The sequence below is a fragment of the Winogradskyella aquimaris genome (genome assembly GCF_042676105.1).
GTDB lineage: Bacteria > Bacteroidota > Bacteroidia > Flavobacteriales > Flavobacteriaceae > Winogradskyella > Winogradskyella aquimaris.
On record NZ_JBHTJQ010000016.1, the window covers coordinates 807401 to 922743 of the forward strand.

The 115343-nt window shown below is 35.8% G+C and carries 99 protein-coding genes and 1 riboswitch (2 of these 100 running past the window's edge); of the genes, 72 read left to right on the forward strand and 27 right to left on the reverse strand.

Going from position 1 to position 115343, the window contains the following annotated elements:
• The 15 genes from ACFQ1K_RS13695 to ACFQ1K_RS13765 all read left to right on the forward strand — a co-directional run.
• Positions 1-145, forward strand: the 3' portion of a protein-coding gene (locus ACFQ1K_RS13695; protein ID WP_320554189.1) for a helix-turn-helix and ligand-binding sensor domain-containing protein. It extends 2660 nt beyond the left edge of the window; only the last 145 of its 2805 coding nucleotides appear in the window; its start codon lies beyond the left edge, outside the window; its stop codon occupies positions 143-145.
• 237 nt (positions 146-382) lie between these two features.
• A complete protein-coding gene (locus tag ACFQ1K_RS13700; protein ID WP_320554188.1) occupies positions 383-3484 on the forward strand; it encodes a SusC/RagA family TonB-linked outer membrane protein in 3102 nt (1033 codons plus the stop codon).
• A gap of 5 nt (positions 3485-3489) precedes the next feature.
• Positions 3490-5001: a RagB/SusD family nutrient uptake outer membrane protein gene (locus ACFQ1K_RS13705; protein ID WP_320554187.1), complete on the forward strand. Its 1512-nt coding sequence runs from the start codon at positions 3490-3492 to the stop codon at positions 4999-5001.
• Between the two features lie 27 nt (positions 5002-5028).
• On the forward strand, positions 5029-6915 hold the full coding sequence (locus tag ACFQ1K_RS13710) for a hypothetical protein (protein ID WP_320554186.1): 1887 nt from the start codon (positions 5029-5031) through the stop codon (positions 6913-6915).
• 144 nt (positions 6916-7059) lie between these two features.
• On the forward strand, positions 7060-10248 hold the full coding sequence (locus tag ACFQ1K_RS13715; protein ID WP_320554185.1) for a glycoside hydrolase family 2 TIM barrel-domain containing protein: 3189 nt from the start codon (positions 7060-7062) through the stop codon (positions 10246-10248).
• 12 nt (positions 10249-10260) lie between these two features.
• On the forward strand, positions 10261-11673 hold the full coding sequence (locus ACFQ1K_RS13720) for a carbohydrate-binding protein (protein ID WP_320554184.1): 1413 nt from the start codon (positions 10261-10263) through the stop codon (positions 11671-11673).
• A 15-nt stretch (positions 11674-11688) separates the two neighbouring features.
• Entirely contained in the window at positions 11689-12531 is an 843-nt protein-coding gene (locus ACFQ1K_RS13725) for a glycoside hydrolase family 16 protein (protein WP_320554183.1), read from the forward strand.
• Between the two features lie 88 nt (positions 12532-12619).
• Positions 12620-16069, forward strand: a complete 3450-nt coding sequence (locus ACFQ1K_RS13730; RefSeq protein WP_320554596.1) for a hypothetical protein — start codon at positions 12620-12622, stop codon at positions 16067-16069.
• 13 nt (positions 16070-16082) lie between these two features.
• Positions 16083-17378: a glycosyl hydrolase family 17 protein gene (locus ACFQ1K_RS13735; RefSeq protein ID WP_320554182.1), complete on the forward strand. Its 1296-nt coding sequence runs from the start codon at positions 16083-16085 to the stop codon at positions 17376-17378.
• A 4-nt stretch (positions 17379-17382) separates the two neighbouring features.
• Positions 17383-18879: a glycoside hydrolase family 30 protein gene (locus tag ACFQ1K_RS13740; protein WP_386134334.1), complete on the forward strand. Its 1497-nt coding sequence runs from the start codon at positions 17383-17385 to the stop codon at positions 18877-18879.
• A gap of 7 nt (positions 18880-18886) precedes the next feature.
• A complete protein-coding gene (locus ACFQ1K_RS13745; protein ID WP_320554180.1) occupies positions 18887-20434 on the forward strand; it encodes an MFS transporter in 1548 nt (515 codons plus the stop codon).
• Between the two features lie 26 nt (positions 20435-20460).
• Positions 20461-21375 carry a glycoside hydrolase family 17 protein gene (locus ACFQ1K_RS13750; RefSeq protein ID WP_320554179.1) on the forward strand — a complete coding sequence of 305 codons (915 nt, stop codon included), beginning with the start codon at positions 20461-20463 and terminating at the stop codon, positions 21373-21375.
• A 277-nt stretch (positions 21376-21652) separates the two neighbouring features.
• Positions 21653-23296 carry a T9SS type A sorting domain-containing protein gene (locus ACFQ1K_RS13755; protein ID WP_320554178.1) on the forward strand — a complete coding sequence of 548 codons (1644 nt, stop codon included), beginning with the start codon at positions 21653-21655 and terminating at the stop codon, positions 23294-23296.
• Between the two features lie 162 nt (positions 23297-23458).
• Complete coding sequence (locus tag ACFQ1K_RS13760; RefSeq protein WP_320554177.1) at positions 23459-24760, forward strand: T9SS type A sorting domain-containing protein; 1302 nt, start codon at positions 23459-23461, stop codon at positions 24758-24760.
• Between the two features lie 79 nt (positions 24761-24839).
• Complete coding sequence (locus ACFQ1K_RS13765; protein WP_320554176.1) at positions 24840-25838, forward strand: LacI family DNA-binding transcriptional regulator; 999 nt, start codon at positions 24840-24842, stop codon at positions 25836-25838.
• Positions 25839-25906: 68 nt separating this feature from the next.
• Here the strand turns inward: ACFQ1K_RS13765 and ACFQ1K_RS13770 are convergent, their stop codons facing one another.
• Entirely contained in the window at positions 25907-26290 is a 384-nt protein-coding gene (locus ACFQ1K_RS13770) for a hypothetical protein (protein WP_320554175.1), read from the reverse strand.
• An 87-nt stretch (positions 26291-26377) separates the two neighbouring features.
• A complete protein-coding gene (locus tag ACFQ1K_RS13775) occupies positions 26378-27616 on the reverse strand; it encodes a 3-deoxy-D-manno-octulosonic acid transferase (protein ID WP_320554174.1) in 1239 nt (412 codons plus the stop codon).
• Between the two features lie 126 nt (positions 27617-27742).
• Between ACFQ1K_RS13775 and ACFQ1K_RS13780 the strand changes: the two genes are divergently transcribed.
• The 4 genes from ACFQ1K_RS13780 to ACFQ1K_RS13795 all read left to right on the forward strand — a co-directional run bounded on the left by ACFQ1K_RS13780 (position 27743) and on the right by ACFQ1K_RS13795 (position 31593).
• Positions 27743-28900, forward strand: a complete 1158-nt coding sequence (locus ACFQ1K_RS13780; protein ID WP_320554173.1) for a DegT/DnrJ/EryC1/StrS family aminotransferase — start codon at positions 27743-27745, stop codon at positions 28898-28900.
• A gap of 3 nt (positions 28901-28903) precedes the next feature.
• Positions 28904-29923, forward strand: coding sequence for a UDP-glucose 4-epimerase GalE (gene galE / locus ACFQ1K_RS13785; RefSeq protein ID WP_320554172.1), 1020 nt, complete (start codon positions 28904-28906; stop codon positions 29921-29923).
• 11 nt (positions 29924-29934) lie between these two features.
• Complete coding sequence (locus ACFQ1K_RS13790) at positions 29935-31212, forward strand: metal-dependent hydrolase family protein (RefSeq protein ID WP_320554171.1); 1278 nt, start codon at positions 29935-29937, stop codon at positions 31210-31212.
• 189 nt (positions 31213-31401) lie between these two features.
• Positions 31402-31593, forward strand: coding sequence for a hypothetical protein (locus ACFQ1K_RS13795; RefSeq protein ID WP_320554170.1), 192 nt, complete (start codon positions 31402-31404; stop codon positions 31591-31593).
• On the opposite strand, the gene lspA is transcribed toward ACFQ1K_RS13795, so the two are convergent.
• The 3 genes from lspA to ACFQ1K_RS13810 are packed head-to-tail and all read right to left on the reverse strand — an operon-like array spanning position 31590 to position 33963.
• A complete protein-coding gene (lspA, locus tag ACFQ1K_RS13800) occupies positions 31590-32090 on the reverse strand; it encodes a signal peptidase II (RefSeq protein ID WP_320554169.1) in 501 nt (166 codons plus the stop codon). The genes ACFQ1K_RS13795 and lspA overlap by 4 nt on opposite strands.
• A 14-nt stretch (positions 32091-32104) precedes the next feature.
• Positions 32105-32998 (reverse strand): ACP S-malonyltransferase, encoded by an 894-nt coding sequence (gene fabD, locus ACFQ1K_RS13805; protein ID WP_320554168.1) that lies wholly within the window; start codon positions 32996-32998, stop codon positions 32105-32107.
• 35 nt (positions 32999-33033) lie between these two features.
• The gene (locus tag ACFQ1K_RS13810) at positions 33034-33963 is read right to left on the reverse strand and encodes a dihydrofolate reductase (protein ID WP_320554167.1); all 930 of its coding nucleotides are present in this window, start codon (positions 33961-33963) and stop codon (positions 33034-33036) included.
• Positions 33964-34249: 286 nt separating this feature from the next.
• Between ACFQ1K_RS13810 and ACFQ1K_RS13815 the strand changes: the two genes are divergently transcribed.
• Complete coding sequence (locus ACFQ1K_RS13815; RefSeq protein WP_320554166.1) at positions 34250-34546, forward strand: isoamylase early set domain-containing protein; 297 nt, start codon at positions 34250-34252, stop codon at positions 34544-34546.
• Between the two features lie 71 nt (positions 34547-34617).
• Here ACFQ1K_RS13815 and ACFQ1K_RS13820 read toward each other — a convergent pair whose 3' ends face one another.
• The 5 genes from ACFQ1K_RS13820 to ACFQ1K_RS13840 all read right to left on the reverse strand — a co-directional run bounded on the left by ACFQ1K_RS13820 (position 34618) and on the right by ACFQ1K_RS13840 (position 39896).
• A complete protein-coding gene (locus ACFQ1K_RS13820; RefSeq protein ID WP_320554165.1) occupies positions 34618-35442 on the reverse strand; it encodes a thymidylate synthase in 825 nt (274 codons plus the stop codon).
• A 156-nt stretch (positions 35443-35598) separates the two neighbouring features.
• On the reverse strand, positions 35599-37314 hold the full coding sequence (locus ACFQ1K_RS13825; protein WP_320554164.1) for a nucleoside transporter C-terminal domain-containing protein: 1716 nt from the start codon (positions 37312-37314) through the stop codon (positions 35599-35601).
• A 15-nt stretch (positions 37315-37329) separates the two neighbouring features.
• Positions 37330-37944 carry a bifunctional nuclease family protein gene (locus ACFQ1K_RS13830; RefSeq protein ID WP_320554163.1) on the reverse strand — a complete coding sequence of 205 codons (615 nt, stop codon included), beginning with the start codon at positions 37942-37944 and terminating at the stop codon, positions 37330-37332.
• Positions 37945-38093: 149 nt separating this feature from the next.
• Positions 38094-39056 (reverse strand): electron transfer flavoprotein subunit alpha/FixB family protein, encoded by a 963-nt coding sequence (locus ACFQ1K_RS13835; protein ID WP_320554162.1) that lies wholly within the window; start codon positions 39054-39056, stop codon positions 38094-38096.
• A 93-nt stretch (positions 39057-39149) separates the two neighbouring features.
• Positions 39150-39896 carry an electron transfer flavoprotein subunit beta/FixA family protein gene (locus tag ACFQ1K_RS13840; protein ID WP_320554161.1) on the reverse strand — a complete coding sequence of 249 codons (747 nt, stop codon included), beginning with the start codon at positions 39894-39896 and terminating at the stop codon, positions 39150-39152.
• Between the two features lie 244 nt (positions 39897-40140).
• Between ACFQ1K_RS13840 and ACFQ1K_RS13845 the strand changes: the two genes are divergently transcribed.
• The 6 genes from ACFQ1K_RS13845 to ACFQ1K_RS13870 all read left to right on the forward strand — a co-directional run bounded on the left by ACFQ1K_RS13845 (position 40141) and on the right by ACFQ1K_RS13870 (position 49076).
• Positions 40141-41118 carry a pyruvate dehydrogenase complex E1 component subunit beta gene (locus tag ACFQ1K_RS13845; RefSeq protein ID WP_320554160.1) on the forward strand — a complete coding sequence of 326 codons (978 nt, stop codon included), beginning with the start codon at positions 40141-40143 and terminating at the stop codon, positions 41116-41118.
• Positions 41119-41294: 176 nt separating this feature from the next.
• The gene (locus tag ACFQ1K_RS13850) at positions 41295-43805 is read left to right on the forward strand and encodes a DUF5686 and carboxypeptidase-like regulatory domain-containing protein (protein ID WP_320554159.1); all 2511 of its coding nucleotides are present in this window, start codon (positions 41295-41297) and stop codon (positions 43803-43805) included.
• A gap of 116 nt (positions 43806-43921) precedes the next feature.
• Entirely contained in the window at positions 43922-44782 is an 861-nt protein-coding gene (locus tag ACFQ1K_RS13855; protein WP_320554158.1) for a hypothetical protein, read from the forward strand.
• Between the two features lie 126 nt (positions 44783-44908).
• Entirely contained in the window at positions 44909-45436 is a 528-nt protein-coding gene (locus tag ACFQ1K_RS13860; RefSeq protein WP_320554157.1) for an inorganic diphosphatase, read from the forward strand.
• Positions 45437-45558: 122 nt separating this feature from the next.
• Positions 45559-48000, forward strand: a complete 2442-nt coding sequence (locus ACFQ1K_RS13865; protein ID WP_320554156.1) for a sodium-translocating pyrophosphatase — start codon at positions 45559-45561, stop codon at positions 47998-48000.
• 77 nt (positions 48001-48077) lie between these two features.
• Positions 48078-49076, forward strand: a complete 999-nt coding sequence (locus ACFQ1K_RS13870; RefSeq protein WP_320554155.1) for an App1 family protein — start codon at positions 48078-48080, stop codon at positions 49074-49076.
• Here ACFQ1K_RS13870 and ACFQ1K_RS13875 read toward each other — a convergent pair.
• The 4 genes from ACFQ1K_RS13875 to ACFQ1K_RS13890 all read right to left on the reverse strand — a co-directional run bounded on the left by ACFQ1K_RS13875 (position 49073) and on the right by ACFQ1K_RS13890 (position 52817).
• Positions 49073-49687 carry a deoxynucleoside kinase gene (locus ACFQ1K_RS13875; protein WP_320554154.1) on the reverse strand — a complete coding sequence of 205 codons (615 nt, stop codon included), beginning with the start codon at positions 49685-49687 and terminating at the stop codon, positions 49073-49075. The genes ACFQ1K_RS13870 and ACFQ1K_RS13875 overlap by 4 nt on opposite strands.
• Before the next feature lie 3 nt (positions 49688-49690).
• A complete protein-coding gene (locus ACFQ1K_RS13880) occupies positions 49691-50473 on the reverse strand; it encodes a hypothetical protein (RefSeq protein WP_320554153.1) in 783 nt (260 codons plus the stop codon).
• Positions 50474-50605: 132 nt separating this feature from the next.
• The gene (locus ACFQ1K_RS13885; protein WP_320554152.1) at positions 50606-51289 is read right to left on the reverse strand and encodes a response regulator transcription factor; all 684 of its coding nucleotides are present in this window, start codon (positions 51287-51289) and stop codon (positions 50606-50608) included.
• Positions 51282-52817, reverse strand: a complete 1536-nt coding sequence (locus ACFQ1K_RS13890; protein ID WP_320554151.1) for a sensor histidine kinase — start codon at positions 52815-52817, stop codon at positions 51282-51284. Before ACFQ1K_RS13890 ends, ACFQ1K_RS13885 begins: the two co-directional genes overlap by 8 nt.
• 125 nt (positions 52818-52942) lie before the next feature.
• Here ACFQ1K_RS13890 and ACFQ1K_RS13895 point away from each other — a divergent pair, with 125 nt between their 5' ends.
• From ACFQ1K_RS13895 to ACFQ1K_RS13915, 5 genes are all read left to right on the forward strand, one after another.
• On the forward strand, positions 52943-53311 hold the full coding sequence (locus ACFQ1K_RS13895; RefSeq protein ID WP_320554150.1) for a hypothetical protein: 369 nt from the start codon (positions 52943-52945) through the stop codon (positions 53309-53311).
• A gap of 13 nt (positions 53312-53324) precedes the next feature.
• The gene (locus tag ACFQ1K_RS13900) at positions 53325-54176 is read left to right on the forward strand and encodes a GLPGLI family protein (protein WP_320554149.1); all 852 of its coding nucleotides are present in this window, start codon (positions 53325-53327) and stop codon (positions 54174-54176) included.
• Positions 54177-54279: 103 nt separating this feature from the next.
• Positions 54280-55158, forward strand: a complete 879-nt coding sequence (locus ACFQ1K_RS13905; RefSeq protein ID WP_320554148.1) for a GLPGLI family protein — start codon at positions 54280-54282, stop codon at positions 55156-55158.
• A gap of 111 nt (positions 55159-55269) precedes the next feature.
• Entirely contained in the window at positions 55270-56151 is an 882-nt protein-coding gene (locus ACFQ1K_RS13910; protein WP_320554147.1) for a GLPGLI family protein, read from the forward strand.
• A gap of 20 nt (positions 56152-56171) precedes the next feature.
• A complete protein-coding gene (locus ACFQ1K_RS13915; protein ID WP_320554146.1) occupies positions 56172-58955 on the forward strand; it encodes a TonB-dependent receptor in 2784 nt (927 codons plus the stop codon).
• 57 nt (positions 58956-59012) lie between these two features.
• Here the strand turns inward: ACFQ1K_RS13915 and ACFQ1K_RS13920 are convergent, their stop codons facing one another.
• The 4 genes from ACFQ1K_RS13920 to metK form a co-directional block, all read right to left on the reverse strand.
• Entirely contained in the window at positions 59013-60779 is a 1767-nt protein-coding gene (locus ACFQ1K_RS13920) for a hypothetical protein (protein WP_320554145.1), read from the reverse strand.
• A gap of 72 nt (positions 60780-60851) precedes the next feature.
• Entirely contained in the window at positions 60852-61289 is a 438-nt protein-coding gene (locus ACFQ1K_RS13925) for a carboxypeptidase-like regulatory domain-containing protein (RefSeq protein WP_320554144.1), read from the reverse strand.
• A 141-nt stretch (positions 61290-61430) separates the two neighbouring features.
• Positions 61431-63254 carry a hypothetical protein gene (locus ACFQ1K_RS13930; protein WP_320554143.1) on the reverse strand — a complete coding sequence of 608 codons (1824 nt, stop codon included), beginning with the start codon at positions 63252-63254 and terminating at the stop codon, positions 61431-61433.
• A gap of 145 nt (positions 63255-63399) precedes the next feature.
• Positions 63400-64653, reverse strand: a complete 1254-nt coding sequence (gene metK / locus ACFQ1K_RS13935; RefSeq protein WP_320554142.1) for a methionine adenosyltransferase — start codon at positions 64651-64653, stop codon at positions 63400-63402.
• A 341-nt stretch (positions 64654-64994) separates the two neighbouring features.
• Positions 64995-65118, forward strand: a riboswitch (SAM riboswitch).
• 121 nt (positions 65119-65239) lie between these two features.
• Here metK and ACFQ1K_RS13940 point away from each other — a divergent pair.
• The 5 genes from ACFQ1K_RS13940 (at position 65240) to ACFQ1K_RS13960 (ending at position 70727) form a co-directional block, all read left to right on the forward strand.
• Positions 65240-66529 (forward strand): O-acetylhomoserine aminocarboxypropyltransferase/cysteine synthase family protein, encoded by a 1290-nt coding sequence (locus tag ACFQ1K_RS13940; RefSeq protein ID WP_320554141.1) that lies wholly within the window; start codon positions 65240-65242, stop codon positions 66527-66529.
• An 86-nt stretch (positions 66530-66615) separates the two neighbouring features.
• Positions 66616-67632, forward strand: coding sequence for an alpha/beta fold hydrolase (locus tag ACFQ1K_RS13945; RefSeq protein ID WP_320554140.1), 1017 nt, complete (start codon positions 66616-66618; stop codon positions 67630-67632).
• Positions 67595-68689 (forward strand): aspartate kinase, encoded by a 1095-nt coding sequence (locus tag ACFQ1K_RS13950; RefSeq protein ID WP_320554139.1) that lies wholly within the window; start codon positions 67595-67597, stop codon positions 68687-68689. The genes ACFQ1K_RS13945 and ACFQ1K_RS13950 overlap by 38 nt, the downstream gene beginning before the upstream one ends.
• A 203-nt stretch (positions 68690-68892) precedes the next feature.
• Positions 68893-69987, forward strand: coding sequence for an acyloxyacyl hydrolase (locus tag ACFQ1K_RS13955; RefSeq protein WP_320554138.1), 1095 nt, complete (start codon positions 68893-68895; stop codon positions 69985-69987).
• The gene (locus ACFQ1K_RS13960; RefSeq protein ID WP_320554137.1) at positions 69984-70727 is read left to right on the forward strand and encodes a head GIN domain-containing protein; all 744 of its coding nucleotides are present in this window, start codon (positions 69984-69986) and stop codon (positions 70725-70727) included. The genes ACFQ1K_RS13955 and ACFQ1K_RS13960 overlap by 4 nt, the downstream gene beginning before the upstream one ends.
• 46 nt (positions 70728-70773) lie before the next feature.
• Here ACFQ1K_RS13960 and gldA read toward each other — a convergent pair whose 3' ends face one another.
• A complete protein-coding gene (gene gldA, locus ACFQ1K_RS13965; protein WP_320554136.1) occupies positions 70774-71667 on the reverse strand; it encodes a gliding motility-associated ABC transporter ATP-binding subunit GldA in 894 nt (297 codons plus the stop codon).
• Positions 71668-71944: 277 nt separating this feature from the next.
• Here gldA and ACFQ1K_RS13970 point away from each other — a divergent pair, with 277 nt between their 5' ends.
• From ACFQ1K_RS13970 to ACFQ1K_RS13985, 4 genes are read left to right on the forward strand one after another with little or no spacing between them, the layout of a single operon-like run.
• Positions 71945-72772, forward strand: coding sequence for a prephenate dehydratase (locus ACFQ1K_RS13970; protein WP_320554135.1), 828 nt, complete (start codon positions 71945-71947; stop codon positions 72770-72772).
• Entirely contained in the window at positions 72769-73911 is a 1143-nt protein-coding gene (locus ACFQ1K_RS13975; protein WP_320554134.1) for a pyridoxal phosphate-dependent aminotransferase, read from the forward strand. Before ACFQ1K_RS13970 ends, ACFQ1K_RS13975 begins: the two co-directional genes overlap by 4 nt.
• Before the next feature lie 5 nt (positions 73912-73916).
• On the forward strand, positions 73917-74768 hold the full coding sequence (locus ACFQ1K_RS13980; RefSeq protein WP_320554133.1) for a prephenate dehydrogenase: 852 nt from the start codon (positions 73917-73919) through the stop codon (positions 74766-74768).
• A gap of 29 nt (positions 74769-74797) precedes the next feature.
• Entirely contained in the window at positions 74798-75880 is a 1083-nt protein-coding gene (locus tag ACFQ1K_RS13985; protein WP_320554132.1) for a bifunctional 3-deoxy-7-phosphoheptulonate synthase/chorismate mutase type II, read from the forward strand.
• A 52-nt stretch (positions 75881-75932) separates the two neighbouring features.
• On the opposite strand, the gene ACFQ1K_RS13990 is transcribed toward ACFQ1K_RS13985, so the two are convergent.
• Positions 75933-76421, reverse strand: coding sequence for a hypothetical protein (locus ACFQ1K_RS13990; RefSeq protein ID WP_243470930.1), 489 nt, complete (start codon positions 76419-76421; stop codon positions 75933-75935).
• Between the two features lie 79 nt (positions 76422-76500).
• On the opposite strand from ACFQ1K_RS13990, the gene rsgA reads away from it, so the two are divergent.
• From rsgA to rlmN, 8 genes are all read left to right on the forward strand, one after another.
• Positions 76501-77451 (forward strand): ribosome small subunit-dependent GTPase A, encoded by a 951-nt coding sequence (gene rsgA, locus ACFQ1K_RS13995; RefSeq protein WP_320554131.1) that lies wholly within the window; start codon positions 76501-76503, stop codon positions 77449-77451.
• Entirely contained in the window at positions 77448-77900 is a 453-nt protein-coding gene (dtd, locus tag ACFQ1K_RS14000) for a D-aminoacyl-tRNA deacylase (RefSeq protein ID WP_320554130.1), read from the forward strand. The genes rsgA and dtd overlap by 4 nt, the downstream gene beginning before the upstream one ends.
• A 119-nt stretch (positions 77901-78019) precedes the next feature.
• Positions 78020-79930, forward strand: a complete 1911-nt coding sequence (locus ACFQ1K_RS14005) for a DUF3857 domain-containing protein (RefSeq protein WP_320554129.1) — start codon at positions 78020-78022, stop codon at positions 79928-79930.
• A gap of 5 nt (positions 79931-79935) precedes the next feature.
• Positions 79936-81891, forward strand: coding sequence for a transglutaminase domain-containing protein (locus ACFQ1K_RS14010; protein WP_320554128.1), 1956 nt, complete (start codon positions 79936-79938; stop codon positions 81889-81891).
• Complete coding sequence (locus ACFQ1K_RS14015) at positions 81888-82214, forward strand: nucleotide pyrophosphohydrolase (RefSeq protein WP_320554127.1); 327 nt, start codon at positions 81888-81890, stop codon at positions 82212-82214. Before ACFQ1K_RS14010 ends, ACFQ1K_RS14015 begins: the two co-directional genes overlap by 4 nt.
• A 31-nt stretch (positions 82215-82245) precedes the next feature.
• Positions 82246-83475 (forward strand): 3-phosphoshikimate 1-carboxyvinyltransferase, encoded by a 1230-nt coding sequence (locus tag ACFQ1K_RS14020; RefSeq protein ID WP_320554126.1) that lies wholly within the window; start codon positions 82246-82248, stop codon positions 83473-83475.
• Positions 83476-83547: 72 nt separating this feature from the next.
• Positions 83548-84597: a tRNA preQ1(34) S-adenosylmethionine ribosyltransferase-isomerase QueA gene (gene queA, locus ACFQ1K_RS14025; protein WP_320554125.1), complete on the forward strand. Its 1050-nt coding sequence runs from the start codon at positions 83548-83550 to the stop codon at positions 84595-84597.
• Positions 84598-84707: 110 nt separating this feature from the next.
• Positions 84708-85748, forward strand: coding sequence for a 23S rRNA (adenine(2503)-C(2))-methyltransferase RlmN (gene rlmN, locus ACFQ1K_RS14030; protein ID WP_320554124.1), 1041 nt, complete (start codon positions 84708-84710; stop codon positions 85746-85748).
• A gap of 53 nt (positions 85749-85801) precedes the next feature.
• Here the strand turns inward: rlmN and ACFQ1K_RS14035 are convergent, their stop codons facing one another.
• On the reverse strand, positions 85802-87460 hold the full coding sequence (locus ACFQ1K_RS14035) for a T9SS type A sorting domain-containing protein (protein WP_320554123.1): 1659 nt from the start codon (positions 87458-87460) through the stop codon (positions 85802-85804).
• 131 nt (positions 87461-87591) lie between these two features.
• Between ACFQ1K_RS14035 and ACFQ1K_RS14040 the strand changes: the two genes are divergently transcribed.
• Positions 87592-88569 carry a polyprenyl synthetase family protein gene (locus ACFQ1K_RS14040; protein WP_320554122.1) on the forward strand — a complete coding sequence of 326 codons (978 nt, stop codon included), beginning with the start codon at positions 87592-87594 and terminating at the stop codon, positions 88567-88569.
• Position 88570: 1 nt separating this feature from the next.
• Here ACFQ1K_RS14040 and ACFQ1K_RS14045 read toward each other — a convergent pair whose 3' ends face one another.
• Positions 88571-89833: an aryl-sulfate sulfotransferase gene (locus ACFQ1K_RS14045; protein ID WP_320554121.1), complete on the reverse strand. Its 1263-nt coding sequence runs from the start codon at positions 89831-89833 to the stop codon at positions 88571-88573.
• A gap of 228 nt (positions 89834-90061) precedes the next feature.
• Here ACFQ1K_RS14045 and ACFQ1K_RS14050 point away from each other — a divergent pair, with 228 nt between their 5' ends.
• The 4 genes from ACFQ1K_RS14050 to dnaG all read left to right on the forward strand — a co-directional run bounded on the left by ACFQ1K_RS14050 (position 90062) and on the right by dnaG (position 94708).
• A complete protein-coding gene (locus ACFQ1K_RS14050) occupies positions 90062-90625 on the forward strand; it encodes an RNA polymerase sigma factor (protein WP_320554120.1) in 564 nt (187 codons plus the stop codon).
• Positions 90612-91388, forward strand: coding sequence for a hypothetical protein (locus ACFQ1K_RS14055; RefSeq protein ID WP_320554119.1), 777 nt, complete (start codon positions 90612-90614; stop codon positions 91386-91388). The genes ACFQ1K_RS14050 and ACFQ1K_RS14055 overlap by 14 nt, the downstream gene beginning before the upstream one ends.
• Before the next feature lie 62 nt (positions 91389-91450).
• Entirely contained in the window at positions 91451-92545 is a 1095-nt protein-coding gene (locus ACFQ1K_RS14060; protein WP_320554118.1) for a hypothetical protein, read from the forward strand.
• A 195-nt stretch (positions 92546-92740) separates the two neighbouring features.
• The gene (dnaG, locus tag ACFQ1K_RS14065) at positions 92741-94708 is read left to right on the forward strand and encodes a DNA primase (RefSeq protein WP_320554117.1); all 1968 of its coding nucleotides are present in this window, start codon (positions 92741-92743) and stop codon (positions 94706-94708) included.
• Here the strand turns inward: dnaG and ACFQ1K_RS14070 are convergent, their stop codons facing one another.
• Positions 94709-95338, reverse strand: a complete 630-nt coding sequence (locus ACFQ1K_RS14070) for a response regulator transcription factor (RefSeq protein ID WP_320554116.1) — start codon at positions 95336-95338, stop codon at positions 94709-94711.
• A gap of 138 nt (positions 95339-95476) precedes the next feature.
• Entirely contained in the window at positions 95477-96265 is a 789-nt protein-coding gene (nadE, locus tag ACFQ1K_RS14075) for an NAD(+) synthase (RefSeq protein WP_320554115.1), read from the reverse strand.
• Between the two features lie 84 nt (positions 96266-96349).
• Between nadE and gldB the strand changes: the two genes are divergently transcribed.
• Positions 96350-97312, forward strand: a complete 963-nt coding sequence (gene gldB / locus ACFQ1K_RS14080) for a gliding motility lipoprotein GldB (RefSeq protein WP_320554114.1) — start codon at positions 96350-96352, stop codon at positions 97310-97312.
• On the forward strand, positions 97312-97647 hold the full coding sequence (gene gldC / locus ACFQ1K_RS14085; RefSeq protein WP_320554113.1) for a gliding motility protein GldC: 336 nt from the start codon (positions 97312-97314) through the stop codon (positions 97645-97647). Before gldB ends, gldC begins: the two co-directional genes overlap by 1 nt.
• 7 nt (positions 97648-97654) lie before the next feature.
• Here gldC and ACFQ1K_RS14090 read toward each other — a convergent pair whose 3' ends face one another.
• Together ACFQ1K_RS14090 and ACFQ1K_RS14095 are read right to left on the reverse strand one after the other, a co-directional pair.
• Positions 97655-98401 carry a hypothetical protein gene (locus tag ACFQ1K_RS14090; protein ID WP_320554112.1) on the reverse strand — a complete coding sequence of 249 codons (747 nt, stop codon included), beginning with the start codon at positions 98399-98401 and terminating at the stop codon, positions 97655-97657.
• 299 nt (positions 98402-98700) lie between these two features.
• Entirely contained in the window at positions 98701-100434 is a 1734-nt protein-coding gene (locus tag ACFQ1K_RS14095; protein WP_320554111.1) for an amidohydrolase, read from the reverse strand.
• Between the two features lie 92 nt (positions 100435-100526).
• On the opposite strand from ACFQ1K_RS14095, the gene ACFQ1K_RS14100 reads away from it, so the two are divergent.
• The 16 genes from ACFQ1K_RS14100 (at position 100527) to ACFQ1K_RS14175 (ending at position 114631) form a co-directional block, all read left to right on the forward strand.
• Positions 100527-101147: a DUF4230 domain-containing protein gene (locus ACFQ1K_RS14100; protein WP_320554110.1), complete on the forward strand. Its 621-nt coding sequence runs from the start codon at positions 100527-100529 to the stop codon at positions 101145-101147.
• Positions 101144-101719, forward strand: a complete 576-nt coding sequence (locus ACFQ1K_RS14105; RefSeq protein ID WP_320554109.1) for a TetR/AcrR family transcriptional regulator — start codon at positions 101144-101146, stop codon at positions 101717-101719. The genes ACFQ1K_RS14100 and ACFQ1K_RS14105 overlap by 4 nt, the downstream gene beginning before the upstream one ends.
• Positions 101720-101818: 99 nt before the next feature.
• The gene (locus ACFQ1K_RS14110; RefSeq protein WP_320554108.1) at positions 101819-102892 is read left to right on the forward strand and encodes a 2Fe-2S iron-sulfur cluster-binding protein; all 1074 of its coding nucleotides are present in this window, start codon (positions 101819-101821) and stop codon (positions 102890-102892) included.
• A 69-nt stretch (positions 102893-102961) separates the two neighbouring features.
• The gene (paaA, locus tag ACFQ1K_RS14115; RefSeq protein ID WP_320554107.1) at positions 102962-103918 is read left to right on the forward strand and encodes a 1,2-phenylacetyl-CoA epoxidase subunit PaaA; all 957 of its coding nucleotides are present in this window, start codon (positions 102962-102964) and stop codon (positions 103916-103918) included.
• 21 nt (positions 103919-103939) lie between these two features.
• Positions 103940-104230 (forward strand): 1,2-phenylacetyl-CoA epoxidase subunit PaaB, encoded by a 291-nt coding sequence (gene paaB, locus ACFQ1K_RS14120; RefSeq protein WP_320554106.1) that lies wholly within the window; start codon positions 103940-103942, stop codon positions 104228-104230.
• Between the two features lie 36 nt (positions 104231-104266).
• The gene (gene paaC, locus ACFQ1K_RS14125) at positions 104267-105022 is read left to right on the forward strand and encodes a 1,2-phenylacetyl-CoA epoxidase subunit PaaC (protein WP_320554105.1); all 756 of its coding nucleotides are present in this window, start codon (positions 104267-104269) and stop codon (positions 105020-105022) included.
• A gap of 53 nt (positions 105023-105075) precedes the next feature.
• The gene (gene paaD, locus ACFQ1K_RS14130) at positions 105076-105576 is read left to right on the forward strand and encodes a 1,2-phenylacetyl-CoA epoxidase subunit PaaD (protein WP_320554104.1); all 501 of its coding nucleotides are present in this window, start codon (positions 105076-105078) and stop codon (positions 105574-105576) included.
• Between the two features lie 73 nt (positions 105577-105649).
• The gene (locus tag ACFQ1K_RS14135; RefSeq protein ID WP_320554103.1) at positions 105650-106435 is read left to right on the forward strand and encodes an enoyl-CoA hydratase-related protein; all 786 of its coding nucleotides are present in this window, start codon (positions 105650-105652) and stop codon (positions 106433-106435) included.
• Positions 106436-106476: 41 nt separating this feature from the next.
• The gene (locus ACFQ1K_RS14140) at positions 106477-107412 is read left to right on the forward strand and encodes a pyridoxal-phosphate dependent enzyme (protein ID WP_320554102.1); all 936 of its coding nucleotides are present in this window, start codon (positions 106477-106479) and stop codon (positions 107410-107412) included.
• Positions 107413-107421: 9 nt separating this feature from the next.
• Positions 107422-108594, forward strand: coding sequence for a 3-hydroxyacyl-CoA dehydrogenase NAD-binding domain-containing protein (locus ACFQ1K_RS14145; RefSeq protein WP_320554101.1), 1173 nt, complete (start codon positions 107422-107424; stop codon positions 108592-108594).
• A complete protein-coding gene (locus tag ACFQ1K_RS14150; RefSeq protein ID WP_320554100.1) occupies positions 108594-108998 on the forward strand; it encodes a PaaI family thioesterase in 405 nt (134 codons plus the stop codon). The genes ACFQ1K_RS14145 and ACFQ1K_RS14150 overlap by 1 nt, the downstream gene beginning before the upstream one ends.
• Complete coding sequence (locus ACFQ1K_RS14155; RefSeq protein WP_320554099.1) at positions 108998-109447, forward strand: hypothetical protein; 450 nt, start codon at positions 108998-109000, stop codon at positions 109445-109447. Before ACFQ1K_RS14150 ends, ACFQ1K_RS14155 begins: the two co-directional genes overlap by 1 nt.
• Positions 109447-110652, forward strand: coding sequence for a 3-oxoadipyl-CoA thiolase (gene pcaF, locus ACFQ1K_RS14160; protein WP_320554098.1), 1206 nt, complete (start codon positions 109447-109449; stop codon positions 110650-110652). The genes ACFQ1K_RS14155 and pcaF overlap by 1 nt, the downstream gene beginning before the upstream one ends.
• Before the next feature lie 82 nt (positions 110653-110734).
• Positions 110735-113272, forward strand: coding sequence for a phenylacetic acid degradation bifunctional protein PaaZ (gene paaZ, locus ACFQ1K_RS14165; RefSeq protein ID WP_320554595.1), 2538 nt, complete (start codon positions 110735-110737; stop codon positions 113270-113272).
• Between the two features lie 4 nt (positions 113273-113276).
• Entirely contained in the window at positions 113277-114035 is a 759-nt protein-coding gene (locus ACFQ1K_RS14170; protein ID WP_320554097.1) for an enoyl-CoA hydratase/isomerase family protein, read from the forward strand.
• A complete protein-coding gene (locus ACFQ1K_RS14175) occupies positions 114035-114631 on the forward strand; it encodes an acyltransferase (protein WP_320554096.1) in 597 nt (198 codons plus the stop codon). The genes ACFQ1K_RS14170 and ACFQ1K_RS14175 overlap by 1 nt, the downstream gene beginning before the upstream one ends.
• 6 nt (positions 114632-114637) lie before the next feature.
• On the opposite strand, the gene ACFQ1K_RS14180 is transcribed toward ACFQ1K_RS14175, so the two are convergent.
• Positions 114638-115114, reverse strand: coding sequence for an Lrp/AsnC family transcriptional regulator (locus ACFQ1K_RS14180; protein ID WP_320554095.1), 477 nt, complete (start codon positions 115112-115114; stop codon positions 114638-114640).
• Between the two features lie 166 nt (positions 115115-115280).
• On the opposite strand from ACFQ1K_RS14180, the gene ACFQ1K_RS14185 reads away from it, so the two are divergent.
• On the forward strand, positions 115281-115343 hold the 5' portion of the coding sequence (locus tag ACFQ1K_RS14185) for a dihydrolipoamide acetyltransferase family protein (RefSeq protein WP_386134353.1). Its footprint extends 1260 nt past the window's final position; 63 of the gene's 1323 nt are visible here — the first part of the coding sequence; it begins with the start codon at positions 115281-115283; its stop codon lies off the right edge, out of view.

Consider the following 115343-nt stretch of genomic DNA (forward strand, 5'->3'; position numbering starts at 1 on the left):
TTTGAGATTAAATCTATCTTCTAAAGAGATAGCTCCATTGCTTAACATTTCTCATAAGAGTGTCGAGGTTAAGCGATATCGATTGCGTAAAAAAATGGGATTAGACCACGAACAAAGTCTTACAGATTACATACTGGAGTTATAACTCCTATACTTTTAGGTTTTCTACCTATACATTACCTATACATTATTGCTATTTATAATGAAAATAGAATGATAACAGATGGCTCTTATCCCTTTTAAAATCAGTCATTAGCTGTAATGTAATATGACATTCGTAAATATTTAAGTCTTTTTTTACGATGTATATTTTTTGTATAGTGTTTTTTTAAGATTTCTTTAGTATTTTGTACTAAGTTGCTAAAACTAATCTCGACTAACTATGAAAATCAAAATTTTTGCATTTTTTGCTATGTTTTTGAGCATAGCAACGCAGGGTCAGAATGTGGATGTTTCGGGTACAGTTACAGAAGCATCTTCTGGTCAGCCATTACCAGGTGTTAATTTGGTAATCAAAAACACAACTAAAGGTGCTTCAACGGATTTTGATGGTAACTTTACCATCACTGATGTACCCTTAAATTCAATTTTGGTTGTGTCCTATTTGGGTTTTATAACTCAAGAAATTAAAATTGAAAATGCCAATCCGCTCAACATTGTTCTACAAGAAGATGCGCAATCATTAAGTGAAGTGGTTGTTATCGGATATGGAACCCAGAAAAAGAAAGAGGTGACAGGGGCTGTGAGTGTCTTAGACTCGGAGTCTATTGAAAAATTAAATCCTGTCAGGGTAGAACAGGCCATACAAGGTCAGGTAGCCGGTGTAAACATTACTTCAAACTCTGGTTCACCAGGAAGTGGTTTAAACATTAGAATTAGAGGTATAACCACTAATGGGGATAATGCTCCTTTAATATTAGTGGATGGAAACAGGATTTCAGATTTATCAGTTCTAAATCCTAATGACATTAAATCGATTAATGTATTAAAAGATGCTACTGCCGGTATTTATGGAGTTCAGGCTGCCAACGGTGTTATATTAATTACCACCAAATCTGGTAGGAAAAATACGGGACTAAAGTTTCAGTTGGATTCTTATTCTGGAGTTCAATTTACAAGCAGAAAAATGGATTTAATGAATGCAAGAGATTTTGCAATCTATGTGAATGACGCGTCAAGTTCTACAGAGTATTTTGTTTACCCCAGAACTGGAACAGATTGGCAAGATGAAGTTTTTGAACGTGCTGCAATATCTAATGTAAGTTTAAACGTAACTGGTGGTAGTGAGAAGTCCGCCTACTCTGCTGGGATATCGTATTTAAATCAAGACGGTATTGTTGGTGGTAGTAAAAACAATTTTGAACGTTTAACGGCAAGACTAAATTTTCAATATGATATTCTGGAGAATCTAAAATTAACCGCTAATGGATTGCATACACTATCGGAGAAACAAAATTTAGCTGAAGGTGGTATAGGTGCCGTTTTATATAATGCAGTTAACATCAACCCAACCATGCCTGTTAGAAATGACGATGGTAGTTTCGCTTTGGCAAATGATATATCTCAAATTGAAATTGTCAATCCTGTTGCACAAATTAATGATACCTATAATACATCTAGAGTGTCAAGATGGAGTGCTGTACTCGGTTTAGATTATACCTTCTTGAAAAATTTCACGGTAACCTCTAGATTCCAAGGTAATCACGCCAATGTAAGGGACGATATTTTTAGACCAGAAGTTTATTATGGTGGTGGTAAATCTTTAAACACAGTAAGTTCACTAGCGGCTCTAGAGGATGATATGATTATTAATGAAGTTGTTGATTTCGGTGCAGATTATACCGATTTTACATGGGATAACTTTATTACTTACACTAATACATTTAACGACAAACATGACCTAACAGTTCTATTGGGCGCATCTTTATATCGCACTAAAGGTAGATTTTATGGTGATGTTGGTAGAACGGAGATGGGAACTAACCAACCTGGACAATCTATTTACGATGAAGGTATGGTGAGACAGCCACGATTTACAGATGCCCAACTTGACAATGGTGCAGATTGGTATGATTCTCGATTGGCATCTTTATTTACAAGGGTTCAATACAGTTACATGGGAAAATATTTGTTTTCTGCTGTAATAAGACGTGATGTATCGTCTCAATTCTCTTCGCAAGATGGTAATAATGTCGGTTACTTTCCTTCTGGATCTGTCGGTTGGAACGTTTCTGAAGAGGATTTTATGAGCGAAGTCAATTGGATAAGTAATTTAAAACTAAGAGCGAGTTACGGAATAATTGGTAACGATAGGATCCCTGCTTTTGCGTTTATCACTAGATTAGATGGTCAAGCGACTATCGATGTTGGTTCTGATGACCTTTTATTTGGATTGGCACCGGGTAGACCTGGTAATCCAGACTTAAAATGGGAAGAACAAGAAACAGCAAATGTTGGGGTTGATTTTAGATTATTTAATAATAAAATAAGTATCTCTGCAGATGCCTACAGAAAGCAAACGAAAGATTTATTATTAACTCCTCAAGCCTCTGCTGTTACAGGTGTAGGAGCACCAGCAACAGGTCCTTCCGTTGTTAATGCAGGTACCGTTAGAAATACTGGTTTAGAGTTCGCGCTTGGTTATAGTGATAATTTTTCAGATGATTTTAGATTTAATTTCAATTTCAACTTTACTACTATAAAGAATGAGGTGATTTCACTCAATGGGAGAACTACACCAGTAGGTGGAGAATACGGTGTGGGTCTTGGTATTACAGATATTACACGTATGGAACCAGGGTTACCACTTGGACATTACTACGGTTACCAAACCAATGGAATTTACCAAACTCAAGCTCAGATTGATGCATTAAACGCAAGCGCACCTTCTGGTACGTATAGTACGATTGGTGATGTTGCACCAGGTGATTTAATATTTGTCGATACCAATGGTGACGGTGAAATTACTGCAGATGATAGAACCAACTTAGGTGATCCGATACCGGATGCCACTTTTGGTATAAACATTGGCTTTACTTATAAAAACATAGATTTTAGTGCAAATGCATTTGCATCTGTGGGTCAAGAAATGGTAAGAAATTACGAACGAAAAGATTTATTCGCAAATCGTGGTACTTACATGTTAGATAGATGGCAAGGCACAGGAACAAGCAATAGTACACCAAGAGCGGTGGCTGGTGCTAATGTTAATAGTGATTTCTTTAGTGATTTTCATGTAGAAGATGCTTCGTTTTTACGTTTACAAAATGTACAGATAGGTTATACTTTCGGAGAAAAATTCAACTCTAGTGTTGGAGTTGACAAATTTAGAATTTATCTTTCTGGTAATAATCTAGTTACACTTACGGATTACTTAGGCTTTGATCCTTCAGCCAATAATGGTAATCCACTAGGCGGTGGTATAGATAATGGATTTTATCCGGTGGCCGCATCTTATTTGTTAGGAATTAATTTAAACTTTTAATCGTTATGAAAAAGAGATTAATAATTTTTTTGAGTTTCATCACATTCTACACTATAGGATGTACAGATGATTTTGTTGAAGTAGAACCCGATGGGTTCAATGATTCTGATTTTTTTAATAATCAAGAAGAGTATGAAAGCGCCCTTGTAGGAGCGTATGATATGTTACAAGCTACGTTCTGGAATGTACTTACGGGTATTGTGGCTTCACCAGATTATGCTGCTGGTGGAGATGAGTTTAATTACGATCAACCCACACTTCAGAATATTAACCTTATGATTCATACACCATCAGATGAGAATCAACTGAGAAGTATATGGGGACTAATGTATGCTGGTTTAAATAGAGCCAATTTTATCTTAGAGTTTAAAAATAAGAGTGAATTTGCGGGTAAGGAAGAGATTATTGCACAAGCATACTTTCTAAGAGCATATTATACCTTTGAATTGGCAAAATTCTTTGGTAATGTGCCTTTAAAAACTGAAAATAGAAATGGCGTATTAAGAATTATGGATGAACGTATCTTTCCAGAAGATGAGTTCAGCATGGAAAGAGTATCCGATTTAGCAACAACATACAGTCTCATTGAAGAAGACTTAAAGGAGGCTATTGCTAATCTTCCTGTGACACAAGAGTTACCTTATGAGGCTACCAAAGGTGCAGCGCAAGCTTTATTAGGTAAAGTATATTTATATCATGCTAAATTCGATCAGTCTAAATATGCTGAGGCATCAACGGTATTGAATCAGGTGATATCAAGTAACCAGTATGCATTAACAACTGGGGAAACTTATCAAATGCTTTTTGAGGGCGAAGGAGAAAACAGTTCAGAAGCTGTTTTTGAAATCCAATACACTGGTATAGAAGCAGCTGGCTGGGGTTGTATAGAATGTAGTCAAGGAACGTATTTCCCGCAGTTTTGTGGACCAAGATCACCTTACAATGACCCAGTGTATTCTTCTGGTTGGGGATTTTGTTTGCCTTCAGTTGAATTGTATGATCTTTTTGAAGATGGAGATGCAAGACGAGATGTTACATTTTTTGATTTAAGAGACGCCCAGGATTCTTATACACAAAGTAGAGATGACACCGGACTTTTCAATAAAAAATACATGCCTAGAAAAGCAGACGATGGTGTGGGTGCAGATCCTTTAAATTACTCGCAGAATTATCGAGCTATAAGATATGCAGATGTTTTATTGATGGCAGCTGAAGCTGAAGCGCAAAGTGGTGGTGGAAATGCTGAAAACTATCTAAATCAAGTCAGAGCTCGAGCTTATGGAGATAATAGTCATGATTACACTTCGGCAGAAGGTAGTTTATTAGAGGCGATATACCTAGAAAGAAGAAAAGAGATGGCAGGCGAAGGGCATGGCTTCTTTGATTTGGTTAGAACAAATAGAGCGGCCTCTACTATAGAAGGCTTTACACCAAATAAGAACGAAGTTTTTCCAATTCCTTTGATAGAACTTCAATTAGCTCAGGCCGAAGAACGCTGGGGCAATCCAGGATATTAAAAAAGTTGAACAAAAAATAGAATAAAAATGAAAATATTTAAAAAGGGCGTTTATTACATTTTAGCATTATTAATGCTAAGTGTTTCATTTTCTTGCGAGGAAGATGATCAGTTAAACATAATAGCAGGATTGGATTTCAATATCGCAGAATTAAATCCAGAAGGTAATTTAGTGGGAGTTATCGCAACCACAATTCCACCAGACGGAAGAATTGTTTACACTGTAGACTTTGGAGATCCAAACGGTACAGATATCGTGCCTGATGATAATGACAATCCCAGTGATGTTGTAAAAACAACAAGCGGTCCAATGGTATCTTATGAATATCCAGAAGAAACAGCTACATACACTATTACGGTTACAGCATCCTTGCCTGGAAGAGATGATGTGTCCATTTCTAAGGATTACACGGTTATTTTTCAAGAACCAGAACCAGATCCAACAGATAATCCATTTTTTGGAACTTGGCGTTTGGCACCAGAGGCAGGTGCTTTAGGAGTAGGTCCTGGACAGGGAGATGTATCTTGGTGGTCAAATTCTCCTGAAGATGTAGTAACAAGAGATTGTTTGTTTGATGATGAGTATGTATTTAACGCTGATAATACGTTTCAGAATGTCCTAGGAGATCAAACTTGGTTAGAGCCATGGCAAGGAACAGATCCAGAAGCTTGTGGTACTCCAGTTTTTCCTCATGATGGAACTGCTAGTGCAACATATGAATTTACAAGTAGTGAACTTACAATCAACGGTGCAGGTGCATTTATGGGTCTAGCAAAAGTGGTCAATGGTGCAGAGCTTGGAGCAGCGGATACAGTACCAGAATCAAGAACATATCAATATATACTATCTGATGATGGCTTGTCATTAACTTTACAAATCCCTGTTGCAGGAGATGGCTGGTGGACATTTAGATTTGTTAAGGATGCACCTCCGGCGCCTTCAGCTTTAGAAGGGTCTTGGAGATTGGCACCAGAGGCTGGTGCGTTTGGTGTAGGTCCAGGTCAAGGTAACGTCTCCTGGTTTTCAAGTTCAGAAGAAGATATTACAACAAGAGCTTGTTTATTTGATGATGAGTATGTATTTAATGCTGACGGAACGTTTCAAAACGTATTAGGTTCAGAAACATGGTTAGAAGGTTGGCAAGGTCAAGATCCTGAAGGTTGTGGAACACCAGTTTTCCCTCATGATGGAACAGCCTCTGCAACATATGATTATGACGCAGGAAATAACACATTAACTATTAATGGTACAGGTGCCTTTTTGGGCTTGGCCAAAGTATTTAACGGTGGTGAGTTAACAAATCCATCGGAGGCGGTAGAAAGTATAGAGTACATTGTGGAACTACAAGATGAAAACACTATGATTGTAGATATCGCTGTTGCGGGTGATGGTTGGTGGAGATTTAAATTAGTGAGAGAGGCACCACCTGCTAATCCGTTGGTGGGTACTTGGAGGTTCGCCCCAGAAGCAGGTGCTTTTGGTGTAGGTCCTGGTCAAGGTAATGTGTCTTGGTTCTCTAGTTCATCAGAAGATGTCACAACAAGAGACTGTTTATTTGATGATGATTATGTATTTAATGCAGACGGAACATTTGAAAATGTTTTAGGTTCTGAAACTTGGCTAGAAGCTTGGCAAGGACAAGATCCTGATGGATGTGGTACACCAGTATTTCCACATGATGGAAGTGCGTCTGCAACTTATACTTATGATGAAGGAGCAGGAACGGTCACTATTAACGGTACAGGTGCTTTCTTAGGCTTAGCCAAAGTATTTAATGGTGGTGAGTTAGCCAACCCATCTGGAGCGGTAGATAGCATTGAATATATTGTAGAGTTTGAAAATGCCGATACAATAATCGTTGATATAGCTGTTGAAGGTGATGGCTGGTGGAGATATAAGTTTGTAAGACAATAATTATTTAGTCTAATTGTTTGAAATCAAAGGTCAGTATGATAGTACTGACCTTTTGACACATTTTTTAAGTGTCAAAAAAGTTCTGTAACTTACAAAAAAGACTGATTTCCTTAAGCAATCAAATAAAAACATAAAATTCAATCTATGAAAAATAATCTAATTGTACTGCTCTTTATGCTGGTTGTTTCATTTACGCTAGCACAATCAGATCAGGTATCCGTCGTAAAAAGTGATGATGGTTTCAGGCTTACTGTTAATGGTGAAAATATGATTATTAATGGTATGAACTGGGATTACGTTCCTATTGGTACAACCATAACTGATACAGGTATCTGGGGCAGATCTGATGATATTATAAAAGCTGCCTTGGATGAAGAGATGTTACTTCTCAAAAATATGGGAGTTAACGCTATTAGAACGTATGGTCTAGAGCCAAAATGGATTCAGTATATTTATGAAAACTATGGTATTTATACCATGCTCAATATAACCTTTGGTGCATATGGGCTTACCATAAATGGTGCTTGGACACCACAAACTGACTATGCTGATGAAGCGACGAGAGAAATTCTCATGCAGGAAGCTATTGACATGGCCAACACGTATAAGAATACTCCAGGTCTGTTATTATACATGATAGGAAACGAAAACAATTATCATTTATCATGGACAGGTGCAGAAACTGAAGCGATTCCAATCGATGGTGCTGAGGACACTAATAAAATAGCTGCGGCTCGTGCACTTTACAAAGCCTTTAATGACGCCGCTAAAGAAGTTAAATCTATAGATCAGTCGCATCCTATAGCAATTTGTAATGGGGATTTACTATACCTAGATTTAGTGAAACAAGAATGTACAGATATAGATATTTACGGAACCAACATGTACCGAGGGGTGTCGTTTGGTGATGCATTTCAACGGGTAAATGATGAATTAGATATGCCTATCCTATTTGCAGAGTTTGGTTCCGATGCTTTTAATGCAAAAGACAACAAGGAAGACCAATATATGCAAGCATACTTTGATGTTGAAAATTGGAAAGATATATATCAAAATGCCGCAGGACTTGGTAAAGCAGGAAATTCATTAGGTGGATTCACCTTCCAGTTTAGCGATGGCTGGTGGAAGTTCGGACAAACAAAAAACCTTGACGTTCACGATAATAATGCTTCTTGGCCTAATGGTGGTTACTATATGGATTTAGAACCAGGACAAAATAATATGAATGAAGAATGGTTTGGTATTTGTGCTAAAGGGCAAACAGATTCAAGAGGGTTATATACCTTGTATCCTAGAGCAGCATATTATGCTCTTAAAGAAGTACATCAATTTGATCCTTATGCGGAAGGTGTTAATCAGGATTTTCTCTATAACTATTTTAAGAACATCAATGTAATGGATGCCGTACTGAGAGCAAGAGGTGATAAAGCGGCTCTTGGTGGTGGTGATGCGGAAAAGCTAAGTATAAGTAGGCTATCAGCACAATTCACAACATTTAATACGGGTGGTAGTTTAATTACTACTCCAGATACGGAAGATCCTAATGCTAATGTATTTCCAAATCAATTAGGTTTTGATCATATGCAATCGTATTTCGTGGGTATTCAAGGAAAACCAGCGGCCAATATGAGAGCTAATGTTGAGTTTAATATATTAGGTAATGTAGCAGAAAACCCAATCAATGAAATTTTTTATGAGAATGTTGGTAGACCAATTACAGTTGTTGGTGTTGAAGGTGGAAATAATATCGATGCAGAAATAGCTGATTTTAACAGATTGCGCGTTTATCAAGCTGAGTTTGAATGGAAGGCAAAAGATTTTGATCTAAGAGGGTTCTACAGAACAGGTCATTACCATTGGGCTTATGAAGGTGATTTCTTTAACCTTTATCCAGAAGCTAACTATGGACCAAACCTAGATATCTACAATGGTGAGATCCTTGGTATTGAAGTTGATGCCAAGGGTGAATTAGAAGGTTTGAAAGCAGCATTCGGTCCACAACTTTGGTGGGGTGCTAACCCAACGATGTTATTAAAGTACTCGAGAAATATACTTAATTGGGATGTGACCGGAATTTATCATAGAGATCTCAATACGGATTTAGAATTTGATGAAAATGGTAGACGTGTATTAAATCCCAATCAAGTACGTTCTGGTATTATACCACCATGGCCAACAGAGCGTGCTACGCTTGCCATCGAAAGAGATTTTGGTAGTTTTGGTGTAACCTTAGGTGGTATTTGGGGCGGAAATCCATTAAATGGCAGTTCATTCCAAATGTATGACGAAAACAATGATGTTGTAGTCGTAGATCAAGTTAACAGCCAGGATAATTGGGGAGCAAAAGCTAAAGTAACTTATCAAAAAGGCCGATTCAATTGGTATGCACAAGGGTCTTACATGGGGCTAGTGGCAAATGGAGGTGCTGATCAAACAAGAACATTTACAGGTTGGAGACTTAAAGATTCAGGTAGCGGTAATATGACAAACTTCCTATCAGGTTTTACCTATTCTTTTGGTAACTTACAGGTAGCACCAAACTTTATGTGGCAGAAACCCTTGGTAGATCCTATGCCAAATGGTGTCCCTGCACCAGGTCGATTAAGAAATGTTATTGATGATCCTTTCGCTGTAAGAGGTGGTAACAGAGAAACTACGGCAGGTGAAATTTTATTCACTTTCGACCCTACACCTGGAACCTGGATGTACGAGTGGAATAATGATAGAGAAGAAGACGCTAAATTTGCAGTAAGTGCTGGATTTGTTTACAGATACTTACCAACTACACAAGATGCGCACATTGGATTCTTAGCAAATCGTACATTTTTTGCGTTTTCTGAATCTGCACCGGCAGAAGATTTATGGGAAGCACATACACGAATCGTTTCTAAGTTAAGTCCTGAGTTAGGAATTATTGGTAATTTCTATTACGGTAATGGTCAAGGTAATGGTGATTCTGATAGAACCATTACTCGTTTTGGTGGGGATTTAAGAATGCTTTATAAAAACTTTAAGGTAATGTCTCATGTTAAGGTAAATGATTGGGGGCCTTTTGATTATCACAGAGATTTCAACTTGACCTTTCCTTTACAGTTAATGCTAGACGTGTCAACAACTCTTGGAAAACCAGATTGGTTTATTTTACCGAGTACGCAAGTAGGAATTAGAGGAACTTGGAGGTCTTTAGACCAAAACTCACCAAGGTATTCACCTTTAGCGACTGATCCGAATTCAACCAATCCAAATTCACCACCGACTCTAAGCCCTGTTGGTTTTCCTGATGGAACAGAGTGGGAAATAAGAACTTACATCCATATTAATATTGGTAAATAAAATTCTATGATTATGAAAAACAAAAATTTAAAATATAGCATCATCTTACCTTTAGTTGGATTGATATCTATCGTAATGATAAGTTGCGAAAGAGGTTTTTCAGATGATGTAGACTTAGCAACATTCCCTACAAACGGAGATATCTATATAGATGATCCAGTAGGTTTGACAGATGAATTTTTTACATCCTTTGATCCAGCAACGGGCGCAAACACTAATGGATTTGGAACAGATAACAATGAGGTTTATGAAGGTTCTTCTTCAATCAGAATAGATGTGCCAGCACCAGACGATCCAAATGGAGGTTACATAGGTGGGATTTTCAAAGATCGCGGTGAAGGAAGAGACTTATCGGGATATGACGCCTTAACATTCTGGGCAAAGGCATCAACTTCTGCAACAATTGAGGTTGGTTTCGGTTCAGACTTTATAGAAGATAAATATGCGGTTGGTGTTAGTGATTTAGTACTTTCAACAGCTTGGAAAAAGTATATTATACCTATTCCAGACCCTTCTAAATTAGTTCAAGAACGAGGTTTGTTTTTGTTTGCAGCGGGAACACAGAGCACTAACGGAGCATCTTATTCATTTTGGATTGATGAGTTGCGTTTTGAAAGCTTGGGTACGCTAGGTCAACCAAGACCTAGAATACTTGGTGGTCAGGACCAAACGGCCCAAGCCAATATCGATACATCGGTACCATTAATTGGATTGACTTATACGGCAAACCTCCCTGATGGACAGGATATTACTGTGTCAGCAGCACCTTCTTATTTTGATTATGAAACATCCAACCCTTTTGTGGCATCGGTTAATGACTTAGGAATAGTTACTGTTGATGGCCCAGGACAAGGCGGTGATAATACGGCTGTAATTACAGCGAGTATAGGTGGTATTTCGGCAGAGGGTTCCTTAACAATAGAGGCTGTTGACATCGATGTGATTTCAATATTTAGTGATGTTTTCGCTAATGTACCGGTAGATAATTACAACGGGTTCTATGAGCCATTTCAAACGACTCTGGGTGGTGCAGTAAATGAAAATGGAAATAACATCATTGATTACACTATGCTAAATTTCGTAGCTATTGAATTTTATGGTAGAGACGGAAGTGATGTAGATCCTATAGATGCTACAGATATGACACATTTGCACATAGAGTTTAGAGTTAATGAAACTGTTGACGCATCAGACTATATAAATATGGAGCTGCATAATAATTTCACCTTGCCCAATGGTATTTCGGGATCATTTCAAATATTAGGTACGGAATTATTGAGTAACGAATGGGTAGAGTTTGATATTCCATTATCAAGTTTTAATGGGCTTACCTCTAGGGATGCCATTGGAATGATGTTATTTGTTACAGATAATAATATTGCCAATTTATCTATAGATAATATTTATTTCTACGCAGAAAACTAAAAAAAAAAGCTAAAAATGAAAAATAGGAATTTGAACATTAGACTAAAATCAATACTTATATGCAGTGGGCTTTGTGCCGGACTCATGGGATTAATTACAAATTGTAATCCCGATGAGACTCAAAACGTAACAAACTTTAACACCATATCAATGCAGGATGAATTTGATATTGATGGAGCTCCTAATCCGGCCATATGGACCTATGATATAGGCACTGGTAATAATGGATGGGGAAATGCTGAACTTCAATATTATACTGATAGACCAGAAAATGTGGTCGTAGAAAATGGTATGCTCAAAATTACTGCAATTCAAGAAGATTTTGAAGGTTCAGGTTATACGTCAGCCAGACTATTAACCCAAGGTTTATTTGAGCAAAAGTATGGGCGTTTTGAGGCCAGAATGAAATTGCCATATGGCAAAGGTATGTGGCCTGCATTTTGGCTACTTGGAGCTAATATAGATGAAATTAGTTGGCCATTCTGTGGTGAGATTGATGTCATGGAAAATGGTGGTTCAAAGCCAACTATTGTAAGTGGGGCAGTACACGGCCCAGGGTATTCAGCTGGAAATGCAATCGTAAAAGAATATGAATTTACTGATAGTCGTGTAGACTCCGAATTTCATGTCTATGGCATAGAATGGGGTCCAAGATATATTAACTACTACGTAGATGATGTTTTATATAACCAAATTACACCAGAGGATGTAACTGGTGATTGGGTTTTTGATAATGGACCATTCTTCATGATTATCAATTTAGCTGTCGGTGGTGTATTTGATGGAAACCCTAATGAAAACACAGTATTTCCACAAACCATGTATGTGGATTATGTAAGAGTGTATTCAGCCGACTAAAAAATAAAATACCATGTTCAAAGGTCAGGATTTATAATCTTGGCCTTTTTGACCCTCATCTATTAACAACCAACGTTGAATCATTAAGATTTTGGAAAAGAAAACTACACAAGATAAAGCCGTAAAATTAGAACCTGTAAGTATTAACGGAAAGGACTATTTTAAAATTTCTAACAGTGACCAGATGCGTCCTTTCTTTATGAGTATTGTTAGCGACTCTAATCACTGGATGTTTATATCTAGTAATGGAGGTTTAACTGCTGGAAGAAAAAATGCTGAGTATGCATTATTTCCGTATTATTCAGATGATAAAATAACTGAATCCTCAGAGATAACAGGTGCAAAATCTATATTTCAGGTCACCAAAAATGGCGAAAAGTACATTTGGGAACCATTTTCAATTAGGTTTCAGGATAACTACAATACCATCTGCAATCTTTATAAAAGTGTCTATGGTAATGCCCTGATTTTTGAAGAAATTAATCTGGATTTGGACCTAACTTTTAGATATGAATGGTGCTCTAGCAATAAGTATGGTTTTGTTAAAAAATCAACATTAATAAACAATTCAGAAACTTCTATAGAAGTAGAGTTGTTAGATGGTATTCAGAATGTGATGCCATTTGGTGTTAGTAGTGCCTTACAAAACGCCAGTAGTAACTTGGTAGATGCCTATAAAAGAACGGAATTGGTTAAAGATACTGGTATAGGGATCTTTGCATTAAGTGCCATAATAGTGGACAAAGCAGAACCAAGTGAAGCACTCAAGGCCAATATAGCTTGGTCAATAGGCATTGATAATCCAAACTATTTATTGTCTTCTTTACAATTAGACAAGTTCAGGAATTTTGGCAAGGTTAATCAAGAAACCGATATAAAGGCTGAAAAGGGAGCTTACTTTGTAAATGCTTCAGTAACTCTTGAATCGAAAGTTGCAAAAGAGTGGATGATAATAGCGAATGTTAATCAAGATTCCTCAGATATTGTTGCTATCTCTAAGCAAATAGGAACAGATAACCAACTTGCAGCAAAAGTCGAGGCCAACATTCAACTTGGTACAAAAAAGCTTATAAAACTTAATGCATCGTCAGATGGTTTACAATTAACCTCTGATAATTATAGAGACACAAGACATTTCTCTAATACGCTATTCAATATCATGCGTGGAGGAATTTTTGATGATGGGTATACCATTGAAAAATGGGATTTAAAGAAGTACTTGAGCAATGCCAATATCAATGTATCCAAACAAAATGCGGATGTATTGGATGGCTTGCCAGAAAAATTCAAGTTAAGTGAGCTAAAACACGTCGCAAACTCTAGTTCGGACAAAGATTTTAAAAGACTTTGTTTAGAGTACATGCCATTAAAGTTTAGTAGAAGGCATGGAGATCCAAGTAGGCCATGGAATAAATTCTCAATAAATACGCGAAGTGAAGTAGATGGTTCAAAAATTTTAGATTACGAAGGTAACTGGAGAGATATTTTCCAAAACTGGGAGGCACTTGCTGCTTCTTATCCTGAGTTTATCGAAAATATGATTCACAAGTTTCTAAATGCTACAACTTTTGATGGTTATAATCCTTACCGTATAACAAAAGATGGTTTTGATTGGGAAATTATAGAACCAGATGATCCTTGGTCATATATTGGATATTGGGGAGATCACCAGATTATTTACTTGCTTAAGTTTTTAGAGTTTATCGAGGAATATAAGCCTGGAAAATTAGAGAGTTTCTTTACGGAAGATATTTTTGTATATGCTAACGTACCTTACCGAATAAAAGGTTACCACGATACATTAAAAAATCCAAAGGATACTATTGAGTTTGATGAGGACTCAGATAAGAACATCAGAACAAATAGAAATAGAATTGGTGCAGACGGAGCGCTATTACAGTATAAAAACGGGTCTATTGTTAGAGCCAATTTTATGGAAAAGATTTTGGCAACAACCCTTGCCAAACTTTCAAACTTTATTCCTGAAGGAGGTATTTGGATGAATACTCAAAGACCTGAATGGAATGATGCCAATAATGCCCTTGTTGGTAATGGTGTTTCTATGGTAACACTTTACTACTTGAGAAGATTTTTAAAGTTTTTTGAAGGAGTGTTTGAAAGTGCGTCTACTAGCGAGATTGAAGTTTCATCAGAGCTTGCAGAATTTTTTAGTACTGTAAAATCAGCATTCATTCAAAACGAAGCAATTTTAAATGGCGCAATAGATGATAGTAAAAGGAAACAAATTCTGGACATTATTGGCCAGGCAGGTGGAAACTACAGAGATCGAATTTACAACAACTCATTCTCTGGAGATAAGGTACAGATTAATTTGAATGAAGTATTAGACTTTACGAAATCTGCAATAAAACATTTAGAACATTCAATTAGAGCGAACAAAAGAAATGATAATCTTTATCATGCTTATAATTTAATGACGGTTGAAGGAAACGAAGCTGTTTCCATATCATATTTGGATGAAATGTTAGAAGGACAAGTTGCGGTGTTAAGTTCTGGTTATTTATCTTCTGAGGAGAATCTAGCGGTTTTAGACGGATTAAAACAAAGTAAGCTTTTTAGGGAAGATCAATATAGCTACGTTTTATATCCATATAAAAATCTTAAGGGCTTCATGGAACGAAACATCATTTCATCCGAAGCTGTAAATGATTCAAAATTATTAAAGACCTTAATTTCAGATGGGAATACACGGATCATCAAAAAGGATATTAATGGCAGCTATCATTTTAATGGAAACTTCAAGAATGCAAATGATTTAGAGGAGGCACTAAACGACCTCAGAGAAACGAATTACAAGGAATTAGTAGAAACGGAGCAAGCAAAAGTGATTCAAATTTTTGAAAGCGTATTTAATCATAAAGCATTCACTGGCCGTTCAGGTACCTTTTATGGCTATGAAGGTTTAGGTTCTATATATTGGCATATGGTGTCTAAGTTGTTACTAGCTGTAATGGAGTGTTGCCAAAAAGCCATTGCTGAAAATGCCTCTCCAGAGGTTATTGGTAGACTTTTAGAACATTATTATGAGATTAATGAAGGTATAGGTGTTCACAAATCGCCAAAATTATATGGTGCTTTCCCAACCGATCCTTATTCGCATACACCAGCAGGAAAGGGTGCGCAACAGCCTGGAATGACAGGTCAGGTTAAAGAGGATATTTTAAGTCGTTTCGGCGAATTAGGTGTTTTTGTTAAAGATGGTCTGTTGGTTTTTGATCCTTGTATGCTTAGAAAAGACGAGTTCTTGGCTGAGGCACAAACATTTAAATATGTAAATATTAATGGTGATGAGGCTACGGTTAATGTTAACGAAGGTCAATTGGCATTTACGTTTTGTCAGGTACCTGTTGTGTATTCAATAGGTAGTGATTACAAAACAAATGTTTCATTTAAAAATGGCTCGGTAAAAACATTTAATCAAATGCGTTTGGATAACGATACCAGCGACAAAGTGTTTAGTCGTTTGGGTGAAGTAGAGCATATTACAGTTCATATTAAAGAAGACTATTTAAAATAAAAAAGTAAGCATCATGAAAATAAGAAGAATATCAGTATGTATTTTATCTATCGTGTTCATGATATCTTGCAAAAGTGAAAAGAACAGGGAACAACAGCCCTTAACCCAAATTAAAAAAGAAGTGACAGCAAAAGAGATATTAGGAAATCCAGATTATCTGGCTATTTCTTATGGTGGATATAGAGGAAAGACTAGGGATAGTCAACCCTCTATTGCAGAGTTAAAAGAGGACTTAAGGATTCTTTCAGCTATGGGAGTTAAGTTACTTAGAACCTATAATGTACAACCAAAATTACCACATGCCTCTAATGTATTAAAGGCAATATCAGAATTGAAAAAGGAAGATGAAAATTTTGAAATGTACGTAATGCTTGGTGCTTGGATAGACTGTCTTAATGCATGGACGGATAAAGCGCCTAATCATGATGTTGAAAGCCCCAATAATGCTGGTGAGATCAAAAGGGCCGTTGCTTTGGCAAATCAATATCCAGATATTGTTAAGATTATTGCCGTAGGTAATGAGGCCATGGTAAAATGGGCAACGTCTTACTATGTTCAACCAGAGGTTATTTTAAAATGGGTCAAACACCTTCAAAAGTTAAAAGGAGAGGGTAAATTACCTAAAGACTTATGGATTACCAGTTCTGATGATTTCGCGTCTTGGGGAGGCGGTGAGAGCAGGTACCATGTAGATGATTTAAATGAATTAATTAAATCAGTCGACTTTATTTCAATGCATACCTATCCTTATCACAACACGCATTATAATCCAGAATTTTGGGGAGTTCCCGAAGCTCATGCGAATATGCCGGATACGACTAAAATTGAAATGGCCATGGAACGCGCTATAAAATTTGCCCAAAAACAGTACGATAGTGTAACTAATTATATGAAAAGCGTTGGTGTCAATAAACCTGTACATATTGGAGAAACAGGATGGGCAACAACTTCCACTGGGTATTATGGGCCAAATGGTTCTAGAGCCACTGATGAATATAAACAAGGCTTATATTATAAATTAATGAGACGATGGACTAATAGAGCCAAGATTTCATGTTTTTATTTTGAAGCATTCAATGAACAGTGGAAGGACTCTCATAATCCTAATGGTTCTGAAAATCATTTCGGATTATTTACTATAGACGGCAAAGCAAAATATCCTATTTGGGATTTGGTAGATAAAGGAATTTTTGAAGGATTAACCAGAAATGGAAATGCTATCACTAAAACATACAATGGTGATAAAAATGCACTTTTAGAAGATGTGTTGGTACCACCGTCTGAGGAAGATATTATGGCAAAACATTAATAAAATGAAAATATTAAAAACCAGTATTTATTGTCTTTTAATATCAGCTATGAGTTGCAATACACAACCAGAACAACTAAATGTTGAAATTTTTGAAACTTCGGCTAGTGGAAATCAATTGACATCCATAAAGCCTATGGTAAACGATAAAGAAATAGATACATTACCAATTGTTCGCATTCTACCAGATCAAAAATACCAAACCATTACAGGCTTTGGTGGTGCATTTACAGAGTCTTCAGCTTATTTGCTTAATAAGTTGAGCAAAACAAATAGAGACCTTATAATGAAGGCTTATTTCAGTGAAGAAGGTGCTAATTATTCGTTGTGTAGAACACACATGAATTCTTGCGATTTTTCATTAGATCAGTATTCTTACACTCCTACCGAAGACAAGGAATTAAAAGATTTTTCTGTCAAAGAGGATATGGACGATTTAATTCCCATGATTAAGGAAGCTCAGACTATTTCTAAAGACGGCTTCAAACTGTTTGCGTCACCTTGGACAGCACCGCCATGGATGAAAGATAATAAAGAATGGGTTGGAGGTAAACTACTTCCAGAGTATTATCCAACATGGGCCTTGTTCTTTTCTAAATATATAGAAGCTTATAAAGATCAAGGTATAGAGCTTTGGGGCTTTACTGTAGAAAATGAACCTCATGGTAATGGGAATAATTGGGAGAGTATGCACTTTACACCAGAAGAAATGACCGATTTTGTTCAAAATCACTTAGGTCCTAAGCTAGAAGCTGATGGTTACGGTGACAAGATTATTTTAGGTTATGATCAAAACAGAGCAGGTTTAAAAGAGTGGGTAGACGTGATGTATGCTACAGAAGAATCTTCCAAATATTATGATGGTACGGCCATACATTGGTATGAGAGCACGTATAAAATATTTGCTGAAGACCTTCAGTATGCGCATCAAAAAGCACCAGATAAGTACCTTATAGAAACCGAAGGGTGTATTGATGCACAAGTTCCAGTATGGAAAGATGATGCTTGGTATTGGAAAAAAGAAGCTACAGATTGGGGCTGGGATTGGGCAAAGGAAGAAGAAAAGTACTTACATCCCAAATATGCACCGGCAAACCGTTATGCGAGAGATATTATTGGATGTCTTAATAATTGGGTAGACGGTTGGGTAGATTGGAATATGGTTTTGAATAAACAAGGTGGGCCAAATTGGTTTGAAAATTGGTGTATAGCGCCAGTAATTGTAGATGAAGATAATGATGAGGTCTACTTTACACCTTTATATTATATCATGGCTCATTTCAGCAAATATATAAGACCAGGTGCCAAAGTTTTGGGTATAGACCAATCGGATGCTGACTTAATGATTACGGCTGCAAAAAACCCAGATGGCTCAACAGCAGTGGTAGTTTTTAACGAAGGTAAAACAGCGAAACAATTCAATTTGTGGCTGAATGAGAAAAGAACTAGTGTGAATATTAGCGCGCAAGCGATTCAAACTATAATAATACCAACTAAATAAGAAAAATATGAGTTCAACTAAGGTACCTATTGGTCAAAAAGCAGCTTTTGGTGCTGGTCATTTTATTTTAAATATTCTGCCTGGAACATTAGGCGTATTTATTCAGTTTTTCTTACTAACAGCATGGGGTGTTGATCCACTCTGGGCCGGGCTTTTAGGAGGTCTACCAAGAATCTTTGATTCTATTACAGACCCTATAATGGGTTTCATTTCTGATAACACAAAATCACGATGGGGAAGACGAAGACCATACATATTCGTAGGTGCAATTATTAGTGGACTATTATTCTTTCTGATGTGGCAATTAGATGATAACGCTTCACAGAGCTATATCATTTGGCATGTCATGATTTTACAACTGTTATTCCTAATAGGTAACACCATGTTCGCCACTCCTTTAGTTGGTTTGGGTTATGAAATGACATCAGATTACAACGAGCGTACGAGGCTAATGGCATTTTCAAATACAATGGGGCAGATTGCATGGATGATAGTGCCTTGGCTTTATGTTATTATACCAGATACGGAAACATTTAATACCCAAACCGAAGGTGTACGAACAATGGCACTCATCGTTGGTGTGATGTGTGTTGTTTTTGGGATATTACCTGCACTCTTTTGTAAAGGAATCGATTCTTCACACATGGAAAATCGTAAAGAAATCAATTTTAAAACATTAGCAGCCAACATGAAGGATTTGCTTGCCGGAATCGTTCAGGTGTCAAAGAATCGTCCTTTTATGAAATTGTGTGGGGCAACGTTCTTAGTATTCAACGGATTTCAGCTGGTTGCTGCGTTCGGAGTATTCATCATAGTATTTTACATGTATAATGGTAGTTATGAATTAGCAGGTACATGGCCTGCTTGGTTCAATACGATCAATGCTATAATCACGGCATTTATAGTCATACCAATTATTTCTAGAATGGCTAATAAATGGGGTAAGAAAAATGCATTTATTATTTCAACTGTGCTATCCATTATTGGTTATATAGGTAAATGGTGGGGCTTTGATAAGGAATTAAACAGCCAATTTGCGCAAACTGGACTTGGAAAAAGTTTGAATTCTGGTGTAGGATCTTTATTTGAAACTTTAAATCCGGCTTTAGAAAATGTTGGTATGTCTTGGTTTAGTATTGAACCAGGAAGTGAAATACCATGGTTAATTTTTGTGCCTATACCATTATTTGCATTTGGTATGGGTGGTCTATTTACCTTAATGATGTCCATGACGGCAGACGTTTGTGACTTGGATGAATTAGAAAATGGGATGCCTAGAAAAGAAGGAACGTTTGGTGCTATATATTGGTTAATGGTAAAGATTGGGCAATCCATTGCATTAGTTTTAGGTGGTGTTATATTAAGTATTGTTGGTTTTGATCCAAATGCTACTGAGCAATCTATTGAAACCATGACCAATCTTCGAATAGCAGATATAATAGTACCATCAGCTACTGCCGCTCTTGCGGTATGGGTAATGTGGAAATACAGCCTTAATGAAGAACGGGCTAGAGAGATTAAACGAGAATTGGTTGAACGAAGAGGAGAATTATAATTATCAACAAAAACTAAAAAATAAAAATGTCATACAGAGAAGAATTCTATTTTAAGCCTACTAGGTACAAACAAACTTTAACCCAGGGTATTGATCTTTCAAAGTATTCATTGGAAGACTTAAAAGCGTTATGGAGAAAAACATTAAATGACGGCATGCATGGTATTTGTTTTAGTATGTATGAAGATGGCCAAAGACCAGGTGATACAATTACTGTAGAACAGGTTGAGCGTCGTGTTAAAATACTAAAGCCTTATACCAAATGGATTCGTTCATTTTCTTGTGTGGAAGGTAACGAGCATGTAGCACGTCTATCTAAGAAACATGGTCTAAAAACGTTGGTTGGTGCGTGGCTTGGAGATGACAAAGAGGACAACGAAGAGGAAATAGAAGGCCTTATACAATTAGCAAAAGAAGGTTGTGTTGATGTAGCAGCTGTTGGAAATGAAGTACTTTATAGAAATGACCTCTCCTTAGAAGAGTTAGTTGGGTACATTAACCGTGTTAAAGAAGCACTTACTGGCATGAATATTCCCGTGGGTTATGTGGATGCTTATTATGAATTTTCACGTCATCCAATTTTAGTAGAAAGTACAGATGTTGTTTTAGCAAATTTATATCCTTATTGGGAAGGTTGTCCTATTGAGTACGCACTCGGACACATGCAGGCTATGTTTGGTCAAGTGGTAGACGCGGCACAAGGCAAACCTATTATTATAACCGAAACAGGATGGCCAAGTCGTGGCGGTGGTCTAAGAGGAGCAATTGCAGGTGAAGAGGCTGCTATGAAATATTTTATTGATGCTATCAATTGGACAAAGGAAAACGAAATCCCAATATTTTATTTCTCCTCATTTGATGAGTCATGGAAAGTTGGGCCAGAAGGTGAAGTAGGAGCATATTGGGGGCTTTGGGATAAGCACGAAAAATTAAAGTATTAACTTTTAATGAGGTTTAGCAAAAAATAATTTATCACTACATTACCACTACATCAAGTCTGTATCTATTGTTTTTGAAAATGGTTATTTGCTTGTAAAACCTAATAGTGATAGTAGATTTAGGTAAGTATACAGCTTGAGATTAAAACCAATTTATTGTATGACTATTGTTAAGGTAAAATTAACGAATAACTAGGTTTAATTCAATATCTTTACAAATAACGCAATTACAGTGCAAAAATTGCATGGAATTATTAAATAACTAAAATAAATAATGATTATGAAGAAAATTACTTTTTTAATTTTTCTATTAGGTACGATTTTGACTTTTGGTCAATCCTTACCTATAGATTTCGAAGACGGCACAACTGCGCCGCAATTTCAATTTGGGAATTTGGGATTTGGAAATATTGTGAATCCTGACCAATCTGGAATTAACACTTCTACTAGGGTATTGGAAGTTAACAAACCAGATACTGCAGATTGGTTTGCAGGTTTTGGTTTTGAAACTCCGGGTTTACCCTTGATTGATTTAGCAAATGGAACTGAATTTACAATGAAAGTATGGGCCCCATTTGCAGGTCAAAGCATCAGATTTCAAATCCAAAATGGATTAAATATGGAACCGACTTACAACCGAGATGTTGTTATTAATACTGCTAATACTTGGGTTGAAGTTACTTTTGATTTTTCTACACAACCAGGTTTAACTGGTACGGAACAATATCCGGTATTAGTTATTCAACCAAATTATGATCCAGGTTGTGAAGGTGGTGGATGCTCTACAGTGGGTGCCGGTAATGGTGGTATCTGGTATATTGACGATATAGTACAGGTAGGAACTGTAGTTGATCCAAATGAAGATGCAACATTATCCGATTTAACACTGGATGGTGTTACCGTGACAGGATTTTCATCGAATACATTAACATACAATGTAGAATTACCAAATGGTACTTTAACTCCACCGACTGTTGCTGGTGTGGCGACACAAGCAGGGAATGGGTCATCAAATGTGAATGTAACTCAGGCGCCAGGAATACCTGGTTCGGCTACCTTAGATGTTACTGCACCTAATGGGGTAGATATGCAAACTTATACAGTTAATTTTACAGAAGCACCTGCTTTACCACCAGCTGCGCCAACTCCTCCTTCGGTTCCAGCAATATCAATTTTGAGTGATGTATTCACGGATGTAACAGTGCCTCAAGTAGATGTTTTTGGTGGTACTTTAACAAATTTTGATTTAAATACTGATGGAAACGAAGAAGCTAGAATGATAACTGGTGGATCAGGTTTCCAATTTAACTTTTTTCCAGGAAATTCCTTCATAGACATAACTCCTGCGGCATTTTTACATTTAGATGTTTATTGTGATAACCTAGCAGATAATGATATTTTAAGAATACGTTTGTTAGACACAGATCCAGGTGCTAATGGTGCTAATATTGCGCGATATGAGTTTTCTGCCGCTCAGTCTGGGACTTGGGTATCAATTGACTTACAGATTCCTAGTGGTATGAATTTAAACGATTTTGGGGATATTGATAGTGCTGGTTCTCCAGTAGATCTATCGAATCTATCTTTAATTCAATTTAATACCTTGGATTTAGGAAGTACCCTAGCTTCTAAGGAAGTTTACTTAAGTAATGTATATTTTTATGGTGGAACACTTTCAAATCCAGAGTTCGGGTTATCAGAGTTTAAAGTATTCCCTAACCCAACAAACAATGTTTGGAATATTTCAAGTGCAAACCTTATTAATGATGTGGCGGTTTTTGATATTTTAGGAAAGCAGGTGATTAGCTTATCTCCAAATTCTAATGAGGCTGTAATTGACGCTTCTTCATTAAAAACAGGTGTATACATGGCAAGAATTGAAGGTGTTAACGGATCAAAAACAATTAAGTTGGTCAAAAATTAAAACCTTTAGTTTTTAGAACAATATATTTACACGGCGAGTCTAAATATTTAGACTCGCCTTTTTTAATTTAATTTAAACCAAATAGTACTATTTAATGTCGCGAATATTAATTGCACTTAGGTTCTCTGCGAAATCAATTCAACTATAACAATCAATAAAACAATGAAACATATTAAACATAGTATTTTATCAATTGCACTTTTAATGTGCGGTAATGTATTCTCACAATCTTTACCCTTAGATTTTGAAGTTGCAGAAGATGATAACTGGGGTGCTTTTAATGGTGCTACAGCAGCTGTAGTCACAGACCCAACGAATACTTCGAACCAAGTATTAGAATTAACAAGTAATGGTGCAGACTTTGACGGAGCATCTTTAAACATGGGTACATACATTGACTTGTCTAATGATAGTAATAACACCATGACGTTAGAATTCTGGGCCCCAGATGCCTCTAATAGAACACATTTGTTAAAACTAGAGGGTGCTTCAAGCCAACCAGTAGCAACTGAACTTTACTTTAGTACTTCAGCTGCAGGATGGCAAACTATAACTCTGGATTTTGGTTCTGGTTTAGCAAACGATTATTCAATTTTAGTATTGTTTGCAGATTCAGGTCCAGGTAATACATCGTCCGGCACTTACTATATAGATAATATAGATGGTCCGAATGGAGCAGTAATACCACCAGATCCAATACCATCTGGTCCTGCAAATCTCCCGAATGCGCCAAATGCTGAAGTATATAGTATCTATAACGATAATTCAGGTTTTACCACTACTTTCCCAGTCGCTTATGACTTTGGTACGTTGTCCGGTGAACCCGACTTAGATCCTTCGGCTACTGAGAATAAAGCGCTTAAATTTAATTTTGGTGTTGCTGGTTGGGGACAGGGTGAAGGAGGTCCTGATGACGTGTCTTCGTATAACTATGTATCATTTGATTATTGGGCAGGTCCTACTGTAGTTGGTTTTGATTTTGTATTAATAAGTAACAGTGGTGCAATAACAGAGCATAAATATCAAATCAGTGTACAAGAACCTGTTGTCAATGAGGCCTGGACTAGAGTGCAAATTCCAATGTCATTTTTCACCAATATTGGTTTCGCGGATACGGCATTATGGCAATGGAAATTTAGTCCGCTAAATGATAGTGTAGATAATAGCGGAATTGTGTATGTAGATAACATCATTTTTACTCAAAACCTACTTTCAACGAATGAATTTAGTACTGAGTTGTTTAGTGTGTCTCCTAACCCAACAAACTCAATTTGGAATATCGATTCGAATCGCCAAATAATTAAAGCCGTTTGGGTTTATGATATTCAAGGAAAACAAGTTATTACAATGACACCAAATTCAAATGAGGCTATAATTGATGCATCAGGCTTAAACAATGGAATTTATATGGCAAAAATTGAAGGTGAAAACGGAACAAGAACGGTTAAGCTCATCAAAAATTAATAGCCTAAATTGATTAATAGCTAACAGAAAGAGCGTATTTTTACAATGCGCTCTTTTTTATGTAACTAAAAAATTAACTATGACTACTTTAAAAGAATTAGCAAAGCTCTTGAATATTTCTGTGTCTACAGTTTCTAAAGCCTTAAATGATAGCCATGAGATCAGTGAGAATACCAAAAGAAGGGTTAACGAATTAGCGGACAAACTCAATTACAAGCCTAATCGTATAGCACAGCAGCTTAAGACTAATAAGACAAAAACCATTGGTGTTATATTACCAACGGTCACTAATCCATTTTTTGCTGAAGTTCTTCATGGTATAGAAACAAGGGCGACCATTAATAACTACGACATCATTATATGTCTATCGGACGAGTCTTTGGAAAAAGAAAAACGCAGCCTAGAGCTATTGTCTAATGGTAGTGTTGATGGTTTTATTATAGCTGTAGCCAGAGAAAGTCAGGTCACTGAACAAACAGAGCATATTAATAAGGTTGTAAATAGTAAAATTCCCGTATTGATGTTTGATAGAGTGGTTAATGAAATTAATTGTGATAAAGTAGTAGTAGATGATTTTAAATCAGTTTACGAAGCCACAGAATATCTAATTAAAACCGAACAGCGTAAACACATCTTATTGGTAAGCAATATTGAAGAGCTAAGTGTTGGTAAGCTTAGAATCAAGGGATATGAAAAGGCTATGGAAGACGCAAATCTAAAACCAGACGTTTTGAAGCTCAGTAAAGTTAAGGATGTTGAGGCTCGCATTCATAGTTATCTAAAGAACCATCAAAACATAGATGCTATAGTATCTATTGATCATATTACTGGCATTATAGCAATAAACATGGCAAAAAAAATAGGAAAGGTCATACCAAAGGAAATGTCTGTAGTTGGTTTTGGTTACGAACATACACAGTTGCTATCTAGCCCAAAGATTTCGATAATTCATCAAAAGGCCTTTGAGATCGGTGAAATGTCTGTTCAATTATTGGTTGACAATTTAAAGGAAGAGGATCATAACTTACAAACCATTATCGTACCAAGTGAACTCAAACTTGCAGAGTCAACAAACTAAACTAATTAAATAAAAAAAGCCTGAAGAACACTTCAGGCTTTTTTTATCTGTTTAAAATCAAAAGGGGATTAATTATCACCTTTCATTTTATCTGCAGCTTTATCCATGGCATCATTGCCAGCTTTTTTTGCATCGTCAATAACATCTTTGGCAGCATCTTTAGCGTCATTTGCCATATCTTCTGCACTTTCCTTAACGCTGTCTACAGCATCATTTGCGGCATCCATGGCATCATTTGCGGCATCTTCAGCGCTATCCATGGCATCATTTGCAGCGTCTTTAGCACTATCCATAGCGTCGTTAGCAGCGTCTTTTGCATCATCTATTGCTCCCTCAGCTTTGTCTGCAGCATTTTCTACGGCGTCTTCAGTTTTTTCTTTAGTTTCTCTACAAGAGTTTAATGATAAGCCTAAAAATGCAACTAAGGCTAAACTTAATACAACTTTTTTCATTTTAATAGTTTTAGTGTTAATTGTTGTTAATGCTCTAATTTAATAATTTAAACGAAATTTTAAAATTTATTAAAAGCGAATTGAAGTTTATATACGTATATAATCAAGTATTTGGATGACAGCTCCCTTACTTTTTTTAACGTAATCTATATTAATTGCACCTTGTTTTTGACGCTTTAAATTATCGGAAGCTAAGACGTCAAATACAGATTCAAATTCTGATGGTGAAGAAACAGCATGGACTCCTCCCAATTCAATTAGTGCTTTTGCTTCGGGAAATTTGCTGTAATTTTTTCCAATAATAATGGGAATGCCAAAAACAGCAGGTTCCAGAATGTTATGTAGGCCGGTTGTACCTGCAGCTCCACCAACATAAACGATATCTGCATAACTGTAGACCTTGCTTAAATAGCCTATTGTATCTAAGATAAAGATGTCAAATTCAGAAAGTTTTTTTTCTTCTGACCATTCTGAAAAGCAAATCGTTTTTGCCTTTATTTGAGACCTAAGGGATTGGATGTAACTGGGCTTTACATTATGTGGAGCAATAACTATTTTTAAATTTTTAAATTTTAGGGAGTTGATATAATTCATATAGAGTTTATCATCATCAGGCCATGTACTGCCAAACACGACACATAGCTTATCACCTTTAAATTCTTGGATAAAATCTATTGAATTATCCATATTTAACTGATTAAAGACCCTATCAAAGCGTGTATCTCCTGTGACCGAGACCGAATGGTATCCAATTGTTTGAAGTAGTTTTTTAGACTTTTCATTCTGGGTAAATATGTGGTTGAATGCCAATAACGAAGATGTCATCAATCCACCATACCACTTGAAAAAACTTTGAGACTTTCTAAATATGGCAGATATAAGTATGGCCTTGTGGTTTCTTTTTTTTAATTCGTACAAAAAGTTTGGCCAGATTTCATACTTCACAAAAATGGTGTAGTCAGGGTTTACAATATTCAAAAAACGCTTGGCATTGGCTTTTGTGTCTAAAGGAAGATAAACGACGGTATCTGCTATTTTCGAGTTCTTTCTTACTTCATAACCAGAAGGAGAAAAGAATGAGAGTACCACTTTGTAGTCTGGAAATTTTTCCACCAATTTTTCAAAAACTGGTAAACCTTGTTCGTATTCGCCAAGTGAAGCACAATGAAACCAAAAGGTTTTATCCTCACTATCTATAGTCGACTCTAAAATTTTAAAGGTTTCTTTTCGGCCATTTACTCCTAGTCTTAACTTGGCGTTAAAAATTGAAAGAATTTTTAAAACAATTCCCGTTAAATAGATTCCTATAGTATAGACTAGTCTCAATAATTTAGATTTGTGCTAAAATACATTTCTTTCAATTAATTGCATTGGCTTAGCGGTTACAATTTCGTATTTTCGCTTAGAGCATTATAAAAGTGCTTTTCAAAATTTATTATAACGCTTCAAGGAATGAGAAAAATTCAAATGGTTGACCTTCAGAGTCAATATAAAAAAATAAAGGATATTGTAGATCCTTCAATTCAAGAGATTTTAGAAAGCGCAGCATTTATAAACGGACCAAAGGTTCATCAGTTTCAAAAAAACTTAGAGGATTATCTTGGTGTGAAACACGTGATACCATGTGCTAACGGAACAGATGCGCTTCAAATAGCAATGATGGGCTTAGGGCTTAAACCTGGTGATGAGGTAATTACTGCAGACTTTACCTTTGCAGCTACAGTAGAAGTTATTGCCTTATTACAACTGACACCTGTGTTAGTCGATGTAGATCCAATAACATTTAATATAGATGTGGCTGCAATTGAAAAAGCGATTACGCCAAAGACAAAAGCAATTGTTCCAGTTCACTTATTTGGTTTAGCCGCAGATATGGATGCTATTATGGATTTGGCTAAGAAGCATAACCTGTATGTCATAGAAGATAATGCCCAAGGTATCGGAGCTAACTACACGCATCAAGATGGAACAAAAACAAAAACAGGAGCTATTGGTCATGTGGCTTCAACATCATTTTTCCCTTCAAAAAACTTAGGTTGTTATGGAGATGGAGGTGCTATTTTCACTAATGATGACGATTTAGCACATATCATAAGAGGTATTGTTAATCATGGTATGTATAAGCGCTATCATCATGATGTGGTGGGTGTAAATTCAAGGTTAGATTCCATTCAGGCAGCTGTATTAGATGCTAAATTACCACATTTAGACAAATACAATGAGGCGAGGCGTAATGCTGCTAGAAAGTATACGCAAGCATTTAAAAACCATCCAAAAATTACAACACCTTCAGGCAGGTCATCTTGCGAAGGTATTTGTGATACTTGTGATTGCCATGTGTTTCATCAGTATACATTAAACTTAAAAAATGTGGATAGAGATGCTTTGGTAGCACATTTACAAGAACATAATATTCCTTGTGGCGTTTATTATCCAATACCTTTGCATAAGCAGAAAGCTTATAAAGATGAGCGTTATAACGAACAGGACTTTCAGGTTACAAACCAATTAGTTGAATCAGTTATATCCTTACCAATGCATACTGAGTTGGATGACGAGCAAATCAACTTTATCACAACAACAATACTTAATTTCATTAACCAAAGTTAACCTATGAAAATACTAGTAACGGGAGGTCTTGGGTTTATTGGTTCGCATACTGTTGTTGAATTACAAAATGAGGGATTTGAGGTCATTATTATAGACAATTTAAGTAATTCCTCCATAGAGGTATTAGACGGTATTAGCGCAATAACAGGTGTCAGACCACATTTCGAAAAAATAGACCTTAAAATTAAGGACGATGTCATTGATTTTTTTCAAAAGTATAATGATATCGCAGGTGTGATTCACTTTGCTGCTAGCAAAGCTGTAGGAGAAAGTGTGCAAGAACCTTTGATGTATTATGAAAATAATATAACAACCTTGGTATATCTTCTCCAGGAACTAACCAAGCTGGCTCAACCTAATTTTATTTTTAGTTCATCGTGTACAGTCTATGGGCAGGCAGATGAGTTGCCAATTACTGAGAATGCACCTGTGAAACCAGCAGAATCTCCTTATGGAAATACCAAGCAGATTGGTGAAGAAATTATAGGTGATACTTGTAAGGTAAATCAAAATTTAAAAAGTATAGCTCTAAGATATTTCAATCCTATTGGTGCACATCCTTCAGCAGAGATAGGCGAATTGCCGATAGGTGTTCCTCAGAATTTGGTCCCCTACATAACACAAACTGCTATTGGGATGCGTGAGCAATTGTCTGTTTTCGGTGGTGACTATCCAACACCTGATGGCACTTGTATCAGAGATTATATACATGTCGTAGATTTAGCTAAAGCTCATGTTGTGGCCTTACAACGTCTTATCGAAGGAAAAAATAGAGCAAACTATGAAGTTTTTAACCTAGGGACAGGTAAGGGAAGCTCTGTACTTGAGGCTATTCAATCGTTTGATAGGGTATCAGGTAAAACTTTAAAATATCAGATTGTTGGTAGACGAGAAGGAGATATAACGGCAGCATATGCAGATACAACAAAAGCGAATGATGTTTTAGGATGGAAAACAGAATTGACTTTAGATGATGCTATGGCTTCAGCATGGAAATGGGAACAAAAAATCAGAAATAAATAAATTAATTAGACATGAAAACATCACTCAGTATTTTAGCATTCGTCTTTTCAATAGTTCTAACCGCTCAAAACACCTATATACATTGTGGGAAATTAATAGATACTGAGTCTGGGAAAATACGTACCGAGCAAACCATTGTGGTTTCAGGGAGCAAAATAGTTTCTGTAACAAAGGGCTACCAGAATCCTAATAGCACTGAAGATACTGTAATTGACTTAAAGTCTAAAACTGTTATGCCAGGTCTTATAGATATGCATGTGCATATTGAGAGCGAAACCAATCCAAAGTCGTATTTAGAAGACTATACATTGAATGATGCTGATATAGCGTTTAATTCAGTCGTCAATGCAAAAGTAACTTTAATGAGTGGCTTTACTACAGTTAGAGATGTAGGTGGTACAGGTGTTAATGTGTCTCTTAGAAATGCTATAAACGTAGGTAAAATTGAAGGACCTCGAATATTTACAGCTGAAAACGCTTTAGCTACAACAGGAGGCCATGCAGATCCAACTAATGGTGCAAAACGCGATTTAATTGGAAACCCAGGGCCAAAAGAAGGTGTGGTTAATGGTGTTGATGATGCCAAAAAAGCAGTAAGGCAGCGTTATAAAAATGGTGCTGATTTAATAAAGATTACAGCAACAGGAGGCGTGCTAAGTGTAGCCAAAAGCGGTCAAAATCCGCAATTTACCATCGAAGAAATAAAAGCTATATGTGAAACTGCGAAAGATTACGGGTTTCACGTAGCAGCGCATGCTCATGGTGACGAAGGTATGCAACGTGCCATTTTAGGCGGTGTAAAAACTATAGAGCACGGCACGCTGATGAGTGCGGAGACTATGGAGCTTATGAAAAAGTATGATGTTTATCTGGTGCCTACGATTACTGCAGGTAAGTTTGTATCGGATAAAGCTAAAATACCAGGATACTATCCAGATGTTGTGGTGCCTAAAGCTCTAGATATTGGTCCAAAAATTCAAGATATGTTTGGGAGGGCCTACAAAGCAGGGGTTGGTATTGCCTTTGGTACAGATGCCGCAGTGTTTTATCATGGTGAGAATGGAAAAGAGTTTTCTTATATGGTTGAAGCAGGAATGCCAGCTATGGAAACGATTCAAAGTGCAACAGTCACTAACGCTATGATTTTAAATATGGCAAACCAACTGGGTCAGATTAAAGAGGGTTTTATAGCGGATATAATAGCTGTAAATGATGACCCAACCAAAAACATTTCGACCATGGAAAATGTGGTTTTTGTGATGAAAGATGGTGTGATTTACAAAAATTAGTCAAAATTAGCACAGTGACCAATTGTAAGACTTGTAATTAAATCAATATATTGTTATTAATCTTTCAACGATTTTAGCTTCTGATTTTCAATATGATAATCTAAAAAAGGCTTAACCTGGAATTAACATTTATTTCTTGTGATTGCTTTAAAGTCTTTGTTGTTTTGTAGTTAATGATAATTGATTACCATGAAACTGATAAGCATTAAAAGAGAAACAAAGCAAGAAGGAAGATTCTCAAAAAAGATGGGTGTACTAAACACTAAAGTCACATACATCAAAAAGCAATTCCTTAGTATTCCTTACAAAACACTTCATAAATATCGTGAAACCTATTACGGTGAAATCAAAGATTGTGAAGATTGCCAACTTGCGCGTTAAGCAGTTTCTTGTCTCTCTTCTTTCTTTTTATTAAATATACCACTGAGAAGCAACATAATCATGCCTGCTGTTACTGAAATATCAGCAACATTGAATATGCCGGTTTTAAAAATGCCACCTAAATCTATAAAAAAGAAATCGGTGACTTTGCCAAATACAATTCTGTCAAAAACATTGGCTACACCACCTCCTATGATACAACAAAATGCGATAAGACTCAAACGATCCAATTCTTTTGTTTTTATTATATAGTAAATCACGTAGGCTAAAACTATGGTAGGCAAAATCAATAAGAATATGGTTCTTAAAGTAGGATTCATATCACTGCCCATTCCAAGAAAGGCCCCTTTGTTGTAAACATTGGTGAGAATGAATTTATCACCAATTAATTCTATAACTTCCCTAATTTCAATATTTGCCCTAACAATAACTTTTGTAATTTGATCTACGGCAATATTAAATACTATTAGAAGTACAATAAAGATGTTTCTATTCAAAACTGAATTGGGTGTTAAATATTAGTTTCAAAAATCGCTGACGAAGTATCTGCTTCTCTATTTATTTTCTTTACCAGTCCTTGCAAAACTTTACCAGGACCAACTTCAGTAAAGTGTGTAGCACCATCTGCAATCATTTGCTGTACAGATTGTGTCCAACGAACAGGTGCAGTTAATTGAGAAATTAAATTAGCTTTTATGTCATTTTCATTTGTAACGGCATAGGCTGTTACATTTTGATAAATAGGACAATTAGGCTTACTAAACATTGTGTTTTCTATGGCTGCTGCTAATTCCTCGCGCGCAGGCTCCATCAAAGGTGAATGAAATGCACCGCCAACTGGCAATACCAAGGCACGTCTTGCTCCTTCTTCTTTTAAAGCTTCACAAGCTTTGTTCACCGCTTCAACCTCGCCAGAAATTACTAACTGACCAGGACAGTTGTAGTTCGCGGCAACCACAACACCTTCAGTCATAGCACATATTTTTTCAACCACATCATCATCTAACCCTAAAACTGCCGCCATTGTACTTGGTTGTAATTCACATGCTTTTTGCATAGCTTGCGCACGCTGTGATACGAGTTTTAACCCATCTTCAAAGGTTAAAGCACCAGAAGCGACCAACGCGGAAAATTCACCAAGAGAATGCCCAGCAACCATATCAGGCTTAAAACTGTCGCCTAAGGTTTTTGCTAAAATTACAGAGTGTAAAAATATAGCTGGTTGTGTGACTTTGGTTTGTTTTAAGTCTTCATCAGAACCTTCAAACATAATATCCGTAATGGAAAAACCAAGAATATCATTTGCTTTTTCAAAAAGCTCTTGTGCTAAAGGTGAGTTTTCATAAAGGTCTAATCCCATTCCTGAAAACTGAGCACCTTGACCTGGAAATACGTATGCATTCATGTGACTAATTTTTAGTGCTGCAAAAATAGGAATATTTATTTTTTCTCGTAGGTTATAAACGAAAATGCATATTTATGATCCTCATCTGCATCATGAGTAGTTCTGCTAATCTCCTTCCATTGATTTAAATCTATGTCTGGGAAAAAGGTGTCCGCACCGTCGAAAGTAGCATGCACTCGGGTCAGTTCTAATTTATCTGCTAGGTTGATAGATTGCTTGTAGATTTCACCACCACCAATAATAAAAGGTTGATTGTCGTTTCTGGCCGCATCAAGGGCATCTTCAAGATTACTAACTACAATGACTCCATCAGGTACTTTATAATTGTTTTGCCTGGTGATTACAATATGTGTACGATTAGGTAATGGCTTAGGGAAGCTTTCAAAAGTTTTACGTCCCATAATGATATGATGTCCAGAAGTGAGTTTTTTAAAGTGCTTTAAATCATCCTTGAGATGCCAGATAAGATCGTTGTCCTTACCAATAGCATTATCCTCGCCAGCGGCAACAATGATTGTTAACTCAATGGAGTTTTTTTTTTCTTCAGTTGTGTCCTTTTGAGCTTCATTGTAGGCCTGAGATTGCGCAATCTTCTTTTCCTCTTTCAAAAACCCTTCTTTTAATTTTTCAATACGTTTTTGCTGTTGACTTACGAGCTTGTCTAACTGTTGTTTTTCCCAGTCCTTGCCCATAAACTTGTTGGTGATAAACACATTTACAAAATGATAGACAAATAAAAATAACCAAATAAGTATGGCATATACAAACCAATCAATACCTGCAATAGTAAAATCTTTACCAATACCAAGAATAGTATTGGCAAGAATTAAGAAAACAGCACCAATAAGAAAAATTACAAAATGAATGTATAGTCGCTTTTTTTGTTTGATACGTTTTTGGGCGTATTCAATGAGTTCTAATTGGTCTTGATCTATTGTCGAAGTTGTTTTTTTCTTTCCGAACATAATCCTAAAATTATCAGATAAAGATACTTCTTTTTCACTAAAACGTTATCGCTAATTCATAGGAATCTAATCTTACGGTTTTCGAAAACGATATCGTTGATTATCAGGCTTTAAAGAGGGATTTAATAAGTTAAATATCTCGTAAATTTTACATTAAAAAATTATGTAGTTTGCCAAAATGTAAAGTCTATTTTATGAAAATGATAATTCTTTCATTTAAAGTCACTTATTCTATAATTTCTGTTTTTTTCTTTTATACTTTTGATCCATTATTAAATCTATTATTATGGCAATTAAAAAGCAGTATTTAAAAAGTAAGCCAGTTTGTAAGGTAACATTTTCTGTTCCTGCAGAGGAGGCAAAAAGTGTAGCGGTTGTTGGAAGCTTTAATGAGTGGAATACTGAAGCTACTGAATTAAAGAAATTAAAGAATGGTACCTTTAAAGGTACTGTAGACTTAGAGAGTGATAACTCTTATGAATTTAGATATGTTGTTGACGGTACTTATGTTAATGACGAGCAGGCAGATGCATACGCTTGGAATGATTTTGCAGGTGCCGAAAACGGTGTTTTAAATTTATAATTATTTTGTGCTATTAACCATAAAAAAAGCGCCTTCTCTTAGGCGCTTTTTTTATGACTTTTTTTTAATAGTTATACTGCAACTACACCTTTAATATGTGGATGTGGGTTGTAGTCGACAAGGGTGAAATCTTCAAACGTAAAGTCAAAAATATTTTTAACTTCAGGATTAAGAATCATTTTTGGTAACGGTCTAATATCTCGAGACAGCTGCAGCTCTAATTGTTCCAAATGATTATTGTAAATATGAGCATCACCAAACGTATGGATAAATTCCCCAGGTTGATACCCACAAACCTGTGCCATCATCAATGTTAATAGGGCGTATGAAGCAATATTAAAAGGAACACCCAGAAAAATATCAGCACTTCTCTGGTATAATTGGCAGGATAATTTTCCGTCTGCGACATAGAATTGAAAAAAAGCATGGCAAGGAGGCAGAGCTGCTTTACCGTTTGCCACATTTTCTGAAAAGGATTTAGACGTATCTGGTAATACCGATGGGTTCCATGCAGAAACCAACATTCTTCTACTGTTTGGGTTATTTTTCAAGGTTTCAATCACTTCCTTGATCTGATCGATCTCTTCATCTGCCCAATTGCGCCATTGATGTCCATAAACAGGGCCTAAATCACCATTCTCATCAGCCCACTCGTTCCATATTCTTACACCATTTTCATTTAAGTATTGAATATTGGTATCACCTTTTAGAAACCATAATAATTCATATATAATAGATTTGAGATGTAATTTTTTGGTGGTTACAATGGGAAACCCTTCATTTAAATCAAAACGCATTTGATAACCAAAAACACTTTTAGTGCCTGTGCCTGTTCTATCTCCCTTTTCATTACCGTTTTTTAAAACGTACTTTACTAAATCGTGGTATTGTTTCATAACATGACCTACTAATGTAGGAATCTCATTTAATTAAATATAGAATAGAAAATAACATGCTAAAATATAACCAGCATGTTAGAAAACGAAAATAAAAAAAAGCTTCAAAAGCAATGGCTTGAAGCTCTGTTATTATATAAAAAGTTATTAACTAAATTAACCAATAATCATGCCCGCAATAGTTGCAGAAATTAATGAGGCAATCGTACCGCCGAGTAAAGCTTTCATTCCAAATTTTGATAATTGTTTTCGTTGTCCAGGTGCTAAGGAACCAATTCCTCCGATTTGTATACCGATAGAGGCAAAGTTGGCAAACCCACAAAGCATGTAAGTTGCCATAATTACAGATTTATTATAGTTTAAATGTGTGGTATTAGCTATGTTCTTTAAATCGGCAAGTTGAATATAACCTACAAATTCACTAGCTGCCAATTTAATACCCAAAAGTTGCCCCATCATCATCATATCTTCTCTGGCTACACCAATGAGCCACATCAAAGGTGCAAATACAGTCCCTAAAATAGCTTCGAGTGAAAATGACTGATAGGGTGTGTTTTCTGCCATCCATGAATTTAATGAGGTGACATCACCAAACCAACCTAGAATACCATTAATCATAGCTATAAAGGCAACAAATACTAATAACATGGCACCAACATTAACAGCCAATTTTAAACCTTCTGTAGTTCCGTTGGCAATGGCGTCTAATAGGTTGGAACCAATTTTTTCTTGAGAGACTTTAACATCGGTATTAATATCCTCTGTTTGAGGAAATAAAATTTTTGAAATCACTATAGCGCCTGGTGCTGCCATAACGGATGCTGCAAGTAAATGTTTAGCATACATTAAGCGCATTGCAGGATCATCACCACCTAAAAAACCAATATAGGCCGCCAATACAGCTCCTGCCACGGTTGCCATACCACCTACCATGACTAAAAGGATTTCAGACTTATTCATTTTTTCTAGGTAGGCTTTAATTAATAATGGTGCCTCGGTTTGACCTAAGAAAATATTTCCGGCCACACTTAAGCTCTCGGCACCCGATATTTTAAGAAGTTTGGTAAGTAGCCACCCAAAGGCTTTAACTACTTTTTGAATAATGCCCAGATAAAATAAAACTGATGTTAATGCTGAAAAGAAAAGTATTGTTGGTAAAACCTGAAAGGCAAAAATGAAACCAAAAGTATCCATATCAACCACTAGTCCTTCAAACAAAAATTTACTTCCAGCTCTTGTAAAATCTAAGACGCTAACAAATAAACTACCTACCCATTCAAAAGCAGTTTTTACAAATCCAATTCTTAGTACACCAATAGCAATAAGTAATTGAAAGGTTAATCCTATCCCTACTGTCTTCCAATTGATGGCTTTTCGATTGCTGCTAAATAAAAAGGCAATAAAAATAAGTGTAAACATGCCTAAAACTCCTCGCCATAGACTATTCAAAGAGAAGCCTTGGCTAGGTATTATCGTATTTTGATTAGACAGAGGTGTTTGTGCAAGAACCACTTGGTTTTTGAGAGATTTGAAACTGTATTTAGTTGCCTTTTCGGTGAATACCAATGTGGAATCGGTAAACTCTCTAACCTTGTATTTTCTAATGGTATCTTTAGGTTTGTTGTAATAAAGTACCAGGAGATTATTTTGGAGCGTATAGTGCCCTGAAGCTTTAAGATTATCCTTGGCCAAGAGTTTGTAATCGAAGTCACCGTCCTTAAACTTCAATACATCAGATTTTGAAACGGTTATTTTATTACCTGTTTCGGAGTTTTCGATACTGGTAAACTGCCATGTTTTTTCAAGCTCTTGTGCTGAAATTGAAGAAAGTCCAATAAATATAGCAAGAAGGGCTTTGAAAATGGAGTTCATAAAATGTAGTCTTGATTAACGCTTAGAAATTTCGTCTCTTATTTTGGCCGCCTTTTCGTAGTCCTCGTTATTCACCGCTTCTTCTAAAAGACTGTTGAGTTCTTCAAGCGATTTATCTTTATAACTTTCTTGATCGGCGACTGCATTTTCAATTTCTTCAGCAATTAGATCGTCAACAAGTATACTGTCTTGTTCTTCATCCTCTTTTTTGGGATTGACTTTTAGATAGATACCTGCCTTGTCTAAAATATTTTTATAAGTAAATATTGGTGCCTGAAAACGCAATGCTAAAGCAATGGCATCACTGGTTCTGGCATCTATAATTTCTTCAATCTTATCGCGTTCGCAAATAAGGCTAGAGTAGAAAACACCATCTACCAATTTATGAATGATTACTTGCTTTACGACAATATCAAAACGGTCGGCAAAATTTTTGAAAAGATCATGAGTTAAAGGCCTAGGTGGACGAATTTCTTTTTCTAAAGCAATAGCTATGGATTGCGCTTCAAAGGCACCAATAACAATAGGAAGTTTTCGGTCTCCATCAACCTCATTAAGGATTAAGGCATACGCGCCATTTTGTGTTTGGCTATAGGAAATTCCCTTTATATTTAAACGAACTAAACTCATGAATTTTAAAACACAAAGAACTGTTTAAATTTGGACTTTACCAACTGCAAAGTGCAGAATTGGATATTTTTCTCAATACTTTCGATAAAACGTATTTCTATTAAGAAAATCTAAATTTAAACAGTCCTTATTATTACAAGGTAATAAAATTATGCGTTTTGAGCTTTAAAAGCTTTCAATTTTTCGATAAGTTCTGGCACGACTTTAAAGGCATCACCCACAACACCGTAGTCAGCAGCTTTAAAGAATGGTGCTTCTGGATCTGTATTCACCACAACCTTTACTTTAGAAGCATTAATTCCTGCTAAATGCTGTATGGCTCCTGAGATACCTATTGCAATATATAGATTTGATGCTACAGGTTTACCTGTTTGCCCTACGTGTTCACTATGAGGTCTCCATCCTAAATCAGATACCGGCTTAGAGCAAGCTGTTGCAGCTCCTAAGACGTCGGCTAATTCTTCTATCATACCCCAATTTTCCGGACCCTTAAGGCCTCTTCCTCCAGATACTACAATCTCGGCGTCAGCAATACTTACTTTATCTGCTGCCTTATCAACGGATTCTACATTAATACCAGAATCTGGTATTGCGGGTGAGAAATCTTCAACTGTTGCTGTGCCTTCGCCCTCAACTATACCAAAGGAGTTATTGGATAAGCCCACAATTTTTACATCTGTATGGATTTCTGTATTTGCAAAAGCTTTATTGGTGAAGGCTGTGCGCTTTACAGTAAAAGGAGCAGTGCTAGATGGTGCTTCAACTACATTTGAAACATAACCAGCATTTAGGCCAACTGCCAATAATGGCGCTAAATATTTGCTATCTGCACTTGAGCTTAATACAACAACACTTGCACCATCGTTTTTGGCTGCTTGCTCAATAACTGCTGCATATTTTTTTGCATTAAACTTTTGTAGTGCTTCATCTTTTACGGATAATACTTTAGTGGCGCCATAAACACCTAAGTTTTCGTTATCGTTGGCGTTAATAGAAACAGCAGTTACCGTGGTGCCTAACTGTTCTGCCACTGCTTTGGCATAAGATACGACTTCGAAAGCTGCTTTTTTAAATTTTCCTTTTTCTGATTCTGTATATACTAAAACTGACATTTTTTTATTTTTTGTTATCCTGAATGTGTTCCAGGATGTAATTAATACTTCTTAAATTAATTTTAGATTCCTGCTTTTAATGGAAAAAACAGTTTAGATCACTTTAGCTTCGTTATGCAGTAAATCTACCAATTCGTCAATGTTTTCTGCATCCACTAGCTTAACCGCCCCTTTTGGTGCAGGTTTTTCAAAATTGGCGGTTTTAGTTTCAGAGTTGGCATCAACAGGCTCAACCACGGTTAGCGGTTTTTTTCTAGCCATCATAATCCCTCTCATATTAGGAATGCGAAGATCACTTTCTTCTACAATTCCTTTTTGGCCTGCCACAACTAGAGGTAGTGATGTACTAACAGTTTCTTTACCTCCGTCAATTTCTCTAACCGCTTTTGCATTAGTGCCTTCAATATCTAAAGAGATACAATTGGTTACAAAATTAGCGCCTGTCATGGCTGCCAGCATACCTGGAACCATACCACCGTTATAGTCAATGGACTCTCTTCCGGCAATAACCAAATCGTAGCCTCCATCATTAACCACTGTCGCTAATTGCTTTGCAACTTTAAATCCGTCGGTAGGTTCTGCATTTACCCTTATAGCAGTATCTGCACCAATGGCTAAGGCTTTTCTTAAAGTTGGTTCGGTTTCTGCACCTCCTACATTTACAACATCTACACTAGCACCTTGTTTTTCCTTAAACCACATCGCTCTTGTTAAACCAAATTCGTCGTTTGGATTAATAACAAACTGAACACCATTGGTGTCAAATTTAGTGTCTCCATCTGTAAAATTAATTTTTGATGTCGTATCAGGTACATGGCTAATACATACTAAAATCTTCATACTTATTTTTACTTTTTAGTTTATTGATACAATGCGAAATTCTACTAAAACGATTTCGTTGAATCCTCGTAAAACTTCTGTTTTTTGCAATTTTTTCGTTGTTTTTGGCATTCAAAAAATGCGGATACGAAGTTAATTATTTTATTTCGAATTTTTACTATGCATGCATAATAAATTTTAAAGAAAATTGATTTACTTAATTTTTCTTTTATTCCTATTTTTGCTATTCGATAAAAACAGAATAATGAAGACAATTCAATTTAGAGAAGCTATAGCGGAAGCCATGAGTGAAGAAATGCGCAGAGATGAAAGCATTTATTTGATGGGTGAAGAAGTTGCAGAATATAATGGTGCATATAAAGCATCTAAAGGTATGCTTGACGAATTTGGGCCTAAGCGTGTTATTGATACTCCAATTGCAGAGCTTGGCTTTGCTGGTGTTGCCATAGGGTCTACAATGACTGGTAACCGTCCTATTGTAGAGTATATGACATTTAACTTCTCTTTAGTTGGTATTGATCAGATTATAAATAATGCTGCAAAAATTAGACAAATGTCTGGCGGTCAATTTAAATGTCCAATTGTATTTAGAGGGCCAACAGCATCTGCTGGTCAGTTAGCAGCAACGCATTCACAAGCTTTTGAGAGCTGGTTTGCTAATACACCGGGACTTAAGGTGGTTGTTCCTTCAAACCCGTATGATGCAAAAGGCCTTTTGAAATCTGCAATCAGGGATGACGATCCAGTTATTTTCATGGAAAGTGAACAGATGTATGGTGATAAAGGTGAAGTTCCTGAAGGAGAATATACCATTCCATTAGGAGTTGCGGATATTAAACGTGAAGGGACTGATGTGACTATTGTCTCATTCGGAAAAATCATCAAAGAAGCATACAAGGCGGCTGATGAACTTGAAAAAGAAGGTATTTCTTGCGAAATTATAGATTTACGCACTGTTCGTCCTATGGATAGAAAGGCTGTTGTGGAATCTGTTAAGAAAACAAACAGACTTGTTGTATTGGAAGAAGCGTGGCCTTTTGGTAATGTTGCCACTGAGATTACATATCTAGTGCAATCTGAAGCCTTCGACTATTTAGATGCTCCAATTGTTAAGATTAATACTGCAGATACTCCAGCACCTTATTCACCCGTACTTTTAGAGGAGTGGTTGCCAAATAGCGATGATGTTATCAAAGCAGTAAAAAAAGTAATGTATAAGTAAATAAATCGCAGTTTTCTGCGTTTAATAGACTTCATCAATAACCAAAAATCAGAATGTAGCATGGTTGTTGATGAAGTTTGTTTTTAAATACGAAGAAGAACAGGATTTATGAGATGGCCAATTAAAAAGTTGTTGGCAAACTACAGCTGATGTTAGTCTCAGATGAAAACTAATAAATGAAATTCAAACTACTAATAGCCCTTATATTTACCGGTTTAACCTCTGCTTTTGCGCAAACAAAGGTGAGTGGTTACGTTTTTGATGTAAATGACGAGCCCGTTCCTTTTGCAAATGTAGTTTTTAAGGGGTCTACAGAAGGTACGATAACAAATGAGGATGGTCGGTTTTACCTCGAATCTGAGGAAACCTGGGACGCTTTAATGATTTCCTTTGTTGGTTACGAAGTTTTAGAGTATCCACTGACAAAAAAAGTAAATTATAACTTGCGTTTTGTGCTTAAAGAAGAGGCAGAATCCCTAAAAGAAGTGGTTATTGTTAGTGGTAAGCAATCTAAAAAAGCATCTGAAAATCCTGCTATAGGTATTCTGAAAAAGATATGGGAACGAAAACGTCAAAATGGATTAAGTCAGTTTAGGCAATACGAGTACGACCAATATGAAAAAGTAGAATTTGATCTAAATACTATAGATAGTACACTTATAAAAAGTAAACTATTCAAGGGAATGGAATTTGTTTTCGAGGAGATTGATACCTCTTCAGTTACTGGTAAAACGTATTTGCCCATCTTTTTAAATGAGTCCGTGAAAAAGGTCTATGGAGATAATGTTAGAAATGAAAAGCGGGAAGATTTAGTAGGAAACAAAAACTCTGGTTTCAGTAATAATCAGGTGATCATAGATTTTATAGACGATTTGTATTCTGAATACAATATCTATGATAATTACTTAAAATTTTTCGATAAAAGTTTTGTAAGTCCTATCGGAAGAACAGGTATACAAAGCTATAACTATGTGCTGTCGGATAGTGCCTATATTGATAACAAATGGTGCTACAACATTATTTATTATCCAAGGCGTAAAAATGAATTGACTTTTAAAGGTGATTTTTGGGTTAATGACTCAACTTACGCTATAAAAGAGATAAATCTTCAAGCATCCAAGAGTGCTAATATCAACTGGGTAAAGGAAATCTATATTGAGCAAGAGTTTGAGGTTTTAAATGATTCTGTATTCTTGATAAAGCGTGATTATTTCTTATCCGATTTTGCCCTAAACAAGAAGGAAAAGTCCAGAGGGGTCTATGGTAAGCGAACGACCCTTTATGATAATTATAAATTTAATGAACCCAAAGATGAAAAATTCTATGATAAGGTGGTATATAATTATGATGAAGACGTTTACAATAGAGAGGATGATTTCTGGGAAAAGAATAGATTAGAAGCTCTAAATAAAGATGAAAAGGGTGTCTATAAGATGTTAGACACGTTGAAAACTGTAAAAAAGTTCAAAAGACTCTATAATTTGGGGAGTATTCTGGCTTCGGGCTACATAGAGTTCCCGAGCATTAATTTTGATTATGGACCTATTTTTTCAACTTTTGGGTTTAATGAGGTTGAAGGTGTAAGACTTAGAACTGGTGGTCGGACCTATTTTGGCCCAAATGATTTATGGAGGTTAGAAGGGTTTTTGGCTTATGGCTTTAGAGATGACAAATTTAAATACGGTATTTCGGGTAAGTGGTTGCTAGATAAGCGCAGTCGATTGATTATTTTCGGTGGTAATAGACGTGATGTTGAACAGATTGGTGCAAGCCTAACGAGTTCGACCGATGTTTTAGGACGAAGCTTGGCATCTAATGCCGTTTTTACGGCAGGAGCTAATGACAAATTGACCAATATTAATCTTACCAATCTAGGATTTTCTATTGAACCAACACGAAATTTTGAAGTCCGAATAGATGGAAGTTTCAGGTCTTTAAGGTCAGCATCCCCAACATTTAGTTTGGACTATAACGACCCTGAATCACCTACGGGTATTTCATCGGAGATTAAACAGTTTGAAAGCCGTTTGTCTTTGTCTTTTTTTCCAAAACGACAAATGACAGGTTTTGGAGTGGAACGCAAAAACAAAAATGACAATTTTGCGCGCTTATTTGCCCAAGTGACACGTGGTGATCGCAACTGGTTTGATAGTGATTTTGATTATACCAAAGTTCAATTTTCGTACATCCAACCTTGGCAAGTCGGTGGTTTTGGTCGACTCGTTACTTCAATAGAAGCTGGAAAAACATTTGGTGAAGTGCCACTAGGATTATTGAGCGTCGTACCAGGTAATCAAACCTATTTTTCAATTTACAATACTTTCTCTCAGCTCGATTTTTATGAGTTTGTTACAGATACCTATACCTCCGTACATTTTGAGCATAATTTTAATGGCCGTTTGTTTTCGAGAATTCCATTCCTAAAAAAATACAATCTTAGAGCTATTGTCGGTTTACGTGGTGTTTGGGGTGAACTATCAGATGAAAATATAGCGTTGAGTACAACCGGAAACCCACTCGAATTTCCCTTAATAGCTCCAGATACAAGAATGTATTACGAATATAGTATTGGAGTGGCTAATATTTTTAAAATTCTAAGAATCGACTTCAATTTCAGGGGTAATTACCTTGACAATCCAGATGCTAGACGTTTTGGAGTTACCGGTAGTTTTGGCTTCTATTTTTAAAAGACTGATCGGAATCATTTTATACGAAGAGTCTGACTATAATCATTTTCTAATCACAGTTGCCCTTATATATTTAGAGCGTTAAAAAAAAGTTATTAATCTTTAAATATTAGGGTATGAAAACACTAGTAAAAATTTTAGCAATGTTGTTATTCATTTCTACTTTTGTAGCTTGTAATAATGACGATGATGACAATCCGATTGTTATAAATGACATTATGGTCGTATATAATTCCGATACTGGTATGTTCTCTGCAATTAATACCAATAACGGTTCGCTTTCTTCATTAGGAACTATAACCTATAATGGTGAGATTTTAACCGGTTTAAGAGATATTGTTTACAACGATTCTAATGGTATGATTTATGCCAGTTCTCGATCAGATTACAATAATGGTGCTATTTTCACTGTTGATCCTGCAACTTTGGAAGCAACAATTCTTAACGCTAATCTTGATGATGATTGGTATGCGCTTCCAGGTCTTGAAATTTATAATGGAAAAATCTTAGCTACTGTTTATTGGGATGATTTTAATGATGATAATAATTTGGACTACTATGAAGGATTGGTTACTTTGAACCTAGATGGAACGATTTTTAGCTTTATGCCATTAGTGCATGATGGTGAAAATATATCTATAAACGAGGGTATGGGTATTGAGTATACCAATAATAATAGTGAATTATTAATCACTAGATGGGATGAGATTGTGGTATCAGATTTCAACGGAAATGTCATGGAGATTGTTGAGCTCAATCAGGTCAACTTTCCGAATGATGAATACTTGGATGGCATCAGAACTCTTGAAACCAGTAAAGATGGAGTGATTTACGGTATAGATAGAGATAATCATTTCGGACGTATTGATTTAACTGTGGGTTCACCAATAGGTACTTTTACATACATTACAACCTTGGAGCCTGAAAATGATAAACATGTCGCACTCTCACTAATACCAGAGAACATTTTTCAATAACACATTCTAATAGCCATCTCATAAAAAGGGAGTGCTCATGGCCCCCTTTTTTAATTTTTGATAAATGTTAGGTCAGTAGGTCTAATAAGGACTAAATTATATATTTGCAACCAGAAATATGAAGTAATGACAAAAGAACAACAATTAACCTTTGACGTTTTAATAGAAATTCCAAAAGGAAGCCGTAACAAGTATGAGTATGATTTTGAATTGAAGAAAATACGTTTTGATCGTATGCTTTTCTCCTCAATGATGTATCCTGGAGATTATGGTTTCGTTCCACAAACCTTGGCATTAGATGGAGACCCTTTAGATGTTTTGGTGTTAGGTCATGAGCCAACATTCCCTATGTGTGTCATGGAAGTAAAGCCTATTGGTGTGTTCCATATGGCTGATGAAAAAGGACCTGACGAAAAAGTCGTTTGTGTTCCGGTTTCAGATCCTATTTGGAGCTTGAAAGAAGATATAAGTGATCTTAACCCACATCGTTTAGACGAAATAACCCACTTTTTTCAGGTTTACAAGGACTTAGAAGAGAAAAAAGTTGATGTAGGGGGTTGGGGAGACGCCAAAGAAGCAACGGATATTGTTAAAAAGTGTATTGATAGGTATAATCATAGCTCTCACAAGAGTAACGGTGATTTTATGATATAGATTACTAATGGATAGAAATTGAGAAACCCTTTTATATTCACGATAAAAGGGTTTTTCTATTAACTTTAATTTACTACTTTTGCCCAGTTTTAAAAGCTAATAACTAATCATAATAGAATAATATGGAATCAAACATAATTTATGTACCAATGGCATTGGCAATTGTAGGATTGCTTTTTATGTTCATTAAAATGTCTTGGGTAAAAAAACAACCTGCCGGTGATGAAAAAATGCAGAGCATTTCTAAATCAATCAAAGAAGGTGCATTAGCATTTTTGGCTGCAGAATATCGATTGTTATTAATATTCGTAGTCATGGCTTCAGTAGCCTTAGGTGTTGTATCTTATATAGTGCCAACAACCCATTGGATAATTATTGTCGCGTTTATTTTTGGTGCGGTATTCTCTGGTTTAGCAGGAAATATTGGTATGCGTATAGCGACTGATGCCAATGCGAGAACAGCAGAAGCTGCAAAAACGAGCTTACCTCACGCCTTGAAGGTATCTTTTGGAGGCGGAACGGTAATGGGACTTGGTGTAGCTGGACTAGCTGTTTTGGGTCTTAGTATATTCTTTATGATTTTCCTTAAGATGTTTGTAACAGGAGAGGGTAGCTTTTATGAGGAAATGACAGTTGCATTGGAAGCATTAGCTGGATTCTCTTTAGGTGCTGAATGTATAGCGTTATTTGCTAGAGTTGGTGGAGGAATTTACACCAAAGCGGCTGACGTTGGAGCGGATTTAGTAGGTAAAGTAGAAGCAGGAATACCAGAAGATGATCCGCGAAACCCTGCTACTATTGCAGATAATGTTGGTGATAATGTTGGTGATGTTGCAGGTATGGGGGCAGATTTATTCGGGTCTTATGTTGCTACTGTTTTAGCTGCAATGGTACTTGGAAATTATGTTATAAGAGACATGTCTGCTACAACACAATTCATTGATGCCTTCAGTAATATGGGACCTATTTTGTTGCCTTTGGTTATTGCTGGCGTGGGTGTTTTAGCTTCTATTTTAGGAACCTTTTTAGTGCGTATTTCTAATAACGATGCTAAAGAGTCCGTAGTGCAAAAAGCCTTAGATACTGGTAACTGGGTTTCCATCGGGATTACTTGGGTGGCGTCGTGGTTTTTGATCCGTTGGATGTTACCAATGACCATGGAAATGAAATTCTTTGGTGAGGGTATAAAGGTTATACCATCTAGGCACGTATTTTATGCAGCTACTATTGGTTTGGCTGTGGGTGCTTTAATCTCTTTGGTTACAGCTTACTACACAAGCTTAGGTAAAACACCAGTTTTAAAAATCGTTAAAAACTCATCTACAGGTGCAGCTACCAATATCATTTCAGGATTAGCTGTAGGGATGAAGTCTACATTCTTATCTGTGATCCTTTTTGCCGTGGCAATTTGGAGTGCATATGTATTAGCAGGATTCTACGGTGTGGCTTTAGCGGCATCAGCTATGATGGCAACTACAGCAATGCAGTTGGCTATAGATGCATTTGGTCCTATCGCTGATAACGCCGGTGGAGTAGCAGAAATGAGTGAATTAGAACCTCACGTTCGTGAGCGTACAGATATTTTGGATTCTGTGGGTAATACAACAGCAGCAGTAGGTAAAGGATTTGCTATTGCTTCTGCAGCGCTGACGGCGCTAGCTTTATTTGCTGCTTACGTAACTTTTACAGGTATTGATGGTATCAATATTTTTAAAGCTCCGGTTTTAGCAGCATTATTTATTGGAGGTATGATTCCTGTAATATTCTCGGCCTTGGCTATGGAATCTGTTGGTAAGGCAGCAGGACAAATGGTTGAAGAAGTAAGAAGACAGTTTAGGGAAATACCTGGAATTATGGAAGGTACAGGTACACCAGAGTATGGGAAATGTGTGGACATTTCAACAAAAGCAGCTTTAAAGGAAATGGTAATTCCTGGTCTTATTACAATAGTCACGCCGGTGGTTATGGGAATTGGAACAGCATTGGTAAATGATGATTTCTTACTTGGTGCAGAAGTTTTGGGTGGTTATATGGCTGGAGTTTGTGTTTCTGGCGTTATGTGGGCTATTTTCCAAAATAATGCTGGTGGTGCTTGGGATAATGCTAAAAAATCATTTGAAGCTGGAGTAGAAATTAATGGAGAAACCTTTTACAAGCATAAAGAGGATAATCCTTCACCTCCTCACCAAGCGGCAGTAACGGGAGATACTGTTGGTGATCCTTTTAAAGATACCTCTGGACCTTCAATGAACATATTAATTAAATTAACGTGTTTAGTTGGTTTAGTGATTGCACCGATTTTAGGTGGTCATTCTTCTGAAGAAGGTTTGGCAAATATTGAAGATGAAGTGTCGATAGAAATGACTCTTGATGCAAAGGATATGGCTAAAGCTACAGTAAACTATTCTACGGTAAAAGAAGGTGAAAAAGTTTCTGAAACCATTGTTTTTGAAGGGACTGAAGCTGAAGTGAAAAAAGAACTTGAAGCTTTCGAAGCATCAATCAAAACTGATGCTAATAAAGTTGAGAAAGTTATTAAAGAAGTTAAGATTACAAAAGAATAAGATTTTTAGTAATATCGATCTACTAAAACCACGCTAAACAGCGTGGTTTTTTTATTTTTACGTATTAAGATTAAAAGATGTTTAAAAAGGATCCACTTCAAATAATTGCCTTTCAAGGTTATGGTACCGATACGCACTTCTATGCGCGAGGAAGAGCTTTAGAAGATGAATCCATTGATCTTGAGAATCAAAATACTTGGCATCTTATTGTTAATACATGGAAACGTTTTGAAACGGATGAAATAAAAAACGTAGGGATAAAGGTTAGTCTACCCAACGGTAAAGTCTTGAACGGAAAGACAGATAGAGATGGCTATTTTAAGATCGATGCTAACTTAAAAGACCTATCTAAACTTACCAATAACGAAGGTTGGCTATCTTTTGAATTGTCTTATAATGATGCTAATATTAAAAGAACCATTCAGAATGACAATAAATTCCCAGGTGAGATCTTGATACCATCTACCAAAGCCCAATTTGGTGTAGCCAGTGATATAGATGATACCATTTTGCATACAGGTGTGGTGAGTACCTTAAAGTGGAAGGTCATATACAACTCGGTATTTAAACATGCTAAAAACAGAATTCCGCTCGAAGGTGCAGCAGGATTTTACCATAAGTTACATCGAGGAGTCTCAGGTCAAAATGTTAATCCAATATTTTATGTCAGTCATAGTCCATGGAATTTATATCGGTATCTCGAGTTATTTCTGAGGCAACATGACTTTCCGAAGGGCCCCATTTTATTGAGGAACTTGAGTAATTTATTAAGAAGACAACCTCAAAATCAAAAACCTCAAAAGGAAAGAGAGATTATTAATTTACTAAAAACCTATCCAAATTTACCTTTTATACTAATTGGTGATAGCGGTGAGAATGATCCAGATATCTATATAAAAATAGCAGAAGAATTTCCTAAAAGAATTTTGGCTATATATCTACGTAGCGTAAAGCACAAAGCAAAAATGAAAAGAGTAAAATCACTTTTAGATAATTATAAAACTACAAAGGTCTTACTGGTCGAAAGTAGCGCTCAGGCTATTAAGCATGCTAAAGAACACAATTTTATTGCTTAGAATAAACCGTTTATTTCCGCATCTATTTTGTTAATGATGCCACCTAAATCTTCAGGATTAGCGACAAAGTCTAAATGGTCAACGTCTATAATTAACAAGTTTCCCTTATCATATTTTGTTATCCATGCTTCATAACGCTCGTTAAGACGACTTAAATAGTCAATGCTAATGGTGTTTTCATAATCGCGACCACGCTTATGAATTTGAGCTACCAAATTAGGAATAGAACTTCTTAAGTAAATCAACAAATCAGGGCCTTTTACAAAAGATTCCATCAATTCAAATAAAGACGAGTAATTCTCAAAATCACGATTGGTCATTAAGCCCATAGCGTGTAAGTTGGGTGCAAAAATATGAGCATCTTCGTATATGGTTCTATCTTGTATGATATCCTTACCACTATTTTGAATCTGGTTGATTTGACGAAATCTGCTATTTAAAAAGTAAACCTGTAAATTAAAACTCCAGCGCTCCATCTGATTGTAAAAATCATCTAAATAAGGGTTGTCTACTACATCCTCTAATTGGGCTTCCCATTTGTAATGTTTAGCCAATAGTTTAGTCAAAGTGGTCTTACCTGCTCCTATATTTCCTGCAATGGCAAAATGCATAATCTATTGTAGTTTTAGTTGGTATTGACGCAGAATTTCGTCGTGGTAAATATACAAGGTTTCATTGGTTACCAAAAACTGACTTATTAACAAAATAGGAGAATCAATAGGTTTTATTTCATGACTGTTTTTAGATAATAAAAAGAGGTTATCTTCCTTTTTTAACACTAAGTGCGCCTTACTAAAAGCCATACTGTCATATCCAATATTTTGATGTTTCGCAATTAAGCTTCCAAAATAATTATAGACATAAAGGTATTTTTCGGTAAGCATATAGCAATTGTTATAATCACTCTTAATATCCAAAACATCAGACTGCACAGGTACAGTTTTTAATCTAATTTTATTGCTTTTATAGTCATATAATTCTAGTTGCTGCAGGTCTTGATTAAAGATCCAAAGTGTATTATCAAAGCCGGTAGATACAAAACTTACATTTTTATAAGATTGAAGCGTGTTAAAGTCTACTTTAAATACTTCAGCTAAACGATTGTCTAAAATAATGACAGTATTGAAATCTTTATAAAAAAGGTTAATTTTTAAGGGGTTGAAGGTGTTTGCTGTCGTGATTTCACCTAATTGAAAATTTGTATAGGTGATTGTAGTATCCTTTGTTTTTTTATTAAAGGTATTATCATCTGTAGCGTAATATAGGGTACCAAAGGTATCTACACCAAAAATGGATTTGGCCTTTATTTTGGTGGAATCCTTAGTCTGCAACAGAATATTGTCTTGGGCCAATACCGAAAGACTAATGAGTAAGAGGAAATAAACGGAATACTTCATATATGACAGAAAAATACAAAAATTGCACCAATCCTAATGTCATTCGGAGCTTGTTTCAGGATCTTTTTTAAAAATTGAAAAATATCATGTGAGTGACTGATATAATTCAGTATACAGGAAAAATGTAAGATGTTAATCCGTGAGTTTATATCCAAAACCTCGAACATTTATAATTTGAATGTTCTCGTCTTTTTTTAGTTTTTTTCTGAGTTTGGTTATAAAAACATCCATGCTTCTTGCAGAGAAAAAATCGTCATTTCCCCAAAGTTTATTTAGAATTAAGGAACGGTCTAAAACCTGATTTTTGTTTTTTATGAGGTGAAATAATAAGTGAGCTTCTCTATGGGTGAGTTGTTCGGGTTCACCGTTTTCAAACGAGAGTTGTTGTTTAGGGAAATCAAAGGTATACCGCCCAATAATTAAATGCTCCGTTGTTTTTTGAACTCTAGTGCGGTGCAGTAAATTATGAATGCGTACAATGAGCTCTTCCATACTAAACGGTTTTTTGAGATAATCGTTCCCACCAATAGAAAATCCTTCAACGACATCAGCAGTTTGGGATTTAGCAGTTAAAAAAATGATTGGGATGGTATCGTCAATCGCTCTAATCTCTTTAGCCAGGGTAAAACCGTCTTTTTTGGGCATCATGACATCCAATACTAAAATTTCAGGGTGTTCTGAGTTGTATTTTTCAAATGCCTTTTCGCCATTACCACACAACACGACTTCAAAATCTCTGGTTTCTAAAGTTTCTTTTATAATTTGTCCCAAAGCCGCTTCATCTTCAGCAAGGAGGACTTTAATTTTTTCAGCCATTTGGAAGTGTAATTTTAAAAGTGGTTAAATTTTTACTTAGGTCTAGATTAATACTGCCACCATGTTTTTCAATAATTGATTTGGTATAGTATAATCCAATACCAAACCCTTTGACATCATGTGTGTTTCCTTTAGGAACGCGATAGAATTTTTCAAAAACACGTTCTTTATTTACTTTGGATAGGGAGTTTCCATTGTCTGAAATTAATATTTCAAAACGTTTTTCCTTCGGAATTAAATCTATAGAAATCATATCTCCTCCATACTTTACGGCATTATCCAAAATGTTGTTCAAGGCATTTTCAAAATGAAAAATATCAACTTCGGCTTCTAAATGCTCTACTTTGAGACTTGTGTTAAATTCCTTTTCGGGATATTGAACACTGAACCTGTGCGACAAATCACTAATTAAGTTCACTATATCAATAGGTTCTTTCTTGAGCTCTAATTTATCACTATCAAGAGTTGCGGTTTCCAATAGCTTTTCTACCATTAAGTTCAACTTTTCTAGCTGTTGCGAAGACATGTTAATGTAGTTTTTTGTTTTCGCCTTGTCCTCAATAGCGTTAAAATTATTTATACTTTCAAGTGCAACGCCAATTGTTGCAATAGGTGTTTTAAACTCGTGTGTAATATTACTGATAAGGTCGTTTTTGACCTCGGCGAGTTGCTTTTGATGTTTAATTATTTTTAGAAGATAAATTAGACAACTAATTACGGCCAGTATTAAAAAAGTTGAAATAACAATACCGACAAGACTACGCTTTAAAACCGTAAATGTTGTATTGCTATAATTTAGCTCTAGAATACTTCCTTTAGGAAGAAATGAAGAATTTGAAACCGCTTTAAGGTCAAATTTGTGACTTAGAGTTTTTTTATTTTGTAAAGAATCCTTTATGGCCGCTACTTGGCGTTTAACCTGCGATTCATAAAATGTCAATTCACTATTTATTCCAATGTGTTTACGATCAAATTCCTTTTTCAATAAACTATCTACTTCAGAAACATTAAGGCTATCACTACTTATGGATACAACAATTTTAGAAGTTAAAATTTCAAATTCTGAAATATCCTTGATATTCTTAGCTTGTTTAATACTATCCAGTCTCTTTTTAAAGTCCTCACTTTTGGCTGGTTTTATTTGTTCATCAATAATCTTAGACATGGAGTCTGCCTTTGAGCCCGTAAGTACGGTAACACCTTCTATGTTATTGATATCTATTTGGTCTAGATTCTTAAAACCAAAAGAGTCTTGATCGATTTTTTTTAAAAAGTTTTGAATATGGCCTCCATCTTTTAGTGCATCTTTTTGTTGGTCACCTTCTAAGAAAATTCCAACTGTTGTGCGCTCGGCCAAGGCGGCATAATAATCGTCCACAGCTTTATCTAAACTTATCTGCACGTCATTAATAAGTTGTTGTTTGTTGGACTGATAGTTCTTGTAATTCCAAAACACCTGTATGCCAATTGTAACAATAATGACCGTTACTATGGTATACAAAATCCATTTGTATCTTTTATCATTCATACATCAAAAGTAAAGGTAAAAAACTACTTAGTGTCAATCGGTTAACACACGTTAACATTAGTTAACTCAGATAACAGAGATTACTTTAGATATTTGCTGTGTATTAATCAATAAAAACAACAGTTATGTTTAAAAAAGTAGTAATTTGTTTAGCACTGATCCTAACAACGTTAGGATATTCTCAAAGTCAATTAAATAGTAAAACCAGTAATGTCTCCCACATAAAAATCACAAATCTTGATGTCGTGGTGACTGTAGATTCTGTAGAAGATATTGAAAAAACATTTAAGTTAGAAGATATAGAGAATCTCCTCAAAGAAACAGAACGAGATGAAGTTATTTCGTTTAGTCTCATCTGCAATGGGGATATGATGTCTAATGGTAAAAGATCTACTATGACCTATTCGTTTGAAGGTAACTCGAGTGAACCTCAAGAATTTTTAACTATAGTTTCAAAACTTAGGAAATCAGCCATAAATTATTATAAAAATTAGAAAAATCAATCAAATGACAACAATTATCAGAGTTTTAGTTTTGGCATTAACAGCTGTGTTCACTTCTGTTAATGCGCAAGAGTTTCAAGGTATTGCAACGTATAAGACACAACGACAGGTGGATATTAAGTTAGATAGTACCCAAATGAATGACGAGTTGCAAATGAAAATGTTAGAGGTAATGAAAAAGCAATTTCAAAAAACCTTTACACTTAGCTTTAACAAGGAAGAATCAACCTATAAGCAAGAAGAAGAATTAGACAAGCCAAACGTTGGCATGGGTGGTGATTTTCAAATTGTGTCTATTGGAGGAGGAGGTGGCTCTGATGTATTATATAAGAATACAAAAGAGCAGCGATATACTGAGCAGGTGGATACCTATGGTAAAATATTTTTGGTTAAGGACGATATAGAAAACATAGATTGGAATTTAGGTTCAGAAACTAAATATATAGGTGAGTATCCTTGTTATAAGGCAACCTATACCAAGATGGTCGAAAAGCCACGTGTGGTGATTAATGGTGAAGAGGAAGAGGAGAGCAAAGAGCCAGAAATGGAGGAACGAACCGTAACCGCATGGTACACCCCACAAATTCCCGTAAATCATGGGCCAGATAATTACCAAGGATTACCAGGTTTAATCTTGGAAGTACATGATGGAAAACTAACAATAGTTTGTAGCAAAATTGTACTTAACCCAAAGGAAAAAGTAAAAATCACTGAGCCAGACAAAGGTAAAGAAGTTGATCAGGAAAAATATGACGATATCATGGAAAAGAAAGCTAAGGAAATGATGGAACGTTATAGGCCAAAACGAGGAGATAGAAATGATGGTAACAGTTTTAGTATAACGATTGGCGGTTAATTTTGTAGCAATAATGCTTGTTAATTTTATGATAAACAGCGTATTATTTGTTTAATGTTTGGATATATTTGTTTAACAATAATATTAACCAAGCTGTTTAGTCATGAAATCATTACTCTTAAAATTTAGTTTTGTCATCTTTTTGATTTGTTTGGGTTTTCATCAGGAAACCAACACCACTGTAGATTCTTATAGTAATTCTAATGAATTTCAAGGTCAGGCCTTTTACGTCTCTAAGTCTAAGATGGAACTTGGAAGATGGGGAGCACGATTAAGTGAAGCTCAAAAGAAACAAATCGAAGCACGATTAAAAAATAGGTTAGAAAAGGAATATATTTTAACCTTCAATAAGGCGGAAGCTATTTTTTATGAGGATGAGAAACTAGATGCCATGTCTGGTGCAACGGATTCATGGGGTAAAAATTTCTCACCAGGCAAGCAGTACAAAAATGTTAAAACTAATACGCAGATTCAGAGCCAAGAGTTTTACGGAAAAAAGTTTTTAGTAAAGGACAAACTGCAGGATATAGATTGGAAATTAGGTAAAGAAACTAAGCAAATAGGAAATTATATGTGTTTTAAAGCTACAGCATCTATACCTACAAGTGAGTTAGCCTGGTATGATTTTTCATGGAGCAGATTACGTAATAGTGATAATGCAAACGAAACCGAATCGGACTCTACAAGCACATCAAATGAAACTCCAGAAATAGAGATGACGGAGGTAGAAGCATGGTATTCACCACAGATTCCAGTAGGTCATGGACCATTGGAATATTGGGGATTGCCAGGATTGATTCTAGAAGTAAGCGCAGGAAATACGATAATGTTATGTACCAAAATAGTATTAAACCCTAAAGAGAAATTAGAAATTACTGCACCTGATAAAGGAAAAGAAATTACCAAAGCAGAGTATCAAAACACTATTGTGGCCAAGATGAAAGAATTTCGAAATAATCGCATGGGAAGACGTCGAGGTTAATTTATTAACACAAGTTTAACGCAATTAGATTCAACAAATGACATTTAAAAAAGTCTAAGTATCAACTTAGAACTATAAATTTACATTTGTTAACAAGATTAAACTTATCACATGAAAAAACCATTTCAATCCCTATCCCTCATATTCTTATTATGTATTAGTACAATTTCATTTGCACAACAAAATTTTCAGGGCAAAGCGTATTATATGTCTAAAACCACGATGGATCTAGATCAGTGGGGAGGACGCGAAATGAGTCCTGAGCAAAAAAAACGTATTCAAGAGCGAATGAAAAGTTTCCTTGAAAAGGAATACATTTTGACTTTTAATAAGGAAGAATCTATTTATAAAGAGGACGAAAAATTAGAAACACCAGGCTCTGGAAGAAGTTGGGGAGGATTTGCGAGTAGTTTTACCGGTGGACCAAAGTATAAAAATGTAAAAACAAAAGAACTATTGCAAGACCAAGAATTCTTTGGGAAGCAGTTTTTAATTAAAGATGAGTTGCAAGGCTTAGAGTGGAAAATGGGAACAGAGACGAAGCAAATAGGTCAATACACGTGCTTTAAGGCAACTGCTACAAAAACTGTGGACGAGTTTGATTGGAGAAGTATGAGACGTCGTAACGATAGTGACAAAACTGAGAATGAAAAGAAAAATGACTCTATAAAAAAAGATGACGATCCTATGAATGAGATTGAAGTGCCAAAAACTATAGAAGTAGTGGCTTGGTACACACCGCAGGTACCTATCAATCAAGGACCAGACGATTATTGGGGATTGCCAGGTTTAATTTTAGAGGTTAATGCTGACAGAACCACTATTCTTTGCACTAAAATTGTTATGAATCCCGAAGAAAAGGAAGAGATTGTAAAACCAAAAAAAGGGGACGAGGTCACCAAAGCGGAATACAACGATATTATTACCAAAAAAATGCAGGAAATGCGAGACATGTACGGTGGGAGACGAGGAGGTCGCAGCAGAAGAAATTAAAAAACTAACACAATCAAAAAATGAAGAACATTTTAACGCTACTATTTTTGGTAGTGGCAAGTAGCACTTTTGCGCAAATTAAAATGCAAGGTGTTGTAAAAGATAGTATTGGCACACCTTTAGAATTGGCCAATGTCATTGCCATTAATCAAGAAACCAATGGTTTAGAGTCATATGCGGTAACCAATGACAAAGGAAAGTACACCCTATCGCTTGGTAAAAATGGTAAGTACAAGTTGCAGGTAAGTTATATAGGCTTATCTACTTATGAAGAAATCATTACTACAGCAGAAACGGATATCAATAAAGATTTTACGTTGATGCCAGATACAGCATTAGATGCTGTAGAGTTGACGTATGAAATGCCAGTATCCATAAAAGGAGATACGCTAGTGTATAATGCAGATTCATTTAAAAATGGCTCCGAGCGAAAGCTGGAAGATGTGTTAGCTAAATTGCCAGGGGTAGAAATCAATGATGACGGACAAATTGAAGTAGAAGGTAAGACGGTTTCTAAAATTATGGTGGAAGGAAAGGATTTCTTTGATGGTGATACCAAGCTGGCAACCAAAAATATTCCTTCAAATGCTGTAGATAAAGTACAGGTGCTTCGTAATTATGCCGAAGTTGGGCAGTTGCGTGGTGTTCAAAACAATCAGGATAATGTAGCCATCAACATTAAATTAAAGGAAGGCAAAAAGAACTTTTGGTTTGGTGACGTCACTGCTGGCGTTGGCGCGGCACCTTCACCAAATGACGAGTTATACCTTGTGCAGCCCAAACTGTTTTATTACAGTCCTAAATACACAATTAATTTTATTGGTGATATGAACAATATAGGTGAGGTCGCCTTAACCAATAGAGATATACGAGGTTTTGGTGGTGGCTTCAGGTTGCCAAGCAGAACCAGTGGTACTAACATTAATCTTGGAGATAACGGACTTGGAGGATTAACCAATATAGCCAATGCCCAAGAAGTGGTTACTAAATTAGCATCGGCTAACTTCAGTTATTCGCCTAATAAGGCACTTGATTTGAGTGGTTTTTTAATTTATAACAGTAGTCGTTTAAGAACGCGAGAAGAAACTTTCATAGATTATATTGAGGTAGAGGATGATCCAAGTACACCAATAGATGAATCTACAACAATTCCGCCAGATGAAGCAACTGTTTCTACAGGTAGAGAGGCGACTAATCAATTTGTTACCAAGTTGAGCGCATCATATAAGCCAAATGTAAACAACCAATTAGATTATGATATATTAGCACGTACTTCAGATGATGAAGAACGTCAGAATCTGTTTTCATCCATAGTTGGTAATACCAATCAATTAGATCAGGTGAATCCATTTAGTATTAATCAGAACTTGAATTATTATTACACGCTAAATGAAAACAATATTTTTGCCTTTGAAGCCCAACATTTGATTAGAGATGAAGATCCGTTTTACAACGCCTTATTAGGTAATGATCCAACCAATAATACGGATCCTGATAACGATGCTTTTGATAATACAGCTTCAGGATTAGGTTTGGACCTAGATCAGTTCAGTTATGATTTAAACCAAGAAAGACGTGTAAAAACCAATCAATTAGATGCTAAATTGGATTATTTCAATATCCTAAATTCTAAGAGTAACATTAATCTTACTTTAGGAACCATATTTAGTAATCAGAAATTCAACTCGAATATATTTCAATTTTTGGATGATGGTACACGTTTAGATCCTACTCCAAATGTCACAGACCTAGAAGGTAACGCCTTGTCGGCATTTAACGATGATGTAGAGTATCGTTTTAGTGATGTGTATTTAGGAGTGCATTATAGGTTTAAAACAGGTAAATTAACTATAACGCCTGGAGTATCTTTCCATGCGTATAGCAACCAAAACACACAAAATGGAGACACGTTTAAAGATAACTTCTTCAATGTATTGCCCGATTTTGAAGCGCGTATTCAATTTAAGAAAAGTGAAGCCTTACAGTTTAATTACAATATGACTAATACCTTTACCGATGTTACCAATATCGCAGAAGGTTTGGTGCTCAATAACTTTAATAGTATACAATTTGGTAATCCTGAACTGGTTAATGCGCTATCCCATAATTTCAGACTGTTCTACAGCAGTTTTAATTTGTTTAATTATACCAATGTTTTTGCGAGTTTAAACTACACCAGAAATGAAGATCAAATCCGTTCGTTAACCAATTTTGAAAGTGTGATAAGAACGAGTTCGTTTTTCAACTCCCAATTCGCAGATGAGAATGCGTCTTTATTTGGGCGTGTGGAACGTACCTTTGGGAAAATAAGAGCGCGTTTTGGAACTAATTTCAATTACAGTAAATTGAATCAGTTTATACAAGGTAGACAGACCTTGAATGAACGATTTACGCAAACCTATACACCAGAACTACGTACCAATTTTAGAGAAGCGCCCAATGTGAGATTACGTTATCGTTTTAGCGAAACTAATAACGATCAGGGTAATAATATTACAAAATTTATTACAAGAGCACCTTCAATTGAGTTTGACGCCTACATCTGGGATGCGCTTACGTTTGTTACAGAGTTTACCTATAATGAGCAAGAAAATAATGGTCAGACTCAAGTATTTAAAACTTGGGATGCGTCGCTACGTTATAGAAAAGACAGAGATGCCAAATGGGAATACTCGCTTAGAGCGTCTAATATTTTAGATATCGACTCTAATATTAGTAATGGTGCAGGAAATATCTCTGTGTTTAATTCCGAAACATTTATACAACCACGGTTTATTACGCTTAGGTTAACTTATACATTATAAACGAAAAGCCTTTACATCTGTAAAGGCTTTTTAATGTTTAAATATTTACCAATTATTTTATAAATCTATCCTAACATGCGCGGCGCCAGCTATAGTTCGAGTGGTACCTCCATTAAGAAATGTGCCAGAAAAATTCATGTCAATAAAATCACCAACACCATTACCTATATAGGTGACATTAATTGTGACATTTTCTTGTCCAGTGAAAATATAACCACTCCCAGGAACATTGAAATTAAAGATATTAAAATTGTCAGCGGTGACCGAGTAGCTACCAATTTGAGTTGGAAAATCTGCTAGGAAGGCACCATTGGTTGTTTTATAGATAACAAATCTATCATCGCCCAGAATGACATCAATAAAATCCGTGTAGGTGACAACAATTGAGTCGTCTATGACATATTGAATAAACTCATCTTGGGAAAAACAGGCATTTAGGATTCCAATATCGGTTATAGGTGACATAAATGTATATTCTAAACTTTCTGTGGTTTGATAATTGGAGAAATCACTACCAACTAATGAAAAGCTGTTATTATCGCTGTTTGTACATCTTGAAATTTGAAATTCAAAATTACCTTCAGTAACATAATCTAAAAAGGTTTGGCCTTCATAATTGATTTGTACGTAACCATTGGTCACTGCATCACCATTACAGTCATTAAGAACACCTGTTATTGTTTCCTGAACTAAACTGGGATTATCTGGTACAACAATAGTAATATTGGTATCATTAATGAGAGGTCCAATAGATTGTGTGAGCAACACATTTGTATCGCAGATTACGGATCCAAAAATATTGAGTTCAAGAATTTCATCATCCGGCACATAACCACAAACCTCACCATTTTCATTGGTATAGCCATAAGTTGTTCCAAAAATGCTGCTTGTAATAGAAGTTTGAAAATTTGCTAATGGTGCATTATTGTCATCGGTTAAAGTTAAACACAAAACACTAGATTTAGTGGGTATGTCGCAATTCCAGAACGAAAAGTGAGATACTGTACCCACATACATATTGCCTTGTAGAGTAGCTTCGCCTTCCTCTTTCCAATAGCCATTGATTTCATCAAAGTACCAAAGCGGTATGGTTGCAGGAGCTATGCTCATTAAACTTGCGTCTACTGGTATTTTAATTTCAGAAGTTGAGCCTTCAGCTAGGTTTAAATCCTCACCACCAGAACCTCTAAGTTCCACAGCAAGCATACCTAGAGTCTGAAGCATACGCTCTTCACCATCTTCATTTTCAGCATACAACATACCAGGCATTTGTAACGGCATATCCTCATCTGCAGGATCAAGGTGGTGCATAATCACATCGACTGAACCAGAATAAGCAGAACCATCTTCTTTAATAAAGTTACCGTCAAAACTTACAGAGCTGCCATTGCTAGCGGTTACGATTTCGGAGCTTCCACTGTTTACCGATCCTGTAACAGTTGCGTCGAGCATCATAATGGTTACTTTGTTGGTGCCGTTAGTTGGTACAACACTTCGAGAGGCATGGATGTATCCCGCTTTTTCAGCTTTAATGTATCCAAAGCGTTGATTAACAGTCGCACCATTAATAACAAAAATACCGTTGCTGTCTGTTGTTGCGGTTTTATTACCAATTGTAATTGTTACACCATGAATTGGGGTGTGATTTTTATCGATGACCGTTCCTAAAAAGTTTCTGGAAATTTCATTGCCAAAAAACTGAGAGAACGTATCTGAAGTAGTGTTTTGGGAATCATTATTTGTAAAACCATCATCTATTTGACATGAAAAATTACAGATAAGACATACAATTGTTAGTAAACGAAAAAGTTGGATTGATTTCATAGCGATTGATTTTAGCATTTATTAATAGACGCCAAAATCAATAAAGGGTTGCGTATGAAAATTCAATAAAATCTAATTCGCAGAAACAGGAAGATTGTGATTGTGCTTGCAAAACCAAAAGAGACAAGTATTCTCTTTTTTTGTTAGCCTAATGTCTATCTCACTATTTTCAACTTCTGAATTCAGACTAAGAAAAGTGTCCTTATACCCTTTTCGATGTGCTTCTACAGGTAAAAAATTCTCGTAACCCGTAGCATTTTTTATTTCAAATTGACCTCGAGCATCGGTTTGAATAGTGCGATTTCCAACGGTAATGGTAACACTATCTAAAGGTTCGTTGTTGTGGTTAACAACAGTTCCTTTAAGATTAATATCAATAGGTTTTCCTAAGTGTTCAACCAATGTATTGGTATCCTCTTTCTGATCTGTGTTTTCCTTAAGTGTGCTGCTAGATGACAGCAAAAAAGCACAAATAATAAATGCTAAAATGTATGTTGTCTTTGACTTCATGTGATGATTGATGATGAATATTTGAGTCGAAATTACGAGAAACGCTAAAGGCATGGCGTTAAAATTCTTATAAATAAAAACTCTCAAATCTTAAAGTTTAGATTTGAGAGTTTTATCAAAACCTTAATTTATACAGATTAATTAGTTATCTCTAAGTACATGCACTACTCCAATAATGGTGTGCGGATTGCCTTGATAGTCTTCATAAGTACCACTAAAATTAATATCTATATACTCACCAACGTCACTTAAAGCGGTAAGGTTGTAAGTGATGTTGTTGTTTTCAGGTGCTACATTTAAGCATTCTCCAATAAAGAAGCCTGTATCATTTGAAACCGTGCCGTCAAAAGCAAAACTATCATAAGTGCCTAAATAGTCAGGATCATTTAGGACTCCAAACATATAATAGCAGTTTTCCTGATTGTTACTTGATGCAAAAATATCGATGGTTGGTCCGGGATAATTCGGACTCTCTGCATAGAAGTTAGCAGAAATATTTTCAAAAATTAAGATACTCTCACCATCATCAATAGTGTATTCTATAAACTCAGTTACAGCATTACATGCAGAGATGGTTCCTATATTTGTTAAAGGTGTCGTAAAGGTATAGCTGATACTATCAGTGACTTGTAGGTTAGTATAATCACTAGCCTCAATAGCAAATGTATTATTATCAGAGCAACGTAAAAGATTGATTTCAAATTCACCGTTGGTTACAGCATCTGTAAAGGTTTGATTGGCATAGCTGAGTTGCACGTAACCATTTGTAACGGCGTTTTCATCACAAGTATTGAATGTGCCTACTACAGTTTCTTGAACGATATCAGGATTATCTGGTACAATAACCGTTATGCTAGAATCTAAAGTAAAAGGACCAACAGTCTCCGTATGTAAAGCAGTATCGCCACATAAGTCGTAACTGTAAACATTAAGCACCAAACTTTCATTGCTTGGCACATAACCACAAACTTCGCCATTCTCATTAGTATAGCCATAAGTTGTACCAAAAGTCGCACTTGTAATAGATACAGACATATTTGCTAAAGCTGTATTTTCATCATCTGTTGTTGTTACACAAAGGGTGATGGCTTCTGCGGGAATATCGCAATTCCAAAAACTAAAATGCGATACCGCACCCACATACATATTACCTTGTAGTGTAGCTTGTCCTTCTTCTTTCCAGTAACCAGTGGTTTCATCAAAATACCAAAGCGGAATGGTTGCAGGAGCAATACCTATTAAACTAGCATCCACAGGAATTTTAATCTCTGAAGTAGAGCCATCAGCTAAATTTAAATCTTCACCACCAGAACCTCTAAGTTCTACGGCAAGCATACCTAAAGTCTGAAGCATACGTTCTGCACCATTTTCATTTTCGGCATAAAGCATACCAGGCATTTGCAATGGCATATCCCCATCAGTAGGGTCAAGATGATGCATAATCACATCGACTGATCCAGAATAAGCAGAACCATCTTCTTTAATGAAGTTACCATTAAAACTTACAGAGCTTCCATCGGTTGTGGTTACGGTTCCTGAACTTCCACTTGTTACAGAACCTACAATTGTAGCTTCTAACATCATAATGGTCACTTTGTTGGTGCCGTTAGAAGGCACAACGCTTCGTGAGGCGTGAATGTATCCCGCTTTTTCAGCTTTAATGTAACCAAAGCGTTGATTAACCGTAGCTCCATTAATCATAAAAACACCATTACTGTCTGTAGTTGCAGTTGAACTGCCAATGGTAATCGTAGCTCCTTCAATTGGATTATGGTTTTTATCGATGACCGTTCCTAAAAAGTCGCGAGAAATTTGATTACCAAAATACTCAGAGAAGGTGTCCGGAATAGTTTCTTGTGGATCATTATTTCCAGATTGACGATCGTCTTTTTGGCACGAGGTTGCCATAAATAATGATAATAAAAGCATTAAAACAAGATTTGGGAAATTTTTAATTCTTTTCATAGTGAATTGATTTAGTTAAAAGTAAGTCTCAAAAAAGACATTGTGTAGATAGAACAGATGTAGGTTTAAAACTCCTACCTAAATACTACAAACAAAAAAACTCTGATCATTAATCAGAGTTTTTAAATATTGAGAACGAAACTTCTTATAAGCCAAAAGCTTCTTTAACCTTATCTACATAATCTAACTTTTCCCAAGTAAATAATTCAACCTCTAAAGTTTTAGATTCACCATTAGGTTGGTCAAAAGTTTTAGTAATAATTTCATTGTGTCTTCCCATATGGCCATAGGCTGCAGTTTCGCTATACATTGGTTGACGAAGTTTTAGGCGTTCCTCGATAGCAGCTGGGCGCATATCAAATATTTCTGATACTTTTTGTGCAATCTCACCATCCGTTAGGTTAAAAGGACAGGTGCCATAAGTATCTATAAAAATTCCCATAGGTTCTACAACACCTATCGCGTAAGAGACTTGCACCAAGACCTCGTCGCAAAGACCAGCAGCAACCAAATTTTTAGCAATGTGTCTGGTGGCATAAGCAGCGCTCCTATCAACTTTACTTGGATCTTTCCCTGAAAATGCACCTCCACCATGTGCTCCTTTTCCACCATAAGTATCCACAATAATTTTTCTTCCGGTTAAGCCTGTATCTCCATGTGGTCCACCAATTACAAACTTCCCTGTTGGATTAATATGATATTTAATATCGTCCGTAAATAGTGGCTTAATGTGTTCTGGCACTTTTGCCACTACGCGCGGAATTAAAATTTCGACAATGTCTTTTCTGATTTTTGCTAACATGGCATCATCGGTATCAAAAGCATCATGTTGTGTAGAAATCACAATCGCATCAATACGCTGTGGTGTGTTATCATCACTGTATTCAATAGTCACCTGACTTTTAGAATCTGGCCTTAGATAGGTGATATCTTTATTTTCGCGGCGTAAGGCAGCCAATTCTTTAAGAATGAGATGTGAAATATCCAATGCTAAAGGCATGTAGTTATTGGTTTCGTTTGTAGCATAGCCAAACATCATACCTTGGTCACCAGCTCCTTGCTCTTCTTTAGAAGCTCTATCTACACCACGATTAATATCTTCAGATTGTTCATGTATAGCGGAGATGACACCACAAGAGTTGCCATCAAACATATATTCACCTTTGGTGTAACCAATTTTATTAATCGTATCTCTGGCTATTTTTTGTACATCCAAGTAGGTATTAGACTTTACTTCTCCTGCTAAAACAACCTGCCCAGTAGTTACTAATGTTTCACATGCTACTTTAGACTCTGGGTCAAAGGCTAAGAAATGATCGATTAATGCATCACTAATTTGATCTGCAATTTTATCTGGGTGTCCTTCCGAAACACTTTCAGAAGTAAATAAATATGACATAAATCCTATTTTTGTTTATTAAAAATTGAGATTGCTTGGATGCTAGAGAAGTTGACAAACGAACTGCTTTAGCATTTTTATCAAAACTGAATCTCTTTCAGCTTTAGAGGTTGCAATCAGACAAATTTTTCCTCTTTTTAAATCTTGGCAAAAATAGAGATTAAATTTAAGATAGCGCATCTTCAAATGATAATGAAATCTTAAAGTGGCACATGAAGTTTAAATTGATAGTTTGCAATTAATACTCTATTGCAAGTAAATACAGTATGTTCAGAAATTTCTTTGAATTTAAATTTTTGTAACGCAATATTTGTACTCACAAAGTTCAAAGACTTACTGAAATGTTATCAAGAAAGGTGGAGGGAATAGACCCTTTGAAGCCTTAGCAACCCTTAGACTTACTGAGAAGGTGCTAAATTCTACTTGAATGTGCAAGTCATTTCTTGCAGTTCGGATAGATAACTCAAGACTAATTACTCATCTGTAATTGGCATTTTCTTCATAACATTTTTCTATTAAGTACGCTTCATAATGAAGTTTATTTGGCTTTTGGTTTAATTATTTATTAACTCAAAAACTTAGAAAAATGAGTACACAAAAATTTGCAACAAAAGCGTTGCACGCAGGTCATGATGTAAATAATAATGGTGGAACAAGAGCGGTGCCAATTTACCAATCAACAGCTTACGTTTTCAACGATTCAGATCATGCAGCTAATCTTTTTGCCCTAGCTGAAACCGGTAACATCTATACTAGAATCAACAATCCTACAAACGATATTTTAGAGCAGCGGTTAGCAGCTTTAGAAGGTGGCATAGCAGCTGTGGTAACAGCATCTGGTACATCTGCTATAGCTACATCTCTACTTACTTTATTAAAAGCAGGAGACCATATTGTAGCTTCAAATAGTTTGTACGGTGGCACCTATAATTTATTGAGCGTAACATTACCTAGACATGGTATTGCTACAACTTTTGTAGATCCTTCCAATCCAGAAAACTTCAAAGAAGCCGCTCAAGAGAATACTAGAGCATTCTTTATTGAGTCTTTAGGGAACCCAAAGTTGGATGTTTTAGACATCGAGGCCATTTCTAAAGCGGCAAAAGGATTTAAAGTGCCATTAATTGTTGATAACACAGTAGCGACACCATATTTGTTGAATCCGATTGAATATGGAGCTAATATTGTAATTCACTCGTTAACAAAGTATATTAATGGTAATGGGACTGCACTTGGAGGTGTAATTATAGATGCAGGTACTTTTGATTGGACAAATGGGAAATTCCCAGAATTTACAGAGCCTTCTCCAGGTTACCATGGTTTGGTATATAGTGAAGCTCTAGAAGCTGCATTTATTGCTAAAGTGAGAATTGAAGGGTTAAGGGATTATGGTGGAGCATTAAGCCCGTTTAATGCGTTTCAAATTATTCAAGGTTTAGAAACTTTAGAATTACGCATAAAAAAACATAGCGAAAATGCCTTAGAACTTGCCAAGTGGTTGCAAGAACAGCCAGAGGTGTCTTGGGTAAATTACCCTGGTTTGGAATCTAGTAAGTACTATGATTTAGCCAATAAATATTTACCAAATGGACAAAGTGGAATAGTAACCTTTGGTGTTAAAGGTGGGTATGAAGCTGCAAAAGTCATAGCTGATAAAACCCAACTGTTCTCATTGTTGGCCAATATTGGTGACACAAAGTCTTTAATCATTCATCCAGCTAGTACAACACATCAGCAATTGAGCGACGAGGCCCAGGAAAGTACAGGGGTGACTAAAGATTTGATACGACTTTCCGTAGGTATAGAAAACATTGAAGATTTAAAATCCGATCTAAAAGAGTCTTTTAATAGGGTTAAGAAATCCCAATTAGTTTAATCTGTTGGAGTTGCAAAAATTGGACTAAGCGAATTTTTTGCTCAGTCTAATTTGAAGTATTGTAACTAAGTTAAAATTCATATGTAATGAACGCTCTTAAATATATAGAACTCGATTATTTTGAATTGTGCAATGGGAAGAGGTTGAACCTAAGATTGTCCTATCAAAATTTTGGACAACCTATAGATGAAAGCCCTATTGTTTTGATTAATCACGCCTTAACTGGTAATTCTTGTGTTGCTGGAAAACAAGGTTGGTGGAATGATATTGTGGGTAAAGGCAAGGTTATAGATACAGATGTTTATGCTGTATTGGCCTTTAATTGCCCAGGGAATGGTTATGGTGGAATTGAAGAATTATTTGTAGATGATTATAAGGATTTTACTGCTAAAGATATTGCTCGCATTTTTTCAGAGGGTTTAAATAGGTTACGTATACATAGCTTGTATGCAATTATAGGTGCTTCGGTTGGTGGAGGTGTTACTTGGGAGTTGGCTGCAATTAGACCAAACCTAGCTGAATATGTCGTGCCAATTGCTGCAGATTGGAAATCTACAGATTGGGTAATTGGCAATTGTTACATTCAAGATGAAATACTAAGCCATTCGTCTCAGCCACTTTTTGATGCAAGATTGCATGCAATGACCTTTTACAGAACACCAGAGTCGTTTGCTGCCAAATTCAAACGAGAAAAGCAAAGAAAGGATGCTTTTAAAATAGAAACATGGTTGGCCTATCATGGAGAAAAACTTGAAAACAGATTTCAGTTATCTGCCTATAAATTGATGAACCAAATTTTAAAAACTATTGATATTACAAAAGGAGGAGGGACTTTTATAGAGGTGGCGAGACAAATCACATCTCATATCCATATCATCACCATTAACTCTGATTTGTTATTTAAATCCGATGAAAACTGGAACACTTTTGTAGAGTTAAAATCGGTAAAGGAAGACGTCACCATTGGTGAACTAAAATCTCAGGATGGACATGATGCTTTTTTAATAGAACATCAGCAACTTACCAAATTATTAAGGCCAGTTTTCAGATTAAAACAAGAACATTATGACGACCATACATCTAGCTGTATTCGGAATTGGTAATGTAGGCTCTACATTAATCCATCAAATACAAAAGATTAAATCCGAACTTTTAAAATCTCAACACATCGCGATTAAAATTCCTGTGATTGCGAATTCTACGTTGGCTTTTTTTGCGAATGATAACGAAATGAACTGGAAATTGGATTTCGAAAAATTTTCAGAGCCTTATACTATTGAAGATGTCATCTATCATTTTGCAACTTTAAACGTAGAACATGCCATTGCTGTTGATGTAACTGCAAGTAACCATTTTATAGCCCATTATGAAACGTTGATTAAAAACGGATTTCACATCGTTGCTGCCAACAAGGTGGCGAATACCTTAGACTATAACTTTTACAAACGATTGCGGAACGTTTTAAAGGCAAACAACAAAGAGTTTCTTTATGAAACCAATGTTGGGGCTGGATTACCAATTATAGAGACTATTAAGGGCTTACTTCAATCTGGTGAGCAAATAACAAAAATAAAAGGAGTGTTTTCGGGGTCATTAAGTTATATATTCAATCAGTTCTCAGAAGGAGAATTGCCATTTCATCAGGTGTTAAATAATGCAGTTAATCAAGGGCTAACAGAACCAGATCCAAGAGATGATTTATCTGGAAAAGATGTGGCCCGAAAACTATTAATATTAGCTAGAGAGCTCGGTATCAATGTAGAATTGAGCGATGTGAAAATTCAACCATTGGTGCCAAAACATCTCAATGGTAGTGCAACATTGCAACAATTCAATGTGCAAACCCATCAGTTAAATGACGTATTTAGTGCACAAAAACTAAAACTCAAAAACGAATCTGTATTACGTTATGTGGGTTGGTTGGATACGGCTGGTAATACGCTCGAAGTAAAGCTGATTTCAGAACCTAAGGCATCTCCTTTAGGACAATTGAAAGGAACGGATAATTTGTTTGAAATTTATACGGAAACTTATAAAGAGCAGCCTTTGGTAATACAGGGTGCTGGTGCTGGTAAAGTAGTAACTGCGAGAGGAGTACTCTCGGATATCATAAAATTATCAAGGCATTTACAGAAGATTAATGTAGGCAAATTTGTTTAATGGTTTCATAACGTTTTATTTCCCTAAAACTAAGCTTGGTCGTTTATTTATTGTTCAAATTTGCGAAAAACCCAAATTCATGAAAAAGTATAAATTAGAACTCGGTTTTGTTTTAAAGCTACTATTATTAATGGTATTATCTTTGTTAGTAACTGTATTTTTTAATTAATTATTCTATTACTTTTGCCGGTAACCAATTAATTATGAAGTACTGGCTTACAGGTATTATAGTTTGCTCTGGGCTTTTATTGTTATCCCAGAACGATAATGCATCACATTCTTATTTAGATGTCAATTATTTCTCAGGAACTATTGCACTTCACAATAATGATATATTGCATCTTATTACAGGACATCCCGAAGGGATGATCTTAAGTTGGAATAAGAAAACCTTTGGTGAGGAAGCCTGGCAGCAACGTTTTAACTATCCAGATTATGGAGCGTCCTTTATTTATCAGGATTTAAAAAACGATGTGCTAGGTGAAAATTACGGACTCTACGCACATTATAATTTTTACTTTTTTAAGCGCCACTTAATGTTTAGGATTGGGCAAGGGATTGCATATAATACCAATCCTTATGATAAAGTCGAGAATCATAAAAACATAGCTTTTGGTTCTCATTTGTTGAGCTCTACTTACGTGATGCTTAATTATAAAAAAGAGCGTCTTTTCCATCGATTCGGATTACAGGGAGGCCTGTCTTTGGTGCATTACTCAAATGCTAATGTAAAAGCGCCCAACACTAGTGTTAACTCAATGACATTAAATTTAGGGGTAACCTATAGCTTGGATGAGGAAGAAGCCGAATATATAGATAATCTTACTGACGAAAGGTTTACAGAACGTATAAAGTACAATATCGCCTTTAGAAGTGGCATTAATCAGAGTGATATTATTGGTAGCGGACAATTTCCGTTTTATATTCTCTCTGCTTATGCAGACAAACGGTTGAGCCATGTCAATGCCATCCAATTTGGTGCCGACGTCTTTTTTTCCAATTTTTTAGAAGAACTCATCTATTATCAATCGGTCTCTTTTCCAGAGTTGGATGTTAGCGGAGACGAAGATTACAAACGAGTTGGATTGTTTGTTGGGCACGAATTGTTTATCAATAGAATGTCTATTGAATCACAAATTGGCTATTATGTGTATTATCCTTTTGATTTTGAAGGAAGAACGTATTTAAGGATTGGTTTAAAACGTTATTTTGGAAAGAAATTTTTTGGCGCCATCACTTTAAAGTCACATGGTGCAAAAGCCGAAGCGGTTGAATTTGGGATAGGAGTTAGATTATGAAAAGATTAATTTACATAGGGATTTTACTTGTGTTTGCTTGCAATAGCGAAGACGCTAATGATTGTTTTCAAACTTCAGGTAATATCATTCAGCAGGAGGTAGATATTGCTGGTTTTGAAAGAATTTTGGTAAACAGGGATATAGAGTTAATCATCACTGAAGCACCAGAATACAAAGTCACTGTTGAAACTGGAGAAAATTTAGTCAACGATGTAAGGGTTGAGGTCATTGGTAATAGATTAGTACTTACCGATGATAACACATGTAACTATGTTAGGGACTATGGCATTACAAAAATTTATGTCGAAGCGCCAAATCTTATAGAAATAAGAACTTCTTCGCAGTATGAGGTGTCATCTAATGGTGTGTTAGCTTTTCAAGATTTGATCTTGATTTCTGAAGACTTTAACGAGAATGTAGATTTTACCGTTGGTGATTTTAGGCTGTCTCTAGATTCTGAAAATTTAGATATCATATCTAACAACATTTCATCGTATTACATTGATGGTGAAGTTGAAAATTTGTTTGTTGGGTTTTTCTCGGGTTCTGGACGTTTTGAAGGTGAAGATTTAATAACTCAACATGTAGAGGTTAATCACAGAGGTAGTAATGACATGATTGTAAATCCGCAATTGTCACTTACAGGCATCTTAAGAGGAACAGGAAATCTTATTTCCGTTAATGAGCCACCGCTTGTAGATATTGAGCGTGTTTATACTGGTCAGTTGTTTTTTGATTAGCACTTAATTTCTTCCCTTTGGGAAGGCTAAAATGGGCTTCTATTTATTAACTCGTTAATTCCCTAAACAAACTTTCTAAACTGGCATTCTTTTGATTCAATTGAAGAATTTTCAATTCGTTATCATGAGCAAAATCAAACACGTGAGAGCGCATATCCTCTTTGGTAGAAAAGGTAATTTCATAGATAAAGCCATCAGGATTTTTTACCGCGCTTACTTTTGGCAATCTTAGTAAAAAGGTGTCTTCTACACGATAATCAAACTCCACAATAATCACTTGCTCTTGTCCTTCTCTCAGATCTTTCAAATATTTATCGGCAACAACTTCACCTTTATTAATGATAATAACACGATCACACATCGCCTCGACCTCTTGCATAATATGTGTAGATAAAAAGACCGTTTTCTCCTTACCGATATTCCTGATAAGATTTCTGATATCTACCAATTGGTTTGGATCTAAACCTGTTGTAGGTTCATCTAAAATCAACACATCAGGATTGTGTAATAGGGCATTTGCTAGGCCAACTCGCTGCCTGTAACCTTTTGAGAGTTGTCCTATTTTTTTGTGGGCTTCTGGTGATAAACCAGTCAGCTCAATGACATCATCAATTCTATTTTTTGGTACGCCATAAACATTGGCATTAAAGTTTAGATATTCTCTAACATACAAGTCTGTATATAATGGATTGTGCTCAGGTAAGTAGCCTACACTTTTTTGCACATTCTTTTTGTCCTTGGCGACATCAAATCCATTTACCTTGGCATCACCTTCAGAAGCTCTGATGTAAGTCGTGAGGATTTTCATCATGGTAGATTTACCTGCACCGTTTGGGCCCAAAAAGCCTAAAATTTCAGCATCATTTACTTTAAACGAAACATCGTTTAGTGCTTTTTGATCTTTATATAATTTTGAAATGTTTTTGACTTCAATAGACATACTCTAGAATATTTGAGTAAAAATAAATAATATCTAACAGCGTACATGGTTTATTATAAAATCTTTAAAATTTTATCGCAACCTCAAAAAAGAACAAATGACAATTTTGATTTTTAAAAATATTAATTACATTAGCCAAACAAAATAATGATACAATCAACAAGAACATATTACAACTGGTTTTATTTCTTTTTTAACGAAAGAAACGAGGCTTAGTATGTTTTAGTTGTAAAATATAAGTTTAAAAAGTCTCGATTTATTCGAGACTTTTTTTGTTATGAGAAAACCAATAGCCATACAGGGAATAAGAGGGTCATTTCATCACGAAGTGGCTCAAAAGTATTTTAACAATGAAGCAGATGTCATAGAGTGTATGTCATTTGATACTGCTGTAGAAAGCCTTTTGAAAAAGAGTACGGATACTATAGTGATGGCATTGGAAAACTCTATAGCAGGCTCCATCATACCTAATTATGCATTAATAGATAATCATAATTTAAGTATTGTAGGTGAGTACTATCTAGATATTCAGCATAATTTACTGGCATTGGAAGGTAAGGGAATAGATACCATAAGAGAAGTGCATTCACACCCAATGGCCTTGCTACAATGCAAAACATTTTTTAAAGATTATCCGCAAATTAAGTTGGTAGAAGCTAAAGACACAGCAGATGTTGCCAAACAGATTGCAGAACATCAAATAGAAGGTATTGCAGCCATAGCGAGTAAAAGCGCGGCACGTTTGTACCAACTGAATATTTTGGCAGAGAGCATTCAAACCATAAAGCATAACGAAACACGTTTTGCCATTGTAATGCGAGAGAATGAAAATCTTGACAAAAAAGGAATAAATAAGGCGTCTCTAAAGTTTGAATTAGACCATAAACGTGGTAGCTTAGCAACCATACTTAATGTGATGAGTGATTGTAAACTGAACCTAACTAAGATACAATCCTTGCCAAAAATTAATACACCATGGAAGTATGCTTTTTTTGTAGACGTTACTTTTAATAATTACGAGGATTATGAAAAAGCACAAGCCATCATGGAGATTATGGCTCAGAATTTTAAAGTGTTAGGTGAATATAAAAATGCAAAAACATGATTGAAGTAGCCAACCGTTTAAAACAAGTCGAGGAATACTACTTTTCTAAAAAGTTAAGAGAGGTTGCTTTTTTGAAATCTCAGGGAAAGGACATTATTAATCTTGGAGTGGGCAGTCCAGATTTAGAACCACCTTTTAAGTCGACCATGATTCTAAAGGACAGCTTAGATGAAGAAGGAGCTAACAAATATCAGAGTTACCAAGGTCTGCCAGAACTAAGAGAAGAGATAGCTAATTTTTACAAAAAACGATACCAAGTTAATATAAGTGGTCAGACGGAAGTGTTGCCTCTTTTGGGAAGTAAAGAAGGTATTATGCATATCTCTATGTCTTTCTTAAATCCAGGAGATGAAGTTTTGATTCCAAATCCCGGATATCCAACCTATTCTGCAGTCACAAAATTATTGGAGGCAAAACCTGTTTTTTATGATTTAACTGAAGAGCATCATTGGTTGCCAGATTTTATTGCTTTAGAGCGCTTGGACTTAAGCAAGGTTAAAATTATGTGGATAAACTATCCGCATATGCCTACAGGAGCCAATGCACCAAACAAGTTTTATGATGAAGTGATAGCCTTTGGAAGGCGTCATAATATTTTAATCGTAAACGATAATCCATACAGCTTTGTTTTAAACAAAAAACCAATAAGCATCATGCGTTACAACTACGCAAAAGAGGTGTGTTTAGAATTAAATTCATTTAGTAAGACCTTTAATATGGCTGGTTGGCGCGTGGGTATGTTGGTTGGTAGATACGAACACCTCAGTGCTGTTTTAAAAGTAAAGAGTAATATGGATTCTGGCATGTTTTACGGTATTCAAAAAGGGGCTATTGAAGCCTTAAAATGCTCAGATATGTGGTTTGTAAGTTTAAATAGCGTTTACGAACAAAGACGTGAACTTATCTGGAAATTGGCAGAGGCTTTAAACTGTACTTATGATGAATATGCTACAGGCATGTTTGTTTGGGCAAAATTACCGCCACATTTAAAGTCTGAAGAGTTTACGGATTTAGTTTTAAAAGAGCATTCTATATTCATAACACCCGGAACAGTTTTTGGAAGTAATGGCGAAGGCTACGTGCGTTTTTCATTATGTTCTACAGAAGAAATAATAAAGCAAGCGATAGCGAGAATTTGAAAGGAATGAAGCATATTTTTGTCATAGGAATAGGGTTAATCGGTGGTAGTTTTGCCTTGGATATCAAAAGGCAATACCTAGATTGTGTTATCTATGGTGTAGATAAAAGTGAAGCACATTTAGATAAAGCAAAATCTCTTGGCATCATTGATAAAAAGGCAATGTTAGATGATTTAAACCAAGCCGATGTTGTTATTGTGGCTATTCCTGTAGATGCGACCTTAGAGGTTTTGCCAAAAGTATTAGATCTTGTTTCAGACGAAGCCATAGTGTTTGATGCAGGTTCTACAAAAGAAGAAATCTGTCTCAAGGTTAAAAATCACCCAAAGCGCAGAAACTTTATAGCAGCACACCCTATTGCTGGTACTGAGTTTTCTGGTCCTGAAGCAGCAGTTTGCGGACTGTTTAAAAACAAAACCAATATCATTTGTGAAGTCGAAGAAACAGCTTTTAAGCTTCAGGAAAAAGCATTGGAGCTGTTTACGGCTTTGGGCATGCGTATACGATACATGAACCCTAAAGCCCATGACAAACACATTGCTTATGTATCACATTTATCTCACATAAGCTCATTTATGTTGGGAAAAACGGTAATTGAGAAAGAAAAGAATGAGCGCGATATATTTGATATGGCAGGCAGTGGTTTTGCCAGTACAGTTAGACTCGCAAAAAGTTCACCAGCGATGTGGACTCCTATTTTTAAGCAAAATAAAACTAATGTTATAGAAACATTAGACGAGTATATAAACAACCTCAAACATTTTAAGAAATTAATGCAAGAGGATAATTTTGATGCGGTTTTTAAGGAAATGGAAACTACTAATCACATCAAGGATATATTAAATGGAATACAATAAAAATTTAGAAAAAGAAGAAAAATAGAAAAATGGAAAACAAAAAAGAGTTAAGGAACTGGTTAGATGCATTTAATTTGGAGCATCCATTAGTGATTGCAGGGCCTTGCAGTGCAGAAACAGAAGATCAAGTTTTAAAGATAGCACATCAATTAAAAGATAGTGATGCTACTGTTTTTAGAGCAGGTATATGGAAACCGAGGACTCGTCCAGGAAATTTTGAAGGTGTTGGTGCTTTGGGATTAAAATGGCTTCAAAAGGCAAAGGAAGAAACAGGTATGCTTATTACTACAGAAGTAGCTAATGCGAATCACGTTGAATTAGCCTTGAAGCACGATATCGATATCCTTTGGATTGGAGCACGTACAACGGTTAGCCCGTTTATAGTTCAAGATATTGCGGACGCTTTAAAGGGAACTGATAAACCTGTATTGATTAAAAACCCTGTGAATCCTGATTTATCATTATGGTTAGGTGCAGTAGAGCGTTTTCATACGGCAGATATAAAAAATTTAGGAGTCATCCACAGAGGGTTTTCAACCTATGAAAAAACGCGTTACAGAAATAATCCGGAATGGCAGATTGCGGTAGATTTACAAAACCGTTTTCCAGATCTACCTTTAATTTTAGACCCTTCGCATATTGCAGGACGTAGAGATATCATTTTCGATTTAAGTCAGACCGCATTAGATCTTAATTATGATGGCTTGATGATAGAAACACACCACGATCCCGATAATGCTTGGAGTGATGCCGCTCAACAAATTACTCCAGAAACCCTAATTAAATATACTGAAGATTTGCGTATTAGAAAAGAAGTGGGCGAAGCAGCAGAGTTTAAAAACAAAATAAATACACTAAGAACCAAAATTGATGTCATAGATCATCAGCTAATCGAAATTTTGGGTAAGCGCATGCAAGTTGCTGATGATATCGGTGCCTTAAAAAAGAAATATAATGTTGCAGTGCTTCAAAATAAGCGTTGGAATGAAATTTTGGGTAAAATGATTCTTGAAGGTGAGGAGAAGAATTTAAGTGAAGAATTTATACTGAGAATGTTTAAAGCTATTCATCAAGAATCAATTAACCATCAAGAAGAGATAATTAATCGCTAAATCTATATCAAAAAGGCTCACAATTGTGAGCCTTTTTGATATAATACTGAAATTATAAGTTTCTTTTAAAGATATATCTGGTTACAAAAATACCTTGCCCATCATCTTTTCCAGCATCACTTTCAGAAGAGCTAGCTACAAAAACAAGTTCCCAGCCTTCGCTACCCATTGCAGTTAATTTAGAAGCAACAAGGGCATCGTTAGCCACAATGTTTTGGAAACGAATTCCACCTAAATTATAAAAGTTAAGGAGTTTGGTTTCCTCAAAATCTTTAACACGAATATCTTTTCGTTTCGATTTGTTTCTTGTTTTGTCTTCTTCGGTTTGTTCGGAGGTGAATTCAGAATAATCTCTATCAACATTAGAAGATATAAGTCTAGAACGTCCCAATCCATTAGGAACAATAGATTCTACACTGGTAATTACTTTGTACTCAACTTGGTTTGTTGGTTTTTCGTCTTTTGTGTTTTCTTTATTAATGAAAGAAAACGAAATAAAGCCTACAATAATGGCTAATGCTAGTAAGAAATTTTTTTTCATTGTGTTAAGTTTTGATTATCTATAAAAGTAAAGACTTTTCTAATGAAAAGTTGTTACTTTGTTATTATTTAATTGTTGAATGACAGGAACAGTTTATAAATCTACTGGAAGTTGGTATACCGTTAAAACAATGAACGGTAAATTCTATGAGTGCAGAATTAAGGGCAGATTTAGACTTGAAGGCATTAAAAGTACAAACCCAATAGCCGTTGGTGATAAAGTACAGTTTGAGCTTGAAACGAAGAACAATACAGAAACTGGTGTCATTCATCGTATCGAGGAACGTATTAACTATATAGTACGTAAATCTGTAAATCTTTCTAAGCAAACCCATATAATTGCTGCTAATATTGATCAGGTGTTTTTATTGATAACCATAGATAATCCACCTACTTTTACAAGTTTTATTGATCGATTTCTAGTAACAGCCGAAGCGTATTCTGTTAAACCTATTCTATTATTCAACAAAATAGATACTTATGATGACGAAAAGTTACACGAAGTTAAATATCTAGAAAGTATCTACAGGTCAATTGGGTATGAGTGTATTGAAATATCTGCAGCTACAGGATATCATATTGACAAGGTAAAAGCAATGATGGAGGGTAAAGTGAGTATGTTTTCCGGGCATTCTGGTGTTGGAAAATCTACATTGGTTAATGCTATAGAACCGTCTTTAGAGCTTAAAACTAAAGAAATATCCGAGCAACATATGCAGGGTCAGCATACGACCACCTTTGCCGAAATGTTTGATTTAAGTTTTGATGCTAAAATCATAGATACACCCGGAATAAAGGGTTTTGGAGTGGTGGATATGGAAAAGGAAGAAGTAGGAGATTACTTCCCAGAATTTTTTGCATTAAAGCAAGACTGTAAATTCAATAATTGTCTGCATTTAAAAGAACCAAAATGTGCGGTTAAGGAAGCTCTAGAAAATGATGAGGTGTCTTATTCTAGGTATCGAAGTTATCTTCAGATTTTAGAAGGTGAAGAGGAAACCTACAGAACTGATAATTGGGATAAGGAATGAAAATAGTCATACAACGCGTCAAAGAATCTTCAGTAGTTATTAACAACAACGCAGTAGCATCGATAGGAAAAGGTCTTTTGGTATTGTTGGGAATTGTAAACGAAGATACACAAGAAGATATAGATTGGTTATGCAACAAAATTGTAAATCTTCGCATTTTTCCTGATGAAAATGACATCATGAATAAATCCTTGTTAGATATTGATGGAGAGGTCATAGTTGTTAGTCAGTTTACCTTGCATGCAAATACCAAAAAAGGAAATAGACCTAGTTATATTCAGGCCGCTAAACCAGATATAGCGATTCCATTATATCAGAATTTCGTAAAAACATTACAAGATAGTTTAGGTAAGGCAATTCAAACAGGTGAGTTTGGTGCAGATATGAAGGTGCATTTGGTAAACGATGGTCCGGTTACTATAATCATAGATTCCAAAAACAGAGAATAGCCTGTACATACATTTTAACGAATATTACATTGATGTAAGGAAATTAATACAGAAAATGTTTGATACGCTGATAGAACTCTTTATATTGTGCAGCCAAACTAAATCAATTATTATCCTACATGAATTATCTTACCTCAGCGATTGTTCTTTTATTCACTATTGCTGCCTTTTCACAATCAAAAGAGTTATACAAATCGAGTTCTATTCCAACTGAATTAAAAGTTAAAGCAAATGCAGTCGTCAGGTATTATTCGGTAGATGTGTCTATTGAAGAAGAAGACGAAGTGCATATTGTTGAAAAGCGAATTGTAACCGTTTTAAATGAAAATGGAATATCCGCTATACAAGCTGGCCAAGGCTATGATAACTATAGAGAGATTGAAGAAATTTTAGCTAAAGTTTATGATGCAAACGGTAATGAAATAGAGAAATTTAAAAAGAGAGATTTCGCAGATCATAGTGCTGTTGATGGTGGAACCTTATATTCGGATTCTAGGGTTATGTTTATGGGCTATTCGTCTCCTACTTATCCTTATACCGTTGAGTTTTATTGCAAAACAATCACATCAAATACTGCTGCTATACCAACTTGGAGACCCATACCAACCTATTATGTGAGTGTAGAAAATGCAACTTACACGTTTCAAGATAAAGTAGGCTTGGGTTTGAGATATAAGGAAAAATACTTCAAAGGATATAATTTAAAAGGTTCTAATACTGAGAATACTTTAGACTATAGTATACAAAATGTAAAGCCAGTCTTATATGAAGATTTTGGTCCTTCATTTTCAAAAATAACACCACAGCTCATGGTTGCGGTTGAAAATTTTCAATTTTATGGTGTTAAGGGGAAGGCCAAAAATTGGGAGGAGTTTGGGGCTTGGATTAATGATGCCTTGTTGAGAGATAGGCAAGCCGTTTCAGAAAAAACGAAGCAAGAGATCAAAAATTTGACATCTGGCATAGATGACCCTGTTGAAAAAGCAAAAAAAGTGTTCGAATTTGTTCAAGAGAATACAAGATATATAAGTGTTCAGGTTGGTATTGGTGGTGTACAACCCATACCCGCTATGGAAGTCGATGAACTAAAGTATGGTGACTGTAAAGGTCTTACAAATTATGCGCAGTCATTACTTGAAATTGCTGGTGTACCGTCCTACTACTGTATCGTTGAAGCTGGAAGGGATATCGTAGACTTAGAGGATGATTTTGCATCTTTAGAGCAGGGAAATCATATTATCCTGGCTATCCCAGAGAAGAATAATGAAGAATTAATGTGGGTAGATTGTACAAGTCAATTATATCCGTTTAACTTTATTGGAGACTTCACGGATAATAGGAATGTCTTGGTTGTAAAACCCGATAAAAGCGAAATCATTAGAACAAAGGTTTATGTAGACAGCTTGAACACGCAAAATACAATGGCCAAAATTATTATTGATTCAAATGGTGGTCTAAAATCACAAATTGTTAGAAAAACTAAGGGTCTACAATATGACAATAGATTTGGTATTGAAAGACAGGATGATAGAGATGTTAAGCTTTTTTACAAAAGAAATTGGGATAATATAAATAATCTACAAATCCAAGATTACAGTTTTATCAATAATAAAAACATCGCTGAGTTTACTGAAAAATTAGATATCGTTACTGATAATTATATTACAGTGATTGGTGATAAGTTTTTATTGGTGCCAAATATGTTTAATATAAATACTTATGTGCCGAGTAGATACAGAAGTAGAAAACAATCTGTGCAAATTTCCAGGGGCTATTTAGATCAGGATGAATATAGCATTATAATACCGTCTAAATTTGAAGTAGAAGCGTTACCAGATAATGTATCTGTTAAGAACGATTTTGGTGAGTACTCTTTTCAAATAAAACAGGAGGGCAATACAATTACATATAAAAGGAAATTATTTATCAAAAGAGGTGAATACCCAAATTCAGCCTATAAGTCCTTCAGAGATTTTATGAAGGATATAAAAAAATGGGATAACTCAAAAATCGTATTAAAAGCAATTTAAAAATCATGACCAAAAACCTAATTTTAGTTTTTACTTTCAGCCTAGTATTTATTCAAAAATCCATAACTCAAGAAGTTAAGTTCGGAAAAGTATCTCAAGAAGAACTTAATGAAAAGTTTTATGAAAAGGACTCTTCCGCTAATGCAGCAATACTTTACAGAAATCAAAAAACATATTTTAGTTCTACAGTTTCTTCAGTAGAGTTGGTGACAGAAATTCATGAACGAATCAAAGTATATAATAAAGAAGGATTTGATAAAGCCACAGTAACTTTTAATTTATTTAAGAGTCGTGGAACAAAAAACAAGGTAAGTAAAATTAAAGCTTACACTTTCAATTTAGAGGGGAGCAAAATAAAGAAAACGGAGCTTGATAAGGATCAGATATTTAAAAGTGAATACAGCTATAATTACAATCAAGTTAAGTTTACAATGCCAAATGTTAAGGAAGGATCTGTATTGGATATATCCTATAAGATTACATCGCCTTTTTATTTCAATATAGAAGAGTTCAGGTTTCAGTACGATATTCCAATCAAGAAGATCGAAGCCGAACTGAGAACACCAGACGGCTATAATTTTAATACTAAAAATAAAGGCCATATTTCGTTTTATCCAGAGCGGTCTAGAAAAAGGGACGTTCGCATGAATATGACCGTAGATGTACTTAATTATACTTTAGAGGATGTGCCTGCTTTAAAGGATGAAAGTTACGTTAACAATATTAATAATTATAGAGCAGGCGTACTCTTTGAACTAACCTCTATATTGGTGCCAGGTCAAAGAACAAGATATTACTCAACCTCTTGGAAAGATGTTGCTCAAACCATTGGAAGTTCAGATGATTATAGAAATGAGTTAGATAAAACAAGGTCGTTTGATGATTCGTTGGATATCATAATCGCAGAACATCCAGATGCCAAAAATAAAATGAAGGCTATTTTTAAGTATCTCAAAGAACAAATTAGTTGGAATGGAATAGATGGCAAATACTTTCAAAAAGGAATAAAAAAGGCACTAAATGAGAAAAAGGGTAATGCAGGTGATATTAATCTAACACTTGTAGCTATGCTCAGATATGCCGGTATAGATGCCAATCCGGTAGTCATTAGTACAAAGGAAAATCTAGTGCCATATTTTCCAACGGTGGATAGGCTAAATTATGTAATCGCCTATGTAGTTTTAAATGACCAGGAATATTTTTTGGATGCTACCGACGAGTTTAGTGATATTAATTTATTACCGATAAAAGACTATAATTGGCAGGGGGTTTTAATTGACAATAATAACATGGTATGGAGAAAAGTTGGGATTAAAAATCCAGATCCTGGTATTACTCAGTACATGGTAAATGCAACAATAAATGAAGAAGGTGGGTTAGAAGGCAGTGTAATGTCAAGATATACAAACCATAGTGCATATAGTTTTAGAAAAGGCTTTAAAGATCAAGATTTAGATAATTACCTATCGACAAAAGAAGAACAACTTAACGATATTGAAATATCAAACTATAAAGTCAATAATGCAGATACCTATGAGGGATATGTTTCAGAGACCTATGAATTTTATAAAGAATCTTCAGCTGATATTTTAGATGGTAAAATCTATATAGAACCAAATCTATTTTTAAAAACCTTTGAAAATCCTTTTAAATTAGAACAAAGAGAGTTTCCAGTAGATTTTGGCTATCCTGTTAAAGAAAAACAGATTATTAATATTAATTTTCCGGAGGGATATGTTGCAGAATCTATCCCTGAGTCTTTAATTTTAAAACTACCAGAAGATCTAGGTGAATTTCTGTTTTCTCCTAAAATTGTGGGGAACAATATAAATTTAACAGTTTCTGTTGAATTAAATAAATCAATGATGGGACCAGAAACTTACCCTTATTTGAAAGAGTTTTTTAATCAAATGGTCAATAAGCAAAAAGAGCAAATTGTATTAGTAAAAGCAGAACCATGAACATAAAAAACGCACAAAAAGAAGTAGATAATTGGATCAAGGAGCATGGTGTAAGATACTTTAATGAACTTACCAATATGGCTCAACTGACGGAAGAGGTTGGTGAGGTTGCACGTATTATTGCTCGACGCTATGGTGAACAAAGTGAAAAGGAAAGTGATAAAAACAAGGATCTTGGTGAGGAACTGGCAGATGTAGTCTTTGTGGTCTTATGCTTAGCAAACCAAACAGGAATTGATTTGCAGGCCTCTTTTGATAAAAAGATGGATAAAAAGACTCAACGTGATCACGACAGACATCATAATAATGAAAAATTGAAGTAGTTTTGTTTTTCAATATTAGATACCTATTTGCATGGATATTCATATTTTAAAATCCTCAGTTCCTAATCGTCAGGTTCAAATTGAAATTACAGGATCTAAAAGTGAATCTAATCGTTTATTGCTTTTAAAAGCATTATATCCTGAGATAGCTATTAACAATCTTTCCAATTCGGACGATTCAGAACTAATGCAAAAGGCTTTGGCTTCAAATGCGGATGTCATCGATATTCATCATGCAGGTACGGCCATGCGTTTTTTAACGGCCTATTTCTCTATTCGAGAGGGAAGTGAAATTACCTTAACGGGCTCTTCTAGAATGAAGGAGCGACCCATAGGAATATTGGTAGATGCTCTCAAGCAATTAGGTGCCGATATCCAATACTTGGAAAATAAAGGGTTTCCACCCCTAAGAATCAAAGGTAAAAAGTTAACTAAATCAAAAGTTACTTTAAAGGCAAACGTCAGTAGTCAGTATATTTCTGCTTTATTGTTGATAGCTTCAAGATTAGACAATGGTATAGAACTAACTCTTGAAGGAAAAATAACCTCTATTCCTTACATACAAATGACCTTGCATTTATTAGGTCAATTGGGCATAACGACCAATTTTGATAATAACATAATAACGGTTAACCCCCAAACTAAAGATCTAAAAAGTCAGACATTTATAGTGGAGTCAGACTGGTCTTCAGCATCCTATTACTACAGTATTGTAGCCTTAAGTGGTGTCGGTACTGAATTGAATTTGACGTCATATAAAAAGGACTCGTTACAAGGGGATTCAGTGTTATCAGAATTATATAAAGCGTTTGGTGTAAATACTAGACATCGAAAGGATTCTATAAGTCTTAAAAAAGAGGTCGAGGTAAAAGATAAAGAAGTCATAGATTTCGATTTAAGAAATGCTCCTGATATTGCTCAAACAATTGCTGTTACAGCATTTGGTCTTGGTTTGGAATGTTCTCTAAAGGGACTACATACTTTAAAGATTAAGGAGACAGATAGATTAGTAGCACTAAAAACAGAGTTAGAGAAACTAGGCGGTAAAGTAACAATTACAGACCAATCTCTGCACCTAAGTAGGTCCAAATCTATAAATGATAACGTGTCTGTAAACACCTATAACGACCACAGAATGGCAATGGCATTTGCACCTTTGGGATTAAAGACCACACTGCAAATTTTAGATGCGGAGGTAGTGAGCAAATCCTATCCCCAATTTTGGGATGACTTGATTAGTATAGGCTTCAAAATAAAATAAACCGTCAATTACTTGACAAGGCCTGTTTTGAGATTGTATATTTGCAACTTCAAAAAAAACACGTAATCACCTATGAAATTATCAAATTTTAACTTCAATCTACCAGAAGAGTTATTGGCCGAACATCCTGCAGAACACAGAGACGAATCGCGCTTAATGGTTCTAGATAGAGCTAATCAAACTATTGAACATAAACTTTTTAAAGATATTATTGATTATTTTGATGAGGGAGATGTGATGATTATGAATAACACCAAGGTTTTTCCAGCAAGGCTGTATGGCAACAAGGAAAAAACAGGTGCACGTATTGAAGTGTTCTTGCTTCGGGAATTAAATCAAGATCAACGTCTTTGGGATGTATTGGTAGATCCAGCACGTAAGATAAGAATTGGTAATAAACTTTATTTTGGTGATGACGAAACTTTAGTCGCTGAGGTTATTGACAACACCACTTCTAGAGGGCGTACACTTCGTTTCCTTTATGATGGATCGTATAACGATTTTAGAAGAAAATTAACGGAATTAGGGGAAACACCACTTCCAAAATACATCAAAAGAGATGTTGAACCAGAGGATGAAGAACGTTACCAAACCATATATGCCAAAAATGAAGGTGCAGTAGCGGCACCAACTGCCGGCTTACACTTTTCTAAGCACTTATTAAAGCGTTTAGAAATTAAAGGAGTTGAGATGGCTGAGGTAACATTACACGTCGGTTTAGGGACCTTTAATCCTGTTGAAGTAGAGGATTTGTCCAAACACAAAATGGATAGTGAAGAAATAATCATCAGTCAACGTGCTGCTGATATTGTAAACAAAGGTATTGAAAACAAAAAGCGTGTATGTGCGGTTGGTACAACCTCTATGCGTACAATAGAAAGTTCAGTATCTTCTAACGGAAGATTAAATCCTTACGAAGGTTGGACCAATAAATTCATTTTCCCGCCTTATGATTTTAGCATAGCTAATAGTATGATTACTAATTTTCATACTCCAAAGTCAACCTTATTAATGATGATTTCAGCCTTTGCTGGCCATGATTTTGTAAAACATGCTTACGAGGAAGCCGTAAAGGAAAAATATAGATTTTATTCATACGGTGATGCCATGTTAATCATCTAGTGATATCATAAATTATAGATTTTAGCCTCTACTCGTGAAGATTTTAATATGAAGTAGAGGCTTTTTTTTTAAAGAGCAGGTACATTTATAAATACCTATTTTTGTAATATATGGAAGTGAAAAAAAAAGATATAAGAGCGTTAACCAAAGAGCAACTCAGGGATTTTTTTGTAAAGCAAGGAGATAAGGCTTTTAGAGGAAATCAGGTATACGAGTGGCTTTGGCAAAAGTCGGCCCATAGTTTTGAAGATATGACCAATATATCCTTACAAACACGTCAAATGCTAGAGGATAATTTTGTCATTAATCATATCAAGGTAGACCAGATGCAACGCAGCTCTGATGGCACGATAAAAAATGCAGTAAGACTTCATGACGACTTAATTGTAGAGTCAGTATTAATACCAACACCAACGCGCACAACGGCCTGTGTGTCTTCTCAGGTAGGTTGTAGCTTAGATTGTAAATTCTGTGCTACAGCAAGATTAAAACGTATGCGTAATCTCAATCCAGATGAAATTTATGATCAGGTTGTAGCAATTGATAATGAAAGTAGATTGTATCACGACCGCCCATTGAGCAATATTGTTTTTATGGGTATGGGAGAGCCATTAATGAATTACAATAATGTTCTTAAGGCCATTGATAAAATTACATCACCTGAAGGTTTGGGGATGTCTCCAAAGCGTATAGTGGTATCTACATCTGGAGTACCAAAAATGATTAAAAAAATGGCAGACGATGAAGTAAGGTTTAAATTGGCGGTATCCTTGCATTCTGCCATAGATGAAGTTAGAACTTCAATTATGCCATTTAATGCCACATTTCCTTTAAAGGACTTAAGAGAAGCTTTAGAATACTGGTATGCTAAAACCAAAAACAGAATTACATACGAGTATGTGGTTTGGAAAGGTATAAATGACAAGCGCAAAGACGTAGATGCCTTAGTAGAGTTTTGCAAGTTTGCTCCAAGTAAAGTAAACCTTATTGAATACAATCCTATTGATGATGGTGAGTTTCAACAGGCAGACAGCAAAGCCATAGATATGTATGTTCAGGTTTTAGAAGCTAATAATATTACGGTAACCGTAAGACGTAGTAGAGGAAAGGATATTGATGCGGCATGTGGTCAGTTGGCCAATAAAAAATAGGACAAAAAAAGCGGCATCAGCCGCTTTTTTTATGAATGATTAAAACTGTTTTCCTAATTCTTTACAAATTTGATAGTTTTGGAACCACCATCTGCAAATACTTTTGCTAAGTAAACACCATCATTTAATGACGCAACATCTATAACCTCTCTAGTGTTAGATAAAGGCTTAGAAATTACATTTTGTCCTAATATGGAATAAATTTCAATATTAGTCATTTCTAAATTAGAAGACTCTAGAGTTAATGTTTCTAAGTTTTTATTATAGCTGTGTGAAAAGTTATTGTTTTCAAAGTCATTAAGACCTAAGGTTTCATTTACATCTATACTGAAAACAGTAATGATTGCACTACTAACTTGAGGTGTAGTAGCATGGATTCCAAAGTAAAAAACACCATCAGATGCCGGTGTATATGTGGCAGTACTTGTGTAAGCATTAGGCAGTAGATCAGCAACTCCAGCTCCAGCTTGAGTAATACCACTGTACGATCCAACTACTGTCTGCATTGCAGCTGATGAAGATGGACTATCTAAAGCCACTATGTCAAAAGATTCACTGCCAGCTACCGGATTATCAAAAACGTTGTAAACTATCGTCAAATCATAGTCTGCATTTGCTACTCCGTCAAAAGCTACAGGCAAGAACAACCAATCATCTTTGGCAACCGTCGGATTTGGCGGAAAAATTAGTGCAACAGGGTCATTTACGGCATCCCCATCAAAATCGTTACCATTGTTATATCCCCATGAAGTGTTATCTGCATTAGTATCTTCAATATCATAACATGAACTAAACGCATTTTGATTAGAAAAATCTTCAGAGAAAGGTAGTCCATATAGAGAACAATCGTAGTTGGTAGTAAACCCAATAGGACCAATTTGATTACTGTCACCATTACCGCCCGAACAGTTTGCAGTGATATAAAATTCGTAATCTGTATCAGGTGTTAAACCAGTAAATTCATAGCTAGTAGCTGCCAAATCATTTACCATATTTCCTAGTCCAGGTAAAAAACCTTCAACACCCCACTCAATATCAAAAACAGTTCCACCTCCATTAGCGTCGGTCCACTCAATATCAAAGGTTGTGGTAGTAACGCCATTTGGACCAACAGCAAAACCAGAAGGGTCAATACAACTTGGTGCATTAACTTCGATATTATCAACAGCCCAGCCCCACGACCAGTCGCCTACCCATCTAAAACGAACCTGAGCATTAGAAACACCAGCTACTTCAGTAGAAATATTAATTTCTTCTAATCCAAAAGAGGAATCGTTTGGGTCAGCTCCCGAATAAGAAGCAACTTGAACCCAGGTAGTGCCATTGAAAACTTCAACAAAACCTTGACCGCCATAACCAGCAGTAAAAAAATGATTAAAAGATAAAATAACATTTGTAGCACCAGATACATCAAAAGCAGGGCTTTCTAGTGCAGCTTCCTCTGCTGTCATATCGTTACCAAGACCGTCACTATCAAAGACGGCATAGTTACCAAATAATAGACCATTATCGTAATAAATAGTATTGGGTGATACATATCCTATGGCTTCACCTCCTGTTGCAAAACTCCAAGTACCGCCCATGGGTGCAATTTCATTATTGGTCCATCCGGCGGGTAATGATAACCCTCCCTCAAAGTCTTCAGATAAAACTTGAGCAAACATTAGACCAGAGGAGAAGACTAATGCCATTAATAAAGTAATTTTTTTCATAAAGATTGTTTTTAGATTAATTGCTTAAAGTTACAAATATTTGTTTATCATACTTGTTATTTTTGTATTATTCAATTTTTAATGATAAAAACAGGCTTTATTCGTAATTTCGTAAAGTTTTAAATGCATTAATGAAGATAACTGAACAAATTAAGCAACCCATAGCCTATGAAATGGATCTCTTTGAGCAGAAGTTTCAATTATCCATGGCTAGTAAAGTAGCCTTGCTTAATAGAATAACCCATTATATTGTTAACCGAAAAGGGAAGCAAATGCGCCCTATGTTTGTGTTTTTAGTTGCTAAGATGCTTAATGACGGAGAGGTAAGCGAGCGCACCTACCGAGGGGCCTCGGTTATAGAATTAATCCATACCGCAACCTTGGTGCATGATGATGTAGTGGATGATAGTAACAGACGCAGAGGCTTCTTCTCTATTAATGCGCTTTGGAAAAATAAGATTGCGGTTTTAATCGGGGATTATCTGTTGTCAAAAGGACTTTTACTTTCTATTGATAATAATGACTTTGATTTATTGAAAATTATATCTGTTGCTGTACGTGAAATGAGTGAAGGTGAGCTGCTTCAAATTGAAAAGGCCAGACAGCTTGATATTACAGAAGCAGTTTACTACGATATTATTCGCCAGAAAACAGCAACATTAATTGCAGCTTGTTGTAGTTTAGGCGCAGCATCGGTTAAGCCAAATTCCCCAGAAGTGGATACCATGCGCAAGTTTGGAGAGCTTATTGGTATGGCATTTCAGATTAAGGATGATTTGTTTGATTATGGTGAGGAGAAAATAGGCAAACCAACAGGTATAGATATAAAAGAGCAAAAAATGACTTTGCCTTTAATTTATGTGCTGAATAACTGTTCCAAAAAGGAAAAATCTTGGTTGATTAATTCTGTAAAAAATCACAATAAGGACAAAAAGCGCGTTAAAGAAGTCATCGCTTTTGTCAAGTCTAATGGCGGATTAGATTACGCTGTTAAGAAAATGAAAGACTTTCAGCAAGAGGCTTTAGATTTACTTCACAACTACCCAGAATCTCCCTTTAAAGCTTCATTAAAGTTAATGGTAAACTATGTTATAGATAGAAAAAAGTAATTTAAAAAATATCCAAGTTGATTATGGCTTCATCGTCAGGTAAATAGCCATAACATCTCCAAAAACGTATTCCTTGCCCATAGTATTTCCAAACAACATCATTATTAGGTGTAACTTCCCAAAAACCATAATCTCCTTCCGCGATAAGTGTATTACCATTTTGTAAACGTACAGCACCAGATATTCTGCCAAAATATAAATCTGGATCAGTAAAACTCCAGACTATATTGGGTTCATTATTTGTATTTGGTGTTAATGTGAATGTGTCAGGTAGGTCTAATTCAAAAACTGTAGATTGGGTTACACCGTTTCCATAGACAAGTATATTTCCTGCACCAGGTTCAGTACCTTCCAATAAGTTAGGAAAGTGATTGTTAAAAAACATACGTTCACCTACTGTATTTTTATATGCGCTTGGATTACCAAATCTATATAGTAAATCACCACCTTTATTGTAGTTGCCACCAGAGTTTGAAGCTGCTTGCTCAGAAGTTGTACTATGATCTATAACCCAAACTTCACTATAAAAATTAACGCTTAAATAAATGACATCTCTTTCTTCGTCATAATCAATACCATTGGCATGCATAATGTCACCATTATCAACAACGTCATAATTAATATCAATTAATTGAGGATTAGCACTTACATCACCATAATTTGGTAAATTGCTAAATTGATCTTGAATAATGTGGTCAAAACTATGCCATTCCCAAACCACTTCATTAGTACTTGGATTTACTTCAACTAAGACCTCTGGAAAAATATCTGTTGTGGTTGTATTTACTCCTTGTTCGGCGGCAATGGCACTGTCAATGCGTTCCCAAACAATAAAAAGAACATTGCCGTTAGGTAACATTTCAACGTCATGATGCGATATCATATCTGCTGAAGCATATGGAAGTTCCCAATCTGTGCTTCCGTCAGGGTTTAATATTTTGATAATACCACCAGATCCACCAAATGCAATTTCAGGATTTTCAACCTTAAATATACCAACTAATTTACCGTTAGGTAAAATTTCTATATCGTTTCCTAGATTGTCTTCAAAGGTCCACTCATAAACTTTGAACCCTTCCTTATTTAATAAATATGAATTGGTACCACCATTTTCAATGGCGAGTACATAGCCATTTTCAATAGCATTACCTTCATACACTTCGATATTTTCAGAAAGAATAACAGGATCGTTTACTTGGTTGTCGTCATTTTTACAACTAAAAACAGTTGTAATAATTGATAAAAAAAAGATATAATATCTCATAGAGGTTTTCTTGTAAAATTAGTAGTATAAATGATAAGCGCAAACATTTCAATCTTTTATTTATTCAAGCTTAGATGAATTGTAGCACTTTTAGTTTGATTATGATTCATTCATAAATCACATATAATCAGATATTTAAAAATAATTTTCATTTTTTTATAACTTTCAGACAACCATTAGCAAGATATTTGCGTCTATACAAATAGAAGAGCAATCGTAATCAACTAGATGAAAGTTATACAACTTCATAATAACGAAACTAAACTTATACAAAGGGCAGCGAAGAATCACCGCGACGCACAACATGTACTGTATGAGTTGCACGCTCCAAAAATGTTAAGTGTTTGTAGATACTATATTAAAGATGTGCACAAAGCAGAAGAGGTTATGCTAAATGGCTTTTTTAAAGTCTTTAAACATCTCAAAACATTTAAAGGGGAAGGAAGTTTTGAAGGTTGGGTTAGACGTATTATGGTAAGAGAAGCTATTTCGTTTTTAAGACAACAAAAGCACATTGAGTTCGCTGCAGAGGACGATTATCTAGAGCAAGACTATACCAACAATATAAAATCTAATATCGAGGTTGCTGAAATTCAGCAATTAATAGATAGTCTACCTGACGGTTATAAAATGGTATTTGTGATGTACGCTATCGAAGGTTATAAGCACTATGAAATTGCAGAGCTATTGAACATCACAGAGGGGACATCAAAGTCCCAATTGTTCAAAGCTAGACAAATGCTTCAGAAAAAGATAACAGAATTAAACAACAGCAGTTATGGCACCAATTAAATTTGAAGAACAATTAAAAGACAAGCTGGAAAAGCGCAGCTTGCAACCCTCACCAGAGAGTTGGGCTAAACTGTCTGAACGTTTAGACGCTGATCAAAAAAAATCCAAAAATCCATGGTTTTGGTGGATGGGAATTGCTGCTGCCATAATTGTGATGCTGGCTGTTTTTACACAAAATTTTGGATCTAATTCTGAGGTAGAAAATCAGCCAAAACTTGTTGAAGAGACTGTGAAAGAAAACTCGAATACTTTAGAATATCCATTACTAAAAGATAATGATGCAGTAGAGTTGGTGTCTGAAAATGAGGATAACAAAACACTCATAAAACAGGAGGATAATGGAAATAAACCTGAAATTATGGATTACAAATCTCTCGTTAAGACAAAATCAAAAACACAATTGGCAAATAATAAAAACAAAAAGGAGGCTCAGCCAGAAGATATCAATACCAAAAAAAATAATCAGATAACCAAAATAGAAGAAACAGCAATAGATAAAACGTTAGTTACCCAGGCTCTTAAAGATTTAAATGCAGAGAATACCGCCACAACAGATAGAGAGGTAGACTCACTTTTAAAAGTCGCTAGTAAAGAACTTTTTAAAGATAAGATATTGCAAGATGCCAACAGAACTGTAGATGCAAAATTGCTACTAGAAGATGTAGAAGAAGAAATGGGGCAATCGTTTAGAACTAAGGTATACGAGGCACTAAAAGACGGATATCAAACCGTAAAAACGGCAGTAGCGCATCGCAATGATTAAATAAGGGGCAGAATATTAAGAATCAAATAAAACAATTATAAATCATCAAAAAACGAACAGTTATGAACACAATTACAAGATTAGTAGTTTATGCCATTATCTCATTAACATTTGCTACGACACATGCACAGAATAAGGAAGTAGATAGTCTCAAAAAGACATCAGTAGATTACAAAATTGAAAGTCTCGAAGCTTTAAAGGCTAAAATTGAAAAAGAGGAACGAGAATTCTTAAAACAAGAAATAGAAGCTATTAACGAGCGTCTAGATGCCAAGCAAATTACTGCTGCGGAAGCAGAGGAGTTAAAAAAGGAGGCTGCAGAAAAAAGAGCCGCCAATATTGAAAATAGATTAGCAATTATAGATAACAAAATTGAGCTTTTAAAACGAAACGACTCGATATACTCTTCAGACGACAATGAATCTTTTGTAATTAGAATTGGTGGTGACGAAGACTATGAGGACGAGTTTGTTTTCTTTGGCAAAAAGAATAGAGTGCATAAACCTCGCAAATATGACAGACGTACTACGAGTGATTTGGTCTTCGCGATAGGATTTAACAATGCTCTTATTGAAGGTCAGAATCTCGACGACTCACCTTATAAGATTGGTGGCTCTGGATTTATGGAACTTGGTTATGCCTGGAAAACACGGATTTTTGATAACACTAATTTTTGGAGATTAAAATACGGATTCTCATTCCAATGGAACAAATTGGATATAAAAGATAATCAGTACTTTGTAAACACGAATGATGAAATCACGCTTCAGGAATTTCCTGTAGAACTGAATAAAGCTAAATTTCGAACTACAAATCTTGTATTTCCAGTACATTTAGAGTTTGGACCATCTAAAAAAATAGATAAAGGGGATTACTTTAGGTATTCAACACATAACAAGTTAAAAATAGGGTTAGGTGGTTATGCGGGCCTTAATATAGGTAGCATGCAAAAGCTAAAATATAAGGAAGATGGTAACCGTATTAAAGACAAACAACGTGGCGGATTTGAAGTCAATGAGTTTGTGTATGGATTAAGTGGTTATTTAGCTTGGGGAGATACAGCCCTTTATGTAAAGTATGATCTTAACCCGTTATTTAAAGATCAAGCTTTTGACCAAAACAATATATCTTTAGGACTAAGGTTTGATATGGATTAAACCAATCATTTTTTGAGTGTTAAATAGCCCTAATCTAGAAATGGATTAGGGCTTTTAATTAGTATGAAAAGCTTTTTTTAAAACAAATAGATTATATTAATTTTACACGCTTGTCATTTCTGCGTAGGCAGAAATTCAAAATTGCACTAAATTTAATATTCTATATTCCGTATTAAGAACGGTAAGACTAAAAGTTTGATTTCACAAAATACCATAGCACAAGTTTTTGAAACTGCTCGCGTAGAGGAGGTGATTGGTGATTTTGTGCAGTTAAAAAAATCAGGTAGTAACTTTAAAGGGCTTAGTCCGTTTAGTGAAGAGCGTACTCCCAGTTTTATGGTATCTCCGGTAAAGCAAATCTGGAAGGATTTCTCAAGTGGTAAAGGAGGCAATGCAGTAACTTTTTTAATGGAACACGAGCATTTTACCTATCCAGAAGCCATACGTTACCTAGCGAAAAAGTACAATATAGAAATAGAGGAGACAGAGCGCACAGACGAGGAAAAAGAAGAGGCCAATGCCAAGGAAAGTTTGTATTTGGTCAGTGAGTTTGCTAATGAGTATTTTCAAAAAGTATTACACAACACAGATCAAGGTCAGGCCATTGGTAAGAGTTATTTTAAAGAGCGCGGTTTTACCGAAGACACCATCAAGAAGTTCCAATTAGGTTATTCTTTAGATCAATGGCAAGCCTTTACAGATGATGCTTTAGGAAAAGGTTATAAACTAGAGTTTTTAGAAAAAACAGGCCTAACCATTGTTAAGGACGAAAGACGGTTTGATAGATTTAAGGGCCGTATCATGTTTCCGATTCATAGTATGAGCGGAAGAGTGCTTGGTTTTGGTGGACGGATTTTGACCAACGATAAAAAAGCGGCAAAATATCTTAACTCTCCAGAAAGCGATATTTATCATAAAAGTAAGGTTCTTTATGGTTTGTTTTTTGCCAAGAAAACCATAGCAAAAGAAGATAATTGCTTTTTGGTAGAAGGTTATACTGATGTGATTCAGTTTTATCAAAAGGGAGTTAAGAACGTGGTGTCGTCTTCTGGTACGGCATTAACGCCTGAACAAATTCGTCTTATAAATAGGCTTACCAATAATATTACTGTACTCTTTGATGGTGATGCTGCCGGTATAAGAGCATCTATTCGTGGTATAGATTTAATTTTGGAACAGGGCATGAATGTTAAGGTATGTACCTTTCCTGATGGTGAAGACCCAGATAGTTTTGCCAAGTCAAATACCTTAGAAGAACTTAAAGAATATCTCAATGAAAATGCCAAGGATTTTATTCAGTTTAAAGCATCGCTTTTGGTTAAGGAAGCGAACAATGATCCTATTAAAAAGGCAGAGACCATAAGAGATATCGTTAATAGTATTGCCAAAATTCCTGACGCCATAAAGCGCGAAATCTATGTGAGAGAATGTGCCTCAATTATGGATATTAGTGAGAATGTCTTGTTCAGTACATTGGCACAAATCAATAAAAAGGAATTTCAGGAGGCCAACAAAAAATACAAGCAAGAGCAGAAGGCTTTTGAGGTCCATAAGGGAGAACAAAGAAAAAAACTAAAGATCAATGTTCAGTATGAGCTAGAGCGAAAGATTATCGAAATCTTAATGTTGTATGGCGACAGAACGGAGCAATTTGAAGACTTGATTTTAAAAGAAGATGAGGTTTCAGGGGATTTAATCCTAGAACCAACAATCCATGAAGCACGTGTTTTTGAAAAAATCTATCTTGATCTTCAGGAGGATGAGATGATGTTTTCTAACGAAAAATTCAGAGAATTGTATTATTCCATCATCGATAGATTAAACCAAGATGAAAACTTTTCCACCAAGGACTTCATCAATCAGTTAGATCAAGATTCGGCTTCTGAAGTGACCAGTATTCTAATGGAAGACGAAAAGTATACACTTCACGATTGGCAACGTAATCAAATTATCCCAAAGGAAAAGGACCATTCGGTTTCACAATTGGTAAGCCAGACCATCTTAAGCTTACGTTGTTATCTAATAGACCAAAAAGTAGCGGAATATAAAAATGATACCTTAAGAGAAAATGTAAATACACAATCCATAATGGAAGACGTTAAGGATTATCTTGGTCTTAAAATGCTTTTATCTCGTAAACTTGGTAAAGTTATAGGTGGTTAACTATGTTAGGTTATGATGCTTTGCCTGATGAATTAAATCCACAATATTATTTACATTAAGCTTTTTGAAAAGTCGCGCTTTGTAGGTGCTCACCGTCTTTTCATTAATATCTAGCTCCTCGGCAATTTCCTTGTTTTTTCTGCCAATTGACAAAAGTTTTAAAACCTCAACTTCTCTTGTGGATAGTTTTTTAAACATACGACTTGTACTTCTGCGAGTATCTTCGTAGCGTAAGTGCTTATCCATTTTTTCACTTAAGGAAATTTCGCCGCCATGTATTTTTCTAACAGCTGCTTCAATAGCTTCTGCATCGGCAGTTTTGTTAAGGTAGCCAGAGGCTCCTGCTTTTAATGTACTAATGGCGTAAATCTCTTCTGGTTGATGACTAAACATCAATACATTAATAGATTTATTTTCTTTTTTAATGGCTCGTAGTGCTGTGATACCGTTAAGTTCAGGTAAATCAATTTCAGATATAATGACATCTACCTCATGACGTCTTACGAATTCAAAAATTTCAATACCACTACTTAACTTACCAACAACTTTTAAATCGGGTTTACTGTTTAGAAACAGTTCTAATCCTGTTCTTACAATAGGGTGATTGTCAACTATCAGAATACGTATCATGATGATTGATTTTTGGTTTGGTTAGGGTTAATAAGTGTAATAACAATATTACTAAGTCAAGCGTATCGCGGAGATTGGTCTTATAAAGATAGGTAAAAAAAAACCAGGATGAGTAATTTAATCGATAAACTACATGTCTTATTTTAAGTTTACTGGGATTTCACAAACAGGAATAGGAATCATTTTGTGCTGATTTCTGGTGTTGTAGCTCATAAAAATTTTAAACACGTCTTTTTGCCTACCTGTGAAGTCATCGGCCGTTTTGCCTTCGTCCTTCATTTTCATAGCCCATTCCAATTCTGGATAGGTAGCACCAATTTGGTCTTCATCTGTTCTGTCGTCTCCCCAAAGACCATCTGTTGGTGCTGCATCGATGATTTCTTGATTAACGCCCAAATATCGTGCTATTTCGTAAACTTCACTCTTTAGTAAATCGGCAATAGGACTTAGATCAACACCTCCATCTCCATATTTTGTAAAAAAACCTACACCAAAATCTTCGACCTTATTTCCTGTGCCTGCAACTAGATACTTTTTTAAAGCAGCAAAATAATATAAGGTCAACATTCTTAATCGTGCTCTTGTATTTGCTAGAGACATAAATCGACTTTCTTCATTTTTAACACTCGGTAATTCATCAACAAGTTGATCAAAAACAGGGGTTAAGTTAACCTGTGTCATGCTTACATTAGGGTGTTTTTCTTTTAACCATTTAATGTGGTTAAGCGCTCTGCTTACTTGAGACTGAGCTTGGTGAATTGGCATTTCTAAACAAAGTAAATCTAGACCTGTCATGGCGCAAAGTGTAGATGTTACAGCAGAGTCTATTCCTCCTGAAACTCCAATAACAAACCCTTCCATTTTAGCTTTTGTTGCATAGTCTTTTAACCAATTTACAATATGATTTACAACCTTTTCTGTTTGCATAATGTTTACAATTTAAAACAAAGAAACGTACCTTTGCACAACAAAAATAACGGAATCGTGTTAGGATTAAAAATGTTTCGTAAAATGTCATTGAGAATTTTCATTTTAATCATAGGTAGTCTTGTACTAGTGTCTTGTGATGAGGATTCAAAGCTCGAAGAAGACATTTCCAAAATTGAAATGGACTTTACAGTCGAGCGTTTTGATAAAGCCTTCGCATCAGCCAGACCTACGGACCTCCCAAAACTAAAAGGCGCCTATCCATTTTTGTTTTCAAAACATGTTCCAGATTCTGTATGGATTTATCGAATCAATGACACCTTGCAAGATCAATTATTGAGTGAGGTGGGCAAGGTTTTCAATGAATTTAAAGACGAAAAAAGTGATTTAGAAAGTTTGTTTCAGCATTTAGCCTATTACGATAAAACCTTTAGTATTCCACGAGTTGTTACATTGACTAATGACGTAGATTACAGAAATAAGACGATTGTTACAGACTCGTTGCTTCTTATTGCGTTAGATAATTTTCTGGGTGAAGATCATGAGTTTTATCAGAACATCCCAAGATATTTGGCAAAGAATATGCAAAGACAGCAACTCATACCAGAAATAGCGGAAGGTTATGCCAGAAAGTACATTTATCAAGCCAACAGAAGTACGTTTTTGGATGAAATCATTTACTTTGGGAAGTTGCTTTATTTTAAGGATGTCATGATTCCTTTTAAATCAGATGCCGAAAAAATAGGTTACACTGAACAAGAATTGAAATGGGCACAGGCCAACGAAAGTCCTATATGGAGCTATTTTATTGAAAAGGAACTACTTTTTAGTACCGACAGTAAATTGCCGAGTCGTTTTATAGCAGATGCACCTTACTCCAAGTTTTATCTGGAATTAGATAACGAATCGCCAGGTCGGCTAGGTCAATATATAGGTTGGCAAATTGTTAGAGCCTATGCTGAAAATACGGAAGAAAACGTAATGACTATAATGGAGAAGGAACCTGAGGATATTTTTAATAATTCAAAATTTAAACCAAGGAAATAATGTCTAGAACCATAACATCAAAGATAGAATTACAAGTAGAACTTGATGAAAACCGAGTACCTGAGAAACTAAATTGGTCAGCAGAGGACGGTGGAATTAAAAATGAAGAGGCTAAAGCTATAATGTTGTCAGTTTGGGATAGTAAAGCTCAAGAGACATTAAAAATAGACCTTTGGACTAAGGATATGCCTGTTGATGAAATGAAACAATTTTTTCATCAAACCTTGGTGACTATGAGTGATACGTTTTTAAGAGCGACGCAAGATGAAAAAATGACGGCTACTATGCGCGATTTCTGCGATTATTTTGCGGAAAAATTAGAGCTGAAAAAATAGTTGTTACTTAATCACCTTCTGATTTATAAATGGGTTTGGTATTAAAACAGTCAGCCTCCTTTAATGTTGCGTAATCAGGATGTTGTCTTTTAAACCGTAAGAATTTCGTGGTATTATACACTTCCCAGATGGTTAATGTATTATGTTTTCCTGTTCTTAATTGTAGATCAATTTCATGTTGAGCAATCATTTGGTCAACAACTTCCTTATCACCGATACGCATTTTTTTACTAGAGCTATGACCTTTGTTGATATTTTTAACAATCCAATAGAACTTCACAGGTTTTGGTGGCGTTTCAATCAACGGCTCTTCGCTTTCAATAGGTAAAATAGTTTTCCCTTCTGCTTCATTTTGATAGGTTGACTGTCCAGAAGTACTGCGCTGTACTATTGTCGCTTCTTGTTCTTCTTTGATGTTTTCGGTTGTTTCTTCAAAATTATCATGCCGTAAAAGTGTAATGATGATGAGCTTGTCATTTACTTTTACTTCAGTGATGAACTTACCAACAGGAATGTCGGTTAAAGGGATTTTTGTCTCTAGTCCATTTACCAGATAGACTTTTTGAAAATCATCATTAAAAATTTCAACTTTATCAATTGTTCGCTCGCCCCTTAAGATTAACGTATCTCCCTCTTGGTTAAGGTTATGCTGTAACTCACTTGCTCTGTAATTGATATTTTTTAACAGGGTTGATTTTTGGCTGTACATAAAAGTCGCCAAAAACAAAAAAAGTATGGTTGTTAGTCTAGTCATTACGAGTGAGCCTTAGTATTTAGGGAAGCAAATCGCTTTGTAAATACTTTTGATAAAGATATTTTTTATACTCTTGCTAACAGTATAATCAAGACACGGGACGCTTTTATAAGTTAAAAGGACTAGTGTTTCGATAGAAGTTTTAAAATATCGATGAATTTAAAACAGGATACATACAATTAACATACTGATAAATATTCAGTAATATAGAACATTGGGAAGAACCTTATCTTTGTTACGCTATTAATCGTTACCCAAACATTAGTTAGGCCTTCATTGGAGAAGGAAACTAATGTTTTTTATTTTTCAGCATTAAAAACCACTTCGCCATTTAGGATTGTCATGACTACTTTTGTGTCTAGTAATTGATTTTCAGGTATGTTGATGATGTCCTGATCAAAAACGGTAAAGTCTGCTAATTTACCGACTGAAATAGATCCTTTGATGTCCTCCTCAAAAGCACCATAAGCAGCATCAAGGGTATATGATTTTAATGCTTGAGTTCTCGTCATTTTTTGTTCGGGTTCGTAGCCTCCTTCGGGTGTCCCCTTTAAAGTTTTTCGACTTACACTAGAATAAAAACTAGCGATAGGATTTATAGGTTCCACCGGAACATCTGTTCCATTTACAATAGGAACACCACTTTGAAGTAAGGACTGCCACATATAGGCACCTTCTTTTATTCGTTTTTCCCCCAATCTATCTATAGCCCATGGTCTATCAGAAGACATATGTACAGCTTGCATGGCGGGTATAACATTAAGTTCGGCAAATCGTGGTATATCTTCAGGGTGCAAATGTTGTGCATGTTCTATTCTAAATCTATGATTATTTGTTTTATTCGGCATACTATTGAACGCAATTTCATAACGATCTAAAATTTCTCTATTGGCTCTGTCACCTATGGCATGCGAACAAACTTGAAATCCATGCTTGAGTCCATTAATTGCTGTTTTTTTTACAAATTCCATAGGTAGAGTTTCGTGTCCAAAATGATCAGGTCTATCCGTGTAAGGTTCTAACAGCCATGCACCACGAGAGCCGAGTGCTCCATCACAATTAAGTTTTATAGAACGTATCGTGAACAAATGATCATCGTCTACCATTATTCCTTTTTTGTACCACTGATTTAGTAATTCCTCGTCCCAGCCCGTAAGCATGGCATAAATCCTGACTCCCATTTTACCCTCCGCTTTCATTTGCTCATAAAGTGCAATAGTCTCCTTTGGTATGCCCGCATCATGAAAACTGGTAATACCATTTTTATGACAGGCTTTTACAGCCAATTCAAATGCTTTCCTGTCCGTTTCGGGTGTTTTCTGAGGAATATGTTGTGTTATTAATGTTTGTGCACGTTCATTAAAAATACCTGTTGGTCTGCCTAAAGCATCTACTAGAACTTCGCCACCTTCAACTTCATAGGTTTTAGAACCATCTAATGCCATTTCGGTTAGTCCCGCTATTTCCATAGCTTTTGCATTTGCAAAACCGGCGTGTCCACTGGCATGTCTTAAATAAACGGGGTTGTCTGGTGACACCTCACTTAATAAATGATGTGTTTGAAACCCATGGACTATTTCCGCTGGCATACTATCCCACTTGCTTTGGTGCCAGCCTCTACCTGTAATCCATTCACCAGGTTTTGCGGTTTTAACACGTTCTGCAACGGCATCAACTATGGCCTGGTAACTTGTAGTATTCATTAAGTCTAAATTCAATTCGTTGTATCCTAAACCCATAAAATGTCCGTGACCTTCAATAAACCCAGGAGTCATTGTCTTTCCTTTTAAATCTAGGAGTTCAGTTTGATCTGTTTTGAATTTTTCGGCCTCAGCTAAATTGCCAGCATAAAGTATTCTATCATGCTTAACAGCGATGGCTTCTACTTTGGTTTTGGTAGAATCTACAGTATAGATGGTACCACCATAGATAAGCATAGTAGCCGATTCTTTAGGAGTGTCAGAACAGGAACTATAAAAAATTAAAACCAATAAAAGTATAGAAAGAGTTCGAATGGAATTATATAATGTCATTGTTGAATAATTTTATGCCTTCTAAATTACAATTATTTAATCAGTTTGTCAGATAGTAAATTATGAAAGCACAATAATTCTTAAATTAGCCTATGCGAAAAATTTTATTCGGAGTCATATTAACATTGATAGTTTTATTCACGTTTAGATATTGCAATCAAAAGAAGGAAGAGCGCATTACATTAAAGGAGAACACGGCGCTTATCAAAGAACAAGTAAAAAATGTCGGTAAGTTAGTAGTTACGGAAGGGCATTTTAGTGAAGTATTTACCTATAAAAATTCAAAGGCAGTCTTTTCAGATTTGCTAGAAGCAAAAAAGCAAGCAATTGTTATTGTTAATGCAGATGTTACCGTAGGTTATGATTTAAGCAAATTGGAGTATGAAATCGATGAGGTTGGCAAAACTTTAAGGATTATATCTATTCCTAAAGAAGAAATTAATATTAGTCCAGATTTAGAATACTATGATATACAAGCTGATTTTTTGAATCAGTTTGAAGCCAATGATTACAATAATATTAGGGATATTGTAAAGGAATCTTTGATGAAGAAAATTGAATCATCCGATTTAAAGGCCAATGCCCAAAACAGACTTCTTAGTGAACTGTCTAAATTTTTCATACTTACCAAATCCATGGGATGGAAATTGGAATATAACCAATCGACTATAGAGTCGGTGAACGATTTTAAACGTATTGATATTAAACTTTGACAAACAAAATAGAAAACAGGAAATCTGAGATTATACGCATTGCCGCCAAGCTATTTAAGGAAAAGGGTTATAGTGCAGTTACCATGAGAGATTTAGCGGCCGAAATGGGTATAAAGGCAGCTTCGCTATACAATCATATCCGTTCAAAAGAAGATATTCTCAATACGATAATTATTTCCATTGCTGAAGCATTTACCGATGGAATGAAATTAATCAAAGCATCTAATGATAATTGTAAAGAAAAGCTAAGACAAATTATAGAGTTACATGTAAGGCTGTCTAGTCAGAATATTTATGGTATGGCCTCCTTAAATAATGATTGGATGCATTTACAAAACCAACAAGAGTATTACAAAGTGCTCAGAGCTAATTATGAGAACGATTTTAGAAAAATTCTTGAAGAAGGTATCACTTCGGGTGACCTCATAAATGTAAAGCCTGAAGTGATGTTGTTCTCGATTCTAACAACCCTTAGGTCCTTATATCTTTGGATACCAAAAAAAGAGGATCTAGATCTTCAAGAGCTGTCTGAGACGTTATACCAAATTCTTGTCGAAGGAATTAACAAATAGTTTAGATATTATTTTATAAATTTGCTGAGTAAACTAACAATTGTTAGTTAAATAATCGAAAACGATTTCGTAGGGTTGATTTATAGACCACCTTTTAATATGGCAGAATTTTATAAATTACAATTGGCAGATATTTATAAGGAAACTGAGGATACTTCGGTACTAACCTTTAATGTCCCAGAAGATTTAAGGGAGAAGTTTCAATTTCACCAAGGACAGCATTTAACGCTACGCCAAATTATAGACGGAGAAGATTTAAGACGTTCTTATTCTTTGTGTTCTAGTCCATTGGAACATCAATGGCGCGTCGCTGTAAAGCAAATTCCAGGTGGTAAATTTTCTACCTATGTGAACCAAACCCTTCAAAAAGACGAGGTTTTAGAGGTGATGCCTCCAAGTGGAACGTTTGGTGTTCATACTAATCCCAAATCAGAAAAAAACTATTTATTTTTTGCGGCTGGTAGTGGCATTACACCGATTTTATCAATGATAAAAACACATTTAGCCTCTGAGTCACAGTCTACTTGTAAGTTGTTTTATGTGAACAAAACAGCAAAATCCATTATCTTTAAGGAAGAACTTGAGCAATTAAGAAACACTTATTTTGGCCGATTTGAAATTTATTATTTTTTAACCAAGGAGCGACGGGACATAGAACTATTTAATGGTAGGTTTGATAATGAGAAGATGGATGTTTTAACCAAAACCTTCATAGATATTCCAGACACGAATGAGGTTTTTCTTTGTGGACCAGAACAAATGGTAAACTATGTGAGTAATTATTTAATTGAAGCTGGTTTACCTAAGGAAAATATACACTTCGAATTGTTTGTATCAGGGTTATCAGAGGAAGATATTAGGCGTCAAGAACGTTTAGCACAGCAAAAGGTAGAAGGTACAGAAGTTACTATTATCGATGGTGGCAAAGAGTTTAATTTTACCATGACCAAAGATTATGATAATATTTTAGATGCCGCCTTAAACGCAGGAGCGGATTTACCATTTGCATGTAAGGGTGGAGTTTGTAGTACTTGTAAATGTCAGGTAAAATCGGGTGAAGTAGAAATGAAGATTAATTACGCGTTGGAAGCCGATGAGTTGGCCCAAAACTTAGTGTTAAGTTGCCAGGCTGTGCCCAAAACAGACAAAGTAGTTGTAGACTTTGATGTCTAGAAAAAATATATAGAAAAAGAAAAATTAATCATGCTTGTGGCTTATGGCCAATAGTGTAAAGCTAAAATTATGAGTGAAGAGCAAATTAAGAGTTTAGAAAGACAATTTAATGAACGCATTGAGCGTGATGAGAAAATCGAACCTAAGGATTGGATGCCTGAGAAGTACAGGCAAACCCATATAAGACAGATCTCTCAACATGCGCATTCCGAAATTGTAGGTATGTTACCTGAGGGTAATTGGATTACTAGAGCTCCTTCATTAAGGAGAAAAGTAGCATTGCTTGCTAAAGTGCAAGATGAAGCTGGACATGGATTATACCTGTATTCTGCGGCAGAAACTTTAGGTATTTCTAGAGAAGAAATGTATGAGCAATTGCATACAGGTAAAGCAAAGTATTCAAGTATTTTTAACTATCCAACAATTACTTGGGCAGACATGGGAGCTATTGGTTGGCTGGTAGATGGTGCTGCGATTATTAATCAAGTGCCATTATGTAATACGTCTTACGGACCTTATGCTAGAGCCATGATTCGCGTTTGTAAAGAGGAAAGTTTTCATCAAAGACAAGGTTTTGAGATTATGTTGAAGCTAGCTAAAGGTACACCAGAGCAGAAAGAAATGGCTCAAGATGCACTAAATCGATGGTGGTGGCCGAGTCTCATGATGTTTGGACCAACAGATGCAGAATCTGTGCATACAGAACAATCCATGAAATGGAAATTAAAGCGTAAAACTAATGATGAGCTGCGACAACAATTTGTTGATCAAACTGTACCACAGGCTGATGTCTTAGGCTTAACCATTCCAGACCCTGACTTAAAATGGAATGAAGAACGACAGTCTTATGATTTTGGTGATATTGACTGGGATGAATTCTGGCAAGTGGTAAAAGGACATGGTCCTATGAACAAGGAACGAATGAAAGCTCGAGTAGGAGCTTGGGAGCGTGGCGCCTGGGTAAGAGATGCCGCCATGGCCTACGCTGAGAAGAAAGAAAAGCAACAAACAAAAAAGGCTGGATAGGTCTTTACAATAAATCAAATTATGGCAGACAAAAAAAATTGGCCGCTTTGGGAGGTCTTTGTAAGAAGTAAAAATGGTCTAGAGCACCGTCACTTTGGTAGTCTTCACGCAGCAGATGCAGAAATGGCGCTAGAGAATGCTAGAGATGTGTATACCAGAAGAAATGAGGGGGTAAGTATTTGGGTGGTAGAGTCAAAACATATTACGGCTTCCAACCCTGAGCATAATGGTGAGTTATTTGAGCCAGCACAAGATAAAGTCTATCGTCACCCAACGTTTTATGAGGTTCCTGATGAGGTTAAACACATGTAAAAAAAGTGCAATTCAAAAATCTCAATTTGAGTAAAAATGAAAAACCAAGATTTATATAATTACATATTAGAGATCGCTGATAACTCACTTATTCTTGGGCAGCAATTAGGTGAATTGACAGGTCATGGGCCGAGTTTAGAAACGGACATTGCCTGCACCAATATTTCCTTAGACTTATTTGGTCAGGTACGCAGTTATTTTCAATATGCCGGAAAAGTTGCAGAAGATGGTAGATCTGAAGATGATATTGCCATGCTTCGAAAAGAGCGTGATTATAAAAATGTACTGCTGGTAGAACAGCCCAATACAAATTTTGCCTATACTATAGCAAGACAGTTTCTTTTCGATGTTTTTCATCTCTTATTCCTAACAGAACTAGAGAAAAGCAAAGATTTAACCTTATCAGCCATAGCAAAAAAGAGCATTAAAGAAGTTAGATATCATACCCGTTTTTCAACAGATTGGGTAAAACGTCTTGGCGATGGCACTGAAGAAAGCCAAGCTAAAATGCAAGAGGCCATTAATGATTTATGGACTTACACTAACGAATTATTTCAGGTAACTTCTACTTGTAAAAATATGGTAGATCAAGGTATTGGTGTAGATGTCTCTAAATTGAAAGAGACTTACTATCAAAAGATAGGAGAAGTACTCACTGAATCCAAATTGCAAGTACCAGATTTGAAATACTTTCAAAAAGGCGGTAAGGAAGGGATTCATACAGAGCACATGGGCTATATATTAGCAGAATTACAATATATGCAACGTGCTTATCCTAATATGGAATGGTAATCATTAAATGAGCTGTTATCCAAAAATAAATTTTAGGATTTCATTAAAATAAAATGACAACGACACAACCGATTATACACGAAGAACTAATTACTATTCTGGAGAAGGTTTCAGACCCTGAAATTCCGGTATTGTCTATTCTAGATATGGGTGTAGTTCGTTCTGCAGTGATTGAAGGTGATGAGGTAAAGGTTGAAATAACTCCAACTTACAGTGGTTGTCCTGCAATGGATATTATAGGAGACGATATAAAAGCAGCTTTAAAAACAGCAGGTTATAAAGCTTCCGTAGATTTAATATTACATCCGGCCTGGACCACAGATTGGATAACACCGCGAGGACGAAAGGCTCTTGAGGATTACGGTATTGCAGCACCATTAGACGCAGAGGCCGATAAGTCTGTGCTATTAGAAGGAAAAAAACTAGTGAAGTGTCCGCAATGCGGAAGTACAAATACAAAAATGATAAGTCAATTTGGTTCTACAGCCTGTAAAGCACAGTTTAAGTGTAATGATTGCGAGGAGCCCTTTGATTATTTTAAATGTTTAAAATGATTTGTCATCCTGAACTGTTACACTGAGCTTGTCAAAGTGTTGATTCAGGATCTAAAGGAAATTAATACAAGGTATGAGTAGCAATTCAATAGAATTAAATCTAGAAAACAATATAGCCTACATCACACTAAACCGATCAGAAGTTTTTAACAGCTTCAACCGTGAAATGGCGTTAAACCTACAGCAAGTTTTTGACGATTGCGAAACCAATCCAGAAGTAAGAGCAATAGTGCTAACCGGAAACGGAAAAGCGTTTTGTGCAGGTCAAGACTTAAAAGAAGTCACCTCTCCAGAGTTAAATCCAGGATTTAAAAAGATTTTAGAAGAACATTACAACCCTATTATTACTCGAATTAGAAGTATTAAAAAACCCATTATAGCTGCTGTAAATGGCGTGGCTGCTGGTGCAGGTGCTAATATTGCATTAGCTTGCGATATTGTTGTAGCTCATGAAAAGGTGAGCTTTATACAGGCTTTCAGTCTTATTGGTTTAATACCAGATAGTGCAGGAACCTTCTTTTTGCCAAGATTAATCGGGTTTCAAAAAGCACTGGCGTTGGCAATGCTAGGAGATAAAATTTCAGCAGAAGATGCCGAGAAAATGGGTATGATTTATAAAGTGACAGCATTGGACGATTTTGAAAAGGAAGTAGGTAAATTAGCCTTTAAGTTAGCCCAAATGCCAACATTAGCATTAGGAAAAATAAAAGAAGCCTTTAACCAATCACTAACTAATAACTTGGAACAACAATTGGCATTAGAATCTAAATTACAAATAGAAGCAGCTCAAACAGAAGATTATGAAGAAGGTGTGGCCGCTTTTATAGAAAAGCGTCAGCCTAAATTTAAAGGGCAATAGTAGTTTTTGTCATTCTGAATTTGTTTCAGAATCTCATACCTATGGATAAAAAAACACTTACAGATACACACCAAAGAATAAAACCATTTATTCATCGTACACCTGTTTTAAAGTCGTCTTTACTTGATGATATGGTTGGTGCACAGATCCATTTTAAATGTGAAAACTTCCAAAAAATGGGTGCCTTTAAAATGCGTGGTGCAGCCAGTGCTATTGTAGCCCTCACGGAAGCAGAGAGACAAAAAGGAGTAGTAACGCATTCTTCGGGTAATTTTGCCCAAGCTGTTGCATTAGCTGCAAAACAGCTAAAAGTAAAGGCTTATATCGTGATGCCAGAAAATGCACCTCGAGTAAAGAAAGAAGCTGTAAAGGCCTATGGTGGAAATATTATTGAATGCGAATCCACCCCAGAAGCCAGAGAAAAAACAGCAGAACGTATAGAAAACGAAACAGGAGCAACATTTTTGCATCCTTCAAATCAAGATGAAGTCATTTTGGGAAATAGTACGGCAGCAATAGAGTTGCTGCAAGAGCGGCCAGATTTAGATATCATCTTGGCACCAGTTGGTGGAGGTGGACTTATTGCTGGTACGGCATTAGCAGCACATTATTTTGGTAATGATTGTAAAGTTATTGGAGGAGAACCTTTTGAGGTAGACGATGCTTATCGGTCGTTAAAGTCGGGTAAAATTGAAAGGAATACAACAACAAATACCGTGGCTGATGGCTTAAGAACGTATCTGGGAGATCGAAATTTTCCAATTATACAAAAGTATGTTGACCGTATCATAAGAGTAGACGAGAAAGAGATTATTAGAGCCATGAAATTAATATGGGAACGCATGAAGATTATCATAGAACCGTCGTGCGCTGTGCCATTTGCTGCGGTTTTGAGAGAAAAGGAAAGGTTTAAATCAAAGAAAATAGGAATTATATTATCTGGAGGAAATGTGGATGTCACTAAGCTTCCATTTTAACATAAAAATATGAATATAGGAATTATTGGTTCAGGAACAATGGGAAGTGGCATTGCACAAGTGGCAGCCACAGCAGGTTATACCGTAAAATTGTATGATACTAATACGAATGCCTTAGAAAAGGCAAAAGCTAGTCTTGATAAAATATTGAAAAGACTTATTGAAAAAGGGCGAATCAATGCTGAAGAGAAAAACAGGATCCAGTCAAATATCACTTATGTCAATAGTCTAAAAGCGTTAGCAGATTCAAATCTAACTATTGAAGCCATCGTTGAAAATCTAGACATTAAAAGGAAAGTATTTTCAGAATTGGAAAGTTTTGTCTCAGAAGATTGCATTATTGCTTCAAACACCTCTAGTTTATCTATAGCATCCATTGCCTCATCTTTGCAAAAGCCAGAACGCTGTATCGGAATTCATTTTTTCAACCCGGCACCATTAATGAAATTGGTAGAGGTTATTCCTGCTATTCAAACTTCAAAAACCGTTTTAGATAAATCGGTTCAAACCATTAAAAGTTGGAATAAAACAGTTGCAGTGGCCAAAGATACACCTGGCTTTATTGTGAATAGAGTGGCTAGACCTTTTTATGGAGAATCCTTACGCATTTATGAAGAAGGCATTGCTGATTTTGAAACTATTGATCATAGTCTAAAAACACTCGGTGGTTTTAGAATGGGACCTTTTGAGCTTATGGATTTTATAGGAAACGATGTTAATTATACAGTAACTGAAACTGTATTTGAAGCCTTTTATTACGACCCAAGATATAAGCCAAGTTTCACTCAGAAACGGTTAAGTGAAGCAGGTTATTTAGGGAGAAAAACCGGTAAAGGCTATTATGATTATGATGAAAGAGGAAAGATAATTGAAATTTCGAATGTCGCTCTGAGCGCAGTCGAAGAGTCTTTGAAGCAAAACATTTTCAATCGTGTTTTGGTAATGCTTATCAATGAAGCAGCCGATGCTTTGTTTTTAAACATTGCTTCTGCAGAAGATATAGATAATGCTATGACTAAAGGTGTTAATTATCCTAAAGGTTTGTTGGCCTGGGCGGACGATAAAGGAATCAATTGGTGTGTAGACATGCTAGATGGGCTTTATAATGACTATCACGAAGATCGCTATAGATGCAGTCCGTTGTTGCGTAAAATGAAACGAGAAAACAAAACATTCTTTTAATGCAAGGAGAAAAAATACCACATAAAATGCTGTCACTCGATCCCTTTAGCCAATGGTTGGGTATTGAAATCTTAGAATGTGAGATTGGTCGTTGTAGGTTGGGAATGACCGTTAAAAAGCAGATGCTAAATAGTATGGGTAAAGCTCATGGCGGTATTAGTTATGCTTTAGCAGATACGGCTTTTGGTTTTGCCGCCAATACACATGGTAAATATGCAGTTTCTATTGAAACCAGTATAAATCATATAGAGGCCTTAGACGAAGGTGATTATTTGATTGCGGTATCGGTGATTGAAAAAGTGAAAAATAAACTAGGTTTTAATATTGTTGAAGTAAAACGTGATAATGAATTAGTAGCTTTGTTTAAAGGTATTGTTTACAGAACACAGAAAGACTGGGAGTAATGAATAAACTAATTTTCTTATTTGCAACTTTATTTAGTTTGAATTGCTTTTGTCAAGAAGACAAATTGAATTTTGTTGAAGCGGAATTCAATGTTGAAGTAGACGATTCTGTATATGAAATTAAGCTGGGTAATTCTTATTATACTAAGACCCAATCTTCTGCAATGCAGTTTAATCTTATGCCTAAAGCTTATGAGGAAATCAAGGCAAAAATGATGAAAAGCCAAAAAGAAGGTTTTAAAAAAGAAGTTGAAATAAATGGTATAAAGTTGTTGTTGATGAAAACTAATCAAACCAATGAAAATGGCAATTTTATTATTGCTATATACTGTAAGAAAATTAATGATGATTCTACATTGGTTATCAATAGTTTTTATAAAGTTGATGAAGAATTAATAATGAAACCAATAATTGAAAAGGCAGCAATATCAGCTAAATTAAAAGAATAATGAAACAGTCATACATCATAGACGGCATAAGAACACCAATAGGAAACTACAAAGGAACATTGTCAGCGGTACGCACAGATGATTTAGCTGCTTTGGTGATTAAGGAAATTGTAAAACGAAACCCAAGTATCCCTAAGGAAGCATACGATGATGTAATATTAGGCTGTGCAAACCAAGCCGGAGAAGACAATCGTAATGTAGCACGTATGGCATCATTACTTGCTGGTTTACCATATACAGTTCCAGGAGAAACCGTAAATAGATTATGTAGTTCTGGTTTGTCTGCAATCATTCACGCAAATCGTGCTATAAAAGCTGGTGATGGAAATATCTTTATTTCTGGTGGTGTGGAAAATATGACGCGCGGACCATACGTCATCGCAAAACCATCAAGCGCTTTTGGTGGAGATTCAAAAATGTACGATTCTACATTTGGATGGCGTTTTGTAAACCCAAAAATGCATGAAATGTACGGCACGGATGGCATGGGCATGACAGCGGAGAATCTTGTTGAAAAGTATTCTATTTCACGAGAAGACCAAGATGCATTCGCGTATTGGAGTCAGATGAAAGCGTCTAAAGCGCAAGAAAATGGACGCTTGGAAAAGGAAATTGTTGCAGTTGAAATTCCTCAACGCAAAAAAGAGCCTATCCTTTTTTCAAAAGACGAATTTGTTAAACCTAATACAACGTTAGATGTTCTAGGTAAATTACGTCCAGCATTCCGAAAGGAAGGAAGTGTTACGGCAGGTAATTCTTCAGGTTTAAATGATGGTGCAGCCGCAACCATTATCGCTTCAGATGAGGCTGTGAAAAAATATAATCTTAAACCGTTAGCAAGAATTGTAAGCTCTGCAGTGGTTGGTGTAGAACCTAGAATTATGGGTATTGGTCCGGTTGAGGCCTCTAACAAAGCTTTGGCAAAAGCAGGTTTAACCATGGGTGATATGGATATTATTGAGCTAAATGAAGCCTTTGCTGCTCAAGCACTAGCCTGTACCAGAGCTTGGGGTTTAGCGGATGATGATCCTAGATTAAATCCAAACGGTGGTTCAATTGCTATTGGTCATCCACTTGGAGTTACAGGAACTCGAATAGCATATTCAGCAGCACTAGAACTTAAAGAACAAAACAAAAGATATGCGCTTGTAACCATGTGTATTGGTGTAGGACAAGGTTATGCTTGTATTATCGAGAAAGTATAAAAATTAATGATGTAAGGTTAATGAATTTTGATGTAGTGTAAACTTCAAAATTGTTAATCAACAATCTCAAAATAATAGAATGATGAATAAGATTCAGCATTACGTTCAAGGTCAGTGGACTACGGGAAAAGAAGAAGGGGTACCAGTTTACGATGCCGTAACAGGTGAACATTTTACAAATTGGGCAGTGGAAGGATTGGACATTCCAGAAGTTCTTCATTACGGACGAACAAAGGGTGGCGAGGTCTTGCACAAAATGACCTTTCAGGAACGTGGTAATATGCTAAAGAAATTAGCTTTGTACCTCACCAAACGAAAGGATAGTTTCTATGATTTAAGTTACAGAACAGGAGCGACAAAAGTCGATAGTTGGATAGATATTGAAGGTGGATTTGGAAACCTTTTTGCTAATGCTTCACTCAGAAAGTTGTTTCCTAATCAGCCTTTCCACGTCGAAGGTGATCCTGTGGATTTGTCGAGGGGAGGTCGCTTTATGGCGCATCACATCATGGTCCCTAAAAAAGGGGTTGCTGTGCATATCAACGCCTTTAACTTTCCGGTTTGGGGTATGTTAGAAAAATGTGCGGTTAACTGGATGGCTGGTGTACCAGCCGTAGTCTTACCTGCGCCATCATCATCATATTTAGCAGAGGCAGTAGCTAGAGAGATTATTAATTCAGGCATTTTACCTGAAGGCGCGCTTCAAATTATAAATGGAACAGTTAAAACTATTTTGGATACAGTCGAGTCACAAGATGTGGTGACCTTTACAGGATCTGCTTCAACAGGGAGATTATTAAAAGCACATCCAAGATTAATTGAAGAGTCTGTACCATTTACTATGGAAGCAGATTCACTTAATGCATCGATTTTAGGTGAAGATGCCATACCTGGAACACCAGAGTTCGATTTATTTATTAAAGAAGTCCGTAAGGAAATGACCGTTAAAGCGGGACAAAAATGTACGGCCATCCGACGAATAATTGTACCAGAAAATTTACTTGAAGACGTGCAAGTGGCTTTAGGAAAAGAGCTCGATAAAATTACTATTGGAAACCCAAGACTTAAAGAGGTAAGAATGGGATCATTGGTAAGTAAGCAACAGGTAGAAGCAGTAAAAAGCTCTATTGCTGACATTAGTAGAGAGGCCGAAATGGTCTATGGTAATTTAGATCAAATTGAAACCATAGGAGCAGATGCCAAAAAAGGAGCATTTATAAGTCCTGTAGTGTTCAGAACCGACAATCCATTACAAAACACTGTGGTTCACGAGCGCGAGGCATTCGGACCAGTAAGCACCATTATGCCTTACAAGTCCATGGATGAAGCCGTTCAGCTAGCACAAATGGGCAAAGGGTCATTAGTGTCTTCTATTGCAACCTTTGATGATAAAATTGCCACAGATTATGTAATCAATGCTGCCAGTCATCATGGTAGAATTTTAGTGATTAATCGTGAAATGGCAAAACAAAGTACAGGTCACGGTTCACCATTACCATATTTGGTGCACGGAGGTCCAGGACGCGCTGGTGGTGGCGAAGAAATGGGCGGCATGCGTGGTATTAAGCATTACTTGCAACGAACGGCGATTCAAGGGACACCAACAACCATTACAGAGATAACAGGGATCTATCAACAAAATGCAAAATACAAAGAGGCAGAAGATCATCCGTTCAAATACTATTGGGAGGATATCAAGCCAGGAATGTCTCTAAAAACGCATAAGCGCACAATAACGGATTCAGATATTCAAAACTTCGCTAACTTAACTTGGGATCATTTTTACGCCCATACCGATATTACATCTTTAGATGGAAGTATTTTTGAAAAAAGGACCGCTCATGGGTATTTTATTATCTCGGCTGCAGCAGGTTTATTTGTTCATCCAAATAAAGGACCTGTAGCGGCAAATTATGGGTTGGATTCTATCCGATTTTTAAGACCATTATACCACAACGATACGATTTATGTACGGTTGACTTGTAAAGAAAAGGTAGATCGTGATGTGGCTTCCGCAGAACACCCAAGTGGCATTGTAAAATGGCATGTTGAGGTATTTGATGCGAATTTTGAAAATAGACCAGAGCATCAAAAAACAGCTAAAGACAGTCCGCTAGTGGCAGTGGCTACCATTTTAACAATGGTGCAAAAGAAACAAGAAACATTCGTTGAGATGACTGATAAGAAAATTGAGGAATGTCTTGCAAAGTTGACAGCTGATGCAAAACCAAAATGGGGTATTATGACGCCACAGCACATGATAGAACATCTTGAGTATACTTACAAAATTGCTTCAGGTGAAATTCAGGACTTTGAAATTGCTACACCAGAAAAGATTTTAGACAAGGTGCATGCAAGTTTGTACAACTATGATAAGTTTCCACAGAACTCTCAATTTCCACAGTTGGAAAAGGATAAGCTAGATGAGTTAAAACATCAGGATTTGCAAACAGCGATTGAAAAATTTAAAGAACAGCGTCAAAAGTACTTAGAGTTTTTTAAGGAAAATCCTGAAGCCAAGCTTAAAAATTTAGTCTTTGGCGAATTGAATCGCTACGAATCTTATTTATTGGAAAGAAAGCATTTAAACCATCATTTTGAACAATTTGGATTAATTTAGAATTATGTCAGAACAACAACCATACGTAAAACAAACTATAGAAAACCAAGTAGGATACATCGAGTTTTTTCATCCTGCACACAACTCATTGCCTGGCGATGTTTTAGCCAAACTTGCTGAAACTATTACTGAAGCAGGTAAAAATGATGCTATCAAAGTGATTGTATTAAAAAGTGGGGGAGATAGAACATTTTGCGCTGGAGCAAGTTTTAATGAACTCATTAACATCAATGACGAAGCCACGGGAAAAGTATTTTTTTCGGGTTTCGCTAATGTCATTAACGCCATGCGAAAATGTCCAAAATTCATCATTGGTCGAGTACAAGGGAAGACCGTCGGTGGTGGTGTAGGATTAGCATCTGCAACAGATTATTGTATGGCTACAAAATTTGCAGCTGTAAAGCTTAGTGAATTAAATATTGGTATCGGGCCATTTGTGGTAGGTCCAGCAGTGCAGCGTAAGTTAGGGCTAAGTGGAATGTCTCAAATTGCTATGGATGCTAATACCTTTTATTCGGCAGAATGGGCTCTAAATAAAGGATTGTTTACACAAGTTTTTGAAAGTACTGAAGCGCTTGATGAAGCTGTTGAAATCTTTTCTGAAAAACTTTGCAATTACAATCCGGAAGCTATGGCGGAGATGAAAAAGATGTTTTGGAAAGGTACAGAAGACTGGGATCAATTATTAGCTGAACGTGCCGCTATAAGTGGGACATTGGTGTTAAGCGAATTTACCAAAGAAACTTTAAAACGATTTAAATAGTGATTTTCGAATTCCAAGGTTACATACCAGTCGTTCACGAGAGTAGTTTTGTACATCCTTTGGCGGCCGTTACTGGAAATGTCATTATCGGTAAGAATTGTTATATAGGTCCAGGTGCTGCAATTCGTGGTGATTGGGGGCAAATAATTCTAGAAGATGGAGTAAATGTACAGGAGAACTGTACTGTTCATATGTTTCCTGGAAAGTCTATAATCTTAAAAGAAAGTGCTCATGTTGGTCATGGAGCTATTATTCATGGTGCAAATTTAGGACGAAATTGTCTTATTGGAATGAATACAGTGATCATGGATGATGCCGAAATAGGCGATGAATGTATTGTCGGTGCAATGGCGTTTATTAAAGCTGAAAGCATCATACCAAGACGAAGCCTTGTTGTGGGTAATCCAGCTAAAGTAATTAAACAAGTTAGCGATGAGATGATAGCTTGGAAAACAAAGGGTACAAAATTGTATCAGCAGTTGCCAAAAGAATGTCATGAGACCCTAAGGGAAGTAGAACCCTTAAGAGAAGTTCCTGAGAACCGAAAATTACAGGATGACATCTACAAAACTTTGAGAGAAACGTTTAAGGGTTAGGCAGGGTTATAAAAGTCTACTTAAATCAATTTCATTAGTCGCTTTTCCAGTAGAAAGTGTAATTAAACTTTGTACGTTGCCTAAGTAGGGCAATAATGTGAGTTTTGTGATAATGAAGTGTTCGTAAGCTTCAATATCTTCTACAACAAGCTTTAAAAGGTAGTCAAAATTGCCGCTCACACGATGACATTCTATGACTTCTGGAAAGCCATTAATCTGAGCAACAAATTTTTCAAGATAACTTCTTGTATGTCCTTGTAAGGTAATGCCCATAAAAACAATTTGTTTTAGGCCTAGTTTTTTATGGTTTAATAGGGCTACATATTTCTTGATATAGCCTTCTTTTTCTAGTTTTTTTATGCGCTCAAAAATTGGTGAGGTCGTCATACCTAACTCTTTCGCGATGCTTTTTGTGGTCCTGCTACTATCCTTTTGTAAAATCGCTAAAATTTTAGCATCAGTTTTGTCTAATACATAAGCCATAGAAAATAATTTTTTAGACGAATCAATAAGTAATTTTTAAAAGTAAAAAAAACTATAATATTTAAATATAACAGAATATTATCCTTAAATAATTTATTTTATAGGTTTTTAACAAAAGTTAAAATCTAATAGCAGTATCTTTATTACTTGATTAAAATTGATAAAATTGGCAACAATTGAGTTTAAAATGCCTAGGTTAGGCGAGAGTATTACAGAGGCTGCCATCATC

What these genes read in the sequence shown, in the direction of transcription:
- ACFQ1K_RS13700 (WP_320554188.1), top strand. Translation starts at nt 383, where the DNA reads ATGAAAATCAAAATTTTTGCATTTTTTGCTATGTTTTTGAGCATAGCA.
- ACFQ1K_RS13705 (WP_320554187.1), top strand. Translation starts at nt 3,490, where the DNA reads ATGAAAAAGAGATTAATAATTTTTTTGAGTTTCATCACATTCTACACT.
- ACFQ1K_RS13710 (WP_320554186.1), top strand. Translation starts at nt 5,029, where the DNA reads ATGAAAATATTTAAAAAGGGCGTTTATTACATTTTAGCATTATTAATG.
- ACFQ1K_RS13715 (WP_320554185.1), top strand. Translation starts at nt 7,060, where the DNA reads ATGAAAAATAATCTAATTGTACTGCTCTTTATGCTGGTTGTTTCATTT.
- ACFQ1K_RS13720 (WP_320554184.1), top strand. Translation starts at nt 10,261, where the DNA reads ATGAAAAACAAAAATTTAAAATATAGCATCATCTTACCTTTAGTTGGA.
- ACFQ1K_RS13725 (WP_320554183.1), top strand. Translation starts at nt 11,689, where the DNA reads ATGAAAAATAGGAATTTGAACATTAGACTAAAATCAATACTTATATGC.
- ACFQ1K_RS13735 (WP_320554182.1), top strand. Translation starts at nt 16,083, where the DNA reads ATGAAAATAAGAAGAATATCAGTATGTATTTTATCTATCGTGTTCATG.
- ACFQ1K_RS13740 (WP_386134334.1), top strand. Translation starts at nt 17,383, where the DNA reads ATGAAAATATTAAAAACCAGTATTTATTGTCTTTTAATATCAGCTATG.
- ACFQ1K_RS13745 (WP_320554180.1), top strand. Translation starts at nt 18,887, where the DNA reads ATGAGTTCAACTAAGGTACCTATTGGTCAAAAAGCAGCTTTTGGTGCT.
- ACFQ1K_RS13750 (WP_320554179.1), top strand. Translation starts at nt 20,461, where the DNA reads ATGTCATACAGAGAAGAATTCTATTTTAAGCCTACTAGGTACAAACAA.
- ACFQ1K_RS13755 (WP_320554178.1), top strand. Translation starts at nt 21,653, where the DNA reads ATGAAGAAAATTACTTTTTTAATTTTTCTATTAGGTACGATTTTGACT.
- ACFQ1K_RS13760 (WP_320554177.1), top strand. Translation starts at nt 23,459, where the DNA reads ATGAAACATATTAAACATAGTATTTTATCAATTGCACTTTTAATGTGC.
- ACFQ1K_RS13765 (WP_320554176.1), top strand. Translation starts at nt 24,840, where the DNA reads ATGACTACTTTAAAAGAATTAGCAAAGCTCTTGAATATTTCTGTGTCT.
- ACFQ1K_RS13770 (WP_320554175.1), bottom strand. Translation starts at nt 26,290, where the DNA reads ATGAAAAAAGTTGTATTAAGTTTAGCCTTAGTTGCATTTTTAGGCTTA.
- ACFQ1K_RS13780 (WP_320554173.1), top strand. Translation starts at nt 27,743, where the DNA reads ATGAGAAAAATTCAAATGGTTGACCTTCAGAGTCAATATAAAAAAATA.
- galE (WP_320554172.1), top strand. Translation starts at nt 28,904, where the DNA reads ATGAAAATACTAGTAACGGGAGGTCTTGGGTTTATTGGTTCGCATACT.
- ACFQ1K_RS13790 (WP_320554171.1), top strand. Translation starts at nt 29,935, where the DNA reads ATGAAAACATCACTCAGTATTTTAGCATTCGTCTTTTCAATAGTTCTA.
- ACFQ1K_RS13795 (WP_320554170.1), top strand. Translation starts at nt 31,402, where the DNA reads ATGAAACTGATAAGCATTAAAAGAGAAACAAAGCAAGAAGGAAGATTC.
- fabD (WP_320554168.1), bottom strand. Translation starts at nt 32,998, where the DNA reads ATGAATGCATACGTATTTCCAGGTCAAGGTGCTCAGTTTTCAGGAATG.
- ACFQ1K_RS13810 (WP_320554167.1), bottom strand. Translation starts at nt 33,963, where the DNA reads ATGTTCGGAAAGAAAAAAACAACTTCGACAATAGATCAAGACCAATTA.
- ACFQ1K_RS13815 (WP_320554166.1), top strand. Translation starts at nt 34,250, where the DNA reads ATGGCAATTAAAAAGCAGTATTTAAAAAGTAAGCCAGTTTGTAAGGTA.
- ACFQ1K_RS13820 (WP_320554165.1), bottom strand. Translation starts at nt 35,442, where the DNA reads ATGAAACAATACCACGATTTAGTAAAGTACGTTTTAAAAAACGGTAAT.
- ACFQ1K_RS13825 (WP_320554164.1), bottom strand. Translation starts at nt 37,314, where the DNA reads ATGAACTCCATTTTCAAAGCCCTTCTTGCTATATTTATTGGACTTTCT.
- ACFQ1K_RS13830 (WP_320554163.1), bottom strand. Translation starts at nt 37,944, where the DNA reads ATGAGTTTAGTTCGTTTAAATATAAAGGGAATTTCCTATAGCCAAACA.
- ACFQ1K_RS13835 (WP_320554162.1), bottom strand. Translation starts at nt 39,056, where the DNA reads ATGTCAGTTTTAGTATATACAGAATCAGAAAAAGGAAAATTTAAAAAA.
- ACFQ1K_RS13840 (WP_320554161.1), bottom strand. Translation starts at nt 39,896, where the DNA reads ATGAAGATTTTAGTATGTATTAGCCATGTACCTGATACGACATCAAAA.
- ACFQ1K_RS13845 (WP_320554160.1), top strand. Translation starts at nt 40,141, where the DNA reads ATGAAGACAATTCAATTTAGAGAAGCTATAGCGGAAGCCATGAGTGAA.
- ACFQ1K_RS13850 (WP_320554159.1), top strand. Translation starts at nt 41,295, where the DNA reads ATGAAATTCAAACTACTAATAGCCCTTATATTTACCGGTTTAACCTCT.
- ACFQ1K_RS13855 (WP_320554158.1), top strand. Translation starts at nt 43,922, where the DNA reads ATGAAAACACTAGTAAAAATTTTAGCAATGTTGTTATTCATTTCTACT.
- ACFQ1K_RS13860 (WP_320554157.1), top strand. Translation starts at nt 44,909, where the DNA reads ATGACAAAAGAACAACAATTAACCTTTGACGTTTTAATAGAAATTCCA.
- ACFQ1K_RS13865 (WP_320554156.1), top strand. Translation starts at nt 45,559, where the DNA reads ATGGAATCAAACATAATTTATGTACCAATGGCATTGGCAATTGTAGGA.
- ACFQ1K_RS13870 (WP_320554155.1), top strand. Translation starts at nt 48,078, where the DNA reads ATGTTTAAAAAGGATCCACTTCAAATAATTGCCTTTCAAGGTTATGGT.
- ACFQ1K_RS13875 (WP_320554154.1), bottom strand. Translation starts at nt 49,687, where the DNA reads ATGCATTTTGCCATTGCAGGAAATATAGGAGCAGGTAAGACCACTTTG.
- ACFQ1K_RS13880 (WP_320554153.1), bottom strand. Translation starts at nt 50,473, where the DNA reads ATGAAGTATTCCGTTTATTTCCTCTTACTCATTAGTCTTTCGGTATTG.
- ACFQ1K_RS13885 (WP_320554152.1), bottom strand. Translation starts at nt 51,289, where the DNA reads ATGGCTGAAAAAATTAAAGTCCTCCTTGCTGAAGATGAAGCGGCTTTG.
- ACFQ1K_RS13890 (WP_320554151.1), bottom strand. Translation starts at nt 52,817, where the DNA reads ATGAATGATAAAAGATACAAATGGATTTTGTATACCATAGTAACGGTC.
- ACFQ1K_RS13895 (WP_320554150.1), top strand. Translation starts at nt 52,943, where the DNA reads ATGTTTAAAAAAGTAGTAATTTGTTTAGCACTGATCCTAACAACGTTA.
- ACFQ1K_RS13900 (WP_320554149.1), top strand. Translation starts at nt 53,325, where the DNA reads ATGACAACAATTATCAGAGTTTTAGTTTTGGCATTAACAGCTGTGTTC.
- ACFQ1K_RS13905 (WP_320554148.1), top strand. Translation starts at nt 54,280, where the DNA reads ATGAAATCATTACTCTTAAAATTTAGTTTTGTCATCTTTTTGATTTGT.
- ACFQ1K_RS13910 (WP_320554147.1), top strand. Translation starts at nt 55,270, where the DNA reads ATGAAAAAACCATTTCAATCCCTATCCCTCATATTCTTATTATGTATT.
- ACFQ1K_RS13915 (WP_320554146.1), top strand. Translation starts at nt 56,172, where the DNA reads ATGAAGAACATTTTAACGCTACTATTTTTGGTAGTGGCAAGTAGCACT.
- ACFQ1K_RS13920 (WP_320554145.1), bottom strand. Translation starts at nt 60,779, where the DNA reads ATGAAATCAATCCAACTTTTTCGTTTACTAACAATTGTATGTCTTATC.
- ACFQ1K_RS13925 (WP_320554144.1), bottom strand. Translation starts at nt 61,289, where the DNA reads ATGAAGTCAAAGACAACATACATTTTAGCATTTATTATTTGTGCTTTT.
- ACFQ1K_RS13930 (WP_320554143.1), bottom strand. Translation starts at nt 63,254, where the DNA reads ATGAAAAGAATTAAAAATTTCCCAAATCTTGTTTTAATGCTTTTATTA.
- metK (WP_320554142.1), bottom strand. Translation starts at nt 64,653, where the DNA reads ATGTCATATTTATTTACTTCTGAAAGTGTTTCGGAAGGACACCCAGAT.
- ACFQ1K_RS13940 (WP_320554141.1), top strand. Translation starts at nt 65,240, where the DNA reads ATGAGTACACAAAAATTTGCAACAAAAGCGTTGCACGCAGGTCATGAT.
- ACFQ1K_RS13945 (WP_320554140.1), top strand. Translation starts at nt 66,616, where the DNA reads ATGAACGCTCTTAAATATATAGAACTCGATTATTTTGAATTGTGCAAT.
- ACFQ1K_RS13950 (WP_320554139.1), top strand. Translation starts at nt 67,595, where the DNA reads ATGACGACCATACATCTAGCTGTATTCGGAATTGGTAATGTAGGCTCT.
- ACFQ1K_RS13955 (WP_320554138.1), top strand. Translation starts at nt 68,893, where the DNA reads ATGAAGTACTGGCTTACAGGTATTATAGTTTGCTCTGGGCTTTTATTG.
- ACFQ1K_RS13960 (WP_320554137.1), top strand. Translation starts at nt 69,984, where the DNA reads ATGAAAAGATTAATTTACATAGGGATTTTACTTGTGTTTGCTTGCAAT.
- gldA (WP_320554136.1), bottom strand. Translation starts at nt 71,667, where the DNA reads ATGTCTATTGAAGTCAAAAACATTTCAAAATTATATAAAGATCAAAAA.
- ACFQ1K_RS13970 (WP_320554135.1), top strand. Translation starts at nt 71,945, where the DNA reads ATGAGAAAACCAATAGCCATACAGGGAATAAGAGGGTCATTTCATCAC.
- ACFQ1K_RS13975 (WP_320554134.1), top strand. Translation starts at nt 72,769, where the DNA reads ATGATTGAAGTAGCCAACCGTTTAAAACAAGTCGAGGAATACTACTTT.
- ACFQ1K_RS13980 (WP_320554133.1), top strand. Translation starts at nt 73,917, where the DNA reads ATGAAGCATATTTTTGTCATAGGAATAGGGTTAATCGGTGGTAGTTTT.
- ACFQ1K_RS13985 (WP_320554132.1), top strand. Translation starts at nt 74,798, where the DNA reads ATGGAAAACAAAAAAGAGTTAAGGAACTGGTTAGATGCATTTAATTTG.
- ACFQ1K_RS13990 (WP_243470930.1), bottom strand. Translation starts at nt 76,421, where the DNA reads ATGAAAAAAAATTTCTTACTAGCATTAGCCATTATTGTAGGCTTTATT.
- rsgA (WP_320554131.1), top strand. Translation starts at nt 76,501, where the DNA reads ATGACAGGAACAGTTTATAAATCTACTGGAAGTTGGTATACCGTTAAA.
- dtd (WP_320554130.1), top strand. Translation starts at nt 77,448, where the DNA reads ATGAAAATAGTCATACAACGCGTCAAAGAATCTTCAGTAGTTATTAAC.
- ACFQ1K_RS14005 (WP_320554129.1), top strand. Translation starts at nt 78,020, where the DNA reads ATGAATTATCTTACCTCAGCGATTGTTCTTTTATTCACTATTGCTGCC.
- ACFQ1K_RS14010 (WP_320554128.1), top strand. Translation starts at nt 79,936, where the DNA reads ATGACCAAAAACCTAATTTTAGTTTTTACTTTCAGCCTAGTATTTATT.
- ACFQ1K_RS14015 (WP_320554127.1), top strand. Translation starts at nt 81,888, where the DNA reads ATGAACATAAAAAACGCACAAAAAGAAGTAGATAATTGGATCAAGGAG.
- ACFQ1K_RS14020 (WP_320554126.1), top strand. Translation starts at nt 82,246, where the DNA reads ATGGATATTCATATTTTAAAATCCTCAGTTCCTAATCGTCAGGTTCAA.
- queA (WP_320554125.1), top strand. Translation starts at nt 83,548, where the DNA reads ATGAAATTATCAAATTTTAACTTCAATCTACCAGAAGAGTTATTGGCC.
- rlmN (WP_320554124.1), top strand. Translation starts at nt 84,708, where the DNA reads ATGGAAGTGAAAAAAAAAGATATAAGAGCGTTAACCAAAGAGCAACTC.
- ACFQ1K_RS14035 (WP_320554123.1), bottom strand. Translation starts at nt 87,460, where the DNA reads ATGAAAAAAATTACTTTATTAATGGCATTAGTCTTCTCCTCTGGTCTA.
- ACFQ1K_RS14040 (WP_320554122.1), top strand. Translation starts at nt 87,592, where the DNA reads ATGAAGATAACTGAACAAATTAAGCAACCCATAGCCTATGAAATGGAT.
- ACFQ1K_RS14045 (WP_320554121.1), bottom strand. Translation starts at nt 89,833, where the DNA reads ATGAGATATTATATCTTTTTTTTATCAATTATTACAACTGTTTTTAGT.
- ACFQ1K_RS14050 (WP_320554120.1), top strand. Translation starts at nt 90,062, where the DNA reads ATGAAAGTTATACAACTTCATAATAACGAAACTAAACTTATACAAAGG.
- ACFQ1K_RS14055 (WP_320554119.1), top strand. Translation starts at nt 90,612, where the DNA reads ATGGCACCAATTAAATTTGAAGAACAATTAAAAGACAAGCTGGAAAAG.
- ACFQ1K_RS14060 (WP_320554118.1), top strand. Translation starts at nt 91,451, where the DNA reads ATGAACACAATTACAAGATTAGTAGTTTATGCCATTATCTCATTAACA.
- ACFQ1K_RS14070 (WP_320554116.1), bottom strand. Translation starts at nt 95,338, where the DNA reads ATGATACGTATTCTGATAGTTGACAATCACCCTATTGTAAGAACAGGA.
- nadE (WP_320554115.1), bottom strand. Translation starts at nt 96,265, where the DNA reads ATGCAAACAGAAAAGGTTGTAAATCATATTGTAAATTGGTTAAAAGAC.
- gldB (WP_320554114.1), top strand. Translation starts at nt 96,350, where the DNA reads ATGTCATTGAGAATTTTCATTTTAATCATAGGTAGTCTTGTACTAGTG.
- gldC (WP_320554113.1), top strand. Translation starts at nt 97,312, where the DNA reads ATGTCTAGAACCATAACATCAAAGATAGAATTACAAGTAGAACTTGAT.
- ACFQ1K_RS14090 (WP_320554112.1), bottom strand. Translation starts at nt 98,401, where the DNA reads ATGACTAGACTAACAACCATACTTTTTTTGTTTTTGGCGACTTTTATG.
- ACFQ1K_RS14095 (WP_320554111.1), bottom strand. Translation starts at nt 100,434, where the DNA reads ATGACATTATATAATTCCATTCGAACTCTTTCTATACTTTTATTGGTT.
- ACFQ1K_RS14100 (WP_320554110.1), top strand. Translation starts at nt 100,527, where the DNA reads ATGCGAAAAATTTTATTCGGAGTCATATTAACATTGATAGTTTTATTC.
- ACFQ1K_RS14110 (WP_320554108.1), top strand. Translation starts at nt 101,819, where the DNA reads ATGGCAGAATTTTATAAATTACAATTGGCAGATATTTATAAGGAAACT.
- paaA (WP_320554107.1), top strand. Translation starts at nt 102,962, where the DNA reads ATGAGTGAAGAGCAAATTAAGAGTTTAGAAAGACAATTTAATGAACGC.
- paaB (WP_320554106.1), top strand. Translation starts at nt 103,940, where the DNA reads ATGGCAGACAAAAAAAATTGGCCGCTTTGGGAGGTCTTTGTAAGAAGT.
- paaC (WP_320554105.1), top strand. Translation starts at nt 104,267, where the DNA reads ATGAAAAACCAAGATTTATATAATTACATATTAGAGATCGCTGATAAC.
- paaD (WP_320554104.1), top strand. Translation starts at nt 105,076, where the DNA reads ATGACAACGACACAACCGATTATACACGAAGAACTAATTACTATTCTG.
- ACFQ1K_RS14135 (WP_320554103.1), top strand. Translation starts at nt 105,650, where the DNA reads ATGAGTAGCAATTCAATAGAATTAAATCTAGAAAACAATATAGCCTAC.
- ACFQ1K_RS14140 (WP_320554102.1), top strand. Translation starts at nt 106,477, where the DNA reads ATGGATAAAAAAACACTTACAGATACACACCAAAGAATAAAACCATTT.
- ACFQ1K_RS14145 (WP_320554101.1), top strand. Translation starts at nt 107,422, where the DNA reads ATGAATATAGGAATTATTGGTTCAGGAACAATGGGAAGTGGCATTGCA.
- ACFQ1K_RS14150 (WP_320554100.1), top strand. Translation starts at nt 108,594, where the DNA reads ATGCAAGGAGAAAAAATACCACATAAAATGCTGTCACTCGATCCCTTT.
- ACFQ1K_RS14155 (WP_320554099.1), top strand. Translation starts at nt 108,998, where the DNA reads ATGAATAAACTAATTTTCTTATTTGCAACTTTATTTAGTTTGAATTGC.
- pcaF (WP_320554098.1), top strand. Translation starts at nt 109,447, where the DNA reads ATGAAACAGTCATACATCATAGACGGCATAAGAACACCAATAGGAAAC.
- paaZ (WP_320554595.1), top strand. Translation starts at nt 110,735, where the DNA reads ATGAATAAGATTCAGCATTACGTTCAAGGTCAGTGGACTACGGGAAAA.
- ACFQ1K_RS14170 (WP_320554097.1), top strand. Translation starts at nt 113,277, where the DNA reads ATGTCAGAACAACAACCATACGTAAAACAAACTATAGAAAACCAAGTA.
- ACFQ1K_RS14180 (WP_320554095.1), bottom strand. Translation starts at nt 115,114, where the DNA reads ATGGCTTATGTATTAGACAAAACTGATGCTAAAATTTTAGCGATTTTA.